104 protein-coding genes and 1 riboswitch (2 of these 105 only partly in view) are annotated in these 115,343 nt (G+C 28.7%); of the genes, 17 read left to right on the forward strand and 87 right to left on the reverse strand.

Translation table 11 applies throughout. From position 1 onward, the window contains the following. The 3 genes from CSPA_RS20160 to CSPA_RS20170 form a co-directional block, all read right to left on the reverse strand. Nucleotides 1-293, reverse strand: the 5' portion of a protein-coding gene (locus CSPA_RS20160) for a VOC family protein (protein WP_015394216.1). Its footprint begins 592 nt before the window's first position; only the first 293 of its 885 coding nucleotides appear in the window; its start codon is at nucleotides 291-293; the stop codon falls past the left edge of the window. A gap of 20 nt (nucleotides 294-313) precedes the next feature. Then, the gene (locus tag CSPA_RS20165) at nucleotides 314-739 is read right to left on the reverse strand and encodes an SRPBCC family protein (RefSeq protein ID WP_015394217.1); all 426 of its coding nucleotides are present in this window, start codon (nucleotides 737-739) and stop codon (nucleotides 314-316) included. Between the two features lie 188 nt (nucleotides 740-927). Further along, nucleotides 928-1,536, reverse strand: a complete 609-nt coding sequence (locus CSPA_RS20170; RefSeq protein WP_015394218.1) for a 3D domain-containing protein — start codon at nucleotides 1,534-1,536, stop codon at nucleotides 928-930. A 431-nt stretch (nucleotides 1,537-1,967) separates the two neighbouring features. On the opposite strand from CSPA_RS20170, the gene CSPA_RS20175 reads away from it, so the two are divergent. Beyond that, nucleotides 1,968-2,585: a hypothetical protein gene (locus CSPA_RS20175; protein WP_015394219.1), complete on the forward strand. Its 618-nt coding sequence runs from the start codon at nucleotides 1,968-1,970 to the stop codon at nucleotides 2,583-2,585. A gap of 204 nt (nucleotides 2,586-2,789) precedes the next feature. On the opposite strand, the gene CSPA_RS20180 is transcribed toward CSPA_RS20175, so the two are convergent. From CSPA_RS20180 to CSPA_RS20190, 3 genes are all read right to left on the reverse strand, one after another. Further along, nucleotides 2,790-3,152, reverse strand: a complete 363-nt coding sequence (locus tag CSPA_RS20180; protein WP_015394220.1) for a hypothetical protein — start codon at nucleotides 3,150-3,152, stop codon at nucleotides 2,790-2,792. A 134-nt stretch (nucleotides 3,153-3,286) separates the two neighbouring features. Further along, on the reverse strand, nucleotides 3,287-4,141 hold the full coding sequence (locus CSPA_RS20185; RefSeq protein ID WP_015394221.1) for a DegV family protein: 855 nt from the start codon (nucleotides 4,139-4,141) through the stop codon (nucleotides 3,287-3,289). 54 nt (nucleotides 4,142-4,195) lie between these two features. Further along, a complete protein-coding gene (locus tag CSPA_RS20190) occupies nucleotides 4,196-6,226 on the reverse strand; it encodes a sensor histidine kinase (protein WP_015394222.1) in 2,031 nt (676 codons plus the stop codon). Between the two features lie 266 nt (nucleotides 6,227-6,492). Here CSPA_RS20190 and CSPA_RS20195 point away from each other — a divergent pair, with 266 nt between their 5' ends. Further along, nucleotides 6,493-8,226, forward strand: a complete 1,734-nt coding sequence (locus CSPA_RS20195) for an ATP-dependent metallopeptidase FtsH/Yme1/Tma family protein (protein ID WP_015394223.1) — start codon at nucleotides 6,493-6,495, stop codon at nucleotides 8,224-8,226. 541 nt (nucleotides 8,227-8,767) lie between these two features. On the opposite strand, the gene CSPA_RS20200 is transcribed toward CSPA_RS20195, so the two are convergent. The 9 genes from CSPA_RS20200 to CSPA_RS20240 form a co-directional block, all read right to left on the reverse strand. After that, the gene (locus tag CSPA_RS20200) at nucleotides 8,768-10,507 is read right to left on the reverse strand and encodes a FapA family protein (protein WP_015394224.1); all 1,740 of its coding nucleotides are present in this window, start codon (nucleotides 10,505-10,507) and stop codon (nucleotides 8,768-8,770) included. A 108-nt stretch (nucleotides 10,508-10,615) separates the two neighbouring features. Continuing rightward, complete coding sequence (locus tag CSPA_RS20205) at nucleotides 10,616-13,579, reverse strand: bifunctional diguanylate cyclase/phosphodiesterase (RefSeq protein WP_015394225.1); 2,964 nt, start codon at nucleotides 13,577-13,579, stop codon at nucleotides 10,616-10,618. A 58-nt stretch (nucleotides 13,580-13,637) separates the two neighbouring features. Then, nucleotides 13,638-15,101: an extracellular solute-binding protein gene (locus CSPA_RS20210; protein WP_015394226.1), complete on the reverse strand. Its 1,464-nt coding sequence runs from the start codon at nucleotides 15,099-15,101 to the stop codon at nucleotides 13,638-13,640. Nucleotides 15,102-15,155: 54 nt separating this feature from the next. Then, on the reverse strand, nucleotides 15,156-16,025 hold the full coding sequence (locus CSPA_RS20215) for a S66 family peptidase (RefSeq protein WP_015394227.1): 870 nt from the start codon (nucleotides 16,023-16,025) through the stop codon (nucleotides 15,156-15,158). 38 nt (nucleotides 16,026-16,063) lie between these two features. Next, complete coding sequence (locus tag CSPA_RS20220; protein ID WP_015394228.1) at nucleotides 16,064-17,110, reverse strand: hypothetical protein; 1,047 nt, start codon at nucleotides 17,108-17,110, stop codon at nucleotides 16,064-16,066. Between the two features lie 134 nt (nucleotides 17,111-17,244). Then, nucleotides 17,245-19,620, reverse strand: coding sequence for a glycoside hydrolase family 31 protein (locus CSPA_RS20225; RefSeq protein ID WP_015394229.1), 2,376 nt, complete (start codon nucleotides 19,618-19,620; stop codon nucleotides 17,245-17,247). A 217-nt stretch (nucleotides 19,621-19,837) separates the two neighbouring features. Continuing rightward, nucleotides 19,838-21,607 (reverse strand): carboxylesterase family protein, encoded by a 1,770-nt coding sequence (locus CSPA_RS20230; RefSeq protein WP_015394230.1) that lies wholly within the window; start codon nucleotides 21,605-21,607, stop codon nucleotides 19,838-19,840. Nucleotides 21,608-22,007: 400 nt separating this feature from the next. Beyond that, entirely contained in the window at nucleotides 22,008-22,595 is a 588-nt protein-coding gene (locus CSPA_RS30825; RefSeq protein WP_015394231.1) for a PspC-like choline-binding domain-containing protein, read from the reverse strand. 193 nt (nucleotides 22,596-22,788) lie between these two features. Then, the gene (locus tag CSPA_RS20240; protein ID WP_015394232.1) at nucleotides 22,789-24,843 is read right to left on the reverse strand and encodes an RNA degradosome polyphosphate kinase; all 2,055 of its coding nucleotides are present in this window, start codon (nucleotides 24,841-24,843) and stop codon (nucleotides 22,789-22,791) included. 202 nt (nucleotides 24,844-25,045) lie between these two features. Here CSPA_RS20240 and ppx point away from each other — a divergent pair, with 202 nt between their 5' ends. Both ppx and CSPA_RS20250 read left to right on the forward strand, forming a co-directional pair. Next, the gene (gene ppx / locus CSPA_RS20245) at nucleotides 25,046-26,554 is read left to right on the forward strand and encodes an exopolyphosphatase (RefSeq protein WP_015394233.1); all 1,509 of its coding nucleotides are present in this window, start codon (nucleotides 25,046-25,048) and stop codon (nucleotides 26,552-26,554) included. 82 nt (nucleotides 26,555-26,636) lie between these two features. Then, on the forward strand, nucleotides 26,637-27,842 hold the full coding sequence (locus CSPA_RS20250; RefSeq protein WP_015394234.1) for an AI-2E family transporter: 1,206 nt from the start codon (nucleotides 26,637-26,639) through the stop codon (nucleotides 27,840-27,842). A 315-nt stretch (nucleotides 27,843-28,157) separates the two neighbouring features. On the opposite strand, the gene CSPA_RS20255 is transcribed toward CSPA_RS20250, so the two are convergent. The 6 genes from CSPA_RS20255 to CSPA_RS20280 form a co-directional block, all read right to left on the reverse strand. Continuing rightward, a complete protein-coding gene (locus tag CSPA_RS20255) occupies nucleotides 28,158-29,177 on the reverse strand; it encodes a transglutaminase domain-containing protein (RefSeq protein ID WP_015394235.1) in 1,020 nt (339 codons plus the stop codon). A gap of 422 nt (nucleotides 29,178-29,599) precedes the next feature. Continuing rightward, nucleotides 29,600-30,943: an MATE family efflux transporter gene (locus CSPA_RS20260; RefSeq protein WP_015394236.1), complete on the reverse strand. Its 1,344-nt coding sequence runs from the start codon at nucleotides 30,941-30,943 to the stop codon at nucleotides 29,600-29,602. Between the two features lie 486 nt (nucleotides 30,944-31,429). Next, entirely contained in the window at nucleotides 31,430-32,476 is a 1,047-nt protein-coding gene (locus CSPA_RS20265) for a methyl-accepting chemotaxis protein (protein ID WP_015394237.1), read from the reverse strand. Nucleotides 32,477-32,567: 91 nt separating this feature from the next. Beyond that, nucleotides 32,568-33,635, reverse strand: a complete 1,068-nt coding sequence (locus CSPA_RS20270) for a hypothetical protein (RefSeq protein ID WP_015394238.1) — start codon at nucleotides 33,633-33,635, stop codon at nucleotides 32,568-32,570. A gap of 96 nt (nucleotides 33,636-33,731) precedes the next feature. Further along, nucleotides 33,732-34,775, reverse strand: coding sequence for a phosphodiester glycosidase family protein (locus tag CSPA_RS20275; protein ID WP_015394239.1), 1,044 nt, complete (start codon nucleotides 34,773-34,775; stop codon nucleotides 33,732-33,734). A 357-nt stretch (nucleotides 34,776-35,132) separates the two neighbouring features. Further along, complete coding sequence (locus CSPA_RS20280) at nucleotides 35,133-39,452, reverse strand: 2-hydroxyacyl-CoA dehydratase (protein WP_015394240.1); 4,320 nt, start codon at nucleotides 39,450-39,452, stop codon at nucleotides 35,133-35,135. Nucleotides 39,453-39,654: 202 nt separating this feature from the next. Between CSPA_RS20280 and CSPA_RS20285 the strand changes: the two genes are divergently transcribed. Further along, the gene (locus CSPA_RS20285; protein WP_015394241.1) at nucleotides 39,655-40,014 is read left to right on the forward strand and encodes a tetratricopeptide repeat protein; all 360 of its coding nucleotides are present in this window, start codon (nucleotides 39,655-39,657) and stop codon (nucleotides 40,012-40,014) included. Nucleotides 40,015-40,021: 7 nt separating this feature from the next. On the opposite strand, the gene CSPA_RS20290 is transcribed toward CSPA_RS20285, so the two are convergent. The 3 genes from CSPA_RS20290 to CSPA_RS20300 form a co-directional block, all read right to left on the reverse strand. Then, nucleotides 40,022-40,729: a transglutaminase-like domain-containing protein gene (locus CSPA_RS20290; RefSeq protein ID WP_015394242.1), complete on the reverse strand. Its 708-nt coding sequence runs from the start codon at nucleotides 40,727-40,729 to the stop codon at nucleotides 40,022-40,024. 121 nt (nucleotides 40,730-40,850) lie between these two features. Beyond that, nucleotides 40,851-41,483, reverse strand: coding sequence for a recombination regulator RecX (gene recX, locus CSPA_RS20295; RefSeq protein WP_015394243.1), 633 nt, complete (start codon nucleotides 41,481-41,483; stop codon nucleotides 40,851-40,853). A 20-nt stretch (nucleotides 41,484-41,503) separates the two neighbouring features. Beyond that, on the reverse strand, nucleotides 41,504-42,745 hold the full coding sequence (locus CSPA_RS20300; protein ID WP_015394244.1) for a M16 family metallopeptidase: 1,242 nt from the start codon (nucleotides 42,743-42,745) through the stop codon (nucleotides 41,504-41,506). A 529-nt stretch (nucleotides 42,746-43,274) separates the two neighbouring features. Between CSPA_RS20300 and CSPA_RS20305 the strand changes: the two genes are divergently transcribed. Both CSPA_RS20305 and CSPA_RS20310 read left to right on the forward strand, forming a co-directional pair. Then, nucleotides 43,275-43,946 (forward strand): response regulator transcription factor, encoded by a 672-nt coding sequence (locus CSPA_RS20305; RefSeq protein WP_015394245.1) that lies wholly within the window; start codon nucleotides 43,275-43,277, stop codon nucleotides 43,944-43,946. Beyond that, the gene (locus CSPA_RS20310) at nucleotides 43,946-45,460 is read left to right on the forward strand and encodes a HAMP domain-containing sensor histidine kinase (RefSeq protein ID WP_015394246.1); all 1,515 of its coding nucleotides are present in this window, start codon (nucleotides 43,946-43,948) and stop codon (nucleotides 45,458-45,460) included. The genes CSPA_RS20305 and CSPA_RS20310 overlap by 1 nt, the downstream gene beginning before the upstream one ends. A gap of 1 nt (nucleotide 45,461) precedes the next feature. Here the strand turns inward: CSPA_RS20310 and ymfI are convergent, their stop codons facing one another. The 29 genes from ymfI to CSPA_RS20450 all read right to left on the reverse strand — a co-directional run bounded on the left by ymfI (nucleotide 45,462) and on the right by CSPA_RS20450 (nucleotide 68,939). After that, a complete protein-coding gene (gene ymfI / locus CSPA_RS20315) occupies nucleotides 45,462-46,205 on the reverse strand; it encodes an elongation factor P 5-aminopentanone reductase (RefSeq protein WP_017810437.1) in 744 nt (247 codons plus the stop codon). 57 nt (nucleotides 46,206-46,262) lie between these two features. Continuing rightward, nucleotides 46,263-47,195 carry a metallophosphoesterase gene (locus CSPA_RS20320; RefSeq protein ID WP_015394248.1) on the reverse strand — a complete coding sequence of 311 codons (933 nt, stop codon included), beginning with the start codon at nucleotides 47,193-47,195 and terminating at the stop codon, nucleotides 46,263-46,265. A 97-nt stretch (nucleotides 47,196-47,292) separates the two neighbouring features. After that, the gene (locus CSPA_RS20325) at nucleotides 47,293-48,300 is read right to left on the reverse strand and encodes an asparaginase (protein ID WP_015394249.1); all 1,008 of its coding nucleotides are present in this window, start codon (nucleotides 48,298-48,300) and stop codon (nucleotides 47,293-47,295) included. Between the two features lie 386 nt (nucleotides 48,301-48,686). Beyond that, nucleotides 48,687-49,415, reverse strand: a complete 729-nt coding sequence (locus tag CSPA_RS20330) for an amino acid ABC transporter ATP-binding protein (RefSeq protein WP_015394250.1) — start codon at nucleotides 49,413-49,415, stop codon at nucleotides 48,687-48,689. Continuing rightward, nucleotides 49,399-50,061 carry an amino acid ABC transporter permease gene (locus tag CSPA_RS29420; protein WP_015394251.1) on the reverse strand — a complete coding sequence of 221 codons (663 nt, stop codon included), beginning with the start codon at nucleotides 50,059-50,061 and terminating at the stop codon, nucleotides 49,399-49,401. Before CSPA_RS29420 ends, CSPA_RS20330 begins: the two co-directional genes overlap by 17 nt. Before the next feature lie 15 nt (nucleotides 50,062-50,076). Further along, nucleotides 50,077-50,859 (reverse strand): transporter substrate-binding domain-containing protein, encoded by a 783-nt coding sequence (locus CSPA_RS29425; RefSeq protein WP_015394252.1) that lies wholly within the window; start codon nucleotides 50,857-50,859, stop codon nucleotides 50,077-50,079. 493 nt (nucleotides 50,860-51,352) lie between these two features. Continuing rightward, a complete protein-coding gene (locus CSPA_RS20345) occupies nucleotides 51,353-52,138 on the reverse strand; it encodes a transporter substrate-binding domain-containing protein (protein WP_015394253.1) in 786 nt (261 codons plus the stop codon). 253 nt (nucleotides 52,139-52,391) lie between these two features. Continuing rightward, nucleotides 52,392-53,084, reverse strand: a complete 693-nt coding sequence (locus CSPA_RS20350) for a GntR family transcriptional regulator (RefSeq protein ID WP_015394254.1) — start codon at nucleotides 53,082-53,084, stop codon at nucleotides 52,392-52,394. Between the two features lie 143 nt (nucleotides 53,085-53,227). After that, nucleotides 53,228-53,839: an aspartyl-phosphate phosphatase Spo0E family protein gene (locus CSPA_RS20355; RefSeq protein ID WP_015394255.1), complete on the reverse strand. Its 612-nt coding sequence runs from the start codon at nucleotides 53,837-53,839 to the stop codon at nucleotides 53,228-53,230. Nucleotides 53,840-53,998: 159 nt separating this feature from the next. Then, nucleotides 53,999-54,715, reverse strand: coding sequence for an HAD family hydrolase (locus tag CSPA_RS20360; protein ID WP_015394256.1), 717 nt, complete (start codon nucleotides 54,713-54,715; stop codon nucleotides 53,999-54,001). Nucleotides 54,716-54,848: 133 nt separating this feature from the next. Beyond that, nucleotides 54,849-55,745, reverse strand: a complete 897-nt coding sequence (locus tag CSPA_RS20365) for a GNAT family N-acetyltransferase (RefSeq protein ID WP_015394257.1) — start codon at nucleotides 55,743-55,745, stop codon at nucleotides 54,849-54,851. 385 nt (nucleotides 55,746-56,130) lie between these two features. Then, nucleotides 56,131-56,646, reverse strand: coding sequence for a hypothetical protein (locus CSPA_RS20370; RefSeq protein ID WP_015394258.1), 516 nt, complete (start codon nucleotides 56,644-56,646; stop codon nucleotides 56,131-56,133). A 494-nt stretch (nucleotides 56,647-57,140) separates the two neighbouring features. Continuing rightward, nucleotides 57,141-57,419 carry a hypothetical protein gene (locus CSPA_RS20375; RefSeq protein WP_015394260.1) on the reverse strand — a complete coding sequence of 93 codons (279 nt, stop codon included), beginning with the start codon at nucleotides 57,417-57,419 and terminating at the stop codon, nucleotides 57,141-57,143. Nucleotides 57,420-57,482: 63 nt separating this feature from the next. Continuing rightward, nucleotides 57,483-57,800 (reverse strand): hypothetical protein, encoded by a 318-nt coding sequence (locus CSPA_RS20380; protein ID WP_015394261.1) that lies wholly within the window; start codon nucleotides 57,798-57,800, stop codon nucleotides 57,483-57,485. 16 nt (nucleotides 57,801-57,816) lie between these two features. Further along, nucleotides 57,817-59,070, reverse strand: a complete 1,254-nt coding sequence (locus CSPA_RS20385; RefSeq protein WP_015394262.1) for a S41 family peptidase — start codon at nucleotides 59,068-59,070, stop codon at nucleotides 57,817-57,819. Nucleotides 59,071-59,253: 183 nt separating this feature from the next. Next, nucleotides 59,254-59,595: a hypothetical protein gene (locus CSPA_RS20390; protein ID WP_015394263.1), complete on the reverse strand. Its 342-nt coding sequence runs from the start codon at nucleotides 59,593-59,595 to the stop codon at nucleotides 59,254-59,256. Nucleotides 59,596-59,620: 25 nt separating this feature from the next. Next, nucleotides 59,621-59,785 (reverse strand): hypothetical protein, encoded by a 165-nt coding sequence (locus tag CSPA_RS30315; protein WP_015394264.1) that lies wholly within the window; start codon nucleotides 59,783-59,785, stop codon nucleotides 59,621-59,623. A gap of 15 nt (nucleotides 59,786-59,800) precedes the next feature. Beyond that, entirely contained in the window at nucleotides 59,801-60,109 is a 309-nt protein-coding gene (locus CSPA_RS20395) for a hypothetical protein (protein WP_015394265.1), read from the reverse strand. Nucleotides 60,110-60,146: 37 nt separating this feature from the next. Beyond that, complete coding sequence (locus tag CSPA_RS20400) at nucleotides 60,147-60,623, reverse strand: hypothetical protein (RefSeq protein ID WP_015394266.1); 477 nt, start codon at nucleotides 60,621-60,623, stop codon at nucleotides 60,147-60,149. A 392-nt stretch (nucleotides 60,624-61,015) separates the two neighbouring features. Next, on the reverse strand, nucleotides 61,016-61,741 hold the full coding sequence (locus CSPA_RS20405; RefSeq protein ID WP_015394267.1) for a metallophosphoesterase family protein: 726 nt from the start codon (nucleotides 61,739-61,741) through the stop codon (nucleotides 61,016-61,018). A 64-nt stretch (nucleotides 61,742-61,805) separates the two neighbouring features. Beyond that, entirely contained in the window at nucleotides 61,806-62,612 is an 807-nt protein-coding gene (locus CSPA_RS20410) for a flavodoxin family protein (RefSeq protein WP_015394268.1), read from the reverse strand. Between the two features lie 79 nt (nucleotides 62,613-62,691). Next, a complete protein-coding gene (locus CSPA_RS20415) occupies nucleotides 62,692-63,363 on the reverse strand; it encodes a PadR family transcriptional regulator (RefSeq protein WP_015394269.1) in 672 nt (223 codons plus the stop codon). Nucleotides 63,364-63,495: 132 nt separating this feature from the next. Continuing rightward, a complete protein-coding gene (locus CSPA_RS20420; RefSeq protein ID WP_015394270.1) occupies nucleotides 63,496-64,419 on the reverse strand; it encodes a homocysteine S-methyltransferase family protein in 924 nt (307 codons plus the stop codon). Between the two features lie 113 nt (nucleotides 64,420-64,532). Then, nucleotides 64,533-65,315: a phage replisome organizer N-terminal domain-containing protein gene (locus CSPA_RS20425; protein ID WP_015394271.1), complete on the reverse strand. Its 783-nt coding sequence runs from the start codon at nucleotides 65,313-65,315 to the stop codon at nucleotides 64,533-64,535. A 347-nt stretch (nucleotides 65,316-65,662) separates the two neighbouring features. Beyond that, complete coding sequence (locus tag CSPA_RS20430) at nucleotides 65,663-66,412, reverse strand: GNAT family N-acetyltransferase (protein WP_015394272.1); 750 nt, start codon at nucleotides 66,410-66,412, stop codon at nucleotides 65,663-65,665. Nucleotides 66,413-66,450: 38 nt separating this feature from the next. Further along, entirely contained in the window at nucleotides 66,451-66,930 is a 480-nt protein-coding gene (locus tag CSPA_RS20435) for a GNAT family N-acetyltransferase (RefSeq protein WP_015394273.1), read from the reverse strand. Between the two features lie 176 nt (nucleotides 66,931-67,106). Continuing rightward, complete coding sequence (locus tag CSPA_RS20440) at nucleotides 67,107-67,709, reverse strand: DJ-1/PfpI family protein (RefSeq protein ID WP_015394274.1); 603 nt, start codon at nucleotides 67,707-67,709, stop codon at nucleotides 67,107-67,109. Between the two features lie 82 nt (nucleotides 67,710-67,791). Then, nucleotides 67,792-68,310, reverse strand: a complete 519-nt coding sequence (locus CSPA_RS20445) for a GNAT family N-acetyltransferase (protein WP_015394275.1) — start codon at nucleotides 68,308-68,310, stop codon at nucleotides 67,792-67,794. Between the two features lie 26 nt (nucleotides 68,311-68,336). Further along, nucleotides 68,337-68,939 (reverse strand): NUDIX hydrolase, encoded by a 603-nt coding sequence (locus tag CSPA_RS20450; RefSeq protein WP_015394276.1) that lies wholly within the window; start codon nucleotides 68,937-68,939, stop codon nucleotides 68,337-68,339. 604 nt (nucleotides 68,940-69,543) lie between these two features. On the opposite strand from CSPA_RS20450, the gene CSPA_RS20455 reads away from it, so the two are divergent. Continuing rightward, a complete protein-coding gene (locus CSPA_RS20455; RefSeq protein WP_015394278.1) occupies nucleotides 69,544-70,338 on the forward strand; it encodes a Cof-type HAD-IIB family hydrolase in 795 nt (264 codons plus the stop codon). Nucleotides 70,339-70,491: 153 nt separating this feature from the next. Here CSPA_RS20455 and CSPA_RS20460 read toward each other — a convergent pair whose 3' ends face one another. After that, a complete protein-coding gene (locus CSPA_RS20460; RefSeq protein WP_015394279.1) occupies nucleotides 70,492-71,283 on the reverse strand; it encodes an HAD-IIA family hydrolase in 792 nt (263 codons plus the stop codon). Nucleotides 71,284-71,606: 323 nt separating this feature from the next. Continuing rightward, a complete protein-coding gene (locus CSPA_RS20465; protein WP_015394280.1) occupies nucleotides 71,607-72,623 on the reverse strand; it encodes a glycoside hydrolase family 43 protein in 1,017 nt (338 codons plus the stop codon). Nucleotides 72,624-73,278: 655 nt separating this feature from the next. Here CSPA_RS20465 and CSPA_RS20470 point away from each other — a divergent pair. After that, nucleotides 73,279-74,196, forward strand: coding sequence for an ArsR/SmtB family transcription factor (locus tag CSPA_RS20470; RefSeq protein WP_015394281.1), 918 nt, complete (start codon nucleotides 73,279-73,281; stop codon nucleotides 74,194-74,196). 322 nt (nucleotides 74,197-74,518) lie between these two features. Here the strand turns inward: CSPA_RS20470 and CSPA_RS20475 are convergent, their stop codons facing one another. The 5 genes from CSPA_RS20475 to CSPA_RS20495 form a co-directional block, all read right to left on the reverse strand. Then, nucleotides 74,519-75,946: an arabinan endo-1,5-alpha-L-arabinosidase gene (locus tag CSPA_RS20475; protein ID WP_015394282.1), complete on the reverse strand. Its 1,428-nt coding sequence runs from the start codon at nucleotides 75,944-75,946 to the stop codon at nucleotides 74,519-74,521. Nucleotides 75,947-76,455: 509 nt separating this feature from the next. Continuing rightward, nucleotides 76,456-77,973 (reverse strand): arabinosylfuranosidase ArfA, encoded by a 1,518-nt coding sequence (arfA, locus tag CSPA_RS20480; protein WP_015394283.1) that lies wholly within the window; start codon nucleotides 77,971-77,973, stop codon nucleotides 76,456-76,458. A gap of 80 nt (nucleotides 77,974-78,053) precedes the next feature. Next, the gene (locus CSPA_RS20485; RefSeq protein WP_015394284.1) at nucleotides 78,054-78,953 is read right to left on the reverse strand and encodes a carbohydrate ABC transporter permease; all 900 of its coding nucleotides are present in this window, start codon (nucleotides 78,951-78,953) and stop codon (nucleotides 78,054-78,056) included. Between the two features lies 1 nt (nucleotide 78,954). Continuing rightward, nucleotides 78,955-79,845, reverse strand: a complete 891-nt coding sequence (locus CSPA_RS20490; RefSeq protein ID WP_015394285.1) for a carbohydrate ABC transporter permease — start codon at nucleotides 79,843-79,845, stop codon at nucleotides 78,955-78,957. 100 nt (nucleotides 79,846-79,945) lie between these two features. After that, nucleotides 79,946-81,295, reverse strand: coding sequence for an ABC transporter substrate-binding protein (locus tag CSPA_RS20495; protein ID WP_015394286.1), 1,350 nt, complete (start codon nucleotides 81,293-81,295; stop codon nucleotides 79,946-79,948). Between the two features lie 516 nt (nucleotides 81,296-81,811). Between CSPA_RS20495 and CSPA_RS20500 the strand changes: the two genes are divergently transcribed. Next, nucleotides 81,812-82,498 carry a DUF624 domain-containing protein gene (locus tag CSPA_RS20500; protein ID WP_015394287.1) on the forward strand — a complete coding sequence of 229 codons (687 nt, stop codon included), beginning with the start codon at nucleotides 81,812-81,814 and terminating at the stop codon, nucleotides 82,496-82,498. Between the two features lie 194 nt (nucleotides 82,499-82,692). Here the strand turns inward: CSPA_RS20500 and CSPA_RS20505 are convergent, their stop codons facing one another. From CSPA_RS20505 to CSPA_RS20545, 9 genes are all read right to left on the reverse strand, one after another. Next, entirely contained in the window at nucleotides 82,693-83,457 is a 765-nt protein-coding gene (locus CSPA_RS20505; protein WP_026106349.1) for an exodeoxyribonuclease III, read from the reverse strand. A 178-nt stretch (nucleotides 83,458-83,635) separates the two neighbouring features. Further along, nucleotides 83,636-84,646 (reverse strand): AEC family transporter, encoded by a 1,011-nt coding sequence (locus CSPA_RS20510; protein WP_017810433.1) that lies wholly within the window; start codon nucleotides 84,644-84,646, stop codon nucleotides 83,636-83,638. A gap of 157 nt (nucleotides 84,647-84,803) precedes the next feature. Continuing rightward, nucleotides 84,804-86,789, reverse strand: coding sequence for a YgiQ family radical SAM protein (locus CSPA_RS20515; RefSeq protein WP_015394290.1), 1,986 nt, complete (start codon nucleotides 86,787-86,789; stop codon nucleotides 84,804-84,806). A 522-nt stretch (nucleotides 86,790-87,311) separates the two neighbouring features. Next, nucleotides 87,312-88,667, reverse strand: a complete 1,356-nt coding sequence (locus tag CSPA_RS20520) for a PFL family protein (RefSeq protein WP_015394291.1) — start codon at nucleotides 88,665-88,667, stop codon at nucleotides 87,312-87,314. A gap of 13 nt (nucleotides 88,668-88,680) precedes the next feature. Next, nucleotides 88,681-88,950 carry an ACT domain-containing protein gene (locus CSPA_RS20525; protein ID WP_015394292.1) on the reverse strand — a complete coding sequence of 90 codons (270 nt, stop codon included), beginning with the start codon at nucleotides 88,948-88,950 and terminating at the stop codon, nucleotides 88,681-88,683. Between the two features lie 195 nt (nucleotides 88,951-89,145). Beyond that, nucleotides 89,146-90,084: a polysaccharide deacetylase family protein gene (locus CSPA_RS20530; protein ID WP_015394293.1), complete on the reverse strand. Its 939-nt coding sequence runs from the start codon at nucleotides 90,082-90,084 to the stop codon at nucleotides 89,146-89,148. A gap of 223 nt (nucleotides 90,085-90,307) precedes the next feature. Beyond that, on the reverse strand, nucleotides 90,308-90,610 hold the full coding sequence (locus CSPA_RS20535) for a hypothetical protein (RefSeq protein WP_015394294.1): 303 nt from the start codon (nucleotides 90,608-90,610) through the stop codon (nucleotides 90,308-90,310). A 400-nt stretch (nucleotides 90,611-91,010) separates the two neighbouring features. Continuing rightward, nucleotides 91,011-91,241: a hypothetical protein gene (locus CSPA_RS20540; RefSeq protein WP_015394295.1), complete on the reverse strand. Its 231-nt coding sequence runs from the start codon at nucleotides 91,239-91,241 to the stop codon at nucleotides 91,011-91,013. Nucleotides 91,242-91,439: 198 nt separating this feature from the next. Continuing rightward, entirely contained in the window at nucleotides 91,440-91,892 is a 453-nt protein-coding gene (locus CSPA_RS20545; protein ID WP_015394296.1) for an Lrp/AsnC family transcriptional regulator, read from the reverse strand. 686 nt (nucleotides 91,893-92,578) lie between these two features. Between CSPA_RS20545 and CSPA_RS20550 the strand changes: the two genes are divergently transcribed. Beyond that, entirely contained in the window at nucleotides 92,579-94,009 is a 1,431-nt protein-coding gene (locus CSPA_RS20550; protein ID WP_015394297.1) for an aspartate ammonia-lyase, read from the forward strand. Between the two features lie 206 nt (nucleotides 94,010-94,215). Here the strand turns inward: CSPA_RS20550 and CSPA_RS20555 are convergent, their stop codons facing one another. From CSPA_RS20555 to CSPA_RS20570, 5 genes are all read right to left on the reverse strand, one after another. Beyond that, nucleotides 94,216-94,740, reverse strand: coding sequence for a DUF6304 family protein (locus CSPA_RS20555; RefSeq protein WP_015394298.1), 525 nt, complete (start codon nucleotides 94,738-94,740; stop codon nucleotides 94,216-94,218). A 441-nt stretch (nucleotides 94,741-95,181) separates the two neighbouring features. Further along, nucleotides 95,182-95,931, reverse strand: a complete 750-nt coding sequence (locus CSPA_RS20560) for an MBL fold metallo-hydrolase (RefSeq protein ID WP_015394299.1) — start codon at nucleotides 95,929-95,931, stop codon at nucleotides 95,182-95,184. A gap of 167 nt (nucleotides 95,932-96,098) precedes the next feature. Then, on the reverse strand, nucleotides 96,099-96,260 hold the full coding sequence (locus CSPA_RS30320) for a hypothetical protein (protein WP_015394300.1): 162 nt from the start codon (nucleotides 96,258-96,260) through the stop codon (nucleotides 96,099-96,101). 29 nt (nucleotides 96,261-96,289) lie between these two features. Then, nucleotides 96,290-96,502, reverse strand: coding sequence for a hypothetical protein (locus tag CSPA_RS20565; RefSeq protein ID WP_015394301.1), 213 nt, complete (start codon nucleotides 96,500-96,502; stop codon nucleotides 96,290-96,292). After that, entirely contained in the window at nucleotides 96,499-96,729 is a 231-nt protein-coding gene (locus CSPA_RS20570) for a hypothetical protein (RefSeq protein ID WP_015394302.1), read from the reverse strand. The genes CSPA_RS20565 and CSPA_RS20570 overlap by 4 nt, the downstream gene beginning before the upstream one ends. A 903-nt stretch (nucleotides 96,730-97,632) precedes the next feature. On the opposite strand from CSPA_RS20570, the gene CSPA_RS20575 reads away from it, so the two are divergent. The 3 genes from CSPA_RS20575 (at nucleotide 97,633) to CSPA_RS20585 (ending at nucleotide 101,641) form a co-directional block, all read left to right on the forward strand. Continuing rightward, the gene (locus CSPA_RS20575) at nucleotides 97,633-98,256 is read left to right on the forward strand and encodes a cytidylate kinase-like family protein (RefSeq protein ID WP_015394303.1); all 624 of its coding nucleotides are present in this window, start codon (nucleotides 97,633-97,635) and stop codon (nucleotides 98,254-98,256) included. A gap of 491 nt (nucleotides 98,257-98,747) precedes the next feature. After that, nucleotides 98,748-100,427, forward strand: a complete 1,680-nt coding sequence (locus tag CSPA_RS20580; protein ID WP_015394304.1) for a methyl-accepting chemotaxis protein — start codon at nucleotides 98,748-98,750, stop codon at nucleotides 100,425-100,427. A gap of 38 nt (nucleotides 100,428-100,465) precedes the next feature. Further along, nucleotides 100,466-101,641: an ABC transporter substrate-binding protein gene (locus CSPA_RS20585; RefSeq protein WP_015394305.1), complete on the forward strand. Its 1,176-nt coding sequence runs from the start codon at nucleotides 100,466-100,468 to the stop codon at nucleotides 101,639-101,641. Between the two features lie 178 nt (nucleotides 101,642-101,819). On the opposite strand, the gene CSPA_RS20590 is transcribed toward CSPA_RS20585, so the two are convergent. The 6 genes from CSPA_RS20590 to CSPA_RS20615 form a co-directional block, all read right to left on the reverse strand. Then, nucleotides 101,820-103,157, reverse strand: coding sequence for an NCS2 family permease (locus CSPA_RS20590; RefSeq protein ID WP_015394306.1), 1,338 nt, complete (start codon nucleotides 103,155-103,157; stop codon nucleotides 101,820-101,822). 179 nt (nucleotides 103,158-103,336) lie between these two features. Next, a riboswitch (purine riboswitch) is annotated at nucleotides 103,337-103,438 on the reverse strand. A 219-nt stretch (nucleotides 103,439-103,657) separates the two neighbouring features. Beyond that, nucleotides 103,658-104,365: a glycerophosphodiester phosphodiesterase gene (locus tag CSPA_RS20595; RefSeq protein WP_015394308.1), complete on the reverse strand. Its 708-nt coding sequence runs from the start codon at nucleotides 104,363-104,365 to the stop codon at nucleotides 103,658-103,660. A 94-nt stretch (nucleotides 104,366-104,459) separates the two neighbouring features. Next, nucleotides 104,460-105,815 carry an ABC transporter substrate-binding protein gene (locus CSPA_RS20600; protein ID WP_015394309.1) on the reverse strand — a complete coding sequence of 452 codons (1,356 nt, stop codon included), beginning with the start codon at nucleotides 105,813-105,815 and terminating at the stop codon, nucleotides 104,460-104,462. A 126-nt stretch (nucleotides 105,816-105,941) separates the two neighbouring features. Then, the gene (locus CSPA_RS20605; protein WP_015394310.1) at nucleotides 105,942-106,763 is read right to left on the reverse strand and encodes a carbohydrate ABC transporter permease; all 822 of its coding nucleotides are present in this window, start codon (nucleotides 106,761-106,763) and stop codon (nucleotides 105,942-105,944) included. Then, nucleotides 106,763-107,626, reverse strand: a complete 864-nt coding sequence (locus CSPA_RS20610; RefSeq protein WP_015394311.1) for a carbohydrate ABC transporter permease — start codon at nucleotides 107,624-107,626, stop codon at nucleotides 106,763-106,765. The genes CSPA_RS20605 and CSPA_RS20610 overlap by 1 nt, the downstream gene beginning before the upstream one ends. Then, nucleotides 107,626-108,804 carry an ABC transporter ATP-binding protein gene (locus CSPA_RS20615; protein WP_015394312.1) on the reverse strand — a complete coding sequence of 393 codons (1,179 nt, stop codon included), beginning with the start codon at nucleotides 108,802-108,804 and terminating at the stop codon, nucleotides 107,626-107,628. The genes CSPA_RS20610 and CSPA_RS20615 overlap by 1 nt, the downstream gene beginning before the upstream one ends. Before the next feature lie 262 nt (nucleotides 108,805-109,066). Between CSPA_RS20615 and CSPA_RS20620 the strand changes: the two genes are divergently transcribed. Next, nucleotides 109,067-109,264, forward strand: coding sequence for a YjfB family protein (locus CSPA_RS20620; protein ID WP_241393376.1), 198 nt, complete (start codon nucleotides 109,067-109,069; stop codon nucleotides 109,262-109,264). A 55-nt stretch (nucleotides 109,265-109,319) separates the two neighbouring features. On the opposite strand, the gene trxA is transcribed toward CSPA_RS20620, so the two are convergent. The 4 genes from trxA to CSPA_RS20640 form a co-directional block, all read right to left on the reverse strand. Then, nucleotides 109,320-109,637: a thioredoxin gene (trxA, locus tag CSPA_RS20625; RefSeq protein WP_015394314.1), complete on the reverse strand. Its 318-nt coding sequence runs from the start codon at nucleotides 109,635-109,637 to the stop codon at nucleotides 109,320-109,322. A gap of 166 nt (nucleotides 109,638-109,803) precedes the next feature. Next, entirely contained in the window at nucleotides 109,804-110,124 is a 321-nt protein-coding gene (locus CSPA_RS20630; protein WP_015394315.1) for a rhodanese-like domain-containing protein, read from the reverse strand. A 24-nt stretch (nucleotides 110,125-110,148) separates the two neighbouring features. Next, complete coding sequence (locus CSPA_RS20635; RefSeq protein WP_015394316.1) at nucleotides 110,149-110,838, reverse strand: Crp/Fnr family transcriptional regulator; 690 nt, start codon at nucleotides 110,836-110,838, stop codon at nucleotides 110,149-110,151. A gap of 151 nt (nucleotides 110,839-110,989) precedes the next feature. Then, complete coding sequence (locus CSPA_RS20640) at nucleotides 110,990-111,349, reverse strand: sulfite exporter TauE/SafE family protein (protein ID WP_015394317.1); 360 nt, start codon at nucleotides 111,347-111,349, stop codon at nucleotides 110,990-110,992. Nucleotides 111,350-111,534: 185 nt separating this feature from the next. On the opposite strand from CSPA_RS20640, the gene CSPA_RS20645 reads away from it, so the two are divergent. Next, on the forward strand, nucleotides 111,535-112,113 hold the full coding sequence (locus tag CSPA_RS20645; RefSeq protein WP_015394318.1) for a serine/threonine protein kinase: 579 nt from the start codon (nucleotides 111,535-111,537) through the stop codon (nucleotides 112,111-112,113). 490 nt (nucleotides 112,114-112,603) lie between these two features. Next, nucleotides 112,604-113,101 carry a PTS sugar transporter subunit IIA gene (locus CSPA_RS20650; RefSeq protein ID WP_015394319.1) on the forward strand — a complete coding sequence of 166 codons (498 nt, stop codon included), beginning with the start codon at nucleotides 112,604-112,606 and terminating at the stop codon, nucleotides 113,099-113,101. Between the two features lie 191 nt (nucleotides 113,102-113,292). On the opposite strand, the gene lgt is transcribed toward CSPA_RS20650, so the two are convergent. The 3 genes from lgt to CSPA_RS20665 form a co-directional block, all read right to left on the reverse strand. Next, nucleotides 113,293-114,066, reverse strand: a complete 774-nt coding sequence (lgt, locus tag CSPA_RS20655) for a prolipoprotein diacylglyceryl transferase (protein WP_015394320.1) — start codon at nucleotides 114,064-114,066, stop codon at nucleotides 113,293-113,295. Between the two features lie 253 nt (nucleotides 114,067-114,319). Beyond that, a complete protein-coding gene (locus tag CSPA_RS20660) occupies nucleotides 114,320-114,568 on the reverse strand; it encodes a TM1266 family iron-only hydrogenase system putative regulator (RefSeq protein ID WP_015394321.1) in 249 nt (82 codons plus the stop codon). A 146-nt stretch (nucleotides 114,569-114,714) separates the two neighbouring features. Then, nucleotides 114,715-115,343, reverse strand: the 3' portion of a protein-coding gene (locus CSPA_RS20665; protein ID WP_015394322.1) for a hypothetical protein. Its footprint extends 412 nt past the window's final position; only the last 629 of its 1,041 coding nucleotides appear in the window; its start codon lies beyond the right edge, outside the window; it ends in the stop codon at nucleotides 114,715-114,717.

Raw genomic sequence — 115,343 nt, forward strand, 5'->3', positions numbered from 1 at the left:
ATTAATTCTTGCCCTCCTTTAGATAAAGCTTCCCATTTTGAATTAACTTCCTCAATTGATTCACAAGCCACCATTAATGAAATTGACGGATTGAATTTAAAGTAAGGCCCTGCACTAATTGCTTGAAATTCTTGTCCTGCAAGCTCAAAAGTAACTACCTCAGCATTACCCGAAGGAGTATCTTCTAGTATTGTTTCACTCAATAATGAAGATTTATCAAATAGACTAACGTAAAACTTAGCAGCATCACTAGCTTCTTTATCATACCATAAATGCGGAACTATTCTTTGCATAATAATACCCTCCTCAAATTCTACTTTGCGGCTTCTTCTGAATATTTTTTAAAATTATCCAATATTGATTGCCAGCCATTCTTTTGCAATTCAACAGAATTTTCGCTTTCAGCTTCAAATATTTCTGTTATCTCTGTCTTATTTCCATTTTCCTCAAAGATAATTCTAACTTTTCTCTCGTCACCCAAGGTGTATGAAATAAGCTTATGTAATTCAACTTCATCATAAACTCCACCAAAATCAAAACCAAAGCTGCCATCTTTAGCTTCCATTCTAGATAGGAATTTACCTCCAACCCTTAAATCATTTTCTGCAATTGTAGTATGCCAATCCTCTGATGCGGTATTCCACCTTTTTATACATTCAGGTTCTGTCCAATACTCCCATACCTTTTTAACATTCACATTTACAGTAGCTTCAATCGTAATTTTTTCCTTTTCACTCATAATTCTCTCCTCCTCTTACTTATTGAAAACCTTTTATATAAATATTGTACCACATCAAAGTTATAAACATACTATATATTACTTTCATAAATTTATTATCTTTTCGACAACTATAAAAAGCAGTAGTTAAATTACTACTGCCTTTTTACTGTAAAATATTGTATTTTACACATATTTAATGTGACCCATTACTCCATTAAATAAATAGTGGTGTATTTTCTTCCAAATTTCATAGCTTCCTCGTGACTTGGTACCCATACATCTATTACATACGTACCATCTTTTTTCACCTTAATCGCCCCACCTCTATCTTCAACATTAAACATACCATCCTGTTTATAATTTTTCAATTCTGGAATGTACATTTTACTGCCGAGAGGGACATTTTTTGGAGCTGCAATAACACCTATTCTCGTCCTCGTCTGCATCGCTGTTTGAGATCCCCATTGTTCTTGAGATCTTGGATCATCAGAATATGCAGTTAATTCAGCTTTTATCGGTGTACCTTTTATATTATTATTTTCTTGAAGTTTAATTGAAGCATTCTTCTTATTTTTAACTTCTTCTACTATTTCATTAACTGCATTATTGAGAGTTTTTATGTCTTCTCCCACAATTTCTCTATTCTCTTTAATATCAAGATTTTCTATATTTGAATCTCCTTGATATTTCCCCATAGCGACTTTATTTATTTGAGTCACTTTTGCTTGAGCACCGCCATAACCTGGACCAGTGCACATTAAACACATTGCAAAGAGTGCATATACTCTTGTAATATGTTTATTTAATTTTGTCAAATAACCACTCCTTGTGTTTTATTTGCGGCTTGAATTTCCCAAATACTTCAAGCTACATTAGCCACCGATATGGTATTGCCTATTATAGCATATGAATATCCCCTTCTCAAAATCAATTTATTCTATATATGGATAATTTTCTTATAATTTAATATAAAAGTATTCATATCAATAATTACACAATTACCATAGAAAGTTGACTCTCTATTTCATAATCATATTATTTTCATCCAATTATATTTTGCTTTAAAACATAAAATTTTAAACACATTTTATTTATTAACTTCTATTAAATGAATTTAATGAATTCAGAAAAATATGTTACTGACTTTAATACTACAAAAAATTATTAATACATTAAGTTTGCCAATCATATAAATAGTTTATAGACACCTAGTTGTATCGAAGAAATTTTTTAAGGAGGAAAAGACATGCAAAAATGGCAAAAGGTCTTTCTTGTAATTCTTTTTATATTAGCATTTTTAGGAGCAATCATAGGTTTTATTATGACATACTCTGGATTTGGGCAAATAAATGTGTTTGCTGAAATAGATATTTTAGGATTTTTCGAATTAATTTTATTATTTGTGGCAATTATCTGTGGTATTGTAGATATTTATGAAATTTATGATTGTATTAAATTGTTTGGGACAAAGAAATTCAAACTAGTTTTGACTACCAAAAATAGGCTAAATTATATTTTAGTATTTTTTGCAGCCATTTCACTTTTAGAGTTCGGAGAATTAATAACGTCAAAAGATATGCACCTTCTTCCTTTATTATTTATTACACTTATATTAACAACACTATTTATTATCCATATTCGAAGTGAAAATGGTCTCAGCGATAACGGAATAATATATTGCGGAATATACCATAATTTAGCTGATATAAAATCATATAGAATTATTAATAATACAATTCTTGAACTAAATATATTAATAAATTTCTTTTGGTTTGAATATACCAATATTATTAAATTTAACTTAAGCGAAGTTGACAAGAATAATGTCGAAAATTTTTTAACAAAAAAAATGCAGCCACATTAGTGACTGCTATTTTATAAAATTTTGAGAGGGTTTAGGTATTGGTTTTGGGTATCTTTGTTATATTCATAATATCATATTATGACAAAATATTCTACATTTTTCTATAAAATTTATTTATTTTATTTTTCGACAAAATATTCTAACATTAAATACTATTTTTTTACAAATTCCTCTCTTTTTGATTTTGCAATACCAACTGCTGTTCTAAATTACAACTGAAATCAAAACACACAATGCTCCACCCATAATAAATGTAATCATACTTATTCTCACACTTATAACATCTCCAAGATTATTTTTAGATTTTTCTTTCTCTATATTTACAGTTTCAAGATTGAAATTTGAAATATATTGAGCACTATCTTTTCCCATACCTAGAAGAGATAATCCTGATGGATTTCCACTAATTCCAGAAAATATTCCGAAAATAATTACTGCAATTCCTTCGAGAAATAAGACATCTTTAAATATATATTCTGTAAAATATATAACTACTGCTCCAGCAATAAGTAATATTGATAATAAAGCTACTTCACTAAATAAAAAATTCATTATTTTCTTCCTCATATTTTTTCCTTCTTTCATAAATCTTACTGCTCTTAATAATTATATATTCTATTATATACATGATAAATTCATAACACGAAAACTCTAAATTATACAATTTTAATATTAAAATGTCTGTTTACATCTGTTTAAATTTACACTTTTAAAAATCCAACTACTCCAATTGCTCCAGGACCTCCATGAGTTGAAATCACACATCCAGTTTTAATCCAATTAATATTCTCAAAACCTTTTTCTTTTGCAATCAGCTCTACGCGCTTCTTTATTTCCTCATCAAGTCCTAAAGAATAAATAAAGTATATTTGTTCTCTATCCATATTCCATTTATCTATATATTCATTCACATATTTCTCAGCAACACGTTTTATTGAACCACGATATTTTTGTGTCACAACTAATTTACCATCCAATATTTCAACTACTGGTTTAATTTGAAGAATAGTTGCTCCCAAATATGATGCATTTGACAAGCGCCCACCAGCCTTCAAATACTCAAGATCTCCTGGTATAAAGGATACTCTTGCTCTTTTTACATATTGTTCTATTTTTTCAACTAAGTCCATAGGTTCTATATCTGAAAAGTTCTCTATTAAGTTTGCTGCTTTTAAAACAATAGCTGCTTCCCCTCCAGAAACATTTAACGAATCTACATGTAAAACATTTTTCATACCAGCAGAACCAATAATTGCATTTTGATAAGTACAAGAAGCTTTTGATGAATATCCTATATGAATGATTATACATCCAGGATTTTCTTCTGTAATTTTATTAAATAACTCTTCATATTCATTAGGATTTACCGCTGAAGTTGTTGGTATTTTTTTAGTTCTTTTATGATAATCATATATCTCTGTTACTTGAATAGCTCCATCTTTATAATCTACATCATCCATTACTACATGCATCGGAAGTACATAAATATTATGTTGCTTTGCCAAGTCTTCTGGCAAATCAGTTCCACTTTCTGTCACTAAAATATATTTTTCCATCTTTTCTCCTTATCTAATGTCTTATTTATTAAAATTATATTCTATTTGTACTTATTACGCACTATATACATCCGAGAACTCAATATTAATTTTTTCCACTAAATTTCTTATAGTTCTATATTCACTGTGTGAAATTATAGAATAAGCATTTTCATTTACCTTTACACAAGGAATCCTTATTAAAAATTCGGTTCCATTTTTATATTTTTTATTAATTTCAATACTTCCATTATGCATCTCTACAAAGGTTTTCACAAGGAATAACCCCATTCCAGTGCCTTCCGCAATTCTTGAATTACTCTTATCAACTTTTTCAAACTTTCCAAAAATCATATTTTGAGCTTCTTTGGGAATACCTATTCCATCATCTTTAACGCTTATTTCAATTAAATTTTCATTCACTTTATATATACTAACTTTTATATTCCCATGCTTATTCCCATATTTAACTGAATTCGAAAGAAGATTCAAAATTATACGTTCTATTAAATTTTCATCACAGTCTACATATATTTCTTCACATTCAGTATCAAAAATAATATTCATATCCTTACAATTTGCATACGATACAATTGATAAAGTTATTTCTTCAATAATATTGACAATATTTTGCTTTTTTAATTTTGCTACAAAAAAACCTGCCTGAATCTTAGTTGCATCAATTATATTATTAGTTGTTCTAATAAGTCTTAAACAATTTTGTTTTATTATGTTATTATAGTTTCTTATAGTTCTCATATCTTTATCATTTAAATATAATTCTTCCAATTGTAATGCCGAATAAATTACATTTATTGGTGTTTTTAATTCATGAGATATATTAGTAAAGAAATCATTAATTAATTTATCTTCTTTTTCCTTTTCAATAAGTAATGTCTCCATCTCTAGAGATCTTTTCCTATCTGATATATCTCTTATTATTGATACATTACACTCTTCTACTATGTTTTTTAAAAATAATGTATAAATTTCAGTATCTAATTTTCTTCCATTAAAACTGAGCTTGCCTTCTACAGGATTATTAACCTTAGTTTTATCTCTACTACTGAATCTTTCAACTAATTTCTCCCTATATTCACAATCTACTAAATCAAATATACTTGAGTCAATTATGCTATTTTTATCTTCTATCTCTAGCAAAGATGCCATTTTGCTATTAGCATAAATTATTTTTTCATCTTCTATTAACATTACTCCTTCTGGTAATAATTCAATAAATCTCTTAATTTTATAATACTCTTCTTCCAATTTATTCTTTGAAAAAACTAATTCCTCATTTTTCCTTTCAAATTCCGTTGCTTTTAAATTTATCTTCTCAAAAATTATTTTATATGGATCCGAAATTACTGATTCAAATAATGCTTTAAATAATAAATATGCTGCAATCAATTTTGAAGTATGTCCTAAAAAATTAAATAATCCATATGCATCAATATAAAAAGTAAATAATAATTCAGAAAATATCTTGAAAATTATTGAGAAAAAAATTAATTTACTTCCACTAACTTTTTTTATTTTATAATTATTATTGATAAAAAATGCAAATATCATAAAAAATGTTGAAATAATATACTCACTAATTACCTTAAATTTTGTGAGTCCATATCCATCTATATAACACATAGGAAATATGTTTGTAAACAATATAGTACATAACATTATAGAAACAATAACTAAATTTAAAACTACTACTTTTTTTGCTTTTAGTTTATTATTTAAATAATATATAGAAAAAATTAAAGCTATACTTTCATAATATCTTCCACCAACCCGCAACTGAATAGAAATATCTGGATTATCAACAATAATATTGATTCCTTTATAGGTTAATGTGTGAAACATATCAATAATTCCCACAAACCCATATATAATTCCCAAATAGGTAAACCAATTATTTTCACATATTCTAACTGTTCCAACAGCTACAAGCATTACAGCCAAACTTATGGCTATAGTAGACATTTCAATTAAACTATGAAATAAAGTATAGTTATTTCTGCTAACAAAATAGCATATAACTACCATAATTATTATTATTTTCCATTTATCAGACATAACAAGCTTGTAAATACTTTTATTTTTCATAATAACCTTCCCCCATAAATATTACTCATATTTTCTATTATACCCTTATATTTAATTATAAACTAAAAAATACCATTTTTATATATTATTTCATTATTTTTATTCAAATATTTTCAAATTATTTTACTCCAAAAATTACATTGGTAAAATACATGAAATTCATTAGACTTATAATTTTAAATCTGTATAATCATTCTTAGGCAGATTAACAGTTACAACTCATTTAATATGTCTTAAGTTATCTTTTACTATTTAGGAGGTAATTAATGAATAAGATAAAAAAATATTATATACTCATCCCTATAATTACTGCAATATTGTCACTAATAGTTATAGTATCAACAGCACTCGATACTAATCTCATTAATAAAAGTTATTCCATATTTACAGAAGACATGAATTCCAATAATGTCTCTACAGTCGTAGTTAACAGTTCTCCCAAAATGACCATAATATTAAATAATGGCGATAAATATTATACTGATAATCCACACACAGATACATTAGTTGAAAAGTTATTACTAAAAGGAATAGAAGTTAAAAACGAAAACACTCCTCCTCTTACAAAATCTATTCCTTCAGGTATCTTTGTTTTATCCATTATTTCAATAATGGCCATGCTTTTATACAAAGTTAAAGGAAAGAATTCAGTAACTTCTATAGAAATGCAGGATTTTAGCAAAGACCAAAAAAATGCATTAGACTTCAACGCTGTAGCTGGTAATGAAGAAGCAAAAGAAAGCTTAATGGATATAGTTGATTTTCTCAAGAATCCTGAAAAATATCAAAAATATGGTGCAAGAATGCCGAAAGGTGTAATTCTTTATGGTGATCCTGGTACAGGGAAAACTCTACTTGCAAAAGCTGTAGCTGGTGAAGCAGGCGTTCCATTCTATGCTCTAAGTGGATCTGACTTTGTACAAGTTTACGTTGGGGTTGGAGCTGCAAGGGTAAGAAATTTATTTAAGAAAGCAAAAACTCAAGGAAAAGCTGTGATTTTTATTGATGAGATTGATGCAATAGGAAAAGCAAGAAGCAATGGTAAAAATGGTTCAAGCAATGATGAAAAAGATCAAACTTTAAATGCTCTTTTAACAGAAATGTCTGGTTTTGGACAAGATGATGGCATTGTTGTAATTGCTGCTACAAACAGATTGGACATGCTTGATAAAGCATTATTAAGGCCAGGCAGATTCGATAGACATATCGAAGTATCCTTACCAGATGTTAATGCAAGAGAAAAAATATTATCTCTACATTTTAAAAATAAGCCTCATGAAAATATTGATATTAAAGAACTTGCAAAGAAAACAGTTTACTTCTCTGGTGCAAAACTCGAAAGTTTAGTTAACGAAAGCGCTATTTTAGCTGCAAAAGAAAATAGTACTTCTATTACATCAGCTCAAATAGATGCAGCTTATTCAATAACCTTAGCAGGTCATGAGAAAAAAGAAAGAAGTTATTTAAAAGAAGAAGATAAACTTTTAACTTCATATCACGAAGCTGGACACGGCTTGGTTAATATGCTATTACTTCCAAACGATAAAGTTTCAAAAATAACGATTATTCCAACTACAAAAGGTGCTGGCGGATATACTTTGACTATTCCCGAAGATAAAAGTTACCACAGAATTGATTATCTTAAAAATAAAATTAAAGTCTCACTTGGTGGCAGAGCTGCAGAAGAAATAATTTTTGGAAAGGATAAAATTTCTACTGGTGCCCATGGAGACCTTTCTCAAACTACTGATATTGCATTAAAAATGATTTCCGAATACGGTATGGGAGATACATTAGGACTGATAAAACTTTCAAGTGTCGGTTCTCTATATAGTAGTTATGGAAATCCCGTAATTGAAGAATGCAAAAATCTCGTTAATGAATTATATAAAGAAACTTTAGAACTTTTAAATGAAAATAAGAGTTCTCTTGAAAAAATAGCTTTAGAATTATTAGATAAAGAAACTTTATATGAAGACGAACTAAAAATGATAATATAACAGAAGCTTAGCTTGATTAAACAAATCATTTCCTATTGCCAAATAACAAAAGAGGTTCAATATGCCTCTTTTGTTATTTATTATTCTTCTTTCTTTCAATATATTCCAATAAGCTATTCAACAAATATTTCCTGCCAAAAAAATAAAATTAGACATATAGATATCCTAATTAATAATTCAACTTATATATGTACTATTGAGAAATTCTAATCGTAACACTATACTAGAAAGTAGATATATTTTTCTGGAAACAGGCATGTGAAATTGAGCTGATGATGGTTCTTAATGGTGGCTTGTTTCATTTTCAGCTTGTCCGAAAAGTAAGTGTCCAAATTTTATATTTGGAAACACGAACTTTCTCCTTGGAGCTTTTACATTCGGAACACGCTGAAATGACGACAAGCCGACATTTAGAACCTTCCAGCGAAAATTTCACTAGTCCTGTGGAAAATAAATGTATCTGATTTCGGTAATTGTTGCATAAGTCTAATTCTTGCTTGGGATATCTATATGTATTTCAAACAATATGTCTAATTTTATTTTATAATCCAGTACTATTAATTTCAATTCTTCTCGTATCTTCATTGAAATGCAAATGAATATTTTCCCTTTCTTCCTCTAGAACAAGTCTTGTTTTTCCGAAACAAAATATAGTATTTCTAAATGCCAAAGCAGCTGTTATTCGACCATCTAATGGAACCATCAACGTTGTAGGTACATATGCTTTACTTCCAACAATTCCTGCACTAATGTTTCCTCCAGCTGATAATATGCCTCCACGAGCAACAGAATCTGATTTCGTGAAAAGTATATCTTTCATTGCAGTTAATTTAGAAGTATATTGTCCCTTTCCCCCTATTATTATATTTCCAGTTGATTTAATTTCACAATCCTGGCAATATCCTATTCGTATATCTAATGGTGCTATTAAATTCCTATCATAGTATTCTATTTCATTTTCTAAGATATCCTTTAGGCATTTCAAATCATTTATTCCATTCATATTTAATATATTATATCCCAGAACATTTTCCTTAATATAGTCTACTAACTTGCTTCTTTTAGTTTTATTTTTTATATTTAAAGTTATAATATTTAAAGCAATTTTTTGGAAATTACTAAATCTCTGTTCTGTTATTGTTAGTACAAGCTGATTACTTCTCAAATTAATATCTCTAAATTGTAAATCATCAATATACTCAATCATATTGTAAATAATACGCTTAAATTCATTCAATACATCCAAGTATTCCTTATTTCTAATGTCAATTTGTCCAGATAAAATTTTAGAATTTATTGCATTTCCTAAAATAGTTATTTCACCTCCAGATACTACATTGGAAGTATTAACATTTTGGCTCACGTCTAATGAACCACCCGCACTAACAAACATATTATCTTGAACAGAATCATAAACCTCTATGTCTCCATAGAATTTAATATTACAGGTTTCCATATTTACAGATTCAACGGCATAAATTGGATTAACTGTAACTTTTCTATTTGCAATATGTGCTTTTCCATCAATAAGAGCTATAATATCAGCCCCTTCGATTTTACATCCATCTGAAGCTACTATAGGCATACTTCTTATGTATTCTCTTTTTATTTTTTTTCCAAAAATGTTTTTACCATCCTCGCCTACAACTTCAGGTATTATTTCAGCAATCTTATCTCCTGCATTTACATTAGAAATTCTAAATAAATTTTTAAAATCAACTATTTCATCTGAATCAGGCTCCGGAAATAACATTTGTGTCGGTGTAAAAAATAACTTCACCTCACTTGGTATATCTTTAGCTGGTCTTATTCCTTCTGCAACTAAGATTTCTTTTCCTGTTCCCTCTGTTGCCTCTTCTAAAGCTTCTTCGTCTATACCATAAACTATTCCTTTTTCCTTTAATATCTTCTTTAATTCTTCAACTGTAAAAAATGGCGGAAATTTTTCTGAAGCAATTTCTGTTGATATTGCTAAATTTAAAAAAGCTTCCTTATCTTTTAATTTGAATTCTGCTTCTGGTGTATATGCTACAGTCATATATGCCTTCATTTTATCATCAGAAATAGATATATTAACTTCCCTGTTAGCTTGAGTCTTTTCAAAAGTATAAGTAAACTTATCGTTTGATGTAACTTCATATGCCTTATATTGTTTACATGGAATATCATTTATAAATAAATTAATATATTTTCTAGCTTTTATTGTTATTCTTTCATTAAATGCGCCATCAACAACTATTATTTGTCCATCAGCAACCTTTGCTCCAACTTCTCTTTCCATAATTATCCCCCATAAAAAATATTACAATATATGTTACAATTTTAATATAATCTGCAACCATAATTCAAGATAAATAATTATTATTGTAATATATTAAAACAATATATATTAATTAAAATTATTGTTTATATTTATAATTTCATTAACTATAACTTTACTTATATTAGGAGGAACAAATTTAGGTTTACTTAAATAGTAACCTTGAAGATAGTCCACTCCCAATTCGATTAACTTTTCTAATTCCTCCTTTGTTTCTACTCCCTCAGCTACAACTTTTATTTTCCTTTGTTTGGCATAAGAAATTAGATTCTTGGAAATCTGCTGCCTATCCAGATCTTTATTAATTCCCCTCACAATTTCCATATCAATCTTCACATAATTAGGAGTAATAGCTAACAACACAGCTTCATTGTTATAGCCTGATCCAAAGTCATCTATAGCAATCTGTGCATTCCATCTTTCACATGCTTTCCTCTTTTTAGAAATATTTGTTCCATTGGATCTTTCATTTTCAAGCAATTCTATAACCAATCTGTCAAGATATGCTCCATATAAATTCTCAAATCTTTTTACATCTTTCTCAGATAGCGCATGATTAGGTATTGAATTTACAAATAGTTTTACATCTTTAAATTCTTCCATATAGCTTAAAAATCCTTCAAGTGCTTTAAAAAACGTAATTCTTTCAATTTCATATAATCTAGAATCAGCAGTTGCAAGTTTTATTATATGAAGTGGATTTTGTAGATTTTCTAATTGTGAGCGCATTAAAGCTTCATATGCAAATATTTCTCCTGTTTTTGCATCTACAATTGGCTGGAAAGCGTATTGTATCAATTCTTCATCAAGTAATTTATTTAAATCCTCTTGACTACTTAATAAAAAAGATTCCTCTTCATATTCTTTTCTGCTAAATTCACTTATATTTCCTTTTACTGTTCTTTTAATTTTATACATTGCAAAATCAGAATATTTGGATAGTTCCTCAAAATTTGCAGCATCATCAGGAAACCATGCAACTCCTGTTGATATTCTAATTTTTAATTCTCTATTATTAGGTAACTTAAGTACAGTATTTTCAACATTATCATGAATATCTCTAATAATTTTCCTAATTTCATCCTTATTTTCATATCCATAAATAAATACAAAAAATTCATCCCCTGATCTTCGTCCTACAACCCCTCCATATTCTTCAAGCCTTTTTAATTCTACAGCTGCCTTTCTTATATATTCATCACCATAATCATGTCCATATGTATCATTTACATATTTTAAATTGTCTAAATCCCACATTATAAAAGCACCAATTTTATTTCTAGCTTTTCTTATCCTTTCTTCAACTGTTCTATAAAATGCACGTCTGTTTAATATATCTGTCAGTATGTCATAATCTCTTTCATATTCAATTTTATGCTTCTCCAATATTTCTTGCGTTACATCACTAACTACACCTAACATTCTTGAATTATGCTCTAATATTTTTAATTTTATCCATCTAATGCTATTGTCTTCTTTTGTAATTTTATAAATATCCTCTGCTAAATTTTCTTCATGTACTATTATTTCTTCTATTATTTTTTCAAAGTCTTTAATATAAACATAAGAATCATTTTTATATACATCTTGAATACCTATTACTTGAAAAAAGGTTTCTGTGCAAAATACCATATCATGCCCTTTTTTATATTCAAAAGCACCTATTGGCATATTAAAAAGTTTTATTATTTGTGACAATTTTGATGCCGAATCAACAAGGTTTGTACTTAGAATTTCAATTGCTTCAGATAATTCATCAATCTCAGATATATTGGTTTTTTTAAGAATCAAAGGTTCAATTGGATTACGCTTTTTTACATCTTCAGCTAAATACCTAATTGGTCTAGTAACTCTTGCTCCAGCAATAAGAACAACTGCAATTCCAATTACACTTGATAAAATTAATGATACTGACAATAATCTTGTAAATCGGTTTGAATAATATAATAAATTCTCCTCACCAACAATCCCAATTATCGCACATTTTTCATCTTTAAATGGAGATTTTAAATTATATAAATTGATATATTTAACACAACCATAAGATCTATTTAAATAGTCATTTGTATTTAACTCATAAATAGACTTAAATACTTCAGTACCATTCATTGAAACCTTTTTGTCTTCTGAAAGTATTCTATTTATCATTGGGCCAGTGCTCATGACTTCATTAAAATCCATTCCACTTCCTTCATCAATACCTATTACATAGACCCCCTGCCCATTTGTAGTAAGCTCCTTATAATCAAGTTGTGAATTTAAATATTTTAATGAAAGAGCTACTCCAATAACTCCATAAGGTTTATGATGTTCATCAAATAGAGGAACTGAATATGTAACAATCTTCATATCCTTATCATTTAAAGCAAAAGGTTTGCTCCAATAACCTAAATCTTTATAATCTAAAAACAAATTATCATTAGCAGCTTTAATTGGTTTTTCAAAAAAATCTGTTGCTGTTACTTTTCCAGCTCCATTAAATGTAAACTTATTATTCCAAAGGGCATCTAATGGTATACCTAAACTTCTTGCTGTTGATGCAGAACCTCTTTCCATGAGCAAGTCAGAATTATCCTTTGGATTAGAATTAGGATCTAAATCCCTAATATACAATCCAGGCTTTTCTTGTGAATCAGTATTAAGTATTACGAATGCCCCTGTCACGTAATTTTTTCTTAACATATACACTAATTCATTTGAAATATCTTTTAATGAATCTGTTGCAACTTGAGGATTTTTATCAAAATCATTTACCGTCATACCTCTACTCTTTAAGTTTTCTAATATTCTAGAATTAATTTTCTCCTGATATTCTCCAATATTACTCCAGCGTTGTATCATTTCATTTTCCAAATAGTTTTTTCTTAATTCAATTTTCTGATTTAATATGTTAAAAGAATTATTCCTTAGTATTTCCACTATCCCACTTGTAAAAATTGTACCTACAAATAGAATAACTTGAACGATTACAATAACAATCATAGGAATTAATAATTTTCTAGCTATTGAATTTTTATTTCTAATGATCTCCATATTTCACCCCATTATACCAATCTAGCAATCCAATGAAAATAAAATTTACAATAAAAACTCACATAGCATTATTTATGTCATTTTTTAATTTTTCAAACCACTTTTTAAAATTTTCATCAGTATCATACTTATTTATAAGTTCCTTCTTAGAAATTCCATTATTTAATTGTTTTTGTATTTCCTCTCTATCCAATTTTGCCTTATCCAACATTGCCTTTTCTAAAATATCTCTTGCTTTATTTGAACCATTAAATGCCTTAACAAAATAAAATTCATTTGAATTTTCTTGATCTATTGCTGTAAAAATAGCATCTTGTAATTTTTGTGAAATATCCAAGTCATTATTTTTTGCTATTTCACTTTTAATAAAATCAATGTTATTTGCATCTTTCTTAACTGGAAGATAACCTGACTTTATTGAAAATTCTGTATTTCGTTCTACATCAGTAAACCATTTTAAAAATTCTGTTACTGCATATTCATGTTTACGATCTGATTTAGTAAGCACTATTCCTGCACCTTGTTCTGGCATATACCCCTTATAATTCTCGAATTTTGGAATAGGCAAAACCATACAATCAATTGGGTAGCTAGTCTCATCATTTTTTATAACTGAGCTCGGAAAATATTCTGCTCCTGGTGTTGAACCAACAAAAGCAATTATATCTCCTGTCTTTGTATCATCTGAACGAAATCGTCCATAGGCTCCATAATACCCATTAATATATGGAACATAAAAATTATCCCACAGCTTTCTCATAACCTTTTCATTCAAATTAACATTTACTTTACCATCTTCTATTTTAAATATTTCTTCTCCTAATTCTTTACTGCCAACCATCATATAATTAGCCATAGCATCTCTTCCAAAAAAAGCTTTTCCATCATCCTTAATTTCTGTTTTGCTGTCTGACCATTCATAGTATTGTTTAGCTAGTTCTGCAATACCTTCCCAGGTTTGAAATTTATTTATATCTGCATTTGTTTCTTTTGCAAACATACCCCAGGCGGTTTTATTTACCATAAGTACTTCTGTAGATTTTGCTATTGGAAATATAGTTAATTTATCACTGCTTGTTATTTTACCTTCCTCAATATAATTATCTATGTACTTTGACATTTCACTTTTAGATAAATATTGATTATAATCCGATAATAATCCAAGCTGCTCTAATTTATATGCTGTATCTGGATAAGCAGTGAAAGCCTCAGGCATCTTACCTGCGCCTACTTTTTCATTTGAAGTATCTATAACTTTATCAGTTAATTCATTTATACTTCCTTGACTAAAAGCTTCGACAATTATCCCTTCCTTTTTCCCAACAGTTTTGTTAAATTCCTCAACCATTTTATCAAATTCTATTTTCTGTACTCCATTATAGTAATGCCATATTTCAACTGCAGTAGGATTTTCTTTATCTAAACCATATTTATTCCCTAAATTTAATGAACATCCTAAAATAAAAAAACATAATATTAAAACTGGTACTATTTTTATTGTAATTCCCCTCTTATCTAACATAATTCCCCCCATTAAACCGTTCTATATCCTCTCTAATTATAGGTTATAATTCATTTAATTTCCACAAAATAATTTAACTTTTTCCCCAATAATTATACATCTAGATTCTTTTCCATGACCAATTTCACTTGTCTTTACAATTGGTATATTAGTGTCATTTATTTTTTCTTTTAATAATTCTACTATATTAGGTGAATACTTTTCTTTCTCCATTTCTGTAAAACTTCCAAGGATTATTCCTTTGACTTTTTTAAATACCCCTAGTTGTTTATATTGAGTTAAATACGTAGCCATTTTAGGAACATCTCCACCTAAACCTTCAAAGAGAATAATTTTATCTTGAAAATCAGGCATGTATTCAGTCCCTGAAAGTTTCAGCAAACAACGAATATTTCCGCCTACTATTGTACCTTCCATACTTCTTCCCTGTATCCACTCATAGTTAAATTTCAAAAGTTCATTTCCTTCTCCCATAAAAGTGCTTTTAAATTCTTCAATTTGTCTCTCATCATTACTTTCAACCAAATTTCTAATTTGATAAAGATATGTCTTCATATTTGTCTTTGAATATAAAGCATTGATAACTACTGATAAATCACTGTATCCAAAGAAAGGTTTTGGATTCTTTTTTATTACTTCAAAATCTAAATACTCCAAAACTTCATTCGCAACATCTCCACCTGAAACATCAAATATAGCTTTAATTTCTTCATCAAGGAAAAATTTCATTACAGCTTCTGCTCTCTCCCTACCATTGCCATTAAATACAGAGTAGCTTTTATATATTCTTTCACTATATACTAGGTTAAGTCCAAAAGTACCTAATACATTCTCTAAATTGAGAATTTTATTTCTATTCTTTTCATCTAATCCATTAGAACAAGCAACTATACCAACCTTATCACCACTACTTAGTAACTTCATCTTAATTTCCTCCCTAAACTATTAATACCTATAGTTTTTTATAACCTTCTTATTGAGTATTTCCCCTCCTTTGTCATTTGTCTAAAAATAAATTCTTGTTGTTTATTAATATTAGTCTCTCTAATTATTTTTGACCAATGTGTCCATGTTTGATCCTTATGAAAAATAATTCCTGAAATCATAGTTTTTACTTCAATTATTTTATTCAATTTAATTTCTTCTATCTGGTCATTCAAATAATCAGATATACGCTCTTCAATTTCAGCCTCTTTACTAGAATCAGTTTCCATTTCTTTAAAAATAACTGGTGAAATGCAAACATTAGATCTCCAATCACATTTCTCTCCATATTTTAATATAGCTTCATCACTTGTTTTAATCTCAATTATGTGAATATTTATTCCACAGAACTTTTCTTTTAAATATTCCAATAAGCTTTGTTTTCCATCCTCTTCATTACTTTTATTATAGATAATCTTTTTAGCTTCTCCACTAATTGGAACGCCCAAATTATATAATGGCACAAGCCCATCATACGGCATTGCTTTTGATTTTAATGATTCAGAATCACTTATCTTTCTGATAAGCTCCGACTCTCCCCTATAGTTTGAACTTCCATAAACATTATTATCTTGATACTTATTTTTTTGATTTTCATTATTAGCAGAGTATTCTGGTATAGACCAATATTCAACAGTACCATCACTATGAAATATAATTCCTGACGACATTTTTTCATAATTAAATAGACCTGTATTATTTTCATGAATATATCTAAAAATTTTATTTTCTATTTCTATTCTTCTACTCATACTTTCTTCCATTTGCTTTAATATTATTGGTGAAATAATAACATTAAACCTCTCGCTATAATCATCTCCATAGATACTTACAGTTTGATCATTTTTTGAAACATCTGCAATTTCAAAATTAGCTTGAATAAATTTTTTTTGCAAATCTGAAAGAACCTCTGATTTATTTGCTGAATCTAATTGAAATGAAAAAGCTCCATCATTAGTTTCAATATTATTACTTTCATAATTATAAATGTGATCTCCAAATTTGTTTGTTTGCCCTATTTCCATAAATGCACCTCCTAAAAATCAAAACAAATAATTATTCAGTTAATACCGTAAAAAAATAGTGTCAGACATTCATCTAACACCATTTTAGCACATTATACTAATTTATATATATTTTATATTTTATTATTAAATTTCTATTTATTAGGATTTGAAATAACAGCTTTTTCATTAATAGTTTCTACAACTTCACCATTAACACTTAAGTCTTTATCCCTTAAATTATAAATTATAAATTCAACATTCTCATATTTTTCTTTATATCCTTTGTCTATTACCTTAAACTTAATTTCAACCTTTTCATCCAAATTAGTTATCTTAATTTTGTAATGATTAAATTCCCCAGCTTGATATCTAAAACTTTCACCATCATCAGTATAATGATGATATCTAGTTTCTGTGTTTTCTTTTGATAAATAGACTTCTATATTTAATTTATTTGTTTTCTTTTCACCAATATAATTTTGATCTTCTCCAGTTGGAATTATAGAACCACCTTTAACGTAAATCGGACAAACATCCACTGGAGTTTCCTTTATGATATATTGTCCTCCTTCGTATTCTTCTTTAGTCCAATAATCTATCCAACTATTTCCTTCTGGAAGATATAGCATTCTTGCTTTTGCTCCTTGTTCAACAACAGGCGCTACTAAAATATTTTCCCCACAAAGGAATTCATCATTTATCTCATAAGTTTTTTTATCATTTTGATAATTAAATAGTAATGGTCTTATAATTGGTTCCCCATTTTTACTGCATCTCCACATCATATCATAAAGATACGGCAACAATTTATAACGTAATTTTATATATTTTCTATTAATTTCTTCAGTTATTTCATCAAAAGCCCAAGGTTCTTGATCCCTTGTTCCCATTGCAGAATGATTTCTAAAAAGAGGAGTGAATGTTCCAACTTGAACCCACCTGCTCAATAGTTCAGCACTACAGTCATGTCCAAAACCACCTACATCAGTTCCACAAAAAGCCATTCCACTAAGTCCTAAATTCATGAGCATAGGAATTGACATTCTAAGATGCTCCCATGTGCTTTGATTATCTCCTGTCCATGCAGTTGAATACTTCTGAGTTCCTGCATAACATGCTCTAGTTACAATAAATGGTCTCTTTCCTGTTGCTTTCTTCAAACCTTCATAAGTTCCCTTCGCCATCATATGACCATAAATATTATGCACTTCTTTATGAGTTACTAAAATACCATCATTATTAAACATAACATCATCTGGAAGTGGTCCATTAAAACTTGCTGGCTCATTCATATCATTCCAAATTCCACTTACTCCAGCATCAATCATTATTTTTTGATTTTCTCCCCACCATTTTCTTACCTTTGGGCTTAAGAAATCAGGATAAACCGAATCTCCAGGCCATACTTCATTTCTATATACTATCCCTTGATTATCTGTTGCAAAATATCCATTTTCAAGACCTTCATCATAAATTTTATAACCTTTATCCACCTTAACACCAGGATCTATTATTGTTACAACCTTAAAGCCCATATTATTCAAGGTTTTAATCATAGCTTCTGGATTTTCAAATCTTTCTTTATTCCAAGTAAATACTCTATATCCATCCATATAGTCTATGTCCAAGTATAGGGTATCACAAGGAATTCCTTTTTCTCTAAGGCTGTTTGCTATTTCCATAAGTCTTGTTTCATTATCATAAGACCATCTGCATTGTTGATATCCAAGTGTCCACAATGCTGGTAGTGGCATATTTCCAGTAATTATAGTATATCCTTCTACAACTTTTTTTACTGAAGGACCATAAATAAAATAATAATCTAAATTACCATCTGCAGCTGCAAAATAGTAATATTCTGAATTATCCCTTCCCATATCAAAATAAGTCTCGAAATGATTGTCAAAAAATATACCAAAAGCATTTCCTTTACTTAATCCAATTAAGAAGGGAATTGATTTATAAAGTCTATCAAAAGTTTCTCCATGTGGTTTAGCATTATCTGTATTCCAATTTACATAATGGTAACCCTTTTTATTTAAATGTCCAGTTTTTTCTCCCAATCCATAAAAGTACATCTCTTCTTCCATATTTTTTGATATGTACAACTTATACTCTTCCTGATTATTGATAGCATGTCCTTCTGCTTCAGCAAGCATATAGTCACCATAACGTCTATTAAAAGGTTTACTATCACCTCGATAATCGGCGCATAACCTTGTACCCTCTTTATCATAAATATCCACTTTAAAACAATCGTATACCTTAAGCTGCAACTGTTCTGTTGATATTTGAATTCCACCATTTATAAATTCCACTTCAAAATCACAATTCTTATCCTTTAAATTTTCAACTGCTTTTGAATTTCTTTCTTTTCTAAATGAAGGTACAAAAAAATTAATTATATAAGAATTCACTATTTTTATATATACTTTTTCCTCTTCAAACTCAATATTAACTATATTGTTTTCAACCTCGTATCCTAATAATTTTCCATAACTGTTTTTTACGTCTTTACAATTATCCATAGCTTTTCCTCCATATTAATAATTCTATTAGTTATATCAATTTACTGTTATTATATACTGATAGTTTATTAATTTCTTGCATTATACAACCATTAAATATAAAAATACTGCTGTTGCCTTTTTAAAAGAATACGGATCATCAATTGGTTAACCGAAAAAAATGAATGGTGAACAATATTAACAAGTTATCATTCACCATTCATTTTAAACTATTAGTCTATTTGATCCAAAGACTAGAATTTCCAAAATGCTTATCTAATCTATCACTAAACCATCGTCCATTAAGAACTTCTTTTATTAATTTATCTTTTACTTCTTTTGATAGCGTAGTATCAGCATCCATTTGTTTTAAAATCTCTTCATAATCAATTCTTTCATTAGACATACTTATTTTAGCGTTATTTTTGTCAGCATCTAAAATTAATTGAGTTGTTTTACTATTTGCGCCATTCCAAGGTTTCCATTCACATCCAGTAATAATTTTCCCATTAGGAGTTCCATCCCATAAGAAATTTGTAATATAGTCAGTAACTTTTGCACCTAGATCTTTTGCTCCAGCATTGTTAAAACTATCTTTATACATTGCACTAAAACCTGTTGTTTCATCTGTTAGGAAAGGAATCCAAACTCCATGAAATGGTCCTGCTAATTGAGCCATTTTATCTCCTACTACATTCTTGTCTAACCCCCACTTAAAATCACCTGTGTAAATTTGGGCATTATAATTTTTAATCATTCTTTCAGCTGATTCTTCAGCATTGAATAATTCATATAATTTACTTCCATAATTTAATGCAAAGTTTAATTCCTTATTAGCTTCCTGATTAGTCATAAGCGTGTTATCATCTTTAGCTGCAAAATACTTGTCATATCTACCAAACAAAGAGAATTCTTTAGCTCCTGTTAACATAATAAGAGGCACATTATTATAATTCTTTGTATCAAAGCCCTCCTTAGGTAAAACTGTTCCATCACTGTATAAATGAGGGAAAGCACTCATCCTTATACCTGCATTTCCCATTAATTTAGCTAATCTATCTGATGAAAGATTATATAGATAAGCTTTTACATCTTTTCCATCAGTTAATAACCACTTGTATGCTTCACCTTCAGTTGCTTTAATTTTATCAGCTACTACTAGTGGAGCAATTGCTTTTGCAATTACCTTAGCACTATCTTCTGGATCTGCAGTTGTCATTCCACCACTAAATGAAATTGCTTTTTGAAATTTATCCTTAAATATTGGTGATATAAGCATAGCCATTACATCTCTACCACCAGCAGAGAATCCAGAGGCTGTAACATTTTCAGAATTTCCACCAAAAGAACTAATGTTAGCTTTTATCCAATCTAATGATTTGCTTATATCTAACAAAGTATAATTACCAGAATCCTCATTTTTATTTCCTGTCTTAAGTGCTGGTAAGCTATTAAATCCGAGAGCACCTAATCTATAATTTATAGAAACAACTATACAATTAGCATTTACAGCCAATTTCTTAGGACTTATCTCATTGCTAGCACCTGTTTGATTATTACCTCCATGAATATAAACTAAAACTGGTAAATTAGTTTGATTTGTATTAGGTCTATAAATATCTAAATTTAAACAATCCTCACTGCCAACGATTTTGCCATTAGATAATTGAATTCCCATATTTCCATCTTTAGTTGCATCTAAGGTTCCTGCCCAACTATCAGGATTCACAGGAGCTTTCCATCTCAATTCACCAACTGGTGCTTTAGCATATGGTATGCCCTTCCAAATTAAAGTTTTTCCATCATTTTCTTGGTATCCTTTAATCTTACCATATTTTGTCGTTTGAATAATACCTTGGGAATATCCTGCATTTTCTTCTTTTGAAGTTCCTGCTACTACATTAACAGAAGTACCATCTTGAGCTTTAACTGGTATACTGACTAATGAGCCTGCCATCAATGAAACAGATAACGCCATTGCCACTAAAAAACTTGTTTTTTTACACATTACTTTTCCCCCTTTAAAAACAATTGTTTATTAATAAATAGTAATATTAAATCTATTAAACCTTTTCATAATTTAATATCACTAAGTATTTTAACTTCATGTAGAAAAAATTGCTTCCTAAAAAAACAACCTAAGTAAAATATAAGCATCTTCCAATTCTTATATTTTGCTTAGGTTTCGCCTGAATATCAGTAACGATCCTACAATAACATCATGTATACATTTTCATCTGCATTAAGAATAACATTTTTTTGATAATCTTGTCAATATATTTGGATATAATTTCATATATAAAAATAGCATAATATAGTTTTTAGTAAAATCAAAACTACATTATGCAAAAAAATTATTTTTCTATCTTCTTCATACTAATCTAAAGACTTTTCTATTAAATTATTTTTTATGCCATAGATCCATCAGAAGTTAAATAATATCCACCTACATATGCATTAGAAACCATTGTTCCATTATCTCTTAGGAAATACCACTTATCGCCGTCATTAATCCAACCAGTTTGCATTATACCATTAGCATCCATATAATACCACCATCCATTAACACTTCTCCAGCCAATTACAGGAACTCCTTGTTCAATTAATATCCATTTTCCTGCTTTTGTTTTTCCCCAGAAATCCCCTTTTACTCCTGTACTTGGTGATGTAGTTACAATTTCATCTGTTGGTGCTGAATCTGTAGTTGTAGAAGTTGTACTAGTTGTAGTTGTTGTGGAAGTTGTAGAATCTGTTGATTTATCATCTTTCGCAGCCTGTTCTGGTGTTATTGTGCTTGAAAAAGAATTAATGTACGAAGAAACCTTTTGATTGCTCTTATCAATATCCTTCCATTCAAATCCAGGTGTCATATTGTCAAAATCTTCTTTCGTATATTTATCTTTATCGTCACTTGAACTTGCCGCATATACACAGGTTCCTTGCGCTAAAATTGCAACTAATGCAAGAGTTAAAATTCTTAATTTTTTGCTTTTCATTTTTCTCATCTCCTAGAATATTATATGTATATTAATAATTCAAGCTAAATTTATATTCTTACTATTCATTATCGTTTAAATATTATATTTCTTCAGTATATTATATATATTTTTTATCATCTTCTAAAGATTTTGTAAATGTAAAATACCTCCAATTCTGCTTTTGCATACATTGAAGGTATCATTTTCAATACTATTTCTTCTTATTATATTTTTTACAAAGTTCCATCATTTCTTCTTGAGCATTAATTATCTTATCCTGAGCCACTACTTTTGAATAAGAACCATCTGTGTTCAAGATTCTACTTTTAACATTATCTTTTAAATATAATTCTAGCATTTCTTTTAGTTCTCTCTTTATCATAGAATCCTCAATTATTGTCATTGTTTCAACTCTTTTATCAAGATTTCTATACATCCAGTCTGCACTTGATATGTAAATATCCTCTTTTCCTTCATTATGAAAATAATAAATCCTGCTATGTTCTAAATATCTTCCTACAATACTTTTAACTGTTATATTTTCGCTTAAGCCTTTTATACCTGGTTTCAAGCAACAAATTCCTCTTACTATAAGTTGAACTTTCACACCAGCTTGTGAAGCCTTATACAAGGCAATCATAAGCTTTTTATCAACTAAGGAATTCATCTTTGCTATTATTTTCGCCTTTTTTCCACTTTTGGCATATTCAGTTTCTCTTTCAATTAAGTGTTCCAATTTCTTTCTTAATCTATAAGGTGCTATTGTTATTTTACTCATATTTTCAGGTTTGAAATATCCAGAAAGCATATTAAAAATAACTGTTGCATCCTCTCCATATTCTGGCTTTGAAGTAAGAATGCCAATATCTGTATAAAACTTAGCAGTTACATCATTATAGTTTCCCGTTCCTAAATGAACATATCTTTTTATTCCTTTTTTTTCCTGTCTAACAATAAGTAAGATTTTACTATGAGTTTTAAGTCCAATAACCCCATATATAACATGACATCCAGCTTTTTCAAGCTGCCTAGCCCAATGAATATTATTTTCTTCATCAAATCTTGCTTTAAGCTCAACAAGCACAGTTACTTGTTTACCATTTTCTGCTGCCTTTGAAAGTGCTGCAATTATTGGAGAATTTCCACTTACTCTATACAGTGTCTGCTTGATTGCCAATACCTTTTCATCCTTTGCTGCTGTCTCTACTAACTTAACAACTGACGAAAAGCTTTCGTAAGGGTGATGCAGAAAAATATCATTTTTACTTATTGCTTGAAAAATATCTTCTTGTAACTCCTTAATTGCTAAACTCTTCACCTGTTCAAATTTTAATTCACTATACCCTTTAACGTTGTATAACTTATTACAAAATGTTAAATCGATAGGTCCCTTGATTTCAAATATTTGATTCTCTGATATTTCAAATTCCTGCTCTAAAATATTTATTATTCTATTATCATTAGATTGCTCAATTTCCAATCTAACCTCTACTCCCCATCTTCTTTGCTTAAGAGATTCCTCAATTGTCTCCAGTAAATCTTCTGCACCTTCTTCATTTAAGCTTAAATCAGCATTTTTAGTTACTCTATAGCAAGCAGTTGTTAATACTTTAAATCCAAAAAGCTCACTTAAGTGATTTTTTATAACATCCTCTAATAATATAAAATTCTCTCCATTTTCTCCTGGAATAGGAACTAATCTATCTAATACAGATGGTACTTGAATAGTTGCAAAGACTTCCTGTCCACTCTTATTGGATTGTAATATCACTCCTATATTTAAGGTTTTATTTAATAATAATGGAAATGGTCTTCCTGAATCAATTACCATTGGTGTCAATACTGGATAAAGAATATTTTTATAATATTCATTTACAAACTTTAACTGTTCTTCATTCATCATGTTATAATTTAAAATTCTTAAATTTTTTACCCCTAAACGATCATATAAATGCTCATATGTAATATATTGATCTTTTACCATCATTCTAACTTTTTCTAATATCTTTTCAATTTGTTCGCCAGGCGTCAAACCTGAAACTTCTCTTTCATCAAAACCTGCTTGAATCTGGCTATATAAAGATCCAACCCTTACCATAAAAAATTCATCAAGATTAGAGCTAGATATAGCTAAAAATTTAAGTCTTTCCAATAACGGATTTGTATTATCCTTAGCTTCATCCAATACCCTTTGATTAAATTCTAACCAACTTAACTCTCTATTAAAGAAATTTTTGTAATTATCATACGCATGCAGCTCGTTCATAATATCCCCTCATTCTAAATAAGTTAAATATTTTAACCTAATCTAATTATTTGCTATAATAGTATTTAAAATACGTGATCTATAATGTACAATATTAAAATACATAATATTATAATCTAGCATTCTTGTTAACTTCATGTTAATAACAGATTATATATTGGTTAATTTTACTATAATTGTATCATATCTTAGGAGGAATCAGATGAAAAATATTGCAGTAATTGATATTGGTTCTAACTCTATGAGAGTTTTAGTATATGAAATATACGAAAATAACTCTTTTAAAATTATTGATGAAGAAAAAAGAATGACACGACTTGGAGAATATATTGATAAAAATAATAAACTTTCTAACGAAGGCATTGAAAAATTATTAATAACTCTTGAATTTTTTAAAATTCTTTGTGAAAAAAATAATGTTGTTGAAATAATAGTAGTTGCAACAGAAGCAGTTAGACGTTCAGAAAATAGAGATGATATCTTAGGTTTAATAAAGAAAAATACAGGTTTAAATATTAGAATTCTAAGCGGATTAGAAGAATCAGCCTATGGTTATATAACAATTCAATCAACGATGGATATTAGTGATGCTATACTGATAGATATTGGTGGTTCTAGTATGGAAATCACTTTAGTTAAGGATAGAAAAATATCACACGGAATAAGTTTACCTTTAGGTTCAATTCCACTAACTAAACTATTTCCTTTTGATGAAAATGAAAAGGAAGATTTATCAGCAGATTTCAAAAAGTTTATTTTTAAAGAATTCGATAAATTACCTTGGCTAAAAAACGAAAAAGATTTACCTTTAATCGGTATTGGTGGTACAGCCCGTTCCATCGGGAAAATACATAAAAAATTTATTTCTTATCCTTTAGATTTATTGCATAATTATTCAGTATCCTTTGAGGAAATCAAAATTCTTTATGACTATGTTATTAGTCTTGATTTTAATCAAAAACAAAAGTTAAAAGGCTTACCTAAAGAAAGAGTTGATATTTTTACAGCACCTTTTTCTGCTCTAGTTATGCTTATGGACTATTGTAATTGTCCACTTTTAAAAATTAGCCAATATGGAATACGTGAAGGGGTCTTATACGAAAAATTATTAGGTAAGGATATTCATAATATTGATATTTTAGAATTCTCTTTAAATAATATTTTAACTAATAACGATTTAAACATTACTCATGCTGATAAAATCAGGGATTTATGTTTTGTTATCTATAAATATCTTGAAAATTCAAATTCTAAATATTCAAGATTAGAAAATAAATTGCTTGGAATCATTGCAAAATTGCATGATGTAGGAGTAAGTATTTCTGTTAAACATGCTTATAAACATAGCTTTTATATCATAATAAATTCTTTAATAGCAGGGCTTTCACATAAAGAAATCCTGATGACAGCATATTCAATAGCACTTAGCGGAAAATTCGATTATAAAATTATAGATGAATACAAAGACTTACTAACGAAGGATCAAATACTTATCTGCAAAAGACTTTCAACCATTTTATGCTTAGCTCATAAAATTGATAAATATTTCTATAATAGTTTAGCTGAAGTTGTAGTTATTAATGAAAAAGATAATTTCAAATTAGCTATACCAAAGGCTAGTGTAAAATATATGAAGGATAGTCTGCCTGTAGAAATGGATGAAAGTTTTAAAAAGTGCTTTGATAAAAAATTATGCATTATTGAATTATAATCAATTTTTATCCACACAATATATTGCAATATATTGTGTGTAGTAATAAAAAAATATAAATTAAGGAGATAATTATCGCAATATGAAATTTGAATTTGATAAAAAATTACTTAAATACTCAATATATATAACTATTACTGCAGTAATAATATATATAGCATTCTTAATTATTTTTAATATTGGTACAATTTTTGGAGTTACATTTGATACTTTGGGATATATCTTAGGTTTAATTAAACCATTGATTATAGGTATTATAATAGCATATCTATTATATCCTCTTACTAAAGCCATTGAAAAATTTCTAGAAAAAAATAAAGTATTTAAAATAAAAAAAGCTTCAATAAGACGTATTTTGGCTATCACATTATCTTATCTTTTAATAGTAGGCATTTTTTCAGGTTTACTATTAGGTATATATTTTATGATTGGTGGACAACTATCCAACAACACTACCTTAACAAATATTACGCAACATATAGGATTATATATAAGCAATACTTCCTTTTCTCCAAGCTCTATTAAAGAAACTTTAGATAAAATAAATAACCCTCTTATTAATAGTATGAATCCTTACATTGTTGATGGTGTAGTTTACTTACAAAAATATGTTGAAAATAATCTAGGTAATATGACCTCTTATGTTATGTCAATTGGAAGTAGTGTTGCAATTTTTTTCATTGCTCTAGTAATAAGTATTTATCTATTGAAAGATTCTGAGTACTTTTTCGACTTATGGCATAAAATATATAACTTAATTTTTAGGAAAAGTAAGGTAGGAGGTAAGATAACTTATGTCTTTAAAGTTATTCATCAATCCTTTTCAAATTATTTAAAAGGACAATTACTCGAAGCATTTTTTGTTGGAGTTTTATCTGCTGTTTCCCTTTCAATAGTTGGTATTGATTACGCTATTATAATTGGTATTTTCGCAGGAATAACGAATATGATTCCTTATGTAGGACCAATTGTAGGTACTGTTCTTGCAGCTATTATGGGATTACTCAGTGGAACTCCTATAAATGTCCTTTATGCAGTAATAGCAATGCTTATAGTTCAGCAAATTGATGGACATCTTTTAGCACCTAAAATTGTTGGAGATAGTGTAGGCTTACATGCTGTATTTATAATAATAGCGATTTTAATAGGTGGAGATGTTGGTGGAATCCTTGGAATGCTTCTTGCAGTTCCAATAGCGGCTTCTCTAAAAGTGCTTATAAACAACTGGTATGAAAATCACACAAAAGTTCAAACTAATTCTGATGATATAAAAAATACAACTGATTAGAAAACAAAAAAATCGCAGGCGACTGTGGAGCCGGAGATTTTTAATATTAAGTTCCGTATTGTGCTTCGCACTCTTTTTATAGGTGCGCATCTGCCTTTTCGAACGTATGTGAGAAAAATCTGCACATTAGAAATGGCAGCTATGTTGCATATGAGAACATTTTATGCAGGCGAATATGATTTGTTTTTTATTCTTTTCTTATACACAACTCACTTAAATAGCCTTTTTCATATATTATCCACAGATTTTACTGCATTATAAATTCCTAAAGAATAAAAAATAAACTCCTGTATTTTTACAGGAGTTTATCTTTCATTATGCCACCCAGGCACCACTTCCATCAACGGTATAACCATTTACTACTGTATTTACCGCCATTGCTCCACTATCTGGATAGCAATAATACCACTTTCCACCAAAAGAAATCCAACCAGTTTCCATGTCACCATTATTGCTAAAGAAATACCATTTACCATCAATAATATTCCAGCTCTTAGCATAAGTTCTAGTCTTCTTATAAAAATACCATTTGCCATTATTTAAAGTCCAATTTCCATCAACATTGGACTTATATCCAATCGTAGATTGCCCTATCCCATTATTGCTATTTCCAAAGTCATAATCTTCATCACATTTTGGATATTTGTTATTCTCCCAACTAAATCCATCTGCAACTAATATACTGTCCTTTCTAAGAAAATATTTATCATTTCCTACAGCATCATTATTTGTAACATCTAAATGATACCACTTTCCATTAAGCTTAACTAAATTCCAGCCATGAGGAACTCCATCCAAGGTTCCAAGGACAATCTTATTTTCTATTCCCACTAAATTTAATAATTTATAGGTAGTCATAGCATAGCCTTGACATGTAGTTTTTCCAGTAGTTAATGCAGAATATGAATTGTCTGATACAAGACTATCATCATATTCAAATCTATCAATCAAATATTTATTTATAGCCTTAACTTTATCAAAATCACTCATAGAATCAGTAATCGTTGTTGAAATTATTTTTTTTAACTCTTCTGAAATATATTCTTCTTGAGTTTTTGTGGTTTTATATGTAACTTTTAAGGTTCCGGTCAATCCTCTTCTTTCATACACTAATGACTCCAATGATCTATCTAAATAATCATCCTTTTGTGCAATGCTTCTTACATAATCCAATACATCTGATTTATTATATGAAAAATCAAATTCAGTATCCCAATTTTCTAAATGATTGTATATATATGAACTTAAATCATCATCTTTAGCAAATACAACTTGTCCACTAAATGTTGATATTACCATCAGTACAAATAATATTTTTTTTATAAAGCTCTTCATTAACAAATCCCTTCTCTCCTCCTACAAATTGCTTAATAAGCCTAGAGTAATTTTCATTAGTATATAATTAAATTTAATTTTCCTCCTCTCAAGATATTTTAGTTAAACTGAATACTAACTAGTATCATATCTAACATATTCTTTATCAGATTTCTTATATTTATTATATAACAAATTTTCTATCAGTAAATGACAAAATTTCTTCATCTAAGTTAATTTATTTTTCTTAGAATACTAATAAAAGAACTTCTCATAAATTACAAGAAGTTCTTTTAAAGAGAGATTATAAGGTATTGTAACTAATTAAAAATCACTTTTATACACAAACTAGCTATATTTATATATGTTTTTGATTTTCAACTAATTCAATGAACATTATAACTTAACATTTAATTTTTGTAAACATTTACCCATCTTTATTTTTATCCTTTTATTCTATGTTTAATCCATTTTTCGCCTCTTAATCTCATGCAATACAAACTTCCTCTTACAATCCAATCTACATACATAGCTAGCCATATTCCTAGAACACCTATTTTAAGTACTATCCCAAATATGTACCCTAAACCAATTCTGAATACCCACATACCTATAAATGCAGTCATCATTGTATACCTAGTATCTCCTGCTCCTTTAAGACCTGACGATAAAACAAAGGAAATCCCCCAAGTAACCATTGCAATACTATTACTTTTAAGAAGAGTTGCTGTAAGCCTTATTACTTCTGGGTCAGTAGTATAAAAACCTGCTACCCATTCTGCAATTGGAACAAAAAGCATTGCAACAAAAACTAAACAAATTGTTGCAAATTTAACTAAATATATTAAAGTATTTTTTCCACCTTTAATATCATTTCTCCCAATATACTGCCCTACTAAAGTTGTTGCAGCTAAGCAAAGTGCATTTCCTGGAACATTAATTATTTGTGATATAGACATTCCAATTGCATTTGCTGCAATTGAAGCTGTCCCCATTGTAACTATAAAGACTTGGACTAGTAATTTACCCGTTTGGAAAATTACTGCCTCCATTCCAGCTGGAACACCAATATTGAATATATTTTTTTGAATTTTCATATCAAACTTAAATGGATATATCTTTTTAATTTTTATATTTTTACTTCCTCGTAGTAACACAAAGATTATTACTATTGTACCAATTGTTCTAGCTATAGCTATCGCCATAGCAGCTCCCATTATTCCAAAGGACGGAATGTGAATAGCATCTATTCCGTAAATCAATATGTATCCCAAGATTATATTTACTACATTCATAAACATAGTAATCAACATTGGCGTTTTAGTATCTCCAGTTCCCCTTAATATTCCATTAGAAATTTGTTCAATTGCTATAAAAGGATATGTTAACAAAGTAAATTCTATATACAACTTTGCATCTAATTTAACTAATTCCTCAGCAGAACCATACAAAACATTTATAATAGGTACCCGAAAAATCCATAAGAACAATGTTATCATTCCAGATACCACCAGTCCCGATGCAATTGCTTGTTTTGCAGTTTCATTAGCTTTTTTAGTTTGGCCTTGTCCAATTTGTTGGGCAACTACTACTGTTGCCCCTACTGATAAAGCTGCAAAAAATGATATAAACAAATTATTCATTGAATCCACCATTCCAATTGCAGACACAGCTTCTTTACCAATATGACCAGCCATTATTGTATTACATACTCCAAGCAACATAACAAAAGTTTGTTCAATAATTATTGGTATTGTTAATTTTAATACATTCTTTCTTATTAACATAAAAAATCCTTCTTCCTAAGTATTCCTCTTATCTTAAGCTTTAATAAAAAAATCGTAGGCGACTGTGGAGCCGTAGATTTTTAATATTAAGTTCCGTATTGTGCTTCGCACTCTTTTTATAGGTGCGCATCTGCCTTTTCGAACGCATGTGAGAAAAATCTGCACATTAGAAAAGGCAGCTATGCTGCATATGAGAACATCTTATGCAGGCGAATGTGATTTATTTTTTATTCTTTTAAAATATTAAACCAAGTTGATTAGTCTGTTTCAAAAGTTATCCACAGATTGTCCAACAATATAATTTCCTAAAGAATAAAAAAGCATTATAATTCCTCAAAAGGAATGCTTATCCTGTTATCGTGTGCGCATAACAAATTTAGTATACCATGATTGTAAAAAAAAAGCACATTTTGTAATTATTTATTTTAGTACAAAAAAGCACAAGCAATTGTAATTAATTGCTTATGCTTTATAATATTAATTTTTTTATATATTTTTCATTGTTCTGATATTTTGAACTAATTTATCCAAAATCTCGGAGAATTTATTAAATGCCTCTTGTTGGCTTGCAGATATCTCTTCTATTGCAGCTTTTACTGTTTCACTTCTTTCACTTAATTCTCCAACTATTGTAGCATTTCCATCAATTTCAATTATTTCTCCAACTATTTGCTTAAACAAATCGTCTGATACTTTTACTGTATCTATTGTTTCGCTAATAAGTTGTCCACTTTCATTTGCATTATCTGTTGTTGTATTTATTGAAGCTGTAATACTATTAATAATTTCACTAACACTATTTACGGCGGTTTTTACGTTATCAGCCAACTTCCTAATTTCTGCTGCAACAACTGAAAAACCTTTTCCTGCTTCACCAGCTCTTGCTGCTTCAATTGCTGCATTTAATGCTAGCAGATTAGTTTGATTTGCAATATTTCCTATAAGATGAATTATTTCAGTTGCTTCCTTAGTGTAATTATTAGCAACCTGTACTGATTCATTTAATATTTTATTGGAATCGTTTAATTTTTGCATAGCAACAGTTATATTTTCAATACTCTCACTGCTAACACTAGAAAGATACATTGTTTTAGCTAATGCTTCAGCAAGCTTATTGACTTTGTCATTTGTAGCTTCTGAGGATTGGTCTAACTCTACAAAAATATTCTCAGCTTTTTCAACTTTACTAATTACATTACTAAAAATATTACTTAAATCACCTAACGTTTCTTCTTGGAACGTCATTACTTCTTTAATTTCTTCTGTATTGCCTTTATTCATATAAGTTGTATTAATTATAGGCTCTTCTTCCTTTACTGCAGAAACTACCTCTTGTGGTGCTTCCTTATAAACTTCTAAAACATTTACATTTTGATTCATACCTAAGCTTATAAATATAGCTGCTACAATTGCTGCTATCAAGCTTACTGATGCTGTAACTGTTATTGACATTCCTAGAATTGCAGGTACCATAGTACTAGCTACAATTATTACTGTTATAACGCTAATTGTTAAGATTTTGTTATTTTTCATTTTTTTACTCCCCTTCAATTAGTAAAGTTTTATATGATAAATATATAAGCTCTATTAACTAGAACTTATATATTTAAAATATCTAATTTCATCACTTGTTCGTTGCTATTTTATTTTGATCTATTTCAATTTTTATTAATTTATTATCATTCTTGCTAATAATCCCCTTAGAGTAGGATTGTAAAAATTGGCCTTCATATTTAATGGTTTTTTTAGTCAAAAGTTCTAAAACACTATTTGCTGTTTTATCATTAACATAAACCTTACCTGAGTAATCTATTATTATATCTGCTTTATCAACTGGCTTTGGCAATATCAATGAGTTCCATTGGTGTTTCGTATTGCTTAAAGTAGTATAATACACTTTAGCTATTTTACCATTTACTTCTTCGCCAAAATAAACATTATCATTTATATCACTACCCAATATTCTTATTGTTTGAACTTTAGGTATTTCAATATTATCAGCACTGTTTAAAATTGTTACTCCATTCCCCATTTCCATAACTGCATTTGTGCTAGTCGTTGGAACCACTATGTCGTCAATATCCTTATTGGCTCTGACTTTTTCTAATTGATTCATTATATTTGCATAATACAAATCACTTTTCCCATTTCCCTTTTTTATTTTAATATAAAGAGTATGGGTTGCTGTTGAAAACACTACATCATCAACCTTATCATTCTTATTTGTAATATTTATTTTCAATTCATTTAAATTAAAATCAGCCAGTTCTCTTGTTTCACCTTTTTTAGCATTAAATGATACCGGTTCATAATATGCTCCATTATTTGTTTGAACTTTTTGTATCACAATTATGCTATTTTCATTTGTTAACCATTTATAAAACGCCACTTCTCCGTTTTCTTCACTTTGAAATTCTTTTTCACTATTATCAACACTATCAAAGACTTTAAGCTTATTGTTCTCATAATAAGCTACAAATCTACCATCTGAAGAAACTGAAATTTGATTTATTCCATCTTTTATATTTATTTCATTTGGATTTGCTTTTTTAGGTGGTTCTTTCTCTTCAACTTTTTCAGCTTGTATTTTTACATCTGAATCCAAATAAAAATTTTCTATGTATAAAAAAATACTATGTTGAATTACTAAAGCTATAAGCGTCCATGCTAATATCCTTACGAGATTTTTCATTCCTTACCTCTTTCCTAAGTGCTTCTGAAATTTTAACCTATAAAGTACATATCTTAAAATAGGATAAATTTATTTAGTTATTTTTGAAAGTTTTATCTAATCCACATAAAAAGCTGTGGCAACAGTTCTTTCACCATCCCATGCATTTGGAGAGTTAATTACATCTCCTTTATAATACATTGTCGATGAATATCCACCATCTAGAGCACCTGCGTTTATAGCGCCTCTCTCTAACATTATTTGTTGAACATCATATAAACTTGCCCCAGGCGCGGTAATTTTTCTCCCATCTATAACTAAAAATATTACAGTACCATCTTCTTTTTGACCAACTGCTGTTCTTGGATTTAACCCATCTGCCATTTTATCCTTAACTTGCGGTTTTCCATTAATTATTATGTTAGGTCTTCTAAAGCACATTGCCTCTTGTACATTTAATTTTTGTAATTCTGTAAGGGTATGGTCTCCAACAATAAGCTGACCACCTTTTGTAAAAGCTATAACATTTTCAACATTATTTCTCTTTACATTAGTTTTTGGATATATTAAATTTCCACCTGAAATTACAAAACCGCCTGGTTCAGCTCCAGTTCCAGCATAAAGAGTACCATCTGAAGACTCATCCACAAAGGCTCCTCCATTTATAGCTGCTATAGCATTATGATCTTCTGCCATTTCACTTGTCTTTTGTCCAATTTTCCCTAAATATTTTGTCATTGCAACTTTTACACCTAATGGATTTTTAATTTCTAATACATATCCATTATATCTATCTGTATGAATGTCATATCTAGTTATTTCATTTCCACTAGTATATTTAACTTTTATTTTATCTAAATCAGTAACCAAATTACTAGTTGTATCTTCTTTAGGCTCTTCGGCTTTTTGATTATTTACACCTAGAATCTTGTTTATTTCTTCTTGAGACATAAAGTCATTTACTAAATATGCATGTCTTGTACCTAGTAAAGTTGATATAAATACCTTTCTCGTATTATCATATGGTCCATATAGTAATAATAGAGGAGTAGTTACAGCTAAAAAGACAGCTATATATAATATTCCTACCAAAACTACTAAAGGCTTAAACATTTTATTTTTCTTCACATCTTTTGTTGATTTAACACTTTCTGTGGCCATTCATAACCTCCATATTATAATTTATGTCCAGTTAAATGTTATTCTTTTTATATAACTATAGTATATTTTATAATTGCAAACAATATATATTCTACTATACATGTATAACTTTTACAACTTAACTTTTAATTATTCTACTTAATTTTAATATAACATACATTCTCAAAAAATTCTCTTAATAATTCATAATTATAGTTTTTCATATATTTTGAAACATATTTGCTGGGCAATAAATATTTTTTCATAAGAAACAAAGCCAGCTATACAAAAGATACTTTTAACATCTGTACAGCTGGCCTTGTTTGCATTAAAATTCACTATCTATCAAAAAATCAAAGATATTTATTTTTTTGTCTATTAGATATTTTCCTCTAATGTTAAGCTTACTTCATTATGAAATAGTTCTTCATCTACAGTTTCTTTTTGCACTTTATGATTTTTATCAATTCTATCTTCTAAATTTTTAAAAGCTACTGACAACATAAGCTTTATTCTATTTAATTGATTAACATTTGAAGCACCTGGATCATAATCTATTGCTACAATATTTGATTCAGGATATCTCTCCTTTAGTACTTTAATCATACCTTTTCCTGTTACATGATTTGGTAAACATGCAAAAGGTTGAAGACAAGCTATGTTGGAAGCTCCACTTTCAATAAGTTCTATCATTTCAGCTGTTAAGAACCATCCTTCCCCTGTTTGGTTTCCAAGAGATAATATAGGAGAAGCCATTTGAGCTAGTTCTTTTATATGCTTTGGTTTAGAAAATCTATTACTACTTTCTAAACATTTCTTCATAGTATTTCTGTATGTTTCCATATACGATATTGCAGCATTACACAATTTTTGCGATAACTTACTTCCAGCAAGATATTTTGCTTTAAAGTCAGCATCAAAAGCTGAATAGAAGAAGAAATCCAATAAATCTGGAACAACAGCTTCTGCTCCTTCATTTTCTAAAATTCCAACAATATCATTATTAGCAGTTGGATGGAACTTAACTAATATTTCGCCCACAACTCCAACTCTAGGTTTTTTAATATTTAGTAATGGAAGCTTATCAAAATCATTAATAATTTCTTTAATATTTCTATTAAATTCTCTTTTACTTCCATTTATTAAATTCAATTTAGCTTTTTCATTCCATTTTCTATGAAGTTCATCTGCAGAACCTTTAACTTTTTCATAAGGTCTTGTCCTATACACAACACGCATAAATAAATCCCCATAAACTAATGCCATGATTGCCCTATGAATTAACTTCAAGGTTATCTTAAAGCCTGGTTGCTGTTCAAGTCCTACTGCATTCAAAGATATTACTGGAACTTGTTCAAAACCTGCATGTTTTAAAGCCATCTTTAAGAATCCAATATAGTTAGTAGCTCTGCAGCCTCCTCCAGTTTGAGAAATTATAACTGAAGTATTATTCACATCATATTTTCCTGACTTAAGAGCTTCAATCATTTGTCCAATTACAATTATTGAGGGATAACAAGCATCGTTATTAACATATTTTAAGCCTTCATCTACAGCCTTCATATCCATTGAAGGTAATACCTCAACATTATATCCTGCCTCTCTAACAGCTGTTTCTATTAAATCAAAATGTATTGGAGACATTTGAGGACATAAGATTGTATGTTTTTTTCTCATTTCTGGCGTAAATACTGGATTTTTATACGTTATTTGCTCTTCTATTGGTTTATAATTCTTTCTTTCCCTCTCGTCCATGGCTGCTTTTAAGGACCTGATTCTTATTTTTGCAGCACCAAGATTATTTCCTTCATCTATTTTAAGTACAGTATATAACTTACCTTTTGATGAAATAATCTCTGATACTTGATCTGTTGTAACTGCATCTAATCCACACCCAAAGGAATTTAATTGAATTATATCAACGCAAGGCTCATCTGCTACAAAAGCTGCTGCTCTATATAATCTTGAATGATACATCCATTGGTCGACTACTCTTAGTTTATCTTTTAAAACTCCTAAGTGTGATACACTGTCTTCAGTTAATACTGCCATATCAAAAGAACTTATTATATCAGGAATACCATGATTTATTTCTGGATCAATATGATATGGTCTTCCACTTAGGACTATTCCTTTTTTCTTATTCTTTCTTAAATAATCAATAACTTCTTCACCTTTATTCTGTATATCTTTCTTAAAGGCTTCTCTTTCTAAACTTGCTGCTTTTACAGCTGCTTTTGCTTCACTTAATGAAACATCAAACATCTTAAATTCTTGGACAATTCTCTTTGCAAGCTCCTTATCATCATCTAAAGATAAAAATGGCTCCATAAAATTGATATCATTATTTTTTAGTTCATCCATATTATTTTTAATAGCTTCTGGATACGATGTTACCATAGGACAGTTATAATGATTTTGAGCATCCTTAAATTCTTTCTTCTCATAAGATATACAAGGATAGAATATATTTTTTATTCCTCTATTAATTAAATTCATAATATGTCCATGGGCTAACTTCGCTGGATAACATGCTGATTCTGATGGAATTGTTTCAATTCCAAGTTCATATATTTTTTTGCTTGAATGTGCTGATAACTTAACACTAAAACCTAAATTAGTAAGCATAGTAAACCAAAACGGATAATTTTCATACATATTAAGTACTCTTGGAATACCAATTACCCCACGTTTTGCTTCTTCTTCTTTAAGAGGCTTATAATTAAAGGTTCTCTTATATTTATATTCAAATAAATTTGGTAATTTATTTTCTTTAGGTTTATCTATTCCAAGACCTTTTTCACATCTATTACCTGAAATATATTTTTCTTGGGTTGAAAACCTATTTATTGTAAGTAAACAATTATTTCCGCATTTTCCACATCTATCGAAAGATGTTTCCATTTTAAATTGATCAATTCTGTCTCTAGGTAATAAAGTTGATTTTTCTCCTTCAACATATCTTTCTCTAGAAATAATTGCACATCCAAATGCACCCATAAGACCTGAAATATCTGGTCTTACTACTTCTCTTCCAGAAATAAGTTCAAAGCTTCTAAGTACTGCTTCATTGTAGAAGGTACCACCTTGTACAATTACCTTTTCACCTATATCTTTTTCATCCCTTAATTTTATAACTTTAAATAAAGCATTTTTTATAACTGAGTATGAAAGACCAGCTGAAATATCTGAAATTTCTGCGCCTTCCTTTTGAGATTGCTTAACTCTTGAATTCATGAAAACTGTGCATCTAGATCCAAGATCTACAGGTGCTTTTGAGCTTAAAGCTTCATTGGCAAAATCTGCAATCTTCATATCTAATGATTTAGCAAAACTTTCAATAAAAGATCCACAACCTGATGAACAAGCCTCATTTAATAATATACTATCAATTGCTCCATTTTTAATTTTGATGCACTTCATATCTTGTCCACCAATATCCAAAATGAAATCAACCCCTGGCAAAAAGTAATCAGCAGCTTTATAATGGGCAATAGTTTCAATTTCCCCAATATCTATATGAAGTGCAGCCTTAATTAAGGCCTCTCCATAACCTGTAACAGTAGATTTAACTATTTCAACTGTTTCTGGAAGCTTTTCATATAAATCCTTCATAATTTGAACTACTTTAGCTAATGGGTTTCCCTCATTACTTCCGTAATAAGAATATAAAAGTTCTGAATTTTCACTGACAAGTGCAACTTTAGTAGTTGTTGACCCAGCATCTATTCCCAAAAATGCTTTTCCTTTATACTGACTAAGTTCTGCTCTTTTTACAACATCTTTACTATGTCTATTTTTGAACTCATTATATTCTTCTTCATTTTTAAATAAAGGATCAAGTCTTTGTTCAGTATCATCTTTTATATTAGAAATATCTGATATTCTCTCAACTATTCTCTTTAAAGTTGTAGCTTTTTCCTTTTCAGCTAAAAGTGCTGCTCCCATAGCAACAAATAATTGAGAATTTTCTGGAGCAATTATTTGATCTCCTTCCAAATTTAAAGTTTCAATAAATCTATTTCTAAGTTCTGATAAGAAAAATAATGGTCCTCCTAGAAATGCAACATTTCCTTTGATAGGTTTCCCACAAGCAAGTCCACTAATTGTTTGATTTACTACTGCTTGGAATATAGATGCTGCGATATCACTCTTCTTTGCACCTTCATTTATCAAAGGCTGAACATCAGTTTTAGCAAAAACACCACATCTTGAAGCTATTGGATACAAAACAGTATATTCCTTGGCATAGTCATTTAAGCCCATGGCATCAGTATTTAATAATACTGCCATTTGATCTATGAAAGCTCCAGTTCCCCCTGCACAGCTTCCATTCATTCTTTGCTCTATTCCACCTTTAAAATATGTTATTTTAGCATCTTCTCCACCAAGTTCTATTACAACATCGGTTTGTGGAATAAATGTTTCTACTGTTTTTGAACATGCAATTACTTCTTGCACAAAACCAAGATTAAGCCATTTAGATACAGACAATCCCCCTGAACCAGTTATATTAATTTTACAATTAATATCCCCTAATTCATCAAAGCATTCCTTAACTAAATCAATAATAGTACTTCTTATATCTGAAAAGTGTCTTTTATATTTACTATATGCTAATTTTTTATCATCATTATTAAGAACTACTAATTTTACTGTTGTTGATCCTATATCTAAACCAATTTTATAATTTGTCATATTTTTCTGCTCACCTACTCTATTTTTTAATATATTTGTATTAACAATTAAGATTTATCAATCGCTATTTTAATTTAATTAGAAAACTTATATGTTTTAATTTTAAAAAATAATAAATAATTCCATATGTATAAATACTTAAAAGCACGTCAATACTTAAAAGGTATTTTAAGGCAATATTTATGCTTCATGGAGGTTTAAAATGAATTATTTTAATGAAGGAAATAAACTTTACAATATTCAAGATTATGAAAGAGCAATAAACTGTTATAAAAAATCTGCTTCACAAAAATTAAACGAAGCATGTTCTTACTACAATTGCGGTGTTTGTTTCATAAAATTAAAAAATTATAATGCTGCTATAACAATGTTGAATAAAGCAATTTCCATTAAACGTGAAAGTAAATATTACTTCAATTTAGGTTATTGTTATGTAATGAAAGAATGCCTTGATTCTGCATTACGCCACTTTAATTTAGCTTGGTCAATGGACCCAAATGATAAGGATTGTGAAAAAGCCATTGACCTTATTATATCAAAATTTCATAAAAAGGCTACATAGGCGTTTTTTACCATTCGCCTGCAAGTTCTTCTTGTTTATGTTTATCAAATAAATTTGAATCAAAATAGTCTCCTTCTTGACCAAAAGTTGTATCAACATTTATCCATTTCTCTTCATTTGGTAAATAAACCTGGTTCCACGCATGCCCTACATAATTCTGTCCATCAAATGCTTGGCCACCAATTAATCTCACTTTAAGATTTGTAGCCCTACACATTGCTACATAAAGACATGCTTTATCAAAACAAATTCCTGTTCTACTTTTGAATGCAGGAATAGCACCGCTCTTAGGCATTTTATCTATATCTTTAATTTCCAATACTTCTTTTGCCTTTTGATTATCATACATAACATTATTAGCAACCCAAGTATATAAAATTTTAGCTTTTTCCCTGTCACTTTTTGCCTTTTGAGTCAATTCAACTGCTTTTTTATTAATCTCTTTATTAGACTTTACGCCTTCATCTACAGTAACTCCATTATAAACAGTTATTTGCTTTAGTTCCCCATTTTTATTTATCTGATTATTTTTGAAAAATGTACTTACAAAATTCCCTTTATGCTCATTAGATATTAATTTATTATTGAAAAAGGAATTAATCGCTGAAGAATTAAATGATAAATTAGGAATAACCAGCATCGCAATAATTATACTTGCTTGAACACATCCTAAAATAATTCCTGAAATAACTACAATAAATCTATTATCTTTCACACTCTCCCCCCAATTATTCTTCCCAATTTATTTTACAATCCCATTATACCAAAAATCAAAAAATTATTCATATAAAAATCTATACTAAAAATGTAGAATATTAAATTATAACCATTTTCTTTTATTCTTCTAACCTTATTACTTCTTTTACAACATCGCTTACAATGTCCATTTCATAGCCCTTAGAAATTAAATATCTATATAATTTACCTGAAATTTTATAATTATCATTTTCTTTCTTTTTTATAACTACTAATTTTTTCTTTGCTATCTCAAGTGCTATATCTCTTTCATTTTCCTTATTTACATTGGCTAATGCTTCTTCTATTATTTCTTTTGATACACCCTTTTGAATTAAATTATATTTAATTTTTTGACTGCCCATAGAGTTTGACTTATCATTTATAAATGCACTTGCATAATAATTATCATTAATAAAATTATATTCTTTGAGAAATTCAATGCTATAATCTATAGCATTTTCTTCATAACCTTTAAGCTTTAATTTTTCTCTCACTTGCTTTTCAGTTTTATAATTTCTTTCCACAATCCGTAACGCTGATTCTTTGCATTTTGCAAAACCTTCTTTTTCAGCCAAAAGTTTAAGTTTATCATAATCTATATTATCCTTCACCTTAAGATGTTCTTTATATACTAACTCAGCTGAAATAGATAGTGCATATTCACCATCCAAAAATAAATTTACTCTTTCTTTATTTCTCTTTTGAACTTCTATTTTTGTTATTATAGCCATTTTTCTTTTTCACCTTTACTTTAATTTGACTTTAATATGTGAATTGTTGGATTCTTTAACACTATTTTACTCACTTCACTAATCTTAGCTGTATCCAAATTATTTAGTCTATCCATATCCTTAACAAATTCAAATATATCCTCATCTTCAAGTGCTTGATGCAACATATAATTACATAATTCTGCCGAATCCTCTAGCGTTGATATTACAGCAGTTTTGTGAACTTTTTTCATTATCTGCAGATCCTTATCCCCAATTTCAATCTTTCCATCTACAATATCTTTTAAGGTTTTATCAATAGCTTCCTTTGTCTCATCAATATTTTCTTCACTTACAGCTGTATAAATATATAAAGTCTTTATATTTTTTGTTATTTCTAGATGAGTATAGATATCATACGCAAGACCTCTTTTTTCCCTAATTTCTCTAAAAAGAAGTGAATTTGAACTTTCACCTAATCTGTGATTCAATATTCTAAGAGGGAGCTCTTCTCCCTTTCCAAGCTCATTAAATGTATATAAATACACCATGGTACTTTGCTCAATATCCTTTTTGTAGCTAACCTTAATTATTTCCTTATTGCTTTCTTTAATCATTTTTAATGGTTCTGGTTTTTCCCCATTCCATTCCTTAAATTTTTCTTCTACTAATCTTATTGCATCTTCATGACTTAATGCTGAAACTATGCTTATAACTGAATTTTTAGGAGTATAATATTTATCGTAGTAAGACTTTATTTCATCTCTTGTAAACCTAGATACATTTTCCTCAAGTCCAATCACTTCATATTTAAGTGGACTTTCGTTAAAAGCTATTTTATTTACATTTTTAAAACTAAAATCCTCAATATCATCTTTACTCGTTTTAATTTCTGAAAGAATTACCCCTCTTTCTTTTTCTATTTCTTCTGCTTCAAATTTAGGATTAATTATCATGTCTCCTAAAAGTTCTACAGCATTTTCAAACTCTTCCATCAAACAGCTGATTGTATACACCGTCACATCATAATCTGTATAAGCATTATATTCTCCACCCAAAGCTTCTAATTCTTCATTAAGTTGCTCATCATTTCTTGTTTCCGTCCCTTTAAATACAGTATGTTCAATAAAATGGCTTATTCCTTTTTCAGCCATGTTTTCATATAATGCACCAACTTTAACGCCAAGATTTATAGCCGCAATTTGAGAATCTTTATTTATTGTAATTACTTCTAAACCATTATTTAAAATGTGTCTCTTTACATCAAAATTTAATTTAATCATTAATTATTTCGCTACAAAACATTGTAAATCACAGCTTAAATTACTGTTTAATTTCACATACTTTAATTGTAGCTTCCCCCTTCATTTTTTTCTATGACTGTCATCACATTTCAGGCATTTCTAATAATCATAATATTTTTCCAATCATAAATTACTAAATTCAAAAAAATATAGCACACATAATAATAACATAAAATTTAAATATATTTCTATATTTTCTTTAATTTTTACTTTCCCTGCTAATATTTTTTATTGCCCAATTACTTAATAATATTGTACAATATTGTAACACAATTGACGCATTTTTGTAGTAATATTTAATTAAGATTATATATGTTAATATTTATGCTATATACTATGTAATATACATTCTAAAATTATAAAAAATATATAAGTTCCAATTAAGATTGTACATCTCAATTCAAGAAATCTAGAATTGGTTTAGCCATTAACATACAATTTAACATTGCTAATTGGACTATACATACAAGAAATCAGATATTCTTTTTATATAGAGGAGGAAATAATTATGAAAAAATCTATTTTAATTGTAGAAGATGAATTAAGAATTCGATTTTTACTTAGAGATTATTTAATTAAAGAAGATTATACTGTCTTAGAAGCTTCAAATGGTGAAGAAGGTTTATATATATTTAGCACTCAAAAAATTGATTTAGTGCTTTTAGATATAATGATGCCAATTATGGATGGATTAACTATGCTTGAAAAGTTAAGAGATGTTTCAACAGTTCCTGTAATTCTTTTAACCGCAAAAGGTGAAGAAGAAGATAAACTTCAAGGTTATGACGTAGGAGCTGATGATTATATCACTAAACCCTTTAGCCCTAAAGTTTTAATAGCTAAAGTAAAAGCTTTGTTAAAAAGAACCAGAGATGATTTAGATTCTAGCTTTCAAGATTTCAATGGCCTCACCATAAATAAGCTTTCTCATGAGGTAAAAATTGATGGCATTGAAATAATCTTATCCCCAAAAGAATATGAACTTTTAGTCTATTTAATTACTAATGACGGAATTGCCTTAAGCAGAGATAATATTTTAGATAATGTATGGGGAATAGATTATTATGGAGATATTCGTACCGTTGATACTAATGTAAAAAGACTTCGTGAAAAACTTGGCGAAAAAGCTAGCTATATTATTACTGTTCGTGGAAGCGGATATAAATTTGAGGTAAGATAATGAAGCATAGTTTATCAAGAAGATTATTTGGTATAACATTATCTCTGGTTATTGCTTTAGCTGTTATTGCTTTTTTTGCACAAACTCTTTTTTTTGAAAGCTTTTATTTATATAAGAAGACAAACTCATTAGCCCTAGAAGTAAATAAATTTAATGATTTATATTCTCTCCACATTGAGACTGATAAGGATTTAATTAATGCACTTCAAAAGTTCGAAAGTGATAATAATGCAAAAATAATAATTCGTTCTCTTGATGGAAAATATAGATATATTTCAAATAATATTGCTAGTGATAAAGAAAGTTATGATACATTAACTGCATTTGGTGCTGAATTAATTAATGATGAAGAGTTAGTTAATCAAGTTGTAACTTATTCACAAACAAAATATAAAATTTTTGAAAATCAAAGCAGTGGTACGAAGAAGATTGGAATAGTTAGTCCAATATCTTTAAATAGTAAAAATGACTCTATCTTCTTTTGTATTTCATCAATACAGCCAATAAAAGAAGCTTCTGATGTTGCTAGAGAATTTTTAATTTATTTATTTTTAGGCTTAATTACTATTTCAATAATATTAGCTTTAATTTACTCAAACTTAATATCTAAACCATTAGTTAATTTAACTCGTGTTGCAAATAAGATATCTAATATGGATTTTTCTCCTGTATGTGAAACTGATAGAGAAGATGAAATCGGAAGTCTTGCTAAATCTTTAAACTTTCTATCTAAAAATCTTCAAGCAGCCTTACTGGATTTACAGCAAAAAAATAGGAAACTAGAAGATGATATTGAAAAAGAAAGGCAATTGGAAAATATGAGAAAAGATTTTATTTCTAATGTTAGTCATGAACTCAAAACTCCAATTGGAATAATTGAAGGATATGCTGAAGGACTAAAAGATGGAATTGCTTCCGGTGAGGATGCTACCATGTATTTGGAAACTATAATTGATGAATCTAAAAAAATGAGTGTATTAGTTACTAATATGTTAGAATTATCAAAGTTAGAATCAGGAACTATTAAACCAAATTTTGAAGCGTTTAATATAAATCGATTAATAAATAAGATATTAAAAAAGCATAAACCTGACTTTGAAGAAAATAAATTTAATGTTAATTTTAATTCTACGACTCCATATAGTTATGTCTATGCTGACCCATTTCAAATGGAACAAGTATTAACCAATTTAATAACCAATGCAATTAAATATACACCTCCTAAAAATGATATTAATGTAAGTATTCAGGAAGGCTTAGATAAATTTAAAATATCAGTTCAAAATATGGGGGTATCTATTCCTCAAGAAGAAATAGGAAAACTTTTTGATAAATTCTATCGTTTGGATAAATCTCGAGAAAGAACTCAAAAAAATAGCACTGGTATAGGATTATCAATTGTAAAAAATATTTTACGCCTTCATAACAGCGAATTTAATTTTCAAAATATAAATGGTGGAGTAGAATTCTACTTCTATCTTGAAAAGATAGTTTCCTCTGAAGAAGAGGAATAAATTAGACAAATCCACCATCTGCCCGTATTACTTGACCTGTTATATAAGAGGAATCCTCACTAGCTAAAAATACTGCAAGCTTTCCTATTTCACTGGAATCACCAAATCTTCCTAGAGGAATTTCTTCTTCTAGGGATTTTTTTTCTTCCTCTCCTAAAAAGGAATTCATTTTAGTATTTATAACACCTGGAGCAATACAATTTACTCTTATATTAGAAGGTGCAATTTCCTTTGCAAGAGCTTTAGTAAACAAATTCAACCCGCCTTTTGAACTTGAATATAAGACTTCACAGGATGCTCCAACCTCTCCCCACATTGAAGAAATGTTTATTACATTTCCACATTTTCTTGAGACCATATGATTTACTACATGTTTAGTTAAATACATTGCGCCTAAAAGATTAGTATTTATTACATTATTAATTTCTTCTTCCGTTGCATCCATAAATAGTCCAATCTTACTTATTCCTGCATTGTTTACTAGAATATCTAACTTGCCCATAAGCCTCAAAGCTTCTTCAACGATTTTCTGACAAGTATCGTACTTAGCTATATCACCTTTAATTATTGCACCATATCCATTTAGTTTCTTTATTTCTTCTAAAGTCTCCTCGGCGCCTTTATCATCAGAAGAATAATTAATTAAAACACTTGCTCCTGCTTTTGCAAATTCTATGGCTATAGCCCTTCCTATACCTCTTGATGCTCCTGTAATAAGAGCAACTTTATTACTTAATTTATTCATATTTTTATTTAGTAAGAGATAATTATTATCTAATTCTCTACTAAACTTCACCACCTTTTATAATTGTTTAGCATAATCAAAATATTTTTGCAATTTCTCTGGACCACCAGTTATGCTTTTACTAATATATAATGTATCTTTCTTTCCTACTTCTATCTGCCATTTAACCAAGGATATCTCACCATTAGTAATTTCAATGCAGGTTATTGCCGATGGAAAGACACAACATCCATCATTAAAGTATAAGCCTTGATCAGGTTCTGGAAATATATCATTATGAGTATGTCCACAAATAAGAACCTTTTTTTCTTTTTTAGCTAAAGTCTCAAGTGACTCATCTATCTTAGTTCCTTTATCATAATTATTAGCAGGGCTAGTAGGTGCTTTAAAACCAGCAACCCCTTCTAAGAATCTCCAAACATATCTGACTAAAAATCTGCTCCACTTCCATAGTTCACAATTTATCATATCAACTTGATGCCCATGGAAAGCAACCATATAATTATTTGAAGGCATATATTTAAAAATTATTCCTTCATTAAATGGTATATTACTATAGAGGTAAATCATTTCACGTCCAAATTCTGCTCCAACTTCTTCAAAAAGCTTTTGCTGCTTTTTTATAAACTCCGAATTTGACTTAACTATATCATGATTACCAAAAACTAAATATAATCTTTCTTTATAATGAAATTTATTTAAAATAGCAAAGATATCTTTATAAGTATAAGCAATATCTAGGCAGTCTTTATTTTTCCATAACTCATCACCATCACCTAATTCAATTAGAGTATAACCATTTTCATAATAAAATCCAAGGGCTGCTTTATAAATATTTCTATTTTGTCTTAGTGAATCAGCATAACTGCCATCACCTCTATGAACATCACTTATTATTATAATTTTAGAAGAATCATCAAACTCAATTATAGGTTCATTTTTTAAAAGCCTGCTAATAAAGCTTTTACTCTTAGAACAACTTTCACCCATATAACACACTCCTCTCCATATTACTTCATTTATTATATGAAGTGGCTCGTTGGATTGTTATATGGGTTTTTATAAATAAATTATGAATACTTCATTATTAATATTCTGCAAATATATTCTTTATTTCTCCGTAGTCTTTAGTTTTAGTTAAAGCTAAAGAAAGTAGAATTCTTGCTTTTGGAGGAGATAAGGTATAGCTAGGTATACAATTATTATATTTATCCATAGCATCATCTTCTAATATTATTCCGCTGCCTATTCTCGAAGATCTTACAACTGGAATACCTTTTAATTCAAGGCTTTCTATAGCTTGAAGCCATTTAGTACTAAAAGTTCCACTTCCTGCACCAGCAATTACAATACCTTCTGAACTTTGTGAAAAATACTTAAGAATTGAAGGATCAGCATCTATATTAAAATATGCTATAGACACCTTAGGTAATTGATTTAATTTTGAAATATCAAATTGCGAATCAATTGTATGTGGTTTAATAGACTTATTAAAAAAATAAGGGATATTATCTCTCATATATCCAAGACATCCAAATTCTATTGAGCTAAAAGCATTTGTTTTAAAGGTATTTACCTTTTGTACATTTCGCCCACTATAAATTCCATCTGAAAAAACAACCATGCAGCCTTGCTCTATAGATAAATCACTTGCTGCTAAAGCAACTGATTGATATAAATTTAAAGGTCCATCAGCGCTTGTGGCAGTTGAAGGTCTCATAGCCCCAGTCAGAACTACTGGCTTACTTGTTTTAACTGTCAAATCTAAAAAATATGCTGTTTCTTCTAAGGTATCTGTTCCATGGGTTATTACAAACCCATCTATATCTTCTTGTTTTGAAAGTTCATTTATTTTATTTGCTAGCGTTAACCAATGATTCACAGTTATATCATTACTATCAACGTTGGCAATTTGCTCACCATATATGTTTGCAATTTTATCAAGATTTGAAACACTGCTGATCAAAGTTTGTATATCTAAATTACCAGCCTGATAATTCGTTGTTTTTCCTTCTTCACCAGTACCAGCAATTGTTCCTCCTGTAGCTAAGATGACAATATTTTTAAGTTCAGAATTTTTTTGATTAATTAACAATTTATTTTCCCCCTCTAACTTATTCACTTTTACTTATTACTTATTATCCAATTAACACAACTATCAATTGTCAATTAATGATGAAAGCTCCAAAAAGAAAGGTTTATTCTCACTTTTGAGTCATTCACTTTTTCAGAATTTCTTACATTAATGTGTATCCGATTAATTAACCTTATATATCTTATATATTAACATATTTAAAAAGATTTATGATATATATATGCACAATTGTCATTATCAAATATCAATCTATTTTAATTCACAATTTATTATCGAACACTGACAACTGATTGCTGTACACTGATCATTAACAATTGCTCCCGTATATTAACAAAGCATTGTCTCAATTTATGAAATTGAAACAATGCTTTGTTTATAAACTTTAATTATTGATTAATTACTTTATCTAAGAATTCTTTACATCTTTCACTTGTTGGGGCTGTAAAGATTTCTTCTGGATCTCCTTCTTCCATTATATAACCTTGATCCATGAAGATTACTCTATCAGATACCTCTTTAGCAAAGTTCATTTCATGAGTTACAACTACCATTGTCATTCCTTCTTGAGCCAAGTCCTTCATAACCTTTAGAACTTCACCAACCATTTCAGGATCCAAAGCTGAAGTTGGTTCATCAAATAGCATTATTTTAGGATTCATTGTAAGTGCTCTAGCAATAGCAACTCTTTGTTTTTGTCCTCCTGATAATGTATCTGGATAAACATCCTTTTTATCTTTTAATCCAACTTTGTCTAATAAGCCAATAGCTTTTTCAGTAGCTTCTGCTTTGCTCATCTTTTTCAATTCTAATGGTGCAAGCAACATATTTTCAAGAACAGTTAAATGAGGGAAAAGATTAAAGGATTGAAACACCATTCCTATTTCTTCTCTTAATTTATTTATGTTCTTATTATTAACAAGTTCTTGTCCTAATATCGTAATGTTTCCAGCTTGAATTTCTTCTAAAGCATTTAAGCATCTTAAGAAAGTACTCTTTCCTGAACCTGATGGCCCTATTATGCAAAGAACTTCTCCTTCTGTTATATCCACTGATATATCTTTAAGAACTTCATTATGTCCATAACGTTTCTTTATATTTTTAGCGCTTATTACCATAGCTTGATCTCCTTTCTATATGATTTGAGATTAAAGACAATGCTGTAATTATTATAAAGTACATACAAGCTAAAATTGCATACATTTCAAATGCCATATAGTTTCTAGCAATTATAATTTTTCCGCTTTCAGTAAGTTCCCTTACACTTATTACTGTTAAAATTGAAGTATCCTTTAAAGTAACAATAAATTGATTCAATATTGATGGAATCATAATTTTAATTGCTTGTGGTAAAATTACTTTTCTCATAGCTTTTGAATAACTAAGCCCAAGACATCTTGCAGCTTCCATTTGACCTTTATCTACAGCTTGAATTCCACCTCTGAAGATTTCAGCCATATAAGCTGATGCATTAGCTGTAAGAGTTATTATACCTGCAACGATTGGATCAAATTGAATGTCAAGAGCTTGTCCAATACCAAAGTATAAGAATAACGCTTGTAACATAAGTGGAGTCCCACGTATTACATATATATATATTGTAGCTATTCCTTTTAATATCTTTGAAGTACTTATAGAGAATATTCCTAATATAATCCCTAAAATTACTGCTAATATCAATGAAATTACTGCAAGTTCTATCGTTACTGAAAGTCCACTAAGCAAACTTGGTAAACTATCTATAAACAATTGAAAAATATTCATGTTCCATTCTCCTTACTATTTTCCTATATATTGTCCAACTATTTGGTCATATTTTCCGTTTTCCTTTAATTTCTTAAGTCCTTCGTTGAATTTCTTTAATAAATCTGCATTTTGACCTTTTTTAACTGCAAATCCATAATCAACAGTATCTAATTTGTCTCCAACAATTTTTAATTTAGCGTTGCTGTCAACTTTAATCTTGTATGCAATAACTGGATAATCTTCTAATAAGAAATCAGAATTTTTATTTTCAACAGCTTGGAACATTGATGGAGAATCATCATAATAATTTAATTTTAAACCACTTGCTTTTTCGTGTTCTTCAGCATACTTTGCTCCTGCAGTACCTTTCTTAACTGAAGCACTTTTTCCATTTAAATCCTCTGCTGATTTAATTGAAGTGTTATCTTTATTTACAACTACTGATAATCCTGATACGAAATAACCATCCGAGAAATCTAATACTTTCTTTCTATCATCTGTTATAGTCATTGCAGCTATAGCTCCATCTATTTGGCCAGCTGTAACACCCGGAATTATTCCATCAAAATCCATTGGTTTTAAATCATACTCAAATTTTTCTTCTTTTGCAATTGCATCTAATAATTCTACATCTATCCCTTTATACTTAGCGTTTTCTTCAAATGAAAACGGCGCAAACTTAGAATCACATGCAATTATATACTTTTTATTTCCTCCATCTGCTTTTGTATCACCTTTTGATGCACCACAACCTGCAAATATTCCTATTGACATAACTGATGCTAATAAAATTCCTACTAATGCTCTTTTATTCATTTTTACTGCCCCTTTGCAATTTATTAAATTAAACTAAAATTTAAATTTATTGTATATATATGTTCCAATTAAAATATTCAATTATCAATATTAGTCACAAAACTCTACAACAAATTTTTTCGCCTTTATCTGAAACTTATTATATAGTTTAATTCAAAAACTGTCAACACAGCACATTCTATCTTTTACCATTTTCATTTCACGATCATGCATTCAAGCCTTGCAATATACTTATTTATCTTGTTAATTATGGTTTTATTAAATGTTTTAATTTTATTAATTAGATTTTAAATTATGAATCAACTTGCATTCTTTCCTTCATTTTCACAAATTCTTGCAATCTAGTAAAATATACTTATTTATTCAATCAAAGTACTATTAAACAGCAAGGAGCTACAAATTAGAAATTTTGCTTTCCTAAAATTATAGCTCCTTATGAATAATTTTATTCAAAGCTGAATTTGATAAAATTACTTTTCAAACTCAACAATGACTACTTTCCTATATATTGGCCAACAATTTTATCATATTCCCCATTTTCTTTTAATTTCTTAAGACCTTCATTAAATTTCTTTAATAAATCAGCATTTCCACCTTTTTTAACTGCAAAACCATAATCAACATTTGTTAATTTATCTCCAGCGATTTTTAATTTTGAATTAGGATCAACTTTAATTTTATATGCAATTACTGGATAATCTTCTAATAAGAAATCACAATTTTTGTTTTCAACAGCTTGGAACATTGATGGAGAATCATCAAAATAATTTAATGTTATTCCAGCTTTCTTTTCATTATCTTCAGCATATTTAGCTCCTGCTGTTCCTTTTTTAATAGATGCCTTTTTTCCATTTAAATCACTAGCACCTTTGATTGCAGTGTCATCTTTGTTAACAACCAGTGATAATCCTGATACAAAATATCCATCTGAAAAATCTAATACTTTCTTTCTTTCATCAGTTATACTCATACCAGCTATTGCTCCATCTAATTGACCAGCTGTAATACCTGGAATTATTCCATCAAAATCCATTGGCTTTAAGTCATATTCAAATTTTTCTTCTTTTGCAATTGCAGCTAACAATTCAACATCTATTCCTTTATATTTTCCACTTTCTTCAAAAGAAAACGGAGCATATTTTGAATCACATGCAATTACATACTTCTTATTTGCATCATCACTTTTAGCTGTATCATTTTTTGCGGCCCCACAGCCCGACATTATACCAATTGACATTACTGATGCTAGTAAAATTCCTACTAAAGATTTTTTATTCATTATATTTCCCCCTTAAATGATTTAAAATTACAAAATCTAATTTGACCTTGTTATTATAATATTTATTTTTTATAAAATATATATTGCAATTATCAATGTTCAATTAATGTTGATTTCCTTTGGAAATCTTTAATTTTTGAACAATTCTTTATTACAACATATATACATAACTCATTTATATATACATTGTTAGCTTAAATAATAATTTTATGATTTCTAGCTGTACTAAAAGTTTTCCTAAATCTTTTAATTACTATACCATTTCTCTTTCATTTGCATAAACTCTTGCTTGAAATTGTGCTATATGCTCATTTATTAATTCTTCTGACTTTTTGATATCCCTTTCAAGTAATGCTTGTGCAATTTTTATATGTTCTTTTTTTTCATCTAAAAACTCCAATTGTTTGCAATCAATCATAAGAATTCTAGATAGATTTTCCATAATACCTTCACACATATCAATCAATAATGAATTATGAGCGGCACGAACAATGGACATATGAAATATATTATTCAATTCATTGAATTCTGAAACCTTGCTGTTTTGTGATGCTTCAGGAAATTTCATAGCCAAATCTAATATATCTTCAAGTTCTGAATCACTTGCTGTCTTAATAGCTAAACTCACAGCTGCTTTTTCGAAAATAGCTCGCATTTGGAAAGATTCTCTCATACTCTTTTTAGTAACTGGCTTTACCAAATATCCCTTCCTTGGTAAAGACTTCAGATACCCTTGAATTTCAAGTGCACCCAATGCGTCCCTCACTGGTGTCTTGCTCACATTATATTTCTCAGCCAATTCAGCTAATGTAAGAAAATCTCCATCTTTTATTTTTAAATTTAAAATGTCTAATTTAATTTGCTTATATATTTCTTTAGCATATGATTGGTCAGCTTGACACAGAATTATCTCCCCCTTACTGAAATCCCACTGATATATCAGCAATAATAAATAAAAAAAGACAATAAAGCACCTATATAAATAAATGCTCCATTGCCTTCATTGAACTTATTATATTTCAGCAAAATACCTTTTGTCAAGTTTTTATTTTAATTTACTTTTATTTAATTATCAATATTCTGTAAATATCATTTTATCTTCATATATTCCACAATAAGTTCATCTAAATCCTGACTCACCATCAATATTTCATCTTCTCTTCCAATTTTGTCTTCAAGTCCACATAAATGATTCAAATTCTCTCTCAATTCATCAATTTTGTTTTCTAAAAGTAATAACTTATCATCACTTATTTCAATAAAATCATCTTCTATTTCTATATTAATATTTTTTATCTCATCTTGATAAAAAACATTAAACAATTCTATCAACTCAGCTTTAACTGTCATATTATCATTATTACATTCAAATATTTTATCCTTTTTCCCAATGCTTTTTAACATCTCAACAACATAAGTATCCTCATTAATTTTAATAGGAATTGCAAGTACAGCAATTGGTTTGTTACAATTACTTTCTATTTTAGCAACCACAACATCTTCACTATATGCCCTATACGAAATACAATTATTGCAACGCTCTCCCTTCAAATAATCATAGCAATTCCCCTCGAGCTTAGATATTTCAGGACCTTTAACACATACGACTGCTTTATTTGCTGGTTCAACTATTCTAATAGCATCGTACATACTTTCTATTACATCTAATCTTTTTAAGACATCTTCATATAATCTTGGCATAGCCTCACCCCTCTAAAGTACTATTAATTCCATAATATCACTTTTCATTATATTTTTCATCATATTAGCCTCGACTACTTTCACCAATTAATACTATAATTTATCACTTTCAAGGGGATCTAAAACAATAAATTTTGATTTCATATTACCAGTCCCAAATTAATTATTTTTCGTCTTCGATGAATTCCTTACTATATCAATAATCTCATTAAAATCTTTTATATAGTAATCCGCAAATTTTCTTATTGAATTATAATCTTCTCTGTCATTTTCTAATAAATAGTCTGTAAGTATAGTCTTCATACCCAGCTTTTTTGCACCTTCTAATTCATTAGAACCACCATCTCCAATAAAAATACATTTATACGGAGTAGTATTCATCTTCTTTAATGCAATTTCGTATATTTCACTTTGAGGCTTTAGACATCCCACTTCATATGAAAATATTCTCTCATCAAATAAATTACTTAATGACGATTCATTCCAATACATTACATCAATTATATCTGCATTGCTAATTAAGCATAGCTTCTTCCCGATCTTCTTTATCTCTAAAAGAGTATTTAGAACTTTACTATCTATATCAATTAATGCTTTTTTAAATCTATTTTCTCTTAACTCCAAAATTTCATTTACTTGATTTTCACTAACCTTCATTCCAATTTTTCCAACAATACTCTCAATTATTTTTTGCGGATTCATTTCTTTTCCAGTTGCTCTCTCTAAATATAAGCTTTCATCTTCTGCATACTTTTCCCATTCTTCTTTTGTTATTCCTAATACATCATTTTCATTTCTAAACTCATTATATCGTGGTATTATTAATGTAAAGAATAAGTCAAAAAATACAACTTCCACACCATTACTAATATTCATTAAACCACTCATTTCTTTAAAATCTATATGTGACTATGTTAATATTTAAAGTAAAAAACTTTCAAATATATTTATAGTAAAAATACAGCTTCAGACAACTTAACCTATATTAATTTTCATAACTTTTTATATATTAAGTATGAGATAATTCTGGAAACATAAATTGATTATTTTTAAGCAGCATTTTATCTTCTCCAAGAACAAATAGAGTATCTTCACCTACTAATGGTATTTCTATATAAGAACTTGTATCTTTTGGCGTAAAATAAAGTTTTACTTTTTTTATATTTTCATCTGTGAAATATCTAAGTACTAAATCTATAGATACTTCTTTTTCACAAAAAATATCTAATATTTCCATTGTATCTTCAACAAAGTTTGCAATTACAACAGCATCATGATCTTTGATATAATAAATATTATTACTCATAAACATAGTACAATAAAACATAATTAATTCTGCATTACCACACATATAAATTTTAGAAAATGGTGTTATTATATTTGCTTTATTATAAACCAAAGTTCTATCACCTTCATCTGACATATTCAGTTTTTGTGCAACTCCAAGTTTACCATTATTACTTATTAATTTTGCGCATTGATATTGTTTAACTTCAGAAAAACCAAATCTTTGATAGAAATTAAGTACAGAATTATTAGCAAATAAATAAAGTAAATCGCCTTTGTCCTTCCAATCTAGAATAACTCTATCCATAATTGCTCTAAGAAGTCCTTGCTTTCTATAATTCACATCAGTCATAACAGTTCCTAATTGAATATACCGTTTGATTTTACCAAAAATCTCAAGATCCATTATATTAACAGACACATTTGAAACAACATCATCTCCATCCATAAGTGAATAAGGTATATATTGCTTTTTCCAATATCCATCTTGGTACCATTTTTCAAAATTAAAGCCAAAGTTTTTTTCAGTTAAAGTATTAAAACTGTTTCTATATTTATCATCATTACCATTTCCTATAACTAATTTATATTCTTTATTATTAATATTTATATATTCCACGACTTTATCTCCTTCTAACATATAAAACGCTTTTTTTATTCTCAATGTCAAATGTTTCTCTATATAGATATCCAATTTAAAAATCAAACTTATAGATGGAATATACATTCATCACTGAGAAATTATAATCGTAACACTCTAGTAGAAATCAGATACATTTTTCTGGAAGCAGGCATGTGAAATTGAGCTGTTGAAGGTTGTTAATGGGGGCTTGTTTCATTTTCAGCTTGTCCAAATTTTACATTTGGAACACGCTTAAATGACGGCAAGCCGCCATTTAGAACCTTCCAGTGAAAATTTCATTAGTCCTGTGGAAGATAAATGTATCTGATTTCGGTAATTGTTACATAAGTCTAATTCTCGCTTTGGATATCTTTATTAATCTTTATTTAATTTCATTCAAATTCAGTTTAATTGTATAATTTCCCTTTTCTCCATTAACTTTTGAATAATCAAGCGAAAAATAAAGATTATCTTTGATATTATTTATTTCATCTTCACTAAAAAGTTTTTCTGAACTTATACTTCCCACACCTTTATTCAATAAGAACTCATCCGAAAAGAATGTCCCTTTAATATCACCCTGAGATTCCACTGAATTATGTAGAACTATCTTATCATTATTTTCTCGCTCTTTTAAATAGATTTTTTCCGAATATGCTTTTATCTTATCATTCCTGCTGCCTATATATAATATTTCACCACCACCGACCATATGCCTATTTGTTGAAATAACGATAATTCCATTAGTTATTTTAATATCATTATTTTCTCCTGCAAAAGAATACACTTTTAGAACTTGGTTATCCATTTTAGTTTTATAAAATACAGTTGCACTAATAAATACTATATTTGAAACAATTAATAAAATAAAAATCAAAATTGTAAGCTGTTTTTTCATTCTTTAACAATCTCCTATTTAGTTCTCACTATGTTTTACTGCTAAGATATAATGAAAAGAAATAATAAATGGAAGTATACAAAGGATTCCTACCAGCATTTGCATTGGAAATGTGTAATAAATCATTTTATGATAATAAGCATTAATAGATAAAATCGATAATACATAACCTAAAATTGTAAATATACAAATCTTTTTCATGTGAATACGCTTTATAACAAAACCTAATATGATTCCAATCAAACTAATAATAGCTAGTATATAAATCTCTAAAATTGTATTATGCCACAAGGATACTCTTGCTGATAACTGATTTAAATCATGCAAAAAAGACATATACAAAAATATAATTATACTCATTAATAAATTCCCTATAAATAGATTCAATTTGCTAATAAAAATTGATATTAGTTTAAAATTATTCTTTATGCTAACCACACCTTTCTCACTTCATATAATTAAATATCTATTTACTACTAGTTTCTTGATAAAAATTACAAATTAGATTTAACTGGCAATACATAAACAATAAGGGCTGATGAAGGACCAACAAATAAGCTATTAATCAATAATTGATATTCCTTTGCAATATTTAAATTATCGGTAATTGAATACCCCACAATACCAAATATGATAGCAATCATAAATAAAGCAATTCTTCTGCTTGTTCTACCAATTAATAATTCTTCTAAATTCAATTTTGTATATATAAAATAAAATATCATATAAGATGCCACATATGCAGCTAACCCTACAACATAATAAATTTTCATATGAATCCTCCTCAATAATTTACTATTAAACATAATTTTATAATCAGCCTATCTTATTTACCTTTACGAAACTATAAGTATAATTGAAATTATTGAACATGCAAAAATAAATATGCTTGCTCCTATAGATACAATATAATCCTTTTTCTTGTTTAATTTTAAAGAATTAATTCCCAGTACCAATTGTTGTAAACCTAATAAAATCATTAGAATTGGCATACCTAACTTTAACTCATGGTTTAGCATACTAAATATTGCTGTTAAAATAATTATTATTACTATTGATATATTTAATATCTTAAATTTATTATTATAATACATAATTTTCACCTCATAAATTATTAACTCATTGACCTTTTCACTAAGTATACTACTATTCAATTAAAAATCTCCAAAATTATCCTACAAGTTTTAATACAGTTTGTATTGCCTGATCATCAGAAATATTGTCAGTCCTTTGCGCAGGTACATTTATATCTGGTTCTGTTTTATATTCAAAATCACAACTTCCATCCAAAGTTAATCCCATATCATTTGAAAATCTAAAAAGATATCCACTATTTGGAAGCGAACATATTTCTGGCTCGTAACCAATACCATCTCCACTTGTTTTTTCTCCAACTAATGTAGCAAAGCCTGTATTTTTGCAAAAATTAGCAAATTGATCTGTTGCAGAAAAATCATTATGGTCAATAAGTAGATAGATTTTGCCGTTAAATCCATTGGAGTCATGTGGTTCAATTTCATATGAAGATACATAATAATATTTAAAATCTTTTTTCAATTCTGGAGGCAAATTTTTAAGATTTTCCTTATCAATATCTGCAATTGGTTTAAGACCATCATAAATAGGATTAGTTAATTTATCACCAAACGAATACTTTTCTTTAAGAAATGGCTCGCTAAATTTTCCACCTCTGAATGCCATATAGAATTTATATTCCATTGGTTTATTAATAAGCATTTGAACCATATCTATCCAAAAAGTTTCAGTTCCTCCAGTATTACCTCGTATATCAATTATAAGAGCCTTATGGTTTTTAATACTTTCAAGATATGGTTCAATTATTTTCATATCTTCATCTAGATATTTATCAAAAAATGAGTGTATATATACATAAGCAACTTTTCCATTTTCTATATCCATTGTTTTAACAGTATTATTATTTGAATTTCCTGCTGGAATATTTGAAGTTTCTTTTCCTTTCATAGAAGAATACCGTTCAATAGTTTTTGGTTTATTTACTTCTTCTACCCATCTTCCTTTACTATCAGAATACTTTTCATAATCTCTTTTAAGCAATAGATAAAAATCTTTATCTACCATTGCTACATGATCATTATTAATATCTGATAATATTACATTTAAGGTATTAAAAAAACTTTCATCATTAGGTGTTGCTTTTATTCTACTAATATAATCATCCTTTTTTGATAACCAATCTACACCTTTTTGTCTTTTGCTTATTTCAAAAAAAGGATAATTTTCCTTAAGTATTGTATACATATATTCAAAATCTTCTAATTTCTCTTTTTCCGTCAATTGTTTATCATTGACATTGCTACTTGAAGGTTTGTCCTTATTTATAGCACATCCAGTAATCATAAATATAATAACAAATAGCAAAATAACTTTTTTCCTTCTTTTCATAAGCTTACCCTCCTAGTTTAAAACTATGTTCTACTTATAATTAATTAGCATCACCTTAAAAACCACTAACTAAAACTTTCATCTTTGCCTCGAATCAATTTAGTAAACCTAATTATTTTAATTTAAAATAATAGAATTAAGAACAACGTCTTAATCCTACATTATCAATAATATGTTCATTATTTAGCCCAAATCTTCTACTACTATCTTTGAATTAGGATTTGGTTTAGGCAAATTTTTTGCTTCTATTTGTTTTTTACTATCTGGTACTAATGATTTTGAATAATCATTCTTAATTGTTGGTTCTAAAACTGTTGAATCATTGCTTTTTGTTGATGGTTGAGACTTATCATTTGCAATGTTTTCTTTACTATCTTGAGAATAAGTTTGTTCAGCTGATGTAGTGACTGCGTCTAACTTATTTTCAATTTTATTATTGATATTATTTAAATTAATAAATGTTAAAGTAATACAAGTAATAGCAATTGTTAATCCAATACCTATTCCATAATACTTTAATTTCATATCAATTGCCCCCTTCTAATTTTGTTTATACTACTAATCCATTATTATACCAATATAAATAAATTATAACATAATTTACTAATACATCATTCAACATTATTAAAATATTTTTTACTCTATACAAATATGTATATGATCTTTTAAATCCAAGAGGATCATAAAGCTTAGCAGCCTTTTCATTTAAATTCATTTCCCGAAGTAGTAACTATTCTTCTAATTTATCAATATATTCTTTGGCTTCTACTAATCCATTTCCAGTAGCAATTCTATACTTTTTAATTGCTTCAATTTTATTACCTTTTGAAATTAATTCTCTTAACTCAACATTTAAATCATTGAGTTCTTTTTCAGACAATTGTATTTTAATCGGTTTTTTAGCTATATAAGAAAACAAATATGAACTTGCAAAAATAATATACAAACTTCCAAATACATATTTTTTATCAATTAAATTCAATATACCTAGCACCAAAAAACAAATGCATACAAAAAAATATAATAGTTTTGATTTCAAGTTATCCCCTCCTAATTTCAAACTTAAAAAACTTTACCTAATATCCTCTATTTTTAAGTTCATTTATAACTTTTGTTATTTTACCACTATCAGAAATATTAATAGGTATACTATAATCAGCCTTATTTACTCTATTTAAAACAAATTTATTATCTTCAATTTTATAACCAGATATTTTATTCAACGATATAAAAAAAGGTATTGTCATAAATGATACTCCTTTTTCTCCTATAAAAGTTGTCGAAGTAATGGCATTAAGTATCATTATTATTCCAATAAACATCAGACTATGATTTGCGATTCTTATTGGCTGATGATCAATGAATTTCTCCAGATATATAAAATAACCCTCTAGCAATAAGAATATTATTCCAAAAATCATTCCAGATATAAACGAACCTTTAGAGGTCCCAATACTCATCAAAATATTTCCAACCTTATTTTTTCTGTATATAAAAATTATTAAGTTTATTATTATCACAGCACTAAAAATAGAATAAGCTATATAATCCAAGTTCAACAGCTCCTTTTTGTAAACTAATATATATTTTGTATAGTTGTACCCCTCAAGACAGTGCTTAAATAAACATGGTTTTCTGTATTTAAATAAAGCTTTTTATATTTAAATATTTTTAAATTTATTACAATATTCAAATATAAGAATTAATAAAGTAACAATATAACAATTTATAGGAAACATGCTGATTTGAAACCAATTTATTCAAAGTCAACTATTCTTTTACACTTAATATTTTACCACATTTTTGTAGTTTTTATCTAAATCAGTAAGTCTATTTTTTATAATATTTATTTCTTCCAAATTAAAAGGAACAAGTTTAATTCACAACTTGTTCCTTTAGTTTTACTTATTTAACTCTTTATGGCCTTTTTATTAACTATTCTTCGTTAATTTGAGCCACTTATTATAATTTTTTTATATTCTTCAAGTAACGGAAATCTATCTTCTATTGCTATATTAATAATTTCATTTACAGGATAGTTAATTCTTCTATTTATCAAATTAACATTATTTTTATCAAATTCTAAAATCCCATAAGATATTCTATTATCACCATCAAGAGAATTTCCTACACTTCCTACATTAAATATCTTTCTTCCCTCAACTTCACCAATAAAAGAAGTATGTGAATGTCCACTCAAAATAACTTGTTCTTTTACACCTTCTATCGCCTGTTTAATTTCTTCTTCTGGAACACTACCATCTATTGCTTCAGATATTGATTTAGGCGTTCCATGAACACAAAGCAGATTAATTCCATTTATATTAATAGAAGCTTCTAATGGTAATTCTTTAAGAAATACCATTTGCTCTTCCTTTAAATTTGCCTTTGCATATTTATAATACAAATCTAAATCTTCCTCTCTTCTTGTTCTCGGCATCCAAACATCAGTAATTTCTTCTAGCCATAAATCCGTATTTCCTTTAATCCATGCTATAATTTCAAGTTCATTGTCTTTTAACAATTCAATAGATTCAGAAGGCATAGGACCTTTCATAACTATAACTCCTAAAATAATAATCTTTTTAACACCTAATTTTTTCAAATCACTTATAGTATATTGTAACGCTACTCCATTACCATGAACATCAGACAAAACTGCTACTTTCATAAAATCACTCCATTATACGTTCAATTTATGACTATAATTATAATACTAATTATTTCAAATAAACTCAACGAATTGATTTGTTTTTCAATCTCCTACCTGCTAAATTAATTAAATTTTTTAAAATGCAACCAAATCCTTTTTTTAGAAAATTCAGCTGTATATCATAGAAATAATAAGAATCCAACCACCCTCTTTTCTTCCAAAAATCATAATCTGCTTGTGACGTAAATGTTTTACTCCTTAAACAGTTAAACATGAAAATATCATAAAAAGTTGGATTATGTATATTCTTACTCTCTATAATTTCCACATAACTTTTCACATGTCTTTCAATCTTTTCAACACTTTTTTTATAGTAACACCTATCATATACCCATTCTAAATCTTCCTTTAAGTTTTCAAAAAACATAGGTGATATAATATTAATTGATCCAACCAAATTACATCCCCATCCACACACAGTCATTTTAAGATAATTAGTCACTTGCTTTTGTCCTCCACCATCTGTAGTTACAACTGTTAATACAGGTTTTCCTACTAATTCTTGTCGATGAAACAAGTATGATAATCTATCAAATACTCGTTTTAATGGTGATGGTACTTGATATGCATATACTGGTGTTGCCAAAATAATACCATCTGAATTTAGTAATTTTTCTTTAATTTTATTTAAGTCATCCTTGCAAGGACAAAATTTTTCGCTTCTTTTAAAACACGTATCACAGCCTTTACAATCTTCAACCGTATAATCCTTCAAAAATATATATTCAAAATTTATATCATTTTTCTTTTGTAATATTTCCTTAATTAATTCACATACATTATAACTATCTTTTTTTCGTGGACTTCCCATTAATACAGTAATTTTCATTTTATCAACCCTTTCATCGCATCCAACATTGGATATAGGTATTATTTTTTTATCCTATCTACAAAGATAGGATAAATGATTATTTTCTTAAAGCCTTAATCAATTCCTCCAATTTCTCAGGGGCAGTATCAGGATTATTTAATATTTCATATTTTAGATTTTCTATATTTTCTGCTCTATCAACTTCTATCTCTTTTGCATTTGAAAAATCAAATTTTGCTATTAAATTAGTTATTTCATTACTTGCCTCAACACAATCATCTATATTCTCAATTAAAGCATTATGCCACTTAATTTGATATTCAAGATTAGAAATCATCATTTGAAATGCAATTTTTTCTATTTCTAAAGTTTTTTGATTAACTTTAACTTTTTGCCATTTTTCAAGATATATTTTCTGATTATTTAATTTTTCAATATGTTCTATTATTTCATCAGATATACTATTTTTATCAAGAGTGTTTAACAATGGATAAATGATAAACTTATCTGAACCAATTTCATTTATATGATGGCTTAATTCTTGTTTGACTAATTCTTTCAATTCTTTTTTGCCTTTTTCTGTAATAGAATAAATTTTGCGAGCTTTCGTACCGCTGCCTATCTCCTCAGCTAATATAATAAGCCCTTCTTTTTCAAGCTTACTTAACGCATAATATATAGAACCAGATTGAATTTTAGTCCAACTATCCATTTTATTTACTTGTATAAACTTTTGAATTTCATAGCCATGTGTTGGCTTAATACTCAAATAATATAGAATCAATACTTTAATAATATAAATCGCCTCCTATCCAACATTTTATATAACTTATAATATATCCAACATTGTATATTGTCAATAATTTATTAATCTATGTACCTAATATGAATTCCAACAGGTTTATTTTTTTATTCTTTTAGCTATTTCTTCTATATGAGTATTATCAGTACCACAACAGCCACCAAAAATTTTAGGTGTAAAATACTGCTCTAACTTCATCATTTCAACAGCAAGACTGACACTATCAGATGATTTTAAATCACTACAATTGTCTAATTCTTCTGGTGATAATGGTGAAGTGTTTGCTTGTATACCACAGAAACGACTTTTTACCAATTTAGTCTTATTGAACGGAGCAGACAACGCCTTTTCTAAAACTTCTGGATGAATACAATTTGTCATATAGCCAATTGGTTTATGAACTGTTGCCTCATCTATATTTAAAATGGCATTATGAATAGTGGTTCCATCTATTAGCTTCCCATTATTCCTAATCATAAAGCTAATAATATATGGAAGTCCTGTACTTTCCATAGCTTTCGCCATTCCTATGGCTTCAGATAAAGCAGGCATAATTCCAGCATATAAGAAATCCACTCCTGAATTTTTAAATAAAGTTGCTTGCCATGAATGAAACTCCTGAGCCTCTTCCATAGATAAAATTTCTGTTGCTTTATATGCATCTCCCTTACATCCCATTAAACCACCAACAAACATATTAGTGCTAGTATTTTTCTTAATTTCTTGTAAAAAACGCACATTATCTTCAATAATTTTTTCACTTAAATTAGATTGGAAAACACGTTCTTTATTAGCTCTGCGAGTTGGAGTTGTTGCAATAAATGGCAAACTATATTTCTCAGCAATTTTTACATATTCTTGAAAAATAGTTTGCATAGCTTGTCTTGATTTATCATCATAAATTAGATTAGCCATCGCAACTTTATCTTCAAACATAATATTATATTCCCGTTTTAATCTTTCTCCTAATGCACCCTCCATTAAAATTGTTGACGATTCATTAAAGCATATTTCAAAATTCAAATATATCACCTATTTTCGTAATTATTGATAATTAGTAATTCTTTTCTTTACATTAAGTTACATATATATAACATTATACATTATATGACTTTTTAACAAAATACCTACATTACTTAAAATGTCCATGCGGAGATAATTTTATCCCCTTTGCCAAGTACAAATTCACCGCTAGTCAGAGTACATATTTCGCCAACACCATCTTCTTCATCTGTATTATTAATGATATTATCCTTCTTCCTTTTCCTTGTTTTCTCACCTTTCTCTCTATCTAAAGGCATAACAATATTATCATTCAAATTATTTGTCGTAGTTATTGCAACTTCCTCTGTAGTAACTTGATTTTCTGGTTCATTATTTTTATTATCATGTATTTCATCCTTTGCAATATCTTTAACCGTTTCAAAATTATCATTCGCATTGCTCACAAAAAAACTTTCACCCTCATTTATATTAACTTGATTTTCAGATTTATTATTATCATTCTCTTGAATTTCATTTTTTAAGTTATCATCTTCTTGGGCTCTATTATTTGCAAGGACTTCTTTATTATCAGCTTCAGTTTTTTCCTTAACTTTTATATTTTGATGCTTAGCAAAGTTTTTCACATAATAAACCTTATGTTCAGTAATCTCAACCATTTCTAACCCAATCAATACATCTAAAGCCAATTCAATCTGTTCAACACCTCTATTAAATTCTATAGCTAAAGTTTTTGCAGTATAAGGAATATTTTTTGATAGATATAACTCTCCAGCTAAGTTAACTTTTCCACATAGAAGTACAAGCCTATACCATACATATTGAATAAGATCTCTTTCTGGTTTCATATCTATTATTTTAAATTTTGTGTCATCTGGCATGTCTACTCTGAATTTTACGTACTTTCTTTCTCTCATATTACTCATTTCCTTTCATATATACTAAATAAACCCTCAAAGATGTTCCGTGTTAAAGAAATTTCAGTTGCAGAATAGTTCCGGATTGTAAAAAGTTTCGTATTGCAGCATAGCTGCTCTTCTTATAAGTGCATAGCTGCTTTTTTTGTAAGGCGCATAGCTTCTCTTTTGTAATGTGAATAGCTGCTCTCTCTATAGATTTCTATTTAATATATATGCACTTATTAAAGAAAAAACATAAAATCCAAAAATTTTTATATTAATTTTGTTTAACTGTTAAAAACACACTTATTTCTTTCAAATCAAAAAGGAACAAGCTTAATTTACAGCCTGTTCCATTAGTTTCCTTATATTACTTTTTTCACTCTATACCAATATGTATATAATTTTTTAAATCCAAGAGAATTATATAATCTAACTGCTTGCTCATTTAATGAAGTTACTTGTAAGTATGCCATATCTGCACCATTTTTGATTCCTTGATCTATAATCTCTTTACATATTTTTCCACCAAGTCCCTTACACCTATATTGTTCCATAACAATAATATCATATAAACCTATTTTTCTATTTTCAAGAACACCGAGACCACAAGCTATCATAGTATCACCTTCATTTATATTTACACAAATTACTGGATTTTGTATATTGGAAAGCATAGTTTTTACTGTAGATTTTATACTTTCTTCTATTATTTCATTAAGATTAAGAAATCCCTCTAACCATTCATCAGTCATGTCCATACTAATATTAACATCCTGAAGCTGAGACACTGTACTTTTATCTATTTCACAAACCATAATATCTGCTGATTTTTCAATAGTATATCCGCGTTTTTCTAAACAGGTATCCAAACCTTCAGCAGCATTTTCTGTCATCTTATAAATACATGGTAATCCTTTTTTAAAGTATTTATCTTCACAATAGTCAATTTTATTTTCTAAATCAATTGTTGATGAATACAATGGATTTATACTATTTCCTCTGTATGTATATCCATTTGAATATCTTAAAATCCACCCATCATATAATTCTGTTAATATTGCAGGAAAAGCATTTATTGATAACTCTTCTATTTGTAATATTTCTTCCTCCATTTTGTAGCTCCTTCTATTAATTCAAACAACTTCCTCATTTACTTTGCCATATTTACCAAAGTATCTCCTGTTATTCGATACACTGTCCAATCATTCATAGGCTCTGCACCTAATGACAAATAAAAATCAATACTTGTCTTATTCCAATCTAAGCACCACCATTCAAGACGACCACAACCACGCTCAACAGCTATTTGAGCAAGATACTTTAAAATTGACTTGCCATATCCTTTTCCACGGTGCTCTTGCAAAACAAATAAATCTTCTAAATATATTCCTGAACGTCCAAGAAATGTAGAAAAATTATGAAAGAATAATGCAAATCCGATTTCTTTCCCATTCTCTATCGCAAAAATCACTTCTGCTTTTTTCTTTTCAAAAATCCATTCCTTTAATTGATCTTCTGTTGCTACAACTTCATCTAACATTTTTTCGTACAACGCCAATTCTTTTATAAAATACAAAATCTTTGCTGTATCATTTATATCAGCAAATCTAAACTCTAAGTTACTTTTCAAAAAAACACCTCTTTCAAAATATCTAATAATATTAAAATTACTATCCCCTACTGTTTTTTTAAGACTTAACAATTCCCTTAGCAATTATGCTTCTAAATTGTGCTAACCTTCAAAAAATCATTCCAGTTAATTATCATTACCAATTTAACTTCTCTCATCTACAAATTTTTATATAATCATTCATACATTTTAAAGAACGGATCATAGTTACTATCTTCATTCCATAAATATTCAATGCTTTTGCTAATCTCTAATGCTTTTTCCTTTCCAATTAACTCTTCTATAAAACCTAATGCCATATCCATCCCTGCTGATACCCCAGAAGATGTAAATATCTTGCCATCCCTTATCCATCTAGCTTCCTTTACCCATAGCACATCTTCATTTTGTTCTGTAACCCATTTAAATGCTCTTTTATTTGTTGTTGCTCGTTTTCCATTTATAATTCCTGCTTTCGCTAGTAAAGCTGACCCTGTACACACACTTATTATATATTTTGCTTCTTTTGACATATTTTCAATGAAGTTAATAAACTCATTATCATTAACTTTTTCTCTTGTACCATTTCCACCTGGCACAAATAAAATTTTCAAAGCATCATCACTTGTATATAAATTAGTCTCCACCTTTACCTTTTGAGAACTTTCAACCAGCCCACCGTCAACTGAAATAAAATTCAATTTAAAAATCTCTGGTAATTTTCCAAGTATTTCAACAGGGCCAAATACATCTAAAGTTTCAAATTTATCAAACAATAGTATGTCAACTCTATAATTCATGTTATCAACTCCTAATATTTTATCTGAATATAATAATTTCTTTTAACGTACATTCAATTGATAAAAAATCAATTTATAAATTCTAAATATGCTGCTTTTTAAATTTAATAATATAATTATTAAATTCATTTGAAGAGCCTACTAATGTAAAATTACAATTATTCAAAACTCTATTAGAGCCTGTATTTGTTTTTAATACCTTATTAGCTGTTATACCATTGCAAAATGGATATTTATACGCCCAATCCATTAATAGAGATAACGCCTCTGTCATAAATCCTTTCCTTCTACAGTTAGAAGATATGCTATACCCAACCTCTGTATATCCACTTTCATTTGGAATTCCTTTAAATCCAATAAAACCCATTCCTTCCCCATTATCCTTATTAATAATAAGCCAATAAGTATACCAGTCATGGATATCTTCACTAACCTTTTTCATTTTCTCTATTTTCTTTGTTATTGCTATTTTAACAAAATCAAATATTACTTCTGTTTCTATAGGCGTTTTAATTTTTCTATCATTATTAATATTTAAAAGTTCAGTAACTGACAAGGGTCTTAAAAGTAAATTTTCACCTTCTACTAATATCTTTTCCACACTGATACCTCCTAATTAGTTCCAGTTTATAAATTATCCAAAAAATCCTGCAGCATTTCAGCAGTAATCCCCCAAATATTATAGTCTTCATATTTATAAAACAACGATCTGTAACCAGCTTCTCTAAATTTATAATTTTCCTTGTTAACTATCAAATCATAAGGAAAATCTTTTGGTCTATCAATTTTTATTTTGCTATTTATCTCTAAATATTTATGATCTATAAGGTAATCCAATGGAACAAGAAATATATGATCCACTTCATCTTTATTTATATTGATTTCTTTAACATCTTCTATTACTCCAACAAAAGGATGAATTATTATTCCATCAAATCTAACTACCGTATCTAATTCGTTTATTATTTCAATATTACTTACGCCAAGTTCTTCTGATATTTCTCTTAAGGCAGCTGTCTTTGGCGTTTCACAATCATCTATTTTCCCACCTGGAAAACAAATATCACCAGGCTGGCTATTCAATTTTTTTGATCTTACTTCAAACAAAACTTGTACTTCTCCATCAACATTTATAATAGGAATTATTATTGCTGATCTTCTCATTTTTCTCCAACCATTAATATATGGTTTAATATCTTTAATTTTACTTTTAATGTTTTCTATATCCATACTGTCACCTTCCTACTTATAAAATTTAAAAATTTCTGTTGATTAAATTCTATTATACAATTTCTAATTAATATTTTACATCTCAATTTAACAAATTTTGAAAAAATTAATGCCTTAAAAATAAACTTTCTCCATAGAGTTTTCCTTATAGATATCCAAGGCGAGAATTAGACATATACGGAACTTACCGAAATTAAACACATATTTATTACAGCGGACTAATGAAATTTTCGCTGGATGGGTTCTAAGTGGAAGGTTGCACCCATTTCTGCATGTTCCTAAAGTAATTTTATGACAAGCAGAAAGTGGAACAACCTTCCACTAATAACCATCACAGCTTAATTTCATATGCCGCTTGCACAAATATGTATCTAATTTCTAGTGTAGTGTTACGATTATAATTTCTCAATGATGCATATATATTCCATTTATAAGTTTGAGTATTAATTTGGATATCTAAATCAAAGACTAATTTATAATTGAACATTTATAACCTTATTTTCGCATAAATCAACTCATTGAACCTGTATTAAAAAGTTTCAATATTATTGTAACAATGTTAAAATAAAGTGTAATTGATTTTAATATTGGGGAGGGACTTAAAGTGAAAAAAATTGCGTTTTTTGATATTGATGGTACCTTATATGGCAATGATGGAACTACACACAGAATTCCAGATAGTACTGTGTTAGCTATAAAGAAGTTCAGAGAAAAAGGAAATTTAGCTTTTATCTGCACTGGCAGACCAATGAGATTTATTTATCAAATATTTGGCGATAACATGTTTGATGGCTACATATCCGCTAATGGAACTTATATAGTTTATAACGGCCAAAGTATTTATGATAGAATTCTAGAACCTGAGACTATAACAAAACTTATTGAAGCTTTTAATGAATTAGATATAAGAGGTGCCTTTGCTGGTCCATATAAAGGATATCCATATAAAATGGCTTCAGATGAAATTCTGCACTATAATTCTCAATTTACTGGTGAAGAATATTTAATTAAAGAATGGAAATTAGAAGACATTCACGCTAATGCTTTTGATATTTTTTATAACGATGAATCTCAACTAAAAAAATGCAGAGAGTATTTTTCTGACAGCTTAGTATTTAACAGTCATGGTGCTCACATGTCTGCTGATGTATCTTTTAAAGATTTTGATAAAAGTTCTGGAATTAAACATGTAATTAATTTTCTAAATATCCCTTTAGAAAATACTATTGCTTTTGGGGATGGTTATAACGACATTACCATGTTTGAAACGGTAAAACAAGGAATAGCAATGGGAAATGCAGTAGATGAATTAAAAAAAGTTGCTACATATATAACAGATAATATTTTTGCTGATGGTTTATATAATGCCATGATAAAGCTTGGCTACATTGATAAATAAAATTATTAATTAACTTTTAAATTTATTTTGAATAAATCTCAAGATGTAATCTCTAGTTTAGCACTTCAAATAACAAGAGCTCAAGAGCTTACAACATATACTTAACTCTTGAGTTCTTATTTTATATTTTAACTTTTGTTCTTATTCTATGTATTAAACTGATACTTCTTCATACAATTCCTTAATTGATTCAAAACTGTATGTTGGTTTAAACTCTGTGTCAGCTAAGTCTTCCTTTTTTGCTTCACCAGTAAATAGAACAGCCGTATCCACACCACCATTAATTCCACAAGCAATATCAGTATACAATCTATCTCCAATAACTAAAGCCTCTTCCTTTGAATATCCAGTTTGCTTTAAACACATTTCAACTATTGCCTTATTAGGTTTTCCTATGTATATAGGTTCCCTTTTAACTGCATTACCTATCATTTGGCATATAGAACCACAATCTGGTATAAAGCCAAAGCTAGTTGGACAAACAAGATCTGGGTTAGTTGCTATGTAATCTATATTTCTTGTAGTTAATAGCTCACAAATATCTTCTATCTTTTTGTAATTTAATTCATTATCAAAGCCTACAACTGCACAGGAAATATCATCCTCCTGCTCTTCTGTAACTTTTATATCAAAGCTTTTTAGTTCTTGGATAAAGGACTTTGTACCTAAAACAAAAATCTTTTTATCCTTATAATTTTCTTTCAAATATAAGGCAGTTGCATAAGAAGAGGTAACGAAACTAGTAGCATCAACTTTAATTTTAAACTTCTCAAATTTTTTAATATAATCATCAATACTAGTAGTAGAGTTATTAGTTATAAAAATGTATTTTCCACCTATACTTAAAACATGCTCCATAAATTCTAAGGTTCCATCTATTAAAGTAGTATCTAATGCAATTGTTCCATCAATATCTAATAAAAATAGTTTTTTATCTTTTAACATAATACACTTCTCCATTATAAATAAATTTGTTATTTAAAAATAAAAAAACAAATTTTAAATAACTATGATGTAATTATAAAATATATATATAATTATAGCCATATGTAAATTGCTTAATACCTTTTACATGTGGCTATAAACCCAGAATATATACAATTCTGCCGAGGAAATATTTTTTATTTTTACCAACCTTTAATTCCTCTCCATTAATATATATGTTACAAAGTAATTAAAACTTAAATATTTCAGAGGAGCTAAACACTCCTTGATTATTTATAATTCACTATTGCTCATTGAATCTCACAATAAATATAGTTAACATATTAAACTTCAAATATACGTGTATCAGGTGAAGGCACTCCAAAATCAGGAGTTCCATCTTCTTTCCACTTAATTATCTCAACTCTTGCATGTCTATTAGGATCACTTAAAGGATCTCCTTTAAGTTCAGTATAATTTCTTGAATGATAAATTAATAAATCTTGGGTTCCATCTTCTGAAACTGTGAAACTATTATGACCTGGTCCATATTGATGATTTTCATAAGAAGTTTTAAACACAGGTTCTTTAGATTTAACCCAAGATGAAGGGGCTAGTAAATTGCTATTTTCATCTGCCGTAAGCATACCAATACAATAATTTTCATCGGTAGCACTAGCTGAATAAGTTAAAAATATTTTCCCATTTTTCTTTAATATAGCTGGTCCTTCATTTACCCAATATAGTTTTATTTCCCAATCTAATTCTGGTTTAGATAATAATACAGGCTTAGATTTCAAGGTCCAAGGATTCTCCATTTCTGCAATATAAATATTAGAATGAGAATTTGGTTCTACTTCTGGATCTTCTTGAGCCCACACATAATAAAGCTTATTATCATGTTCAAAAGTAGTTGCATCTAATGCAAAACTATCCCAGCCAGTTTCTATTTTCCCTTTTTCACTCCAATTATCTGTCATCGGATCTTCATTAGCATTTTCAAGCACATACATAGAATGGTTAAAAGTAATTCCAGTTACCTCCCTATTTGGAGCAGCAGCAAAATATATGTACCATTTACCTTGTATATAATGAATTTCTGGTGCCCATATTAATTCACTCATTTCTCCACTGTCATGCTTTTTCCAAACAGTCCTTGTTTCTGCAGCTTGCAGCTCTTCAATAGTCTTTGCTTTTCTAAGTTCAATCCTATCAAATTCAGGTACAGAAGCTATAAAATAATAAAAGCCATCTTTATGTTTATGGATATACGGATCTGCCCTTTGAATTATTATTGGATTTTTATATTTTTTATTCATTTCATCTTTCTCACTTTGAGTATCCCTTATTAATTTGCTCATAGCTTCTCCCATTTTTCATAAAAAGTTTAATTATTAATACGGTTAATAGGCATTTATAATTCCTTTTATTTTAAACAACATTAAACAATACTTCAAATCTATAAATGCATTTATTTTTAAATATAATCTTTTTCTCATTTTTTAATTTCTCACTAAAACTTGTGTTTATAATGTCCTCAGCAACAAATTCATTGTCCACTAATTTATGCTTATACAATTATTATATACCCTTATATACCAAAGTCAACATCTTTAAATTAAATATAATTAAAATATTTTAAATTTAATTAAATCAATGCTGTTTTCCACCGATTAAAACCTTGTAATATACTTCAAAGCACATATTTCCCCCAAAAAAATTACACAAATATCTTTTGATATCCTATTTTTTTCTATATTTTACATGAATATGATCATTAACAAATAGTTTTAATTTATACATTTTTAAAATAATAATTCACTTTTCTTGTATCTATAGGTATAATAATATATATAAGTTCCAATTAAAATTGTACATTTCTATTCAAAAAATCTAGAATTGATTTTGCCATTAATTGAACATTGATAATTGGAATATATATTACTTTTTAATTCACCACTTAAATCGTATTATTCATTTTTATTATATAAATATTAACTTATAAAGGAGATTACTATGATTCATATTACTAATCTAAAGGATAGTTTACCCTTATTCAAAGCTTTAAGTTCAGATGTACGAATAAATATCATCGATATCTTGTCTCAATATAAACAATTAAACATGAATGAATTATCTGAAAAATTAGATTTGACCAATGGTGCAGTAACAATGCATATAAAGAAATTAGAAGAATGCGGATTAATCAAAACCACAAACTTAACCGGAAAGCATGGCTTGCAAAAGATATGTTCTCTGCATGAAGATAAGTTTGTTATTGATATAGGAAAACAAGATGTGGATAATTCTTATGACATTAATTTAAGTATAGGTCATTATTCAAACTATGATATTACACCTACTTGCGGAATTGCAACTAAAGATAAACTTATAGGTGAAGTTGATAACCCTAATTATTTTGCAGATCCCGAAAGAATAAATGCCGATATTTTATGGTTTACTAAAGGTTACATAGAATATAGAATTCCTAATTATCTAAAACCTAATGAAACCTTATCCGAACTTCAAATTTCTATGGAAATAAGTTCAGAAGCTCCCGGTGTATGCAGTGTGTGGCCTTCTGATATACACTTTTACATTAATAATCTAAACATTGGAAGCTGGACTAGTCCAGGAGATTTTGGTGATAGTAAAGGAATTTTAACTCCAATTTGGTGGAATCCTAACTGGAATCAATATGGATTATTAAAACTTTTAAGCATAAACTCCTATGGAACCTTTATTGATGGAATGAAAATTTCAGATGTTACCTTAGAAGATTTAGAATTAAATTACAAAAGCGATATACAATTTAAATTAGCTGTTCCAGAAGATACAAAGCACGTTGGTGGTTTAACTATTTTCGGAAAGAATTTCGGAAACTATAACCAAGGTATAAGCGTTAGATTAATCTACAATTCTTTAACTCAATAACCACATAACTAATTACATTTTCACCTAAAATAACTTTTTCACAATAAAAAAATAAGAAAAGATATCATTATGTTTCCACTAAAATATCTTTTCTTTATTTTCATACATATCTATTCACCTATTATAAATATCCAATTATCAGTTAAAGATTGTAGTTCTAATAAAAAGTTCACAGAATAAACAATTAAACGCCCATACGAAAAGATCATGTAGCCTAAAATTGGCCATTGATAATTGACAGCAACTCATCTAGTTCATAAAATTCAATTGTTCTAATTCCTCAAAATTGACAATTGATAATTGAAAACCAGTAATTGAACCATCATCTTATTAATTTACCAATCAACGACACACCTTTTTTATCTAGTGCAGTAATTATAAGCGTTTGTTTATTATTTTCCCAATCCCATGAAGGCATCACCTTCCCTGTATATTCAACACTTTCTCCATTAGAATTTGGTATTTCAACAGTTATGTCATCATCTCCTTCCAGCTTCCATTTTCCTGATGTTTTTTCATTTTTTAATTTACCATTACTACTTAAATCATATTCTACAGAAGATATCATTGTATTGATGTTTTTATCTTGTACTATTAACTGCCATTTACCGACAATAGCTTCCTTCTCAATTTTTTGTTCTTTTTCTCCAGCATACCTTTCTGAAGAAATCATTGGCCATCCATCTTTCGACCACAATATTTTTCTCACATTTAAATAAAACCAATCAGTTTTTTTCTCAGTTCTTGCATGATGTATTATATAGTAGTTCCCATCATCTTTTAATACAGAATTATGACCAGGAGCACTCCAGCCTTCTGCATCTCCAAATTTATATCCACCTAAAACTTTATTTCCAACTTCATTTGGCTCTGCTTTAGTCACTTCAGTCATATTATTTCCATCACTATCTAAATACGGTCCTTCTATATTATCTGCTCTTCCAACTCTTACATTATAATTTGAACTCAAAGAATCGTAGGAAACAAACAAATAATATTTTCCTTGTTCTTCATTATATATAATATACGGACCTTCAACCGCTCCGCTTACAGACGCCGCCCTCTTTGCTATGTTTTTGCCCTTATCATTTGGGTAGATTGGTTTTCCAGTATTTTTATCTAGTTTTACTAAATAGATCCCATTCCAAAAGGACCCATATGACATCCACATATCACCATTTTCATCAGAGACTATATTAGGATCTAATGCATTTCTATCATCTCCTTGATTAGTCTTTAAAACTAAACCTTGATCTTCCCAAGGGCCCTCTATTTCTTTACTTTTTAACAGCCCTATATATGATCTATTTTTACCAAAGGTTGATGCACAATAATATAAATAATATTCATCCCCTACTTTTGTTATTTCTGGTGCCCATATTCCTTGAGCACGACTCCAGCTTTTTGCTTCATCTGGAATTCCTTTTAAGGCTTGGCCTACAAATTCCCAGTTAATTAAATCTTTAGACTTTCTAATTTGTATACCCGGTGTTGCCGGACCACCTACTCTAACATCTGTTGAAAATACATAGAATGTATCTTTATCCTTATAAATAGATGGATCATGGGCTCCTAAAGTGCCCCATTTGCTTTTATCCAAAACAACACTTGGATCTCTTAATTCTTCTTGCTTTGGATCTTCCGGGAACTTCACTTTTGCTAAACTCCTTTCACTATCCTCTTTTGATGTACAACCAATTATCCCAACTATAAATATGAGCATTATAAATAATGAAATACTTTTCTTCATTTAATCACCTTCCTTCTAATAACAAACAAAGTGCCTTCAGCACGTAATTAGCTTTATCAATTATAGATATCCAAATTAATACTCATACTTATAAATGGAATATGTATGCATTATCGAGAAATTATAATCGTAACACTACACTAGAAATCAGATACATTTTTCTGGAAGCAGGCATGTGAAATTGAGCTGTTGAAGGTTATTAATGGTGGGCTTGTTTCATTTAAGCTTGTCCATATTTTATATATGGAACACGCTGAAATGACGACAAGCCCACATTTAGAACCTTCCAGCGAAAATTTCACTAGTCCTGTGGAAGATAAATGTATTGGATTTCGTTAAGTTTCGCATAAGCCTAATTCTCGCGTTGGATATCAATGATGAATTATGAATAATTTAGGCACATTCAAATAAATAACAAGCCTATTTCTAGGAAAATTCAACTTGTTATTTAATTTCATGTGCCAAATCCTAAATTATATAAATTAAAACAAACCTTTTTTAAATTGATTTTATTTGCTCTTTCCTAAGCGAATCACATTCCAAGAAGCTTTACCTAAAGAAGAAGTAATAATACCATCATTCAATTCACTTCTATCTACACATTTTGGAGTAACAGCTTCACCTTTTGGAGAGTTTACCACTTTCATATTTTCATGTTCTAAAACAATATGTTCAATAATCCTATAATCAGCAAAGCATCGTACATCGCAAGTTAATTCAATATCTTCTTCTAGATTACGATTAACAGCAAATATAGTAACTTCTTCTTTTTCTTCATTATATATAGCTATAGATTCAATGTCTGTTACATCTGTAAAATCTATAGTATCATGTTTTGGAGAAGATATAACTGGCTGCAAGGCAATACCTCTACCATATTTTGAAGCATGTAAATACGGATAATAAATTGTTTGTTTCCACGCTGGTCCATTTTCTTCTGTCATGATTGGAGCTATAACATTAACAAGCTGTGCTAAACACGCCATTTTAACTCTATCTGAGTGTTTCATTAAAACAATTAACATCAATCCTACTAATATAGCATCTTCAAAATCATAAACATCTTCTAAAAGCTTTGGCGCCTTTTGCCATGGATTATTCTTCATTATATCATCGTCTTCTTGATTAGAATGGAACCATACATTCCACTCATCAAAGCTTAAATTCATAGTTTTTTTACTGCGTTTTTTAGCTTTTATATAATCACAAGTAGCTGTAACTGTTCTAATAAAATGTTCCATATCTACACTTTGAGCCCAAAAATTTGCAGTATCATTAAATCTATTTCCATAATATTGATGAAGAGATACGAAATCTGCAACTTCATAAGTATGTTCTAGAGTTATTGCTTCCCATTCCGGAAAAGTTGGCATTCCTGTATTTGAACTTCCGCATGAAACCAATTCGATATCTGGATCAATTAATTTCATTGCTCTACCTGTTTCTAAAGCTAATCTTCCATATTCTTCTGAAATTTTATGACCTACCTGCCAAGGTCCATCCATTTCATTTCCTAAACACCAGGTTTTGATTTTATGAGGATCCTTAACACCATGTTGTATTCTTAAATCACTATATTTTGTTCCACCATTATGATTACAATATTCTAGCAAGTTGCAAGCATCTGCAATCCCTCTTGTTCCAAGATTAACTGCCATCATAACTTCTGCGCCAACAGCTCTAGTCCATTTTGAAAATTCGTTTAAGCCAATTTCATTAGTTTCTAAACTTCTCCAAGCAAGTTCTAATCTTTTTGGTCTTTCTGCTACTGGTCCAACACTGTCTTCCCAATAAAAACTTGATACAAAATTACCACCTGGATATCTAATAATAGGAACTTCTAATTCCTTAACTAATTCCATTACATCCTTACGGAATCCATTTTCATCAGCTGACATGTGACCTGGTTGATAAACCCCTCCATATACAGCTCTTCCTAAATGCTCGATAAATGAACCATAAATTCTTTTATCTATTTCAGCTATTTTAAATTCTTTATCTACTACCATTTTTGCTTTTTTTGCCACTGTAATTCATCTCCTTAATTATCTACATTTAATTTTCATCATTAATTGACAATTGATCATCGGCCATTTGACCACTGCCACTACCCTTTTACTGCCCCGGCAGTCATACCATCTACAAAATACTTTTGGAAGCACATAAATAATATGAATATTGGTAATATTGATAAGAAAGATCCAACAAATAATAAATTAAAATTATTTCCATAAGGTGTCATTAAAGTATTCAAACCTATTGGTAATGTGAATTTACTACTATCCTTTAATACCAACATTGGCCATAATAGATTGTTCCAACTACCCATAGCATTTAGTATAGCCATGGCTGCAAAGGATGGTTTCATTATTGGTAATATTAATCTAAAGAAAATACCATATTCAGAAGCTCCATCTATTCTTCCTGCTTCAACAAGATCTTTAGGTATTCCAGATAAGTATTGTCTAAAGAAAAATATAGTTGATGCTTGTGCTATACTTGGTAAAATAATACCTGCATAACTGTTAGTTAAGTGCATAGTACTTATTTGACTATAAAGAGGTAACATTAAAATTTCGAAAGGTACCATCATAACAAACAATACACAAATAAATAAGAAATTTTTTCCTTTAAAGTCATACATTGCAAATCCATAAGCAACGAATGCACTAACAAACAATTGAAGTGCCACCTGTCCTATTGTTAAAAACAAACTGTTAAAAAACCAAGTGAAGAAACTATTCTTTTCAGTAAACAAAATCACGTAGTTTTTAAAAGACATTTTAGCTATATCTATAGATGCATCCATACCATTTGCTACTACTACTGCACCATCTTTAAAAGTTGAAATTAACAATGTATAAAAAGGAATTATTAGTACTAAGGCTATAACAGAAAATAGGGCAAAAATCATTACTCTAGTAGGTATATTTTTTCCTTTTCCTGCTATAATTTGAGTGCTTTTTTTATAACTTTTTCTACTATTAAATTCTAAATTATTTTGCATACTAATCCTCCTTCTTAAATGTTCCATTTAATTTCAATTGTACTAAGTTAATAGCCATTCCTACGATAAATAGAACCAAACCTACAGCCGATGCATAACCCATTGCATTTTTTTCAATACCTTGTCTATACAAATATCCTACAATTGTAAGTCCTATATTATTAGGAGAATTATTTCCGTTATATATCATATAACTTTCTATAAACATTGCCAGACCTGCATATATAGATATAGTAAGTACATAAATAGTTGTTGGTTTAAGTTGAGGTATTGTAACATATCTAAACTTCTGCCAAGTACTTGCTCCATCAATATCTGCTGATTCATATAATTCTGCTGGTATGTTTTTTAATCCCGATAAGAAATATAACATATTAACACCTGTCCATCTCCAACAAGCTAAAACTAATAGAACAATAAAACCTGTGGTTCCGTTTTTAAGCCATTTATATGGTTCCATTCCAAATAAAGCAGTAAATTGATTCATCAAAGATGTAGCTTGTTCTCCAAAACTAAATCTAAAAACAATACCTGCAACGGCAACAGAGGTTAAAGCAGGGATATATAATGCTGCTTTGAAGAATTCTCTACCAACCATTAATTTACTGTTTATAATACATGCAAGCACCATAGGAATTGGGATAAGTAATATCAATGTCCATATCATATACTTAAAACTATTCGCTAATGCAATTAAAAAAACCTTATCTCCTAATAGTTTTGTGTAATTATCTAATCCAACAAACTCTCTTGAACCTGGCAATACATTTTGAAAGCTCATTATTATTGTATTTATCATTGGAGATATAAAAAACACCAAAAACACAAGAATAAACGGCAATATAAATACATATGGTGCTACTTTTTTATTATATATAAATCCTTTAAACATTGCTAAACTTCCTCCCACCACACTTTTAAATAGTACAGAGAAGCTGTTTTTTTCCAGCTTAATATTTTCACCAAACAGCTTCTCTTTATAAATTTTTCAATTATTTTAATTCGTTTTCTACTTGTTGTTGTGCTTCATCTAAGGCTTGTTTTATATCTTTTTTGTCTTCGAATATACTATTTAAAGTTACTGTACATAAAACGTTGTTTATGCTAGGCATAGCTTGATTTGACTTAATTAATGAAATTTCATTTTTAATTTCATTTAATGTATCAAAAGGATTAGTCTTGAAGTATTTTATAAACTTATTATCTTTATTTTGAGTAAGAGTTTTGTCATTCCATAAGTCAGTATTTATTGGATCAAATCCTAAGTCATCCCATATAGCTCTTTCTCCATCTTCTGAAAGTTTAGCATATGCTATGAATTCTTTAAGGTTTTGTTTATTTTTAGCTGTTTTAGTTACAACTGTACCAGTACCACCAAGACCTACTGAACGTGGTTGACCTTTTTCAAATACTGGAGCTGGAGCAATTGCCCATTTACCTGCTTGATCAGGCATATATTGTAAAAATCTTGACATGTACCACATAGCTTTAATTACAACTGCATAATCTCCATTATTTATTGCACCTTCAGCATCTGTTGTATCAGGTTGTCCACCTGGAATAGTTGCTATAGCATGTGCATCTTGCATATCTCTTAAAGTAGTAAGTGCCTTAACCATTTGAGGGCTGTTTAATTGAGGCTTTCCATTAGCATCAGTATAGTCTGATTTTTGTTCAGCTAACATAAGACTTGTTTGCCAAGCAGCACTTGTATCTGCTGTACCAAAGTTTTTACCAGTTGCAGCATAATATTTAGCACCTGCTTTCTTGAAATCATCCCATGTTACTATAGTTTTATAATCAATACCTGCTTTTTCTAAAAGTTCAGTGTTGTAATATGCAACTGTTGCACCAACATGGTAATCAAATCCATACACATGGTTATCCTTACTATAAAGTTCGACACGCGATTTAACTACCTTGTCCTTATAAGGCACAAAAACATCATCAAGCGGTTCAAATTGTGGGTCTCCTTTTAAGAAGTTAGGAAATTTACCTACTTCTACATCCGCTACATCAGGAGCTCCTTGTCCGGACAAGAGGGCTGATTGTAATTTATTATGCATATCATCATAAGGAAGAACTGTAAATTTAATATTAAGTTTCTTGTCAGGATTCTTTTGGTTCCACTTGTCTAGCATCTTTTGAAAAAAAGTAGCATGCATATCAACAAAAGTCCACATTTCTAATTGATCCCCCGAATTAGATGCTGCATCTTTTTTTCCATCATTACTTGAACTTGTTGATGCGGTATTTCCACCACATCCAATCAACATAGATGCTGCAAGAGTTGTTGTAACAACAGCAGTTGCAAGTTTTTTTAATATTTTTACACTTTTCATATTATTTACCTCCCATTTTCAAATAAAATCAATATATTTATGACCATTGTCTTCATATAGTTGTAAATACATAATACAAAAACAATGCTTAAATCATATTTCACTTTACTTTTTTAAAATAAATATATAACCATAAAGATATTTATTTTAAAATATATTAAACTATATATTTTAGATAGTTTAATACCCAATAACCATATTTTATATTAAATGTAAATTATTTTTAAATTTAATGCATATTTCTACACTTTTCCCTTTTTATAATCGTTTTCATTTGTTGTAATATTTAATTTCATTCTTTTTATACTTTAATTATATACCGATTAATTCCAAAGTCAATAGTTTTGCATCATGTTTATCTAAATTATTTTAAATATATTTAAAGTATATTAGCACTATCATTACCTCTCTACATCATGTACATTTATATACTATTGCAGGTAATTTTATCTAATGTTATACTATTTCTAAATTTATACAAAATCATGAATTCTAATATTTTAAGGAGACTACGTTATGCGCATATTAAAAATACTTACTGCAAATTTTGAAAAAGAAGGGCCTGGAATAAACAAAAATGATCCCCAAAAGGAAGGCTTCTCTTTATTTTTAGAAATTCTTATTTTGCGATTTTGGGACATTATTAAGTTAAATTTGATTTTTATCCTATATTGTATACCTATAGTGACCATAGGTCCTGCTCTTGCTGCTATGACTTCTATTACAATCTCCATGATTCAAAGGAAACATATTTATATTTTCTCTGATTTTCATAAAGCCTTCAAAAGTAACTTTAAACAATCTTTTATAGCAGGAATTATATATATCATAACAATTGTTATTTTAAGTTATTCACTAGCTTACTATTATAAACTGGCTCAAAATAATTACTTCTTTTATTCTATATTCTTTTTTTGTTTTTTTCTTTCAGTTTTCGTAGGACTTGCTTGGTTATATGTTTATCCACTTATAACAACTGTACATCTTTCATTAAAAGATATTTTCAAAAACTCCATTCTCCTATCAATAGTATGTTTTAAAAACACTTTACTAGGAGCTTTAGTATACTGGTTAATTGTTAGTGTTAATATTTTATTTTTCCCTCTAGCACTTCCATTTTATATATTATTATCTTTTGGCATTCTTTCTTTTATAGGAAGCTTTGCTACCTATAAAGGAATCGAGACTTTCATTATAAAATAAAAAATGTATATTAAAGGATATAAATCCTTTAATATACACTTTCTATAATCAGTCTATTATTTTTTCATCTTTGTTAAATTTTAAATAAAACTTAAAATTTAATTACGCGAGCTTTCCCTTTAGAACTTTATTGAATAATGATAATTGCTAATTACTAATTTAACATTATAAATTAGTAATTGTATATTCAAATTCTATAAATTAATCACTAGTTCTACAGGACAATGGTCTGATCCCATTACTTCCGTATGAATTTTAGCAGCTTCCAATTTATCTTTCAAACTTTCTGATGTTAAAAAGTAATCTATTCTCCATCCTGCATTATTAGCTCTTGCATTAAATCTATATGACCACCAAGAATATACACCTTCTACATCTGGGTAAAAGTGTCTATATGTATCAATAAAGCCTGCCTCCAATAATTCAGACATCTTATCTCTTTCTTCATCTGTGAAGCCAGCATTTCTTCTATTTGCTTTAGGATTTTTAAGATCAATTTCCTTATGGGCAACATTTAAATCACCACAAACTATAACCGGTTTCTTTTCTTCAAGTTCCTTTAAATATTTTCTAAAAACATCTTCCCATACCATTCTATAATCTAATCTTTCAAGTGCTTGCTTAGAATTAGGAGTATATACAGTAACTAAATAAAAATCATCATATTCAGCAGTGATAACTCTTCCTTCATTATCATGCTCACTTATACCGATGCCTTTTTTTACGCTTATAGGCTCTTCTTTAGTAAAAACCGCTGTACCAGAATACCCCTTTTTCTCTGCGTAATTCCAGTAAGATTTATAACCTTCCAAATCCAAATCAATTTGTCCCTCTTGAAGCTTACTTTCTTGAATACAAAATATATCCGCATCAACTTCTTTAAAAAAATCTAAAAACCCTTTGCCAGCACAAGCTCTTAATCCATTAACATTCCACGAAATTAATTTCTTCAATATTATATCCTCCGTATTTTCATAAATTCTAATCAATAATAATTATTATATACTAAAATCTTAATATAATCTACTCACTCTCATACATATTTTTTATTAATTTTCCATCTTCATTTAGAAATACCAAAATAATTCCCACAATCTCAATTAACCACTAACTGTAAATTGTAAACTGAACTAAGTTCTATGTAATATGTAAAATAAACAAAAGTGATGTAATTATTGTAATACTTATAGGAATAGATAGAGAATTCACCACACCTGCTAAGCCCTCATCTCCCTTACACATTCCTGTAAATACTGGAGATAGTACAGAAATCGGTCCAAAAACCAATATTATTAAAACATGCTTTATATCCATTGAAAATGGAAGCAAGTAATAAATTATTAGTGCAAAAATAAACGAACTTATATAACGGATACTTAACATAAATACAACTTTAAATAATTGTTCTCGTTTAAAATTACATTCAAATACCATGCCTATCATAAGCATTGATAAAAAAGCATTACCCATACTTAAATTTGAAGTAATACTAAAAATCACTTGCGGTAATTTAATTCCAGTTAAAGTTATAATAAACATAAGTAAATATGTATCAAATGGTACAGATGAAAATATTTTTCTAAGAAATCCCCTGATGCTTTGCTTCCCTCCTTCTCCTGAAACTCCAGAAGCTATTGCATATGTTCCTCCAGTACACATTATGGAATTTCCTGTATCAAAAAGACTAGCAATTCCAACTGCATACGGCCCTAAAAAACTTTGAACATACGGAAGTGTAAAACATCCTATGTTATAACCTGCTAGATTAAGCATGTTGAAAGCTTTTTCTTTCCCATCTTTGTTCCTCGCTAATATATAACCTGTTGTTGACATGATTATATTCGCCAAGAAACCAAATAAAACGATCAAAAGCATTGATGTATCCATTTTAAAATTAGCAAAACCAGTAATTAACGCGCATGGCAGCGTAATATTCATAATAATTTTAGTAACAATCTTATAGTCTTTAGCTCCAAATATTCCTATTCTCTTTAAAACATTACCTATAATAATTATAAGAATAAAGCTAAAAGCTTTTATCAGTATTTCCCCCATCATATCTCCCTTTCTCTTATGTATATATGTATTAATTAATATTGCACATCTCAATTTAAAAAATTCTAAAAAGATTTCATCTCTAATTGACAATTGATTATCATCTTATACAAACAAATGAGCTGCATACTTAACTAATCTTTAGTTAACAATTGAACATTGATAACTACACCATATATTTTAATTATAGCACAGAAAAAAGCTACCTTAATAAATTTTCCATTTTATCAAGATAGCCACTGTTATTTATCTACTGTCTGCTTCTACTTTTATGCTTTGCAGTAGTTTTTGCATTATTTTTCCCCTTAGTATTTCTTGATTTATGATTATCACTTATTTGCTTACCTTTATTTCCTCTATTAGCATTTGTTTTATTACTTTTATCAACGGTATTACTTTCTTTACTTTTACTATATGAATTATTTTTAGAATTGTGACTTTTATCTCTTATAAGGCACTTAGGTCCATTACCAATTAAATCAGTTCTTCCTGCTTCTGTTAAAGCTTCATATACCAAAGTATAATATTTAGGATTTTTAAATTGAAGAAGTGCCCTTTGCATAGCTTTTTCATGTTTTGTTTTCGGAACATAAATTTCTTTCATTGTAGCTGGATCAAGTCCAGTATAATACATAGTTGTAGCTAAAGTTCCTGGTGTTGGATAAAAATCTTGAACCTGCTCCGGCTGATAATTTATATCTCTTAAATATTCTGCAAGTTCAATAGCACATTTTAAAGTACTTCCTGGATGAGATGACATTAAATACGGAATTATGTACTGTTTCTTCCCAAGCTTATTAGTTATTTTTTCAAACTTCGCTACAAATTTATCATAAGTTTCTCCTGCTGGCTTCCCCATATACTTTAAAACATCCCTAGAAACATGTTCAGGAGCAACTTTCAATTTTCCACTCACATGATGCTCAACTAATTCTTTAAAGAAGGTATCATCTTTATCAGCCATAATATAATCATATCTTAGTCCAGAACGTACAAATGCTTTTTTTACCTTAGGTACCTTCCTAATAGCTCTTAATAATTCTAAATATTCAGAATGATCCACATCAGCATTCCCACAAACACTTGGAGATAAACAATCTTTTCCCTTGCAGGCACCAAAAGCTAATTGCTTGGTGCAGGCAGGTTTTCTAAAGTTTGCAGTTGGTCCTCCCACATCATGTATGTAGCCTTTAAAATCAGGCATCTTAGTTATTTCTTCAACTTCTTGTAATATAGATTCCTTGCTTCTGCTTTGAACGACTCTGCCCTGATGAAAAGTTATAGCGCAAAACTTACAATCGCCAAAGCACCCTCTTGAACTTACAGTACTAAATTTCACTTCCTCAATTGCAGGTATTCCGCCTTTTGCTTCATAAATAGGGTGATAATTTCTCATATAAGGAAGGTTATATACTTCATCCAGTTCTTCTCTGTTTAATGGAGTTTCTGGAATATTTTGAACCAAATATTTATTTCCATGTTTTTGAACCAAAATATGTCCTCTTATCGAGTCTTGCTCGTCATCTTCAAGTTTACTTGCTTGTGCATATTTATATTTGTCAATTGAAACGTCTTTATATGAAGGGATTTCAATATAATCTTGAATATCTTCTAAACTTTCAGTCAGATAACAAGTCCCTCTAACATAAGTAATATCCTTCGCACGAACATTATTCTTCAAGCTTTCTGCTATAGCTACAATTTGCTTTTCCCCCATGCTATAAATCAAAAGATCAGCTGTACTATCTATTAGTATTGATTTTCTTACCTTATCACTCCAATAATCATAATGAGCAAACCTTCTAAGACTTGCTTCTATTCCACCAATTACAATATCAATATCTTTATATGCTTCTCTTATTTTATTACAATATACAATTGTTGACATATCTGGCCTATGGCCCATTTCCCCACCTGGTGAATAAAGATCTGCACTTCGTTCCCTTTTACTTACAGTATAATGATTAACCATAGAATCCATATTCCCAGCATTAACCAAGAAAGCATACTTAGGTCTTCCAAGCCTTTGAAAGTCATAAATCGACTTCCAGTCTGGCTGAGCTATTATACCAACTTTATATCCATTAGCTTCAAGAACTCTTGAAATAATTGCAGTTCCAAAACTATGATGATCTATATACGCATCGGCTGTGACTATAATAAAATCACATTCATCCCAGCCTCTTTCTCTCATATCTTTTTTATTTATTGGTACAAACTTTTTTTCAGTTGTCATTATTTCACCTACCTATTTTTCTCTTTGCCTATTATATCACAAAGATTATAATTATGTCTTAGAATATTTTTTAAGCTTTTCAAAGGAATCCAGAACTCAATTGTTAATTTTAGAGGATCAATGATTATTAACAGCTTAACATTTATAATTGAATATTGTTTTTTTGTGTAACACTTTTTATTTATGTTTAATATACTATTTCTATAACAAAGGATTTATAAAACACAAAGGAGAAATGAATTATGAGTAATTGCTGTTGTCGTAGACGCTGTTGTCGTAGATGCTGCTGTAATAATTGTTGTTTTAATAACTGCTGCAATAATTTTGGAAATTTCGGTGGTGGATTTAACAATAATGCATGGTTTTGGCTTCCTCTATTATTTTTATTCTAAAAATAATCATCTAAGTTAACTTTCATAAAAACATTATTATATTATTGCTATAATTCAGCAATAAATATGATATTAAAATAGACCTAAGAAAAATAAATTTCTTAGGTCTTACTTTTATTTTCAAATTTAATTAATTCTTAAAAGAATGTATTGGAGCAGGAATTCTTCCTCCTCGGTTTGCAAATATTTCTGATGACTTTCCATTTACCTTCATAACTGGTGCTGAACCCAAAAGTCCTCCAAATTCAACCATATCTCCTATTTTGCATCCTGGTGCTGGTATAATTCTAACTGCGGTAGTCTTATTGTTTATAACTCCAATAGCTGCTTCATCTGCAATCATACCTGCAATTGTTGAAGTTGGTGTGTCTCCTGGAATTGCAATCATATCAAGTCCAACAGAACATACACAGGTCATACCTTCTAATTTTTCTAAGTTTAAGCATCCGCTGTTAACTGCATCAATCATTCCTGCATCTTCTGATACTGGTATGAAAGCTCCACTTAAACCTCCAACATGACTACATGCCATAACTCCACCTTTTTTAACTGCGTCATTAAGCATAGCAAGTGCTGCTATAGTTCCATGTGTACCAACTTGTTCTAATCCAATTTCTTCTAAGATTTCTGCAACTGAATCTCCAACAGCAGGTGTTGGTGCCAAAGATAAATCCACTATGCCAAATGGTACATTTAATCTTTTTGATGCTTCATTTGCAACTAATTCACCCATCCTTGTAACCTTAAAAGCAGTTTGCTTAATTGTTTCTGCAACAACATCGAAAGATTCACCTCTAACTTTTTCCAATGCTCTTTTAACAACTCCCGGTCCACTCACTCCAACATTTATGATCCTTTCAGCTTCTCCAACCCCATGAAAAGCTCCTGCCATAAACGGATTATCTTCAACCGCATTTGCAAATACAACTAGTTTAGCACAACCAAAACCTTTCGCATCCTTAGTTAATTCAGCTGTTCTCTTTATTACTTCAGCCATATCTCTTACAGCATTCATATTTATTCCAGATTTCGTACATCCAACATTAACCGATGCGCAAACCTTTTTAGTTACTGCCAACGCTTCAGGAATTGATTGTATTAAAATCTTATCTCCCTTTGTACATCCTTTTTGAACTAAAGCTGAAAATCCACCCAAGAAATCTATACCTAACGTTTCAGCTGCTCTGTCTAAAGTTCTTGCAAACTCAACATAACTAGTTTCATCCGTAGCTCCTGCAATTATAGACATTGGTGTGATAGAAACTCTCTTATTTACAATTGGAATACCAAATTCTGTTTCTATTTGTCTTCCAACTTCAACTAAGCGTTCTGCTGATTTTGTAATTTTATCATATATCTTTGTTCTAGCCTTGTTTCCATCTGGATCTATACAATCCAATAAAGATATCCCCATAGTTATAGTTCTTACATCTAACTTTTCTTCTTCAATCATTTTTATAGTTTCAAGTATATTATTAGTATTCATAAGCCCCTCCTAATTATAATGAATGCATTGACTTGAATATTTCTTCTCTTTGTATCTTAACTTCAACCCCAAGTCTTTCTCCTTCTGATACAAGCCCTGCACGAACATCTTCAAAAGATCTGTTCATATCTTTACAATCCAAAACCATTATCATGGTAAAGAATCCTTGCATTATTGTTTGATTAACATCTAAAATGTTAATGCTGTATTCTAGCATTTTATTACTTACCCCTGCTATAATACCAACTTTATCTTGCCCAATTACTGTTAATATTGCTTTCATGCTTATCTACTCCATTCATATGTATTTTGAGGCAATTATTCAAAAAATATCCCTAAAATTATATCCAATTCCCAAGGAATTGGATATAATAAATAAGCACCTCAATTACTATCTTTATTCTATAATTTATATGATACTTTGTCAATTTTCACAGAACATTTTGTAATATTTTTTTCTTTTTGTTCGTGTTATAAATTATTTTTTCAAGTTCTTTAATACATTAAGAATATTATTTGGCTTATAAGTATAATCTACACATATTCTATTCAATCTAGTAGAAAGATCATTTCTATCAGCATAACCTCTTTCTATTGTAAATCCCATTGCATATCCTGCTTCCACAACAGCTTTTTTAGTATTATCATTATATTTCCCTTCAGGATAAGCAATAGCTGTTACAGGCTTACCTGTAACTTTTTCAATAGCGACCTTTGAATCTTTTAACTCTTTAAGCTGAGTTTTATAATTCATATCAGAAAGCCTTTTATGAGAAACTGTATGGGATTCAATATCAATACCATAATCACTCATTTCTTTCAATTCCTCTGGCGACAAACAATCAGATCTATTCATAAAGCTTGAAATAACAAAAATTGTAGCCTTCATATTTAATTCCTTTAATATAGGAAAAGCTAAAGTATAATTATCTCTATAGCCATCATCAAAGGTTATAATCACACTCTTCTCTGGAATAGGTTTATTCTCATATAAATAACCGTTTAGTTCTGCCATAGTCAAGGTTATATATCCAGCATCTTTAATTGTTTTAAGCTGTTCTTTAAAATTTTCAACCGGTATAACAATAGGACCTTTTTTCGTTTTATCTTCAGTAATCGAATGATAACAAATCACCGGAACTCCTCTATTATCATTAACCCAAACTATTTCATCTTCTCTTTTTTCTCCTGCTTCAGCGGTAGTATCTCCATTATTATTTTCATCCTGTTCATTCACTTCACTTAATCCCATATTTAAAGTAGCCTTCTCCTGTTTATCAATGCTAATCATTATAGAAGTAAAAATCACAGCTACGCATAATATTAATTTAACTAATATTCCAATATTAGTTTTAGATCTTTTTCTCCGTCTCTTTCTTTTATTATATCTAACTCTCTTTATATTAGTACTATCCATTTATATCTCCTTCTATTTTGCGTAAACTTCACTTCTTCATCGTCACAATTATAAGGCTTTTCTATTATTTGTCAAATAACTTCCTTCAGTTTTTATTATATTCCATAATATCTATCGAGATAGAGTTAATTATATATTAAAACGGTTTTACAAATTATTTTATCATTATATATTATTCATCAAAAATAATATATATGATATTTTAAAAAAACGTCATTATAATTTAACTGATATCATTCTTTTCGTTTATCTTTGTTGTGCTTAAATGTTCAGCAGATATTCTTTCTTTAATTTTAGATTTTTTATAATCATTTGAAAAATATATTCTCAGACTCTCATCATTATTTTCTGCATCAACTTGATACATTACACTTTGTACATACCCATGAATGAAATCATCTTTACTAAAAGACAAATTTATTTCTGTTCCTACTTTAGTAATAACATTTATTATATCTTTCAAATCTCTTGATTCTTTTGTAAATACAACATCATCACTTTCCACAAAACAAAATTCAACTTTCATAGCTTTCATCCTCCCTTTTACTTAATTATATAAATATAAGAACATTATTTCAAATTCAAAAATAAAAAGTTATTTACTATATAACTTGATTATAAGTAAAAAACTAAAATTATAGCATTTTTAAATAATCTTTTAACTCAAATTCTTATCATGTACAAAAAACAGCCGATTACTCGGCTGTTATCATATTAAAGAAAGATTATTTAAGGGTAAGGGGATTGTTTCTTTGGGATGACTTAATTATAACATAATATTACAAAATAATCTATACTTTTTAATAATAATTATCGTTATACAAATTATAAAATAGTCAACTATTTCCGCTTCTAGGTATAAGTATAGTTTTATTATTAAAATATGTTGAGCCAGATAAATTCAAAATATAACTATGTGTTTAATATCATTCCCATTCAATTGTTAGTATTTCCAATTCCCCCTCCTTTAAAGAAACTTTATATCCATCAGTAATCAACCAAGTAGCTAAATCTGTAACCATATTTTTTCTAATCCCATCTCTCTTACTTATAGCAAAAACTGCTGAAATTTTATTTACACCAGCTTTCTTACCTTGCTCTATGTTTCTTAATATTATGTTCTTATTCTCATTTAATTTTTCTTCATATTCATTCACAATATTTCCTCCCTTTAATTTATTAACTATTCCACTTTATAGATATGCCTTAACACTAATCTTATTTATTCTATTCTAATTTTATGATATGAATGCCATAGTTATTCTCTATTTTATTCAATAAAAAGAAAACTGTTCCAAATATATCTTCTATATTTAGAACAGTTTTAATCAATAAATAATTTTAAAAAGTAATGACTATTTACACTCTATTTCTGATGACACATCTAATCCTCGATGCTCAACCGCAGTAGAAAAAACTATTTGTGTTTCAGTATTCCCATACTTCTGTAGCTCTCCAATAAAAGTATCTAACTCTATAGTTGTGTGATATGCAACTTTTATTAACATAGAATATTTACCTGTCACGCAATTGCATTCTAATACATTTGGACAGCTAGCAATAAAAGGATAAAACTCCGGCTTTTGTTTTGGTGACATTTCCAAATTAATAAATGCTTTAATATTATAGCCTAATTTCAAAGGGTCAACATGTGCTGAATATCCTGTAATAACTCCAGCTTGTTCTAATTTTTCAATACGAGCAGAAACGGCTGGTGTTGTTAAAAACACCTCTTCCGCTATATGTTTAAGTGGATAGCGCGCATTTTTTTGTAAAAGTTCAATAATTTTCAGATCAATTTTATCCATATACAATACCTCAACTTATATTAATTTAATGAAAGACAAGTCATAAACTTTTATATTTCATTATAATTTCACTTAATTGCAATAATTCGATTATCTATATATTTATATTAGAAAAGCATACCAGAATAATTCAAAAAAATTATTCTGATACGCTTCATTGCGTCTAATATATTTCATCTTTGCCAATACAGATGATTTTTTATCTATTTATATTTTAAAGTAACAAATAGTTTTTTTCAAGACTTTTTTATTTCTTAGATTAAAAAAATTAACCTTAAACACATTTAATATAATTTTTCATATTATATTATTATTCAAAATATCAAAATAGTAATGATTTCTACCTCAATACTTTATATTTATTAATTATTTTAAAAAAAACACTAGGCAAACATTGCAAAATACGAATATTATTTGTTACAAATGATTATTTTTTCGGATTTTTAGTTATTTATATAAACTTTATATTATTAAGCATTTTATTGGATAAATAAATTTAATTAAGAAAAATGTATTCTTTTTTAGTTTTTATTCACAATTCTTCCTATAATATTTACATGAATTTTAATTAGTGTTAATCTTCACTCATAGATATTGGCAAACACATTAACAAAGATAATGCTTAGTTTTTGTTAAAGAATTTATTATTTAAAAATATTATAAATATTGAAAGCGAGGAATTTTAAATGAAAATGAGAATGGAGTCTGATTCAATAGGAAACATGGAAGTACCTGTCGAGGCATATTATGGTATTCAATCTTTAAGGGCAAGCAGAAACTTTAATATTACAAAAAAGCCCTTACACAAAGATTTTATAATAAGTTTAGCTGAAATAAAAAAAGCTGCTGCAATTACCAATAGAGATGCTGAATTATTAACTCCAACTATTGCTAATGCAATAGTAAATGCTTGTGAAGAAATTATCAGTGGAAAATTTCATGATCAATTTATCGTTGATCCTATTCAAGGTGGTGCAGGCACCTCTGCTAATATGAATGCTAATGAAGTTATCGCGAATCGAGCTATAGAATTACTTGGCGAGAAAAAAGGTTCTTATAATATAATACACCCAAATGATCATGTTAATATGGCACAATCTACAAACGATGTTTTTCCTACTGCTGGAAAACTAACAGTATTAAAAATGCTTCCAAAAACTATCTCAGAACTTCAACGTTTATATAATGCACTTAAGTTAAAATCTTTAGAATTTAATAATGTTATTAAAATGGGACGTACTCAGCTTCAAGATGCAGTTCCAATAAGACTTGGCCAATCTTTTAATGCTTTTGCATCAATGATAAAAAGAGATGTAGACCGATTAAAATCTGTCGAAAAAGAAATGCTCATCTTAAATATTGGTGGTACTGCTATAGGAACTTCAATAAATGTATGTCCTGAATATTTAACTAATATAACTCCTAATTTAAAAAAAGTCTGCGGATTTGATGTTGTTCAATCAAAAGACCTTATAGATGCAACGCAAAATCTTGATTGTTTTGTAGCTGTTTCAGGCATATTGAAAACTTGTGCAGTAAATCTTTCTAAAATGGCAAATGATTTGAGATTACTATCAAGTGGTCCCAAAACAGGCTTCGGTGAAATCAATTTACCTTCAATGCAAAATGGTTCATCAATTATGCCAGGAAAAATAAATCCAGTTATTTTAGAAGTAGTATCTCAAGTTGCTTTTAATATTATAGGAAATGATTTCACTATAACTATGGCTGCAGAAGCAGGACAACTTGAACTTAATGCTTTCGAACCTGTTCTTTTTCATAATTTATTTGAATCTATTGAAACACTAGAAAATGCGACAACAACTTTAATCGATAATTGTATTTTAGGAATTACAGCCAACGAAGATAGATGTAAAGAATTATTAAATAGTAGTGTAGGAATAGTTACAGCTCTTTGTCCATATATAGGCTATAAAAAATCAGCAGATATTGCTAAAACTTCCTTAAAAAATGGGACTTCAATAAAAGAACTAGTATTAAATGAAGGAATATTGACTTCTTCTGAATTAGATGCTATATTAGATCCATTTTCAATGACAGATATTGATTGTTTTTCAGATTCAAAATCAGCTCAAACAATTAACAAGGCAATATAACTTTAATTATCATGAATAATTTTTAATAATTTTGATATACTATTACTGAACACAATCTTATAAATTGTTGATATTAACCAAAAAAGAGATGACATACTATAAAATGTATGTTATCTCTTTTACGCTTAATTAATTTAAACAAATTTTATCGTTATAGTATTGATAAAAATTTCTTCAAAAATCTTATCCATAAGCCTTACTTATTATTAACAAGATGTCGAGTACGACTTCCTGTTTAAAGAAAACTTTAATTTCTCATAATTATTTTTATTATCATTTCCGGCTTCATATAATTCAAATATTGATGTGAAATCATTCTTAAAAATGTATTCGTGAGATAATTCTTCCTTCATTCTACATAATAATTCCTGCAAGTCATATCCCTCTACTCTAAAATTCTGATCATTTAAATTTAAAGAAAGTGAATTGTTGTAATAATTTTTATTCTTTTCAATACGTAATAAAAATTCTTTTACTACTTCCTGATCATTAGATTTTAATTTCATTGGCATCTTAATATCAATGCAATAATCTATCAATTCATCTTCTTTCAAATAAAAATATTGTTTAGCTTCTTCAGAATTTTTAACATAAAAATCAAAATCAAAGTCTTGATTTTCAAAAATGCAATTTCGAACTTGAAGCTGAAAGCCTTTTTTTGAAACATATACCTCAGCCTGTTCACATCCCAGGCTATCAGTATATAATGCTGAATATTTTAATTTGACCATATTAAATTTTATGTCCCCCTTTATTTCTCAATCTCTATTTCCCTATTTTTTAAACCACCTTTCAATAATACCATATAATACCATCAATTACAAAGGTTAAATTTTACAATCACTTTTAAATTTAGTAATAAATTTATCAAGGAAATCTGAGCTTATTAAAAATTTATTTATTATTTATACATAATTTATTATTTCGTAACATAATCGTAACATTAATTGGTTATAATAATATTTGAAAAGTAGTTTAAAGCATTATTATCCCTTAAAAAATACTTTCAACAAAAGAATGACTTATTCCCCTAAGTAAGTCATTCTTTTCATATGTAAAATTATATTTTAAATATTAAGGTTGTAAAACTATATATTTGATTACATGAAACACATTATTTCATTTGAATAAAAAAGATAACTTGTTTAATTAACAAGCTACCTTGTGCATTTTTATAATTTCATAATAATATTATTTTCTAATGCAGTTACGCCTTCAGGAGTGTGAGTGCTTAAGTATACTGTGTCATTTTCTTTTATGAAAGTTCTTACAATTTCTAATGTTTCTTTAGCTAATTCTTTATCTTCAAATACCACAGATAATTGATTTTGTCTTAATGCTTCATCTGTATAAGTAACATCACCATGGATCATATAAAGAATCCCATTATCCTCTACAACAACTAATGAATTTCCAGTAGTATGTCCATATGCTGGAAGCATCACAATATTGTTTGCTATAATTTGACTCTTTTCAAAATTTTTATATTCTCCATCAGTAAAATCAACCTTAACTATATTTTCACTTGTTAATTTCATAGCTTCTGCTTCTATTCTTGACATAAATATTTTTGCGTGATCAAATAATCTTAATTCTCCCGCATGATCTGGATGTTTATGAGTTAATATTATCTTACTAACATCTTCTATTTTATATCCAACATTTTTTAAGGCTTGTTTAAAATCAGCAACTTTTTCTCCCATAAACATTGCTTGATCTGGTTTATCTTCAAAATCTGGTGTTTCGATCGGAAGTCCAGTATCTACCAAGATAACTTCTTTACCTGTATCTATTAAATAATTCTGCAAACTAGCAGGATATTTTTTATTCACATTAATTTTTTCTTTTTCTAAACTTCCTCCTAAAGCAAAGGATTCATTCATTCTTCCATTTTTATAAAATTCTAAAGCTACTATTTTCATAATTTGCTCCCCCTTAATATATAACATCTATTTTTTCTAAAAGTAATAATATTTAACAACTAATAACTGTTATTATATAGAACCTTCTTTTGTTTGTCAATTTCTAAATTTTCAGATATTTCCAAAGTCCTATTTTATCTTTTAAGCATTCGATAAATCAATTCATTTCAATTACTTTCTCTTAAGTAATCACGTTTTACAATTTCTTTATCACAGATTATTTTAGATGTGTTGTATTTAACATAACACTCCCCCTTTAATGCCAAAATACATACAACTTCTCCAATCCTGTCCTTTCCCGTATTATTTTTGCAATTAGAGCAATCCATATTAATCAACCACCTTTCTTTTTTTAATATTATATCTTCTCAATTTCTTCGACTTTGCAACTTACTGGAGTTGATGCTTTTTCATTAACTCTTACCTGTATTATATTTATTTTACGTAATATATCAACTACTCTTCCTTCAATAATATTCCCATCTACATCAGTCCCCCTCACAACATCTCCAATCTCAACCTTCATAAGAATCCCCTCCACAGATACATTTCCATCATAAATTTCTATCATTCGGCTATTGAAATATATTCCTCCACAATTACTTCCGGTAACTCTTTATAATCAAATGGAGATATATCATCAATTTTGAACTTAGTTAATTCCATTATTTTAATCAAAACTTGATCCATTTTGCATAAAAATTCTTCTTTTTCTTCTGCCTTTATAACAAAACTATTAAAAGGTATATTATATTTTTCTACAAAACTTAAATTTAAATTTACAGTCCAACACCTCATTTTATCACCATACCCTTTTCACCTATTTTTATTTTAATTAAAATTCAAACAGCAATCTAATCAAATTGCCATTTATAATATAATTATATATTTACTTAATATTTTACTATTTTTCATTAATATCATCACTTATTTTCATTTTACCTATTACTCATTTTTTATTAATTTTATTCACTTTTTTCCTTGAACATTTTATAATCCGACATAAATTTTAGGTTTTTTAATCTTTTTTGTAATTTGTTGTAGTTTTCTATTTATTAGCTTTTGAGATATTTAACCATATAGAATTAATAATTCAAATAAGCTTTTCAAGAAAAAAATCGCAGGCGACTGTGGAGCCGGAGATTTTTAATATTAAGTTCCGCATTGTGCTTCGCACTCTTTTTATAGGTGCGCATCTGCCTTTTCGAACGCATGTGAGAAAAATGTGCACATTAGAAAAGGCAGCTATGCTGCATATAAGAACTTTTCATTAGAAAGAGCAGCTATGCTGCATATGAGAACATTTTATACAGGCAAATATGATTTGTTTTTTATTCTTCTCTTATACACAGCTCATATAAATAGCACTTTTCATATATTATCCACAGATTTTACTACATTATAAATTCCTGAAGAATAAAAAAATAAGAATGATAAACAATATTTCTAATGCTTATCATTCTTATAAAAAATTAATGCTTAAAAAAGATTTTTTTGTAATTATCCTTGGGAATATAATGTTAATTTAATATTTGAATTAATAATAACATAATAAAGAAAATAATACAAGACTATTTTTATCTGATTTATCTACTTTTATATAATTTCAACTTTTATCAATACTTCTCTAGAAACTCATTATTTTATTATACACATAATAAAATGTGGTATAATTTTTATATAGATAAGGAGGGATATTATATGGATAAATTTGTAATTGCTATAACCAGAACTTGCGGCAGCGGAGGTACTACTATAGGAAAAATGCTTTCAAAAGATTTAGGAATTAACATTTATGATAGAGAGTTATTACGTTTAGCTTCAGACGATAGCGGCATCAACGAAGCCTTATTCGCCAATGCAGATGAAGGTGTAAAAAATAGTTTACTTTATAAGGTTTCAAAACATGTATATAATGGTGAACTTATTCCACCAGAAAATAATGATTTCACTTCAAATGATAATCTATTCAATTATCAAGCAAAAATCTTAAGAGAACTTTCTGAAAGAGAATCCTATGTTGTAATAGGACGATGTGCTGATTATATTTTAAAAGATAATCCAAATGTATTCAAAATTTTTATCCACTCATCAGAAGAATTCTGTATTAAACATGAAATGGCTATTCTTGGTACTTCTGAAAAGGAAACGATAAAAGAAATAAAGAGACTAAATAAATATAGAAGTGATTACTATTATTATCACACAGGAAATAAGTGGGAAGATGTAAGAAATTATGATTTGTCCCTTGATACTAGTAGATTTGGTTTTGAAAAATCTGTAAAATACATTAAAGAATATATAACATTGAGAATGAACTTGTAAAGATAAATTTCATTTATCAAAAAATATTCTCCTTTTATTAAGTTGTTCGCTTTTACTTAGTTGAATTTTGAAGATTAAATTAAGTAAACCGAACAACTTTTGTTTTAAGTCTCCTCCAATACCTATTTTAAAAACTTTCTTACAAAAACTGCTCACTTTTCCTTCGATTATTATTTTTCGTTCTATTTGAGTTTATTTTCATCTTATAATTTCCTCAAAATAAATTAATATATTTTTAATTCATAGTTCTTTTGTGTATGTTTACTTCTACCATACTTGTATGGTAGAATATTATATAACATTTACCATATAATTCATAACATCAAAAATACTAACTTATCTTACTTAATTTCAATAAATTAGCTAATAATAACATTTTGTATTGATTGGAAGATATTTTATTTTTTTGTTGCGCCAAATCGTTTTTTAGATTTTCTAATTTACGATCTTTTATGAATATGGAATATATTACATATAAGGGAGAGAAAAATATGCTGAAAAACATCAAAATTATTAACAGTATTGTATTAATGGTTATTCTATCAACAATTGTCTCGTTAGCCATAGCTATTGTCGGGTACAGTAATATGAAAACTATTAATAATAATTCTTCATCAATGTATGAAAACGCTCTAGTTAGAATCGTAAAAACCGAAGAGATCAGGCAAACATTTTCTAATATCAGATTAAATGCCAATAGAATATCTATTTCTGACTTTAATGCTGATGATGTGTCTGCTATAGATGCTAATTACAGTAAAATGAGTGACTTATTGAATGACTATGAAAACTTATCTTTGAGCTCTTTAGAAAAGAATAATTTGGCTGAATTTAAAAGTGACTCTGAAAAATATTATTCTCAAATAAAGAATCTTGAAAAAGGTAATAAACTTTATGGAATAGACTTAGAACAATTTAATCAGCTTGGAGTTGAAGCACAGCTTTTCCTTGATAATCTAGTAACTTATAGTTCAAATATGGCTAATACTCTTCAAAATGATAATATTAATTTGTATCTTAGAAGTACTAAAATTTTCTTTGCAACATTCATTATAGGATTCATATTAATGATTTTTGTTTCATCTGCAATAGTTTCAGTAATAAAGAAATCTATGAAAGAAATAATATCTGTATTAAACTACGTTGCTGACGGAGATTTTAGCATAAAAATGGACTCTGAATATAAAAATGAATTTGGAATAATGAAGAGATCAATTAAAAAGACAATTTCAAATATCTCTTTAATGCTAGAATCTGTTAAGCAATCAACAAATGTTGTAAATGTTCAAGCAACAAATCTTTTGGAGGCTTCTGATCAAATGTCCTCATCTGCACAAGAAATTAATGCAGCAGTTCAAGAAGTTGCAAGCGCTGCCAATGATCAATCTAGTGATTTAATAAATGTAAAAACTTCCCTTGATAATTTTGCTGATTCCTTAAATCAAATTACACTATCAATTAATGATGTAAATTCTAATCTTAATAACATTAATTCAATGGCTGAAGACGGAAACTCAAAATTAAAATTTTTATTTGATTCAGTAAAAGATGTAAATAACTCTTTCAATACTATAAAAGATAAAGTCGTTACATTAGATCAACATGTAGTAAAAGTTAATAATATAACAACCATTATTAATTCTATTGCTGACGAAACTGATTTATTAGCTCTAAACGCAGCAATCGAATCTGCCCGTGCTGGAGAAGTTGGAAAAGGATTTTCCGTTGTTGCAGAAGAAATCAGAAAATTAGCTGAACAGTCTAAAATATCTGCTAATGATATAACAAATCTAATTTCAAGTATTAATAAAGAGGCTCAAGTTGCTGTTAAAACTACTGATTTAGGAAAAAACAGTTTGAATAATCAATCAGAACTTATTGAGGATTCAATAAAATCCTTCGCATTAATATTTAATGCAATAAATACGATTTTACCTAAGGTTAATAGTATAAACAAGTCAATTGAAAATATAAATGTTGAAAAAGATCTTATACTTTCTAAAGCATTAAATATTTCCGGGGTGTCAGAAGAAAATGCAGCTTCGGCTGAAGAAATATCAGCTTCAGTACAACAAATAAACATATCATTTTCTGAAGTGTCATCTTCTGCACAAACTCTATCAAATTTAACAAACTCTATGATAGACGAAGTTGCTAAATTTAAACTATAGGAAAGACGTTCATCTCGAGTTAAAAATGGAGGATAATTATGAAAAAGTTGAAATTTTTAAGTATTATACTAACAACAGTTTTTACTGTAAGTATTTTTACAGGTTGTGGTTCAAAAAATAATTCTAAATCCAATGAACCTATAACATTAAATATAATTGATGTTTCTGGTTCAATGCAATTAGTTGGAGATTCCATTGATCAATTTAAAGCTGCAAATCCGGACTTAATAAGTGATATAAAAATTACTAAAGCAACTTCTCTAGAAGTTCCATCTTTGCTAAAAGCTCAAATTCTATCAGAGAATGTACAAACTGGTTTAGTTTTTACAGGAATTGATGGTATGTCTACATGTATTAAAAAAGATGTTATAGAAAATATTATGCCTCAGTATAGCAGCAGCTTTCCTGACTTAGAAAATAATTATACAGCTGGTGCTAAAGCAACATATAACTTAGTAAAAGGTTACGGTATTACATATGTTTACTCTCCTAGTGGACCACTTTTTACATATAATCCGGACACAGTTAAAAACGTTCCCAAATCATCAAGCGACCTTGTAGAGTTTGCAAAAGCAAATCCTGGGAAATTTACCTACGCTAGACCAGCTAATTCAGGTCCCGGAAGAACGTTTCTTTTAGGATTACCGTACATTCTTGGAGATAAAAATCCAAAGGATCCAAAAACATGGGATAAAACATGGGCTTATCTTAAAGAACTTGATCAATACATTGATTACTATCCAGGAAAAACTGGTCCTACTTTTTCAGAATTAAATTTAGGTAAAAGGTGGATTGTCTCAAGTCAACTAGGATGGGATATAAATCAAAGAATTACTGGAGGTATTCCTCAAAACTATCAAGGTTTTATGTTAGATAATACTACTTTAGTTGCAGATGCCCAATATATGGCTATGCCAAAAGGACTTAATGATAGACAAAAAGAAGTTGTTTTAAAATTAATGGAATGGCTTATGACTCCAAAAATGCAAGCTAAAACATATGATAGTGGTTATTTCTATCCAGGTCCTTCAGTTAAGGATGTTCCACTTGATGCAGCTCCTAAAGAGAGCCAAGATAAAATTAAACCTGCTATAAGGCAATCATATGATGACGCTATTAAGTCTCTCCCAACTACAACACAATTAGATACAGATACATTCATGGAAGCATTAAATATGTGGGATCAGTTGTTTGGAGCAAAAGTAAAAAGATAGATAAAAAAATCGCAGGCGAATATGGTTTATTTTTTATTCTTTTAAAATATTAAACCTAGTTGATTAGTCCGTTTTAAAAGTTATCCACAGATTGTCCAACAATATAATTTCCTAAAGAATAAAAAAATACTTCATCGTGTAACACACGATGAAGTATTTTTTATCTATTTATTATATATTACATTATCGCAAATAATATACCAAATGCTATAGCTATAAAATACATTGGAACAGGAATATCTTTTGATTTACCTGTAAATAATTTTATTAATACATAAGAGATAAATCCAAATGCTAAACCATCTGTAATTGAATATGTTAAAAGTGTTAATACTAATGTTAAGAATACTGGTAATCCTTCTGTAAAATCTGAAAAATCAACCTTAGCTATTGGTTCCATCATTACTGCTCCAAGAACTATTAAAACTGGTCCAGTAGCAAATCCTGGTATAGCAGTTAATACTGGTGAGAAAAATAATGATAAGAAGAATAATCCAGCTATTGTAAGACCTGCAAGTCCAGTTCTTCCACCTTCAGCAATACCTGAAGCTGATTCTACGAATGCTACTGGTGTAGAAGTTCCTAAACATGCACCAACTACTGATCCAACAGCATCAGCTGTTAAAACTTTATCTGCATTTAAAACATTACCATTTTCATCTAAATATCCAGCCTTTGAAGCTAATCCAATTAAAGTTCCTATACTATCAAATACATCTATAAACAACATAGAAAGAATAGCTGGAATTATTCCAATAACCATAGCACTCTTAAAATCAAATTGCATAAAGATCGGAGCAACTGATGGAGGCATAGATACTATTTGACTTGGTAATTGAGCAACACCAAATGCTGCACCAAGTGCATATACAACAATCATTCCGATAATAAATGAACCTCTAATATTTTTATAATAAAGTATTGCTATTATAACTACTCCTAAGCAAGCTAAAAGAACTGAAGGATCTTTCAAATTTCCAATTGTAGTTAATGTTGCTTCACTACCAACAATAACTTTAGCATCTTGGAAGCCGATAAATGTTATAAAGAAACCAATACCAATACTTATTGCATGTTTTAGTGTTTGAGGAACACTATCTATAATAACTTGTCTAATCTTAAATACATTAAGTAATAAGAATATAACACCTTCTATTAATGAAGCTGCTAAAGCTGTTTGCCACGAAAACTTCATTCCTAAACATATTGTAAATGTAAAAAGTGCATTTAATCCCATACCTGGTGCCATACCAAAAGGATAATTAGCCATTAATGCCATAATTACAGTACCTATAACAGAAGCTAATGCTGTTGCTGTAAATACAGCTGATTTATCCATTCCTGTTTGACTTAAAATACTTGGATTTACAACTAGTATGTATGCCATAGTTAAAAATGTAGTTAATCCTGCTAACATTTCTGTTTTTACATTTGTTTTGTTTTTTGACAAATGAAATATTCTTTCAAGTATGCCATTTTCTGCCGTGTTTACCATTTTGTTTGATACATTATCCAATCTAAATTCCTCCTATATTTCGAGTTACACCAATACACGGGTACTCTAAAATAAAAATAATATCTTAGTTAGTATCTTCACTAACTGAATAAAATATAAAAGAATAATAACAAGAATTTATAAATATTTACTCAAGAAAAACTGAAACCCCTTTGTTATTTACAAAGGGGTTTATAAGCAAAATACCTATAAACACCCATAGTCAGACAATTTACGGTAGTCCGGTAGAGACACTTAGACCTTATTACTAAGCATATACGGGTAAAATTTTCAAAAATTACATTTGATCTGATCACTTATTATATCTCAGATTTTACAAATAGAGAAATATAATAAATCATTCGTGTAATAGACAGCTCTCTCTTTACATACATAATCCTACAACAAATTTATTCATAAATCAATAGCAATTTTAATTTTTTCTGTATTTTTTTTAATTTTAAAGCTTAAATGTTCGTCTTTTTGAAATGTAAACGTAATTCTAGATTGGGCTATTTTCATTAATTTATTAAATTGTATAATTTTTCAATTTCATTTGTAATTATACAATCAGGTTTTACTCTAATAACCATTTTCATATGTTCTTCTTCATTTACGGTATATGGATTTACCATTATTCCTGCTTCTTTAATTTCTCTCATATATTCTTCTATTAATATACTTGGGAAACAAGGATGATAGCATTGTACCTTAATATCTTTTAAATATTTTGAAACATTGGCAAGAGTTGAATCTGTCAATGCTCCTAGTTTTATTTTATCATCTAAGCTTCTAATTTTAACTAAACTCAAATGATTAAAACTTGAAATAATAATTTTTTCTTTTAAATTATATTGCTCAATCATTTCTAAAACTTTTTCTTCAAGACCTTGATAAGGGAATATGCTATTTTTCAATTCTAAATTCAATACTTTTAAATTTGATTTTGCCACAAGTTCTAAAAGCTCTTTTAAAGTCGGTATTTCCTCACCGTTCTTAGTTTTAAACATCTTGAGTTCAGCCAAAGTATAATCTTTAACATACCCTATTCCATTTGTTGTTCTTTCTAAGGTTTCATCATGTATTATGACTGGTATATTATCTTGAGATAGCTGGACATCCGTCTCTATACCATCGGCCTTATATTCAATGGCTTTTTCAAATGCAAGCATTGTATTCTCATCAAATTTTCCACTATATCCTCTATGAGCTATGTTTAAAATTTTCAAATTGCACACCTTCCTTTATAAGTAAGAAACCAAATCTTGGATTTGGTTTCTCAAACTTAGTTAAATTGCAAATGCAATTTAACCTACTTTATATTTATTTATTAGCTTTATTATATTTTTCTATTGCTGAATTTATTGATTTTTCACTAGCATCTATAGCCTCTTCTGGAGAAGCTTTGCCTTGAAGCATTGCTTCAATATTAGTTTCAATTGTTTGTCTTGCTTCTGGGAACACACCAAGTAATGCACCCCTAGACTCAGCTGGTGATACATGTAATTGATCAATAGCTGTTTTAAATTGTGGAGTTTTTGCTAAATGGTCTTTCATTTCTTGTAAATCATAAGCTTTAGTAGTTACAGGGAAATAACCTGTTTGTTCATTCCAATAAACTTGTTGTTCTGGTGCCACCATAAATTTAATAAATTCAAAAGCTGCTTTTTGTTTTTCTTGATCATCCTTATTTAAAATCCATAAAGATGCTCCCCCAATTGATACTCCACCTTTGTCATCTTTATTGATTTTTGGTAAAAATGCTGTTCCAACTTCAAATTTTCCTTTAACACCATCTAATACGCTACTTAAACTTGCTGTTGAATCAATAAACATTGCTGTTTTTCCAGCCATAAAAGCTTGTTGTGTATCTGCTGGTTTTCTTCCAAAGTTACCAAGTAACCCTTGATCATAAAGACTCTTCCAGGCATTTAGTATTTTTACTCCACCGCCATTATTTTTAAAATCTACACTTGTAGCACTAGAATCTCTGCCATTTCCATTATTTACATATGGCTTTAATTGTTCAGCTAGGAATTGTTCAAAGAGCCATCCATAAATAGCCATTGAGTAACCATATTGAGAAACATTTCCGCCATCTTTCTTAGTTAACTTTTCTGAATATGTTTTTATTTCATCAAAATTTGCTGGAGCTTTTTCTGGATCTAACCCTGCTTCTTTGAATGCATTTTTATTATAATACAAAATAGGAGTTGATGAATTAAACGGCATTGAATTTAATTTATTATCTACAGTATAATACGCTAAAAGGTTCGGTTCAAGTGATGAAATATCATATTTATCATCATCTATAAATTTTTGCATAGGAGTTGACAATTTCGAATCTATCATCCACCTAGTCCCCAAGTCATAAAGCTGCATTATATCTGGATAGCTGCTTTTATCTTTTGAACTTTTTATTTTATTTATAGCATCATCATATTCACCTTGATATTGCGCTTTAACTACAATGTTACTTTTATTCTCCTTATTGAATTTATCCACTAATGAATTTATAGCATCGCCACCTTTACCACCCATAGAGTGCCAAAAGACAATTTCTTTTTTCCCATCTGCTTTTGCGTCTGTTGTTTTACTGCTACCAGTTGCTCCACAACCTGCTAATACTGAAATGCACATGCAGGCAGTAACCATTAATGATAAAATCTTCTTTTTCATAACTAAACCTCACATTCTTTTTTATTCTACATTTATTACGACTTTTATTTGATGTATATATTGCAACTATCAATGCATAATGTTCAATGATAAATAATTGAACGTTGATAATTGATAATTTTCGTTTTAACCTTTTACAGCTCCTGAAGTAATTCCTTCTACCAATTGTTTTTGACCTATTATAAAAATCACTATTGAAGGCAAAATAATCATTATAACTCCTGCAAAAACCACTCCTATATTTTGACTTTCTGCAAATTGAAGCATACTAATCCCTATTTGAACAGTTCTCATTTCTGGTGCATTTGTTACAAGCAATGGCCACATATATTGATTCCAGGTATTTAAAAAGGTATAAACTCCAAGTGAAGCAATTACAGGTTTAGACATAGGAAGTAATACCCTTATAAAAAATCTCAAATTACTACAACCATCTATAGTTGATGCTTCCTTCAATTCTTTAGGGACTGTCAAATAAAATTGTCTTATTAAAAATATGCCCATGGCAGAAACCAAAAATGGCACTATTAGCCCAGAATAGCTATCTGTCCAACCAAGCTTGGCTATTGTCAAATAATTAGCTATTATGGTTGACTCACTTGGAATCATTAAAGTAGACAAGCTCAAAATAAATAATAAGTTCTTCCCTTTAAAATCAAAATAAGAAAAAGCATATGCTGCTAAACATGAAGTAATTATTTGTCCTATCGTAACCATTAGTGAAACGAAGACACTATTAAATATAAAGCCCAAAATTGGTACTGTTTCAATTACCTGTCTATAGTTATCTAAATTAATACCAGAAGGCAGCAATTTAGGAGGATACGAAAAAATTTCATCAGAGCTCATTAAACTTATATTAAAACCATAAAGTATTGGAGCTATAATAATAATTCCAATTATGATGTTTAATATTAATAATACGTATTTTCTTGCTTTATTCTCCATTATGAATAATAAACTCCTTTCTTTTCAAACTTTAACTGAATTAAGGTTATAATAAGTATTATAAAAAATAATACTATTGATTCTGCACATGCAGTTTCAAACCTATTATTGAAAAATGCTTCCCTATAAATCTCATGAACTATTACATTAGTTGAGTTAGCTGGTCCACCTAAAGTTAATAGTTTAATTTGTCCAAAGGCTTGAAAAGAATTAATCATATTTATAAATACAACAAAAAACAATGTTGGAGAAATAAGTGGTATTGTTAATCTAAAAAACTTCCTTCCCATTTTAGCCCCATCAATTTGTGCACTTTCATTCATTTCCTTTGGAATATTTTTAAGCCCTGTAAGGATAAATATAAAATTCAAACCTATATTTAGCCATATGGTAACAAGCGCTACTGAAAATAGTGCAATTTTCTCATCAGTTAACCAACCTATTTGTGCTTTTAATAAATAATTCAATAGCCCTATTGACGGATGATATAAAAGCATCCAAATTATAGCTGCAGCTGCAGATGAAACTGCCATTGGCATTGCAAACATTACTTCATAAAGCCTGCTGCCTTTAAGTTTATTGTTAGCAAGCATAGCTAATGCTAGGCCAATTAATATTGCTGGTACAGCTGTCATAACAACAAACTTTAAAGTTACTCCAATGCTTCCAATAAAGTCTGGTGATAAGAACAATTCTTTATAATTATCTAACCCAACAAATTCAACTGCTTCTCCATTAGCATTAGTTATATTGAAACTTAAGAAAATAGTCTTTATAAATGGAAAAAACATAAATATGCAAAACCCTAATAGGCAAGGAATTAAATATAAATAAGGCTCTATCTTTCTAAGCAAGCTTTTCATTATAATTCCTCCTGCTCAATTCTCATTTCACTATCTTTGTCAAAGAAATGTGCTTTTTTAAAATCAAATCTGACTTTTAAATAATCTCCTTCTTTTCCTCTAAATACTCCGTTAACCCTACAAATTATATTGTTATCCTTAAGCTTTAAATGAATATAAGTTTCTGATCCAAGAATTTCAACAAATTCTATTTCACCCATTACTACATCAGCTTTAATTCTTTCATGATTTTCCATATTTGTTTCTTTTTCTTCTATATTAATACCCTCATCAATTTCTCTCTTACCCTCTTGAATAACCTTAATATCTTCTGCTCTCAACCCAATTATTACTTCACTTCTAATACATTTTTCTTCAAGTATTGCCTTAAGTTTCTTATTTTTGATGCTATGTTTCAAAAATTCATTTTCTATGAATACATCATTGTCAATTCTATCAACTCTCACATTTATGAAATTCATTTGAGGTGAACCAATAAAACTAGCTACAAATTTGTTACTTGGTTTTTCATATATAGTTATAGGATCTGCAACCTGCTGAATTTCACCTTTATTCATAACAACAATTGTACTTCCCATAGTCATGGCTTCTGTCTGGTCATGCGTTACATAAATGAAAGTTGTTTTAAGCCTTTGATGAAGTTTAATTATTTCACTTCTCATAGATACTCTTAGTTTGGCATCCAAATTTGACAATGGCTCATCCATCAAAAACACCTTAGGTTTCCTTACAATTGCTCGTCCAAGTGCAACTCTCTGTCTCTGTCCACCAGATAACTCCTTTGGTTTTCTATTTAGCAAATCCTCAATTTCAAGTATTTTAGCTGTTTCTCGTATTTTCTTTTCAATTTCTAGCTTATTAATCTTTTTTATTCTGAGAGCAAATGCCATATTCTCATATACTGAAAAGTGTGGATATAATGCATAATTTTGAAATACCATAGCTATATCCCTATCTACTGGTTCTACTTTATTCACTAACCTTTCATCGATATATAATTCCCCTGAGGATATCTCTTCAAGGCCTGCAATCATTCTTAGCGTTGTGGACTTTCCACATCCAGACGGACCAACTAAAACCACAAATTCCCCATCCTCAATGTTTAAGTTAATATCATTTGCTGCTTTAAAATCATTTGTATATCTCTTGTTCAGATGTTTTAGTATAACTTTTGCCATTAATTTACCTGCTTTCCAAACTAAATATAAGATCTTACATCATTATCTTTACCCATATAAATATACTAGTTAAATATTAAATCAACATTTGCTTTGGGTTAATTTATGTTAATTGGAAGTTAAATACTGACTTGTTAAAAAATTATTTTTTAATCTAAAGTAATGAACGCTCTTTCAGTAATTCTTATAATTCAACGTCAGTCATTGATAATTAAAGTATTTATATATTATTTCGATAAAAACTTATAGCAAACTTTATGAAATGAAAGGATTTGAGTATATGGATATTGCAGCTATGTCAATGAATTTGAGTCAAACTTCTGTTCAAGATGCCGCTTCTGTTTCAATACTAAAGATGGCAATGAGCAATTCAAGTGAGACTGCTACTCAAATGACTGAAATGATGGATAATATGGCTATTGATACTACAAGAGGATCAGTCATAGACGCAAGAGCATAAGACAAAGGACTTGGTATTATTCAAAATACCAAGTCCTTTGTTTATTTTTAATATTTTATAAGTGTGCTCTTACTTTATTTGTTATATTTTCCTTTGGCATAAAGCCTGTTAGATTTTCTACTGGAACTCCATCTTTAAAGATAATCATAGTTGGAACAGCTGATATTCCATATTTTTGTGCTATTCTGCCGCCTTCATCAATATCCAGCTTAAAAAATTTAGCCTTATCACCCATTTCATTACTGACTCCTTCAAAAACTGGCGCTAACATCTTACATGGTCCACACCAGTTTGCAAAGAAATCCACAACAACGACTCCTTCAGTATTTTCAACATTTTCAAAAAATTCGTTACTATCAATTATTTTTGCCATCTCTAATCACTCCTAGCAATTAAAATTCAAATGTGTATATTTCAATAATATTCCAAATTCATTTCATTTTCTGTGACTTAATCACTTTAAATCTTTAATTAATCTCCTTTAAATTTAAAATTACATACTTCTTATTATATTCTTATAATTATCAATTGTAGATAAATTATTTTCTTTTTGTTCCCACATATGAACCCATTCCACCAGCAACATTAACTACCTTGAACCCTTGGCTTAAAAGTGTATTGCAAGTTCTTGCGCTTCTTCCACCAGATTGACACATTATGTAATATTCCTTGTCTTTATTTAAATATTTTTCTGGTTCATTTAAAAGTTCACCCATTGGAATGTTTTTTGCACTTGCTATGCTTCCTCCCGAATATTCATATTTTTCTCTTATATCTATTAATTCAACCTTACCAATCAAATCTTCCATATCATTTACATTTATTACTTTTCCTTGATTTTTATTAAATAATCCAAACATATAGTATTCCTCCTCAAAATCATCTTAATTCTTTTCTAATAATTCAGTTAAATCTCTAAGTATAGAGATTTTTCCTCTCTCAAGTTTTATATATCCTAATTTCTCTATATTTTTAAGTTTTCTACTAACAACTTCACGAACAGAGTCAATTTCAAAAGCCAATTCATTATGAGTTCCATAAATTATATTACTTTTTTTGCTCATGAGTAATTTTATCAATCTTGTTTCTAAGGATTCGTGAATCATTTCCTCTTTATTTCCTATTACAGTATTAAATTTATAATACAAATCTCTATACATGTATAATAAAAACTCTTTATCTTCAATTAGGTACTTTCTAACAACGTCGAATGGAATTATGCAAACTTTAGAGTCTTGAATTGCTTTACCTGTAATATTTAAAGATTCAAAATTTGCCAAACAACTTAATGCCTCATGGCAAAATTCTCCTTGTTTTATATTATAAAGATTGGTTTCTTCTCCATCTTCATTAATCTTTTGTATCTTAACAGTTCCTTTTATCACAAATAAAATTCCATTGCAGGCTTCATCTGCTCCAGCTACAAACTCGTCAGAATATACAGTTTTGAAAACTGCAAGCTCATTAATTATCTGGTTGTTACTCTCATTTACTTTCTTTAGTACCGGATATACCTCATATAAGGCATTTAAATCCTTTATCCGGTTTTTCATAGTATTTTCTTTATTTACCATCCATACCCCTCCATGATTATATTATATAATAATTTTCTAAAGATATATGTGACTTAATCACATAAATCTAATTATTAAGATTATTAAACATAAAAAGGGCTCCAACCTCTAACTAGTTAGCACCCATAAAATAGCCTTATTTTAATTCAACTCATTTAGAAAAAATCATCTTTAATGACATTAAAATCATTAGTACTCCAAAAGATTTTTTTAATATTGACATAGGAATATAATGCGCTATTCTAGCGCCAAACATTGAGCCTATAACTAAGAATATACAAATTAAAATTCCTGCCTTCAAATCCACTTGACCTTGTTTATAATAGTAAATAAACGCTGCAATTCCAACTGGTGGAAGCATTATAGCCAGAGAAGTTCCCTGAGCTTTTAATTGGCTAAAACCACATAAGTAAACTAATGCTGGCACAATAACTATACCTCCACCAATTCCAAACATTCCACTTAATATTCCTGCCAATAATCCTACTCCTATAAATATAGCTACATCCATACAATTATTCCTTCTTTCCAATTAATTTGAATATATTGTAATTATCAATGTTCTATTATCAATTGTCAATTAGGGTATTATATTCAAATAAGGAAATTTTAAGTTAACTAATTTCTTTTTAGAATAAATAGAATTATTCTATTTAAAAGCATATAATACTTAAATCAATAATTTCATGTGATAATATGAGATACGTTTTAGATATTAAAAAATGCGAATTTTTAGGAAAAGGTAAGGAAGGTGCTGTTTATTTAACACCTGAAGGATATGCTTTAAAAGTTTTTAATAGCAAGAAGAAAGCAGAAAGTGAAGTTTCCATTTTAGAAAAAGTCAATGGAAGTAGATTCTTTCCAAAAGTTCTGTTTATTGCTAACAATATGGTAGTAAGAGACTATGTTGAAGGAGCTAATTTATATGAATATATTAATTTCAACGGATTATCCTATAAACTCTCCATTGAAATCGCAGATCTTATAGAAGAGTTCAAGGTTCTGAATTTTAAAAGACTTGATATTAGAAATGCACATATATTTGTTAATAAAAATGAAAAAATACAAGTAATAGATCCAAGAAAAGTTTATGAAAAAAATACACCATACCCAAAAGAAATAATAAAAGTATTAATTAAACTTAACGTTTTTGATGTTTTTTTAAGATATCTTTTAGACTATAGACCAGAACTTATAAGTTATTGGATTAATGGATATAAATATTTTAAATATATGTCCAAAAAGACCTTTGTAATTAACATGAATGTTTCTTAGCTTTGTTCATTATTAAATATCATACTTGTATCTGAAATAGTGATAGTGGTAAATTTATAGATATCCAATTTAAGAGTTTAACTTATAAATGGAATATGTATACACTCTTGAGAATTTAAAATTACAACTCTACACTAGAAATATGATACATTTTTTCTGGAGCAGGCATGTGAAATTGAGCTGTTGAAGGTTGTTAATGTGGGCTTGTTTCATTTACAGCTTGTCTAGATTTTATATCTGGAACACGCTGAAATGACGACAAGCCCACATTTAGAACCTTCCAGCGAAAATTTCACTAGTCCTGCGGAAGATAAATGTATCATATTCGGTAATTGTTGCATAAATCTAATTCTTTGTTTGGCTATCTATATTATAATTTAGTATGAAATCAATTCCATATTTTGTTGACTATACTTACTATACATAATATAATTACATTAATTATACTAAAACATATTTTTAGCTTAATTTATAACTTTAGGAGGTATTTATGTTTAAGTTATTTAATAAAAAGCAAATATCCGATTTAATTTTACTTGCCCCAGCTGATGGCGCAGCAATTGATTTATCTAAAGTTCCAGACCCAGTTTTTGCACAAAAAATGGCAGGAGACGGAATTGCTATTGATATAACTGGTGATACAATTGTAGCTCCAGCTGATGGTACAGTATCAATGATTTTCAAAACAAAGCATGCTTTTGCACTATCACTTGACAATGGCATTGAACTTCTAATACATATAGGAATAGACACTGTTTCCTTAAAAGGTGACGGATTCGAACAACTTGTTGAAGAAGGAACTTCTGTAAAAGCTGGAACTCCTATAATTAAAATAGATAGAGATTTCATTTTAAAAGAAGGTTTTTCACTGATTTCTCCTGTTTTAATTACGAATCCTGATATTGTGTCTGAAATTGTTCCAATGGTAGATAAAAACGTAATAGCTGCAAAGGACGAAGTTGCTATTTGCAAATTTCCACAAGTTTAAAAAGTGATCTGTTAAAGGCAAATATATTGTTTTAGCAGAGCTATTAAAATTTTGCTTTAACTATATTCCACTACAATCATAAATATTTTTGAAAATGAGCTGTTAAGAATTTATTATTTAAATTTTCTTAACAGCTCATTTTCAAATACTTTCTACTGAAGAATAATTATAGTTTCATTATATGTACATTACTAAACTTTAATATTTCTCTTCCTTTTTACATAAACTATAAGTCCTATTCCTAATATCATACCTGCAATGCTTACTAGTTGAGCAACTCTTAGACTTCCTAACATTAGGCTGTCTGTTCTAAGCCCCTCAATAAATACTCTACCTAATGAATAGAGAGTTATGTAACTTCCTATTACGATTCCATTCTCCTCATTATTTTTCTTATACAGGATTATCAACAATATAATGCACACTAAAATATTCCATATAGATTCATATAAGAATGTTGGATGATAATAGATCCCCCCAATATTCATTCCCTTTTGAATAAAAGCTGGGAAATGGCTAATAAATTCGTAAGAAACCTCACCACCATGTGCTTCTCCATTCATAAAATTTCCCCATCTTCCAATTGCTTGAGCTAAAATGATAGCTGGTGCTACTATATCTAAATACTTTAACAACTCTATTTTCTTTATCTTTGAAAATATGTAAACAGCTATGAATGCACCAATCAATCCTCCATGAATGGCCAAGCCACCTTTTCTTATATTAAATACATCAATTAAATTATTCTTATAATTTTCAAATTCAAAGATTACATAATATGCCCTAGCTCCAACAATTGCAGTTGGAAATGCTATAAAAAAAGCATCTAAAATAACATCAAAATCTAAATTTTTCTTCCTACAATTATATCCAGTCAATATAATTGCTGCAATTACTCCAAAAGCTATTAATATTCCATACCATCTAACTTCAAAACTTCCTATTTGAAATGCTACTGGATTCATTTAAACATCGCCTCTCTTCTTTAGCATATATCATTTTATTTTATAACAATACTCTTACTTTCCAGTAGTAAGAATTATTATCTTTTATTATATATTAATTTATATATTATTCAATGTTTATGAAATAAATAAAGCAAACAAAAAAATTTTGTGCATTTATTGATTTTCAATATTACCTGCACAAAATATTCTTGCTTTAATATATTATTTTAATTATTAGCTAAAAAATTTATATCTTCCTTAATATTACTTTCTAAGCTTCTATTTTCGATATTGATGTATTTACAGTTACTCCTTCAAGCTCTTCAAGTTCTTTTGTAAAATTACATATATCATCATATTCACCAACAAGCGCAATAGAAATAATTGATAATTCATCAGTAAATGGTATCCCCATTCTTCCTTTTATACTTCCTCTAAATGATGCTACCACATCATTATATTTATCTTGTATATCTTTTGGATGTTCTAATATTGTGCTAACTACTCCTATTTTAGACATTTCAATTCCTCCATTATATATTATGTAAAAATAAAACCTTTTGAAATATATGAAGATTTTATTTCATATTAATATATATTGTGTACTAATTTTCACATCTTATTCTTTAGAAAGTGGCTGCATTATTATGATTTCTAAAGCTTCCCTTAATCTAACTTATTTTTATACAATTTATTATTTTCTCTAGAAATTACTCCCTTTGAATAAGATTGAACTAATTCCCCTTTATACTTTATGGATTTATTAGTTGTTAATTCTGCTAAACTTTTCTTAGCTTTATTATTAACATATACTTTACCAGAATAATCTACTATAATATCTTCCTTTTCAGTTGGTTCTGGCAGTTTAAATTCATTCCACTTTCTATTTTTATCAGATAGTACAGTATAATAAATCTTTTCAATCTTATCTCCTGAAGCTTCTCCAAAATATACATTGTCATTAACATCTGCCCCTAATATTTTAGGAGTTTTAACATTTGGTATTAATAAATTTCCTTTTGTATTTAATACAGATAAATTATTTCCTTCTTCAACTACAGCATTAGCATTTGTAGTAGGAACGACTATATCAGTTATATTTCTGTCACTCTTAACCTTTTTCATTTCACTCATTATATTTGCATAGTATAAATCACATTTTTCAGAACTCTTTTTAACTTCAATATATAAGCTATGAGTTAAATTTGAAAATGCAACATTATTTACTTCATCTTTTGAACTGTTGAGTTTAATTTTTACTATATTCCGGTCAAAATTTGCGATATCTGATGTTT

The organism is Clostridium saccharoperbutylacetonicum N1-4(HMT) (assembly GCF_000340885.1).
GTDB lineage: Bacteria > Bacillota > Clostridia > Clostridiales > Clostridiaceae > Clostridium > Clostridium saccharoperbutylacetonicum.

Bases quoted from the DNA above. Each gene is read 5' to 3' on its own strand.
- CSPA_RS20430 (WP_015394272.1), bottom strand. From the start codon at position 66,412: ATGGAGGAAGAAATATTACAAATAGAAGAGTTATCAATAAATGCTTTT.
- CSPA_RS20175 (WP_015394219.1), top strand. From the start codon at position 1,968: ATGCAAAAATGGCAAAAGGTCTTTCTTGTAATTCTTTTTATATTAGCA.
- lgt (WP_015394320.1), bottom strand. From the start codon at position 114,066: ATGAATCCAGTAGCATTTCAAATAGGAAGTTTTGAAGTTAGATGGTAT.
- CSPA_RS20370 (WP_015394258.1), bottom strand. From the start codon at position 56,646: ATGAAAAAACAGCTTACAATTTTGATTTTTATTTTATTAATTGTTTCA.
- CSPA_RS20485 (WP_015394284.1), bottom strand. From the start codon at position 78,953: ATGCAAAATAATTTAGAATTTAATAGTAGAAAAAGTTATAAAAAAAGC.
- CSPA_RS20460 (WP_015394279.1), bottom strand. From the start codon at position 71,283: ATGTTAAAAGATAAAAAACTATTTTTATTAGATATTGATGGAACAATT.
- CSPA_RS20570 (WP_015394302.1), bottom strand. From the start codon at position 96,729: ATGAGGTGTTGGACTGTAAATTTAAATTTAAGTTTTGTAGAAAAATAT.
- CSPA_RS20620 (WP_241393376.1), top strand. From the start codon at position 109,067: ATGAAAGGATTTGAGTATATGGATATTGCAGCTATGTCAATGAATTTG.
- CSPA_RS20220 (WP_015394228.1), bottom strand. From the start codon at position 17,110: ATGGAAATAGGGCAAACAAACAAATTTGGAGATCACATTTATAATTAT.
- CSPA_RS20250 (WP_015394234.1), top strand. From the start codon at position 26,637: ATGAAATTTGAATTTGATAAAAAATTACTTAAATACTCAATATATATA.
- CSPA_RS20255 (WP_015394235.1), bottom strand. From the start codon at position 29,177: ATGAAGAGCTTTATAAAAAAAATATTATTTGTACTGATGGTAATATCA.
- CSPA_RS20215 (WP_015394227.1), bottom strand. From the start codon at position 16,025: ATGAAGTTACTAAGTAGTGGTGATAAGGTTGGTATAGTTGCTTGTTCT.
- CSPA_RS30315 (WP_015394264.1), bottom strand. From the start codon at position 59,785: ATGAATTTAAATGAAAAGGCTGCTAAGCTTTATGATCCTCTTGGATTT.
- CSPA_RS29420 (WP_015394251.1), bottom strand. From the start codon at position 50,061: ATGAATATTTTTCAATTGTTTATAGATAGTTTACCAAGTTTGCTTAGT.
- CSPA_RS20615 (WP_015394312.1), bottom strand. From the start codon at position 108,804: ATGGCAAAAGTTATACTAAAACATCTGAACAAGAGATATACAAATGAT.
- CSPA_RS20635 (WP_015394316.1), bottom strand. From the start codon at position 110,838: ATGGTAAATAAAGAAAATACTATGAAAAACCGGATAAAGGATTTAAAT.
- CSPA_RS20550 (WP_015394297.1), top strand. From the start codon at position 92,579: ATGAAAATGAGAATGGAGTCTGATTCAATAGGAAACATGGAAGTACCT.
- CSPA_RS20165 (WP_015394217.1), bottom strand. From the start codon at position 739: ATGAGTGAAAAGGAAAAAATTACGATTGAAGCTACTGTAAATGTGAAT.
- CSPA_RS20650 (WP_015394319.1), top strand. From the start codon at position 112,604: ATGTTTAAGTTATTTAATAAAAAGCAAATATCCGATTTAATTTTACTT.
- CSPA_RS20280 (WP_015394240.1), bottom strand. From the start codon at position 39,452: ATGACAAATTATAAAATTGGTTTAGATATAGGATCAACAACAGTAAAA.
- CSPA_RS20285 (WP_015394241.1), top strand. From the start codon at position 39,655: ATGAATTATTTTAATGAAGGAAATAAACTTTACAATATTCAAGATTAT.
- CSPA_RS20535 (WP_015394294.1), bottom strand. From the start codon at position 90,610: ATGAAAGTTGAATTTTGTTTTGTGGAAAGTGATGATGTTGTATTTACA.
- CSPA_RS20375 (WP_015394260.1), bottom strand. From the start codon at position 57,419: ATGAAAATTTATTATGTTGTAGGGTTAGCTGCATATGTGGCATCTTAT.
- CSPA_RS20520 (WP_015394291.1), bottom strand. From the start codon at position 88,667: ATGAATACTAATAATATACTTGAAACTATAAAAATGATTGAAGAAGAA.
- CSPA_RS20490 (WP_015394285.1), bottom strand. From the start codon at position 79,845: ATGTTTAAAGGATTTATATATAATAAAAAAGTAGCACCATATGTATTT.
- CSPA_RS20190 (WP_015394222.1), bottom strand. From the start codon at position 6,226: ATGAAAAATAAAAGTATTTACAAGCTTGTTATGTCTGATAAATGGAAA.
- CSPA_RS20630 (WP_015394315.1), bottom strand. From the start codon at position 110,124: ATGTTTGGATTATTTAATAAAAATCAAGGAAAAGTAATAAATGTAAAT.
- CSPA_RS20645 (WP_015394318.1), top strand. From the start codon at position 111,535: ATGAGATACGTTTTAGATATTAAAAAATGCGAATTTTTAGGAAAAGGT.
- CSPA_RS20495 (WP_015394286.1), bottom strand. From the start codon at position 81,295: ATGAAAAGTGTAAAAATATTAAAAAAACTTGCAACTGCTGTTGTTACA.
- CSPA_RS20230 (WP_015394230.1), bottom strand. From the start codon at position 21,607: ATGTGTAAAAAAACAAGTTTTTTAGTGGCAATGGCGTTATCTGTTTCA.
- CSPA_RS20200 (WP_015394224.1), bottom strand. From the start codon at position 10,507: ATGGAAAGAGAAGTTGGAGCAAAGGTTGCTGATGGACAAATAATAGTT.
- CSPA_RS20500 (WP_015394287.1), top strand. From the start codon at position 81,812: ATGCGCATATTAAAAATACTTACTGCAAATTTTGAAAAAGAAGGGCCT.
- CSPA_RS20240 (WP_015394232.1), bottom strand. From the start codon at position 24,843: ATGAACGAGCTGCATGCGTATGATAATTACAAAAATTTCTTTAATAGA.
- CSPA_RS20515 (WP_015394290.1), bottom strand. From the start codon at position 86,789: ATGACAACTGAAAAAAAGTTTGTACCAATAAATAAAAAAGATATGAGA.
- CSPA_RS20440 (WP_015394274.1), bottom strand. From the start codon at position 67,709: ATGAATTATAGAGTTGACATACTATTGTTTGATAAATTTGAAACTTTA.
- CSPA_RS20205 (WP_015394225.1), bottom strand. From the start codon at position 13,579: ATGGAGATCATTAGAAATAAAAATTCAATAGCTAGAAAATTATTAATT.
- CSPA_RS20260 (WP_015394236.1), bottom strand. From the start codon at position 30,943: ATGTTAATAAGAAAGAATGTATTAAAATTAACAATACCAATAATTATT.
- CSPA_RS29425 (WP_015394252.1), bottom strand. From the start codon at position 50,859: ATGAATAAAAGAGCATTAGTAGGAATTTTATTAGCATCAGTTATGTCA.
- recX (WP_015394243.1), bottom strand. From the start codon at position 41,483: ATGGCTATAATAACAAAAATAGAAGTTCAAAAGAGAAATAAAGAAAGA.
- ymfI (WP_017810437.1), bottom strand. From the start codon at position 46,205: ATGAATAAATTAAGTAATAAAGTTGCTCTTATTACAGGAGCATCAAGA.
- CSPA_RS20355 (WP_015394255.1), bottom strand. From the start codon at position 53,839: ATGCCAAGATTATATGAAGATGTCTTAAAAAGATTAGATGTAATAGAA.
- CSPA_RS20475 (WP_015394282.1), bottom strand. From the start codon at position 75,946: ATGAAGAAAAGTATTTCATTATTTATAATGCTCATATTTATAGTTGGG.
- CSPA_RS20425 (WP_015394271.1), bottom strand. From the start codon at position 65,315: ATGAGAGAAAGAAAGTACGTAAAATTCAGAGTAGACATGCCAGATGAC.
- CSPA_RS20300 (WP_015394244.1), bottom strand. From the start codon at position 42,745: ATGATTAAATTAAATTTTGATGTAAAGAGACACATTTTAAATAATGGT.
- CSPA_RS20580 (WP_015394304.1), top strand. From the start codon at position 98,748: ATGCTGAAAAACATCAAAATTATTAACAGTATTGTATTAATGGTTATT.
- CSPA_RS20600 (WP_015394309.1), bottom strand. From the start codon at position 105,815: ATGAAAAAGAAGATTTTATCATTAATGGTTACTGCCTGCATGTGCATT.
- CSPA_RS20320 (WP_015394248.1), bottom strand. From the start codon at position 47,195: ATGGGTGAAAGTTGTTCTAAGAGTAAAAGCTTTATTAGCAGGCTTTTA.
- CSPA_RS20560 (WP_015394299.1), bottom strand. From the start codon at position 95,931: ATGAAAATAGTAGCTTTAGAATTTTATAAAAATGGAAGAATGAATGAA.
- CSPA_RS20605 (WP_015394310.1), bottom strand. From the start codon at position 106,763: ATGGAGAATAAAGCAAGAAAATACGTATTATTAATATTAAACATCATA.
- CSPA_RS20610 (WP_015394311.1), bottom strand. From the start codon at position 107,626: ATGAAAAGCTTGCTTAGAAAGATAGAGCCTTATTTATATTTAATTCCT.
- CSPA_RS20450 (WP_015394276.1), bottom strand. From the start codon at position 68,939: ATGGATATAGAAAACATTAAAAGTAAAATTAAAGATATTAAACCATAT.
- CSPA_RS20310 (WP_015394246.1), top strand. From the start codon at position 43,946: ATGAAGCATAGTTTATCAAGAAGATTATTTGGTATAACATTATCTCTG.
- trxA (WP_015394314.1), bottom strand. From the start codon at position 109,637: ATGGCAAAAATAATTGATAGTAACGAATTTTTTGAAAATGTTGAAAAT.
- CSPA_RS20360 (WP_015394256.1), bottom strand. From the start codon at position 54,715: ATGAATATTAGTAATGGTGTGGAAGTTGTATTTTTTGACTTATTCTTT.
- ppx (WP_015394233.1), top strand. From the start codon at position 25,046: ATGAAAAATATTGCAGTAATTGATATTGGTTCTAACTCTATGAGAGTT.
- CSPA_RS20185 (WP_015394221.1), bottom strand. From the start codon at position 4,141: ATGGAAAAATATATTTTAGTGACAGAAAGTGGAACTGATTTGCCAGAA.
- CSPA_RS20180 (WP_015394220.1), bottom strand. From the start codon at position 3,152: ATGAGGAAGAAAATAATGAATTTTTTATTTAGTGAAGTAGCTTTATTA.
- CSPA_RS20385 (WP_015394262.1), bottom strand. From the start codon at position 59,070: ATGAAAAGAAGGAAAAAAGTTATTTTGCTATTTGTTATTATATTTATG.
- CSPA_RS20210 (WP_015394226.1), bottom strand. From the start codon at position 15,101: ATGTTAGATAAGAGGGGAATTACAATAAAAATAGTACCAGTTTTAATA.
- CSPA_RS20525 (WP_015394292.1), bottom strand. From the start codon at position 88,950: ATGAAAGCAATATTAACAGTAATTGGGCAAGATAAAGTTGGTATTATA.
- CSPA_RS20640 (WP_015394317.1), bottom strand. From the start codon at position 111,349: ATGGATGTAGCTATATTTATAGGAGTAGGATTATTGGCAGGAATATTA.
- CSPA_RS20270 (WP_015394238.1), bottom strand. From the start codon at position 33,635: ATGAAAAATCTCGTAAGGATATTAGCATGGACGCTTATAGCTTTAGTA.
- CSPA_RS20390 (WP_015394263.1), bottom strand. From the start codon at position 59,595: ATGAAATTAAAGTATTATGGAATAGGTATTGGATTAACAATTGCTATT.
- CSPA_RS20575 (WP_015394303.1), top strand. From the start codon at position 97,633: ATGGATAAATTTGTAATTGCTATAACCAGAACTTGCGGCAGCGGAGGT.
- CSPA_RS20345 (WP_015394253.1), bottom strand. From the start codon at position 52,138: ATGAATAAAAAATCTTTAGTAGGAATTTTACTAGCATCAGTAATGTCA.
- CSPA_RS20275 (WP_015394239.1), bottom strand. From the start codon at position 34,775: ATGGCCACAGAAAGTGTTAAATCAACAAAAGATGTGAAGAAAAATAAA.
- CSPA_RS20465 (WP_015394280.1), bottom strand. From the start codon at position 72,623: ATGAGCAAATTAATAAGGGATACTCAAAGTGAGAAAGATGAAATGAAT.
- CSPA_RS20225 (WP_015394229.1), bottom strand. From the start codon at position 19,620: ATGGATAATTGTAAAGACGTAAAAAACAGTTATGGAAAATTATTAGGA.
- CSPA_RS20660 (WP_015394321.1), bottom strand. From the start codon at position 114,568: ATGTCTAAAATAGGAGTAGTTAGCACAATATTAGAACATCCAAAAGAT.
- CSPA_RS20555 (WP_015394298.1), bottom strand. From the start codon at position 94,740: ATGGTCAAATTAAAATATTCAGCATTATATACTGATAGCCTGGGATGT.
- CSPA_RS20530 (WP_015394293.1), bottom strand. From the start codon at position 90,084: ATGGATAGTACTAATATAAAGAGAGTTAGATATAATAAAAGAAAGAGA.
- CSPA_RS20195 (WP_015394223.1), top strand. From the start codon at position 6,493: ATGAATAAGATAAAAAAATATTATATACTCATCCCTATAATTACTGCA.
- CSPA_RS20545 (WP_015394296.1), bottom strand. From the start codon at position 91,892: ATGGATAAAATTGATCTGAAAATTATTGAACTTTTACAAAAAAATGCG.
- CSPA_RS20405 (WP_015394267.1), bottom strand. From the start codon at position 61,741: ATGAAAGTAGCAGTTTTGTCTGATGTTCATGGTAATGGAGTAGCGTTA.
- CSPA_RS20265 (WP_015394237.1), bottom strand. From the start codon at position 32,476: ATGAAAAATAACAAAATCTTAACAATTAGCGTTATAACAGTAATAATT.
- CSPA_RS30825 (WP_015394231.1), bottom strand. From the start codon at position 22,595: ATGAAAAGCAAAAAATTAAGAATTTTAACTCTTGCATTAGTTGCAATT.
- CSPA_RS20330 (WP_015394250.1), bottom strand. From the start codon at position 49,415: ATGGTAATAAGCGCTAAAAATATAAAGAAACGTTATGGACATAATGAA.
- CSPA_RS20565 (WP_015394301.1), bottom strand. From the start codon at position 96,502: ATGATAGAAATTTATGATGGAAATGTATCTGTGGAGGGGATTCTTATG.
- CSPA_RS20410 (WP_015394268.1), bottom strand. From the start codon at position 62,612: ATGAAAATTACTGTATTAATGGGAAGTCCACGAAAAAAAGATAGTTAT.
- CSPA_RS20305 (WP_015394245.1), top strand. From the start codon at position 43,275: ATGAAAAAATCTATTTTAATTGTAGAAGATGAATTAAGAATTCGATTT.
- CSPA_RS20470 (WP_015394281.1), top strand. From the start codon at position 73,279: ATGATTCATATTACTAATCTAAAGGATAGTTTACCCTTATTCAAAGCT.
- CSPA_RS30320 (WP_015394300.1), bottom strand. From the start codon at position 96,260: ATGGATTGCTCTAATTGCAAAAATAATACGGGAAAGGACAGGATTGGA.
- CSPA_RS20585 (WP_015394305.1), top strand. From the start codon at position 100,466: ATGAAAAAGTTGAAATTTTTAAGTATTATACTAACAACAGTTTTTACT.